At 51.5% G+C, this 115,343-nt stretch carries 95 protein-coding genes and 19 pseudogenes (1 of these 114 only partly in view); 65 read left to right on the forward strand and 49 right to left on the reverse strand.

The window, feature by feature from the left end; translation table 11 throughout:
- The first annotated feature begins 1,001 nt into the window (after nt 1-1,001).
- The 6 genes from FDY98_RS07195 to FDY98_RS07220 all read left to right on the forward strand — a co-directional run bounded on the left by FDY98_RS07195 (nt 1,002) and on the right by FDY98_RS07220 (nt 6,334).
- Nucleotides 1,002-2,123, forward strand: coding sequence for a hypothetical protein (locus FDY98_RS07195; protein WP_138799992.1), 1,122 nt, complete (start codon nt 1,002-1,004; stop codon nt 2,121-2,123).
- 3 nt (nt 2,124-2,126) lie between these two features.
- Nucleotides 2,127-3,428, forward strand: coding sequence for a hypothetical protein (locus tag FDY98_RS07200; RefSeq protein WP_155705734.1), 1,302 nt, complete (start codon nt 2,127-2,129; stop codon nt 3,426-3,428).
- Nucleotides 3,429-3,457: 29 nt separating this feature from the next.
- Nucleotides 3,458-3,856, forward strand: coding sequence for a hypothetical protein (locus tag FDY98_RS07205; RefSeq protein WP_155705735.1), 399 nt, complete (start codon nt 3,458-3,460; stop codon nt 3,854-3,856).
- A 635-nt stretch (nt 3,857-4,491) separates the two neighbouring features.
- A complete protein-coding gene (locus FDY98_RS07210) occupies nt 4,492-5,358 on the forward strand; it encodes a hypothetical protein (protein ID WP_009288062.1) in 867 nt (288 codons plus the stop codon).
- Between the two features lie 87 nt (nt 5,359-5,445).
- Nucleotides 5,446-5,613, forward strand: a complete 168-nt coding sequence (locus tag FDY98_RS07215) for a hypothetical protein (protein WP_155705736.1) — start codon at nt 5,446-5,448, stop codon at nt 5,611-5,613.
- Between the two features lie 445 nt (nt 5,614-6,058).
- Nucleotides 6,059-6,334, forward strand: coding sequence for a hypothetical protein (locus FDY98_RS07220; protein ID WP_027959661.1), 276 nt, complete (start codon nt 6,059-6,061; stop codon nt 6,332-6,334).
- Between the two features lie 213 nt (nt 6,335-6,547).
- Here the strand turns inward: FDY98_RS07220 and radC are convergent, their stop codons facing one another.
- The 8 genes from radC to FDY98_RS07245 all read right to left on the reverse strand — a co-directional run bounded on the left by radC (nt 6,548) and on the right by FDY98_RS07245 (nt 10,220).
- On the reverse strand, nt 6,548-7,045 hold the full coding sequence (gene radC, locus FDY98_RS07225; RefSeq protein WP_027959660.1) for a RadC family protein: 498 nt from the start codon (nt 7,043-7,045) through the stop codon (nt 6,548-6,550).
- 90 nt (nt 7,046-7,135) lie between these two features.
- Complete coding sequence (locus tag FDY98_RS07230) at nt 7,136-7,663, reverse strand: YqaJ viral recombinase family protein (RefSeq protein WP_340146805.1); 528 nt, start codon at nt 7,661-7,663, stop codon at nt 7,136-7,138.
- Entirely contained in the window at nt 7,654-7,890 is a 237-nt protein-coding gene (locus tag FDY98_RS27310) for a hypothetical protein (RefSeq protein WP_340146806.1), read from the reverse strand. The genes FDY98_RS07230 and FDY98_RS27310 overlap by 10 nt, the downstream gene beginning before the upstream one ends.
- A 40-nt stretch (nt 7,891-7,930) precedes the next feature.
- Nucleotides 7,931-8,089 (reverse strand): ERF family protein, encoded by a 159-nt coding sequence (locus FDY98_RS27315; protein WP_340146807.1) that lies wholly within the window; start codon nt 8,087-8,089, stop codon nt 7,931-7,933.
- A gap of 43 nt (nt 8,090-8,132) precedes the next feature.
- The gene (locus tag FDY98_RS27320) at nt 8,133-8,264 is read right to left on the reverse strand and encodes a hypothetical protein (protein WP_340146808.1); all 132 of its coding nucleotides are present in this window, start codon (nt 8,262-8,264) and stop codon (nt 8,133-8,135) included.
- Between the two features lie 554 nt (nt 8,265-8,818).
- Complete coding sequence (locus tag FDY98_RS27325) at nt 8,819-9,055, reverse strand: DUF932 domain-containing protein (RefSeq protein ID WP_340146864.1); 237 nt, start codon at nt 9,053-9,055, stop codon at nt 8,819-8,821.
- Nucleotides 8,944-9,786: a DUF932 domain-containing protein gene (locus FDY98_RS07240; protein ID WP_340146809.1), complete on the reverse strand. Its 843-nt coding sequence runs from the start codon at nt 9,784-9,786 to the stop codon at nt 8,944-8,946. The genes FDY98_RS27325 and FDY98_RS07240 overlap by 112 nt, the downstream gene beginning before the upstream one ends.
- Before the next feature lie 92 nt (nt 9,787-9,878).
- Nucleotides 9,879-10,220: a hypothetical protein gene (locus FDY98_RS07245; RefSeq protein ID WP_027959657.1), complete on the reverse strand. Its 342-nt coding sequence runs from the start codon at nt 10,218-10,220 to the stop codon at nt 9,879-9,881.
- A gap of 155 nt (nt 10,221-10,375) precedes the next feature.
- Between FDY98_RS07245 and FDY98_RS07250 the strand changes: the two genes are divergently transcribed.
- Complete coding sequence (locus tag FDY98_RS07250) at nt 10,376-10,822, forward strand: LexA family protein (protein WP_027959656.1); 447 nt, start codon at nt 10,376-10,378, stop codon at nt 10,820-10,822.
- Nucleotides 10,819-12,096: a Y-family DNA polymerase gene (locus FDY98_RS07255; RefSeq protein ID WP_027959655.1), complete on the forward strand. Its 1,278-nt coding sequence runs from the start codon at nt 10,819-10,821 to the stop codon at nt 12,094-12,096. Before FDY98_RS07250 ends, FDY98_RS07255 begins: the two co-directional genes overlap by 4 nt.
- Before the next feature lie 299 nt (nt 12,097-12,395).
- Here the strand turns inward: FDY98_RS07255 and FDY98_RS07260 are convergent, their stop codons facing one another.
- Nucleotides 12,396-14,078, reverse strand: coding sequence for a hypothetical protein (locus FDY98_RS07260; protein WP_009288067.1), 1,683 nt, complete (start codon nt 14,076-14,078; stop codon nt 12,396-12,398).
- A 1,276-nt stretch (nt 14,079-15,354) separates the two neighbouring features.
- Here FDY98_RS07260 and FDY98_RS07265 point away from each other — a divergent pair.
- Both FDY98_RS07265 and FDY98_RS07270 read left to right on the forward strand, forming a co-directional pair.
- Complete coding sequence (locus tag FDY98_RS07265; protein WP_009288068.1) at nt 15,355-16,092, forward strand: YagK/YfjJ domain-containing protein; 738 nt, start codon at nt 15,355-15,357, stop codon at nt 16,090-16,092.
- A 300-nt stretch (nt 16,093-16,392) separates the two neighbouring features.
- Nucleotides 16,393-16,602 carry an AlpA family phage regulatory protein gene (locus FDY98_RS07270; RefSeq protein ID WP_027959653.1) on the forward strand — a complete coding sequence of 70 codons (210 nt, stop codon included), beginning with the start codon at nt 16,393-16,395 and terminating at the stop codon, nt 16,600-16,602.
- Nucleotides 16,603-16,608: 6 nt separating this feature from the next.
- Here the strand turns inward: FDY98_RS07270 and FDY98_RS07275 are convergent, their stop codons facing one another.
- The 7 genes from FDY98_RS07275 to FDY98_RS27330 all read right to left on the reverse strand — a co-directional run bounded on the left by FDY98_RS07275 (nt 16,609) and on the right by FDY98_RS27330 (nt 22,075).
- Complete coding sequence (locus FDY98_RS07275; protein ID WP_009288069.1) at nt 16,609-17,400, reverse strand: hypothetical protein; 792 nt, start codon at nt 17,398-17,400, stop codon at nt 16,609-16,611.
- A 229-nt stretch (nt 17,401-17,629) separates the two neighbouring features.
- Nucleotides 17,630-17,998, reverse strand: a complete 369-nt coding sequence (locus tag FDY98_RS07280; protein WP_027959652.1) for a hypothetical protein — start codon at nt 17,996-17,998, stop codon at nt 17,630-17,632.
- Nucleotides 17,999-18,073: 75 nt separating this feature from the next.
- Entirely contained in the window at nt 18,074-19,741 is a 1,668-nt protein-coding gene (locus tag FDY98_RS07285) for a phosphoethanolamine transferase (protein ID WP_009288070.1), read from the reverse strand.
- A gap of 161 nt (nt 19,742-19,902) precedes the next feature.
- Complete coding sequence (locus FDY98_RS07290; protein ID WP_340146810.1) at nt 19,903-20,451, reverse strand: hypothetical protein; 549 nt, start codon at nt 20,449-20,451, stop codon at nt 19,903-19,905.
- Nucleotides 20,433-20,810 carry a diacylglycerol kinase gene (locus tag FDY98_RS07295; RefSeq protein ID WP_231500697.1) on the reverse strand — a complete coding sequence of 126 codons (378 nt, stop codon included), beginning with the start codon at nt 20,808-20,810 and terminating at the stop codon, nt 20,433-20,435. Before FDY98_RS07295 ends, FDY98_RS07290 begins: the two co-directional genes overlap by 19 nt.
- Nucleotides 20,811-20,859: 49 nt before the next feature.
- On the reverse strand, nt 20,860-21,723 hold the full coding sequence (locus tag FDY98_RS07300) for a glycosyltransferase family 9 protein (protein WP_340146811.1): 864 nt from the start codon (nt 21,721-21,723) through the stop codon (nt 20,860-20,862).
- 100 nt (nt 21,724-21,823) lie between these two features.
- Entirely contained in the window at nt 21,824-22,075 is a 252-nt protein-coding gene (locus FDY98_RS27330) for a hypothetical protein (protein ID WP_340146812.1), read from the reverse strand.
- 291 nt (nt 22,076-22,366) lie between these two features.
- Here FDY98_RS27330 and FDY98_RS07305 point away from each other — a divergent pair.
- From FDY98_RS07305 to FDY98_RS07315, 3 genes and pseudogenes are all read left to right on the forward strand, one after another.
- Nucleotides 22,367-23,028, forward strand: a pseudogene (locus FDY98_RS07305) (response regulator).
- Nucleotides 23,025-24,440, forward strand: coding sequence for an ATP-binding protein (locus FDY98_RS07310; protein WP_155705737.1), 1,416 nt, complete (start codon nt 23,025-23,027; stop codon nt 24,438-24,440). Before FDY98_RS07305 ends, FDY98_RS07310 begins: the two are co-directional and overlap by 4 nt.
- A 187-nt stretch (nt 24,441-24,627) precedes the next feature.
- Nucleotides 24,628-25,326, forward strand: coding sequence for a VIT1/CCC1 transporter family protein (locus FDY98_RS07315; protein WP_442907948.1), 699 nt, complete (start codon nt 24,628-24,630; stop codon nt 25,324-25,326).
- A 229-nt stretch (nt 25,327-25,555) separates the two neighbouring features.
- Here the strand turns inward: FDY98_RS07315 and FDY98_RS07320 are convergent, their stop codons facing one another.
- From FDY98_RS07320 to FDY98_RS27340, 3 genes and pseudogenes are all read right to left on the reverse strand, one after another.
- The gene (locus tag FDY98_RS07320; RefSeq protein WP_155705738.1) at nt 25,556-25,774 is read right to left on the reverse strand and encodes a hypothetical protein; all 219 of its coding nucleotides are present in this window, start codon (nt 25,772-25,774) and stop codon (nt 25,556-25,558) included.
- 663 nt (nt 25,775-26,437) lie between these two features.
- Nucleotides 26,438-26,950: pseudogene (locus FDY98_RS27335) on the reverse strand (DDE-type integrase/transposase/recombinase); the annotation flags it as partial.
- A 39-nt stretch (nt 26,951-26,989) separates the two neighbouring features.
- Entirely contained in the window at nt 26,990-27,382 is a 393-nt protein-coding gene (locus FDY98_RS27340) for an MFS transporter (protein ID WP_022523390.1), read from the reverse strand.
- A 495-nt stretch (nt 27,383-27,877) separates the two neighbouring features.
- Here FDY98_RS27340 and FDY98_RS07330 point away from each other — a divergent pair.
- The 5 genes and pseudogenes from FDY98_RS07330 (at nt 27,878) to FDY98_RS27350 (ending at nt 30,569) form a co-directional block, all read left to right on the forward strand.
- Nucleotides 27,878-28,738: pseudogene (locus tag FDY98_RS07330) on the forward strand (MBL fold metallo-hydrolase).
- A 29-nt stretch (nt 28,739-28,767) separates the two neighbouring features.
- Nucleotides 28,768-29,235: a YeeE/YedE family protein gene (locus FDY98_RS07335; RefSeq protein WP_022523392.1), complete on the forward strand. Its 468-nt coding sequence runs from the start codon at nt 28,768-28,770 to the stop codon at nt 29,233-29,235.
- A gap of 8 nt (nt 29,236-29,243) precedes the next feature.
- Complete coding sequence (locus FDY98_RS07340; protein ID WP_035538505.1) at nt 29,244-29,675, forward strand: DUF6691 family protein; 432 nt, start codon at nt 29,244-29,246, stop codon at nt 29,673-29,675.
- 65 nt (nt 29,676-29,740) lie between these two features.
- Entirely contained in the window at nt 29,741-30,067 is a 327-nt protein-coding gene (locus FDY98_RS27345) for a hypothetical protein (RefSeq protein WP_231500696.1), read from the forward strand.
- 349 nt (nt 30,068-30,416) lie between these two features.
- Complete coding sequence (locus tag FDY98_RS27350) at nt 30,417-30,569, forward strand: VIT1/CCC1 transporter family protein (RefSeq protein ID WP_340146813.1); 153 nt, start codon at nt 30,417-30,419, stop codon at nt 30,567-30,569.
- Between the two features lie 549 nt (nt 30,570-31,118).
- On the opposite strand, the gene FDY98_RS07350 is transcribed toward FDY98_RS27350, so the two are convergent.
- Nucleotides 31,119-32,036 carry a tyrosine-type recombinase/integrase gene (locus tag FDY98_RS07350; protein WP_340146814.1) on the reverse strand — a complete coding sequence of 306 codons (918 nt, stop codon included), beginning with the start codon at nt 32,034-32,036 and terminating at the stop codon, nt 31,119-31,121.
- Nucleotides 32,037-32,724: 688 nt separating this feature from the next.
- On the opposite strand from FDY98_RS07350, the gene FDY98_RS07355 reads away from it, so the two are divergent.
- Entirely contained in the window at nt 32,725-32,928 is a 204-nt protein-coding gene (locus FDY98_RS07355; RefSeq protein ID WP_231500695.1) for a type II toxin-antitoxin system RelE family toxin, read from the forward strand.
- A gap of 38 nt (nt 32,929-32,966) precedes the next feature.
- Nucleotides 32,967-33,329 (forward strand): helix-turn-helix domain-containing protein, encoded by a 363-nt coding sequence (locus tag FDY98_RS07360; RefSeq protein WP_022520397.1) that lies wholly within the window; start codon nt 32,967-32,969, stop codon nt 33,327-33,329.
- A 187-nt stretch (nt 33,330-33,516) separates the two neighbouring features.
- On the opposite strand, the gene FDY98_RS29370 is transcribed toward FDY98_RS07360, so the two are convergent.
- Together FDY98_RS29370 and FDY98_RS07370 are read right to left on the reverse strand one after the other, a co-directional pair.
- Entirely contained in the window at nt 33,517-33,663 is a 147-nt protein-coding gene (locus FDY98_RS29370; protein WP_155705978.1) for a helix-turn-helix domain-containing protein, read from the reverse strand.
- A 179-nt stretch (nt 33,664-33,842) separates the two neighbouring features.
- Entirely contained in the window at nt 33,843-34,214 is a 372-nt protein-coding gene (locus FDY98_RS07370; protein ID WP_190373613.1) for a YkvA family protein, read from the reverse strand.
- 812 nt (nt 34,215-35,026) lie between these two features.
- Between FDY98_RS07370 and FDY98_RS07375 the strand changes: the two genes are divergently transcribed.
- Nucleotides 35,027-35,539: a hypothetical protein gene (locus FDY98_RS07375; protein WP_196518192.1), complete on the forward strand. Its 513-nt coding sequence runs from the start codon at nt 35,027-35,029 to the stop codon at nt 35,537-35,539.
- A 115-nt stretch (nt 35,540-35,654) separates the two neighbouring features.
- Here the strand turns inward: FDY98_RS07375 and FDY98_RS27355 are convergent, their stop codons facing one another.
- Complete coding sequence (locus FDY98_RS27355) at nt 35,655-35,783, reverse strand: hypothetical protein (protein ID WP_340146815.1); 129 nt, start codon at nt 35,781-35,783, stop codon at nt 35,655-35,657.
- Nucleotides 35,784-35,941: 158 nt separating this feature from the next.
- A complete protein-coding gene (locus tag FDY98_RS07380; RefSeq protein WP_027959638.1) occupies nt 35,942-36,841 on the reverse strand; it encodes a LysR family transcriptional regulator in 900 nt (299 codons plus the stop codon).
- A gap of 149 nt (nt 36,842-36,990) precedes the next feature.
- Between FDY98_RS07380 and FDY98_RS07385 the strand changes: the two genes are divergently transcribed.
- The 4 genes and pseudogenes from FDY98_RS07385 (at nt 36,991) to FDY98_RS07400 (ending at nt 43,113) form a co-directional block, all read left to right on the forward strand.
- Nucleotides 36,991-38,748 (forward strand): acyl-CoA dehydrogenase family protein, encoded by a 1,758-nt coding sequence (locus FDY98_RS07385; protein ID WP_081742635.1) that lies wholly within the window; start codon nt 36,991-36,993, stop codon nt 38,746-38,748.
- Nucleotides 38,741-39,935, forward strand: a pseudogene (locus FDY98_RS07390) (CaiB/BaiF CoA transferase family protein). The gene FDY98_RS07385 and the pseudogene FDY98_RS07390 overlap by 8 nt, the downstream one beginning before the upstream one ends.
- A gap of 103 nt (nt 39,936-40,038) precedes the next feature.
- Nucleotides 40,039-41,166 carry a TAXI family TRAP transporter solute-binding subunit gene (locus FDY98_RS07395; protein ID WP_027959636.1) on the forward strand — a complete coding sequence of 376 codons (1,128 nt, stop codon included), beginning with the start codon at nt 40,039-40,041 and terminating at the stop codon, nt 41,164-41,166.
- Nucleotides 41,167-41,199: 33 nt separating this feature from the next.
- A complete protein-coding gene (locus FDY98_RS07400; protein ID WP_051430544.1) occupies nt 41,200-43,113 on the forward strand; it encodes a TRAP transporter permease in 1,914 nt (637 codons plus the stop codon).
- A gap of 59 nt (nt 43,114-43,172) precedes the next feature.
- Here the strand turns inward: FDY98_RS07400 and FDY98_RS07405 are convergent, their stop codons facing one another.
- Nucleotides 43,173-43,952: a CLCA_X family protein gene (locus FDY98_RS07405; RefSeq protein WP_027959635.1), complete on the reverse strand. Its 780-nt coding sequence runs from the start codon at nt 43,950-43,952 to the stop codon at nt 43,173-43,175.
- 93 nt (nt 43,953-44,045) lie between these two features.
- On the opposite strand from FDY98_RS07405, the gene FDY98_RS07410 reads away from it, so the two are divergent.
- Both FDY98_RS07410 and FDY98_RS07415 read left to right on the forward strand, forming a co-directional pair.
- On the forward strand, nt 44,046-44,732 hold the full coding sequence (locus FDY98_RS07410; RefSeq protein ID WP_027959634.1) for a type 1 glutamine amidotransferase domain-containing protein: 687 nt from the start codon (nt 44,046-44,048) through the stop codon (nt 44,730-44,732).
- Nucleotides 44,733-44,905: 173 nt separating this feature from the next.
- Nucleotides 44,906-45,643 carry a glutaredoxin gene (locus FDY98_RS07415; protein WP_027959633.1) on the forward strand — a complete coding sequence of 246 codons (738 nt, stop codon included), beginning with the start codon at nt 44,906-44,908 and terminating at the stop codon, nt 45,641-45,643.
- Nucleotides 45,644-46,638: 995 nt separating this feature from the next.
- Here the strand turns inward: FDY98_RS07415 and FDY98_RS07420 are convergent.
- Both FDY98_RS07420 and FDY98_RS07425 read right to left on the reverse strand, forming a co-directional pair.
- Nucleotides 46,639-47,969: pseudogene (locus FDY98_RS07420) on the reverse strand (M20/M25/M40 family metallo-hydrolase).
- An 81-nt stretch (nt 47,970-48,050) separates the two neighbouring features.
- A complete protein-coding gene (locus tag FDY98_RS07425) occupies nt 48,051-48,935 on the reverse strand; it encodes a LysR family transcriptional regulator (protein WP_027959630.1) in 885 nt (294 codons plus the stop codon).
- Nucleotides 48,936-49,092: 157 nt separating this feature from the next.
- Here FDY98_RS07425 and FDY98_RS07430 point away from each other — a divergent pair, with 157 nt between their 5' ends.
- The 8 genes and pseudogenes from FDY98_RS07430 to FDY98_RS07455 all read left to right on the forward strand — a co-directional run bounded on the left by FDY98_RS07430 (nt 49,093) and on the right by FDY98_RS07455 (nt 56,619).
- Nucleotides 49,093-50,058, forward strand: coding sequence for a TAXI family TRAP transporter solute-binding subunit (locus FDY98_RS07430; protein WP_027959629.1), 966 nt, complete (start codon nt 49,093-49,095; stop codon nt 50,056-50,058).
- 306 nt (nt 50,059-50,364) lie between these two features.
- Nucleotides 50,365-51,989: pseudogene (locus FDY98_RS07435) on the forward strand (TRAP transporter permease).
- A complete protein-coding gene (locus tag FDY98_RS27360) occupies nt 51,986-52,648 on the forward strand; it encodes an acyclic terpene utilization AtuA family protein (protein ID WP_340146816.1) in 663 nt (220 codons plus the stop codon). Before FDY98_RS07435 ends, FDY98_RS27360 begins: the two are co-directional and overlap by 4 nt.
- A complete protein-coding gene (locus tag FDY98_RS27365; protein ID WP_340146817.1) occupies nt 52,635-53,090 on the forward strand; it encodes an acyclic terpene utilization AtuA family protein in 456 nt (151 codons plus the stop codon). The genes FDY98_RS27360 and FDY98_RS27365 overlap by 14 nt, the downstream gene beginning before the upstream one ends.
- The gene (locus FDY98_RS27370; RefSeq protein ID WP_340146818.1) at nt 53,071-53,379 is read left to right on the forward strand and encodes a hypothetical protein; all 309 of its coding nucleotides are present in this window, start codon (nt 53,071-53,073) and stop codon (nt 53,377-53,379) included. Before FDY98_RS27365 ends, FDY98_RS27370 begins: the two co-directional genes overlap by 20 nt.
- Nucleotides 53,366-53,722 carry an AtuA-related protein gene (locus FDY98_RS07445; RefSeq protein ID WP_027959626.1) on the forward strand — a complete coding sequence of 119 codons (357 nt, stop codon included), beginning with the start codon at nt 53,366-53,368 and terminating at the stop codon, nt 53,720-53,722. Before FDY98_RS27370 ends, FDY98_RS07445 begins: the two co-directional genes overlap by 14 nt.
- Nucleotides 53,723-53,859: 137 nt before the next feature.
- Nucleotides 53,860-55,083 carry a YbfB/YjiJ family MFS transporter gene (locus tag FDY98_RS07450; protein ID WP_027959625.1) on the forward strand — a complete coding sequence of 408 codons (1,224 nt, stop codon included), beginning with the start codon at nt 53,860-53,862 and terminating at the stop codon, nt 55,081-55,083.
- Nucleotides 55,084-55,156: 73 nt separating this feature from the next.
- Nucleotides 55,157-56,619: pseudogene (locus tag FDY98_RS07455) on the forward strand (sodium-dependent transporter).
- On the opposite strand, the gene FDY98_RS07460 reads toward FDY98_RS07455, so the two are convergent.
- On the reverse strand, nt 56,581-57,945 hold the full coding sequence (locus tag FDY98_RS07460; protein WP_035538499.1) for a Y-family DNA polymerase: 1,365 nt from the start codon (nt 57,943-57,945) through the stop codon (nt 56,581-56,583). The pseudogene FDY98_RS07455 and the gene FDY98_RS07460 overlap by 39 nt on opposite strands.
- Nucleotides 57,942-58,373, reverse strand: a complete 432-nt coding sequence (locus tag FDY98_RS07465; RefSeq protein ID WP_022520377.1) for a LexA family protein — start codon at nt 58,371-58,373, stop codon at nt 57,942-57,944. The genes FDY98_RS07460 and FDY98_RS07465 overlap by 4 nt, the downstream gene beginning before the upstream one ends.
- Before the next feature lie 243 nt (nt 58,374-58,616).
- Between FDY98_RS07465 and glyA the strand changes: the two are divergent.
- The 7 genes and pseudogenes from glyA (at nt 58,617) to FDY98_RS27380 (ending at nt 66,371) form a co-directional block, all read left to right on the forward strand.
- A pseudogene (glyA, locus tag FDY98_RS07470) lies at nt 58,617-59,881 on the forward strand (serine hydroxymethyltransferase).
- Between the two features lie 496 nt (nt 59,882-60,377).
- The gene (locus FDY98_RS07475; RefSeq protein ID WP_027959623.1) at nt 60,378-62,144 is read left to right on the forward strand and encodes a type I secretion system permease/ATPase; all 1,767 of its coding nucleotides are present in this window, start codon (nt 60,378-60,380) and stop codon (nt 62,142-62,144) included.
- A 1-nt stretch (nt 62,145) separates the two neighbouring features.
- The gene (locus FDY98_RS27375) at nt 62,146-62,613 is read left to right on the forward strand and encodes a biotin/lipoyl-binding protein (protein WP_340146819.1); all 468 of its coding nucleotides are present in this window, start codon (nt 62,146-62,148) and stop codon (nt 62,611-62,613) included.
- The gene (locus tag FDY98_RS07480) at nt 62,603-63,526 is read left to right on the forward strand and encodes an HlyD family type I secretion periplasmic adaptor subunit (RefSeq protein WP_340146820.1); all 924 of its coding nucleotides are present in this window, start codon (nt 62,603-62,605) and stop codon (nt 63,524-63,526) included. The genes FDY98_RS27375 and FDY98_RS07480 overlap by 11 nt, the downstream gene beginning before the upstream one ends.
- Nucleotides 63,526-64,980, forward strand: coding sequence for a TolC family outer membrane protein (locus FDY98_RS07485; protein WP_027959621.1), 1,455 nt, complete (start codon nt 63,526-63,528; stop codon nt 64,978-64,980). The genes FDY98_RS07480 and FDY98_RS07485 overlap by 1 nt, the downstream gene beginning before the upstream one ends.
- 13 nt (nt 64,981-64,993) lie before the next feature.
- The gene (locus FDY98_RS07490) at nt 64,994-66,238 is read left to right on the forward strand and encodes an exopolysaccharide biosynthesis polyprenyl glycosylphosphotransferase (protein WP_340146821.1); all 1,245 of its coding nucleotides are present in this window, start codon (nt 64,994-64,996) and stop codon (nt 66,236-66,238) included.
- A 19-nt stretch (nt 66,239-66,257) separates the two neighbouring features.
- The gene (locus FDY98_RS27380) at nt 66,258-66,371 is read left to right on the forward strand and encodes a sugar transferase (protein WP_340146865.1); all 114 of its coding nucleotides are present in this window, start codon (nt 66,258-66,260) and stop codon (nt 66,369-66,371) included.
- A gap of 174 nt (nt 66,372-66,545) precedes the next feature.
- Here the strand turns inward: FDY98_RS27380 and FDY98_RS07495 are convergent, their stop codons facing one another.
- The 5 genes from FDY98_RS07495 to FDY98_RS07515 are packed head-to-tail and all read right to left on the reverse strand — an operon-like array spanning nt 66,546 to nt 74,907.
- Entirely contained in the window at nt 66,546-67,478 is a 933-nt protein-coding gene (locus tag FDY98_RS07495) for a glycosyltransferase (protein WP_027959619.1), read from the reverse strand.
- A 6-nt stretch (nt 67,479-67,484) separates the two neighbouring features.
- Complete coding sequence (locus FDY98_RS07500; protein WP_051430543.1) at nt 67,485-70,931, reverse strand: glycosyltransferase; 3,447 nt, start codon at nt 70,929-70,931, stop codon at nt 67,485-67,487.
- A gap of 24 nt (nt 70,932-70,955) precedes the next feature.
- Nucleotides 70,956-71,882 carry a PIG-L deacetylase family protein gene (locus tag FDY98_RS07505; RefSeq protein ID WP_141441428.1) on the reverse strand — a complete coding sequence of 309 codons (927 nt, stop codon included), beginning with the start codon at nt 71,880-71,882 and terminating at the stop codon, nt 70,956-70,958.
- Nucleotides 71,883-71,891: 9 nt separating this feature from the next.
- Nucleotides 71,892-72,851 (reverse strand): GNAT family N-acetyltransferase, encoded by a 960-nt coding sequence (locus FDY98_RS07510; protein WP_027959617.1) that lies wholly within the window; start codon nt 72,849-72,851, stop codon nt 71,892-71,894.
- The gene (locus FDY98_RS07515; protein WP_196518198.1) at nt 72,844-74,907 is read right to left on the reverse strand and encodes an ABC transporter permease; all 2,064 of its coding nucleotides are present in this window, start codon (nt 74,905-74,907) and stop codon (nt 72,844-72,846) included. Before FDY98_RS07515 ends, FDY98_RS07510 begins: the two co-directional genes overlap by 8 nt.
- Before the next feature lie 452 nt (nt 74,908-75,359).
- Here FDY98_RS07515 and FDY98_RS07520 point away from each other — a divergent pair, with 452 nt between their 5' ends.
- The 8 genes from FDY98_RS07520 (at nt 75,360) to FDY98_RS07555 (ending at nt 84,428) form a co-directional block, all read left to right on the forward strand.
- Nucleotides 75,360-78,479, forward strand: coding sequence for a hypothetical protein (locus FDY98_RS07520; protein ID WP_027959615.1), 3,120 nt, complete (start codon nt 75,360-75,362; stop codon nt 78,477-78,479).
- A gap of 164 nt (nt 78,480-78,643) precedes the next feature.
- The gene (locus FDY98_RS07525; RefSeq protein WP_155705740.1) at nt 78,644-79,447 is read left to right on the forward strand and encodes a SapC family protein; all 804 of its coding nucleotides are present in this window, start codon (nt 78,644-78,646) and stop codon (nt 79,445-79,447) included.
- A 213-nt stretch (nt 79,448-79,660) separates the two neighbouring features.
- Nucleotides 79,661-80,263, forward strand: a complete 603-nt coding sequence (locus FDY98_RS07530; RefSeq protein WP_027959614.1) for a hypothetical protein — start codon at nt 79,661-79,663, stop codon at nt 80,261-80,263.
- 110 nt (nt 80,264-80,373) lie between these two features.
- Nucleotides 80,374-80,586: a DUF6447 family protein gene (locus FDY98_RS07535; protein WP_027959613.1), complete on the forward strand. Its 213-nt coding sequence runs from the start codon at nt 80,374-80,376 to the stop codon at nt 80,584-80,586.
- A 119-nt stretch (nt 80,587-80,705) separates the two neighbouring features.
- Nucleotides 80,706-81,104 carry a GtrA family protein gene (locus FDY98_RS07540; protein WP_051430539.1) on the forward strand — a complete coding sequence of 133 codons (399 nt, stop codon included), beginning with the start codon at nt 80,706-80,708 and terminating at the stop codon, nt 81,102-81,104.
- 5 nt (nt 81,105-81,109) lie between these two features.
- Complete coding sequence (locus FDY98_RS07545; protein ID WP_051430573.1) at nt 81,110-82,039, forward strand: glycosyltransferase family 2 protein; 930 nt, start codon at nt 81,110-81,112, stop codon at nt 82,037-82,039.
- Nucleotides 82,029-83,324 carry a DUF6056 family protein gene (locus FDY98_RS07550; protein ID WP_027959611.1) on the forward strand — a complete coding sequence of 432 codons (1,296 nt, stop codon included), beginning with the start codon at nt 82,029-82,031 and terminating at the stop codon, nt 83,322-83,324. Before FDY98_RS07545 ends, FDY98_RS07550 begins: the two co-directional genes overlap by 11 nt.
- 120 nt (nt 83,325-83,444) lie before the next feature.
- Entirely contained in the window at nt 83,445-84,428 is a 984-nt protein-coding gene (locus FDY98_RS07555; RefSeq protein ID WP_027959610.1) for an acyltransferase family protein, read from the forward strand.
- Between the two features lie 125 nt (nt 84,429-84,553).
- Here FDY98_RS07555 and FDY98_RS07560 read toward each other — a convergent pair whose 3' ends face one another.
- The 6 genes and pseudogenes from FDY98_RS07560 to FDY98_RS07585 form a co-directional block, all read right to left on the reverse strand.
- Entirely contained in the window at nt 84,554-85,261 is a 708-nt protein-coding gene (locus FDY98_RS07560; RefSeq protein ID WP_027959609.1) for an outer membrane protein, read from the reverse strand.
- A 198-nt stretch (nt 85,262-85,459) separates the two neighbouring features.
- Nucleotides 85,460-85,504: pseudogene (locus FDY98_RS29375) on the reverse strand (hypothetical protein); the annotation flags it as partial.
- Between the two features lie 17 nt (nt 85,505-85,521).
- Nucleotides 85,522-88,812 carry an Ig-like domain-containing protein gene (locus FDY98_RS07565; RefSeq protein ID WP_155705741.1) on the reverse strand — a complete coding sequence of 1,097 codons (3,291 nt, stop codon included), beginning with the start codon at nt 88,810-88,812 and terminating at the stop codon, nt 85,522-85,524.
- Complete coding sequence (locus FDY98_RS07570; RefSeq protein ID WP_155705742.1) at nt 88,809-89,051, reverse strand: hypothetical protein; 243 nt, start codon at nt 89,049-89,051, stop codon at nt 88,809-88,811. The genes FDY98_RS07565 and FDY98_RS07570 overlap by 4 nt, the downstream gene beginning before the upstream one ends.
- A gap of 14 nt (nt 89,052-89,065) precedes the next feature.
- On the reverse strand, nt 89,066-90,427 hold the full coding sequence (locus FDY98_RS07575; RefSeq protein ID WP_196518199.1) for a cadherin domain-containing protein: 1,362 nt from the start codon (nt 90,425-90,427) through the stop codon (nt 89,066-89,068).
- Between the two features lie 273 nt (nt 90,428-90,700).
- Nucleotides 90,701-91,146: pseudogene (locus tag FDY98_RS07585) on the reverse strand (DUF4347 domain-containing protein); the annotation flags it as partial.
- Between the two features lie 887 nt (nt 91,147-92,033).
- Here FDY98_RS07585 and FDY98_RS07590 point away from each other — a divergent pair.
- On the forward strand, nt 92,034-92,579 hold the full coding sequence (locus FDY98_RS07590) for a phage tail protein (protein WP_027959607.1): 546 nt from the start codon (nt 92,034-92,036) through the stop codon (nt 92,577-92,579).
- Nucleotides 92,580-92,645: 66 nt separating this feature from the next.
- Entirely contained in the window at nt 92,646-92,966 is a 321-nt protein-coding gene (locus FDY98_RS07595) for a DUF6916 family protein (RefSeq protein ID WP_027959606.1), read from the forward strand.
- 33 nt (nt 92,967-92,999) lie between these two features.
- On the opposite strand, the gene FDY98_RS27385 is transcribed toward FDY98_RS07595, so the two are convergent.
- The 4 genes from FDY98_RS27385 to FDY98_RS07610 form a co-directional block, all read right to left on the reverse strand.
- The gene (locus tag FDY98_RS27385; protein WP_340146822.1) at nt 93,000-93,368 is read right to left on the reverse strand and encodes a GNAT family N-acetyltransferase; all 369 of its coding nucleotides are present in this window, start codon (nt 93,366-93,368) and stop codon (nt 93,000-93,002) included.
- A gap of 216 nt (nt 93,369-93,584) precedes the next feature.
- A complete protein-coding gene (locus tag FDY98_RS27390; protein WP_340146823.1) occupies nt 93,585-93,794 on the reverse strand; it encodes a FlgO family outer membrane protein in 210 nt (69 codons plus the stop codon).
- Nucleotides 93,791-94,174, reverse strand: a complete 384-nt coding sequence (locus FDY98_RS27395; RefSeq protein ID WP_340146824.1) for a FlgO family outer membrane protein — start codon at nt 94,172-94,174, stop codon at nt 93,791-93,793. Before FDY98_RS27395 ends, FDY98_RS27390 begins: the two co-directional genes overlap by 4 nt.
- 4 nt (nt 94,175-94,178) lie before the next feature.
- Complete coding sequence (locus FDY98_RS07610; RefSeq protein ID WP_411906215.1) at nt 94,179-94,844, reverse strand: hypothetical protein; 666 nt, start codon at nt 94,842-94,844, stop codon at nt 94,179-94,181.
- 210 nt (nt 94,845-95,054) lie between these two features.
- On the opposite strand from FDY98_RS07610, the gene FDY98_RS07615 reads away from it, so the two are divergent.
- The 3 genes and pseudogenes from FDY98_RS07615 to FDY98_RS07625 all read left to right on the forward strand — a co-directional run bounded on the left by FDY98_RS07615 (nt 95,055) and on the right by FDY98_RS07625 (nt 98,927).
- Nucleotides 95,055-96,050, forward strand: coding sequence for an OmpA family protein (locus tag FDY98_RS07615; protein ID WP_340146825.1), 996 nt, complete (start codon nt 95,055-95,057; stop codon nt 96,048-96,050).
- Between the two features lie 665 nt (nt 96,051-96,715).
- Nucleotides 96,716-97,632, forward strand: a pseudogene (locus tag FDY98_RS07620) (HAD-IIB family hydrolase).
- A 74-nt stretch (nt 97,633-97,706) separates the two neighbouring features.
- The gene (locus FDY98_RS07625) at nt 97,707-98,927 is read left to right on the forward strand and encodes a hypothetical protein (protein ID WP_009288458.1); all 1,221 of its coding nucleotides are present in this window, start codon (nt 97,707-97,709) and stop codon (nt 98,925-98,927) included.
- 281 nt (nt 98,928-99,208) lie between these two features.
- Here FDY98_RS07625 and FDY98_RS07630 read toward each other — a convergent pair whose 3' ends face one another.
- Both FDY98_RS07630 and htc2 read right to left on the reverse strand, forming a co-directional pair.
- Nucleotides 99,209-100,825, reverse strand: a complete 1,617-nt coding sequence (locus FDY98_RS07630) for a methyl-accepting chemotaxis protein (RefSeq protein WP_009288459.1) — start codon at nt 100,823-100,825, stop codon at nt 99,209-99,211.
- Nucleotides 100,826-101,214: 389 nt separating this feature from the next.
- A pseudogene (gene htc2 / locus FDY98_RS07635) lies at nt 101,215-102,830 on the reverse strand (methyl-accepting chemotaxis protein Htc2).
- A gap of 199 nt (nt 102,831-103,029) precedes the next feature.
- Between htc2 and FDY98_RS07640 the strand changes: the two are divergent.
- The 7 genes and pseudogenes from FDY98_RS07640 to FDY98_RS07670 all read left to right on the forward strand — a co-directional run bounded on the left by FDY98_RS07640 (nt 103,030) and on the right by FDY98_RS07670 (nt 108,644).
- A pseudogene (locus FDY98_RS07640) lies at nt 103,030-103,895 on the forward strand (MBL fold metallo-hydrolase).
- Between the two features lie 29 nt (nt 103,896-103,924).
- Nucleotides 103,925-104,387, forward strand: a pseudogene (locus FDY98_RS29380) (YeeE/YedE family protein).
- Nucleotides 104,388-104,473: 86 nt separating this feature from the next.
- Nucleotides 104,474-104,769: pseudogene (locus FDY98_RS07650) on the forward strand (DUF6691 family protein).
- Nucleotides 104,770-104,938: 169 nt separating this feature from the next.
- Nucleotides 104,939-105,640, forward strand: coding sequence for a response regulator (locus FDY98_RS07655; protein WP_027959596.1), 702 nt, complete (start codon nt 104,939-104,941; stop codon nt 105,638-105,640).
- A pseudogene (locus FDY98_RS07660) lies at nt 105,637-106,951 on the forward strand (ATP-binding protein). The gene FDY98_RS07655 and the pseudogene FDY98_RS07660 overlap by 4 nt, the downstream one beginning before the upstream one ends.
- Before the next feature lie 275 nt (nt 106,952-107,226).
- On the forward strand, nt 107,227-107,811 hold the full coding sequence (locus tag FDY98_RS27405) for a c-type cytochrome (RefSeq protein WP_340146827.1): 585 nt from the start codon (nt 107,227-107,229) through the stop codon (nt 107,809-107,811).
- Nucleotides 107,772-108,644 (forward strand): c-type cytochrome, encoded by an 873-nt coding sequence (locus FDY98_RS07670; RefSeq protein WP_340146828.1) that lies wholly within the window; start codon nt 107,772-107,774, stop codon nt 108,642-108,644. Before FDY98_RS27405 ends, FDY98_RS07670 begins: the two co-directional genes overlap by 40 nt.
- Nucleotides 108,645-109,558: 914 nt before the next feature.
- Here FDY98_RS07670 and FDY98_RS07675 read toward each other — a convergent pair.
- From FDY98_RS07675 to FDY98_RS07685, 3 genes and pseudogenes are all read right to left on the reverse strand, one after another.
- A complete protein-coding gene (locus tag FDY98_RS07675) occupies nt 109,559-109,852 on the reverse strand; it encodes a GIY-YIG nuclease family protein (RefSeq protein WP_022519796.1) in 294 nt (97 codons plus the stop codon).
- A 429-nt stretch (nt 109,853-110,281) separates the two neighbouring features.
- Nucleotides 110,282-111,061 (reverse strand): annotated as a pseudogene (gene dsbG / locus FDY98_RS07680) (thiol:disulfide interchange protein DsbG).
- A 219-nt stretch (nt 111,062-111,280) separates the two neighbouring features.
- Nucleotides 111,281-113,047, reverse strand: a pseudogene (locus FDY98_RS07685) (sugar phosphorylase).
- Between the two features lie 211 nt (nt 113,048-113,258).
- Here FDY98_RS07685 and nrdR point away from each other — a divergent pair.
- The 3 genes and pseudogenes from nrdR to ribBA form a co-directional block, all read left to right on the forward strand.
- Nucleotides 113,259-113,752, forward strand: a pseudogene (gene nrdR, locus FDY98_RS07690) (transcriptional regulator NrdR).
- Nucleotides 113,749-114,924: a bifunctional diaminohydroxyphosphoribosylaminopyrimidine deaminase/5-amino-6-(5-phosphoribosylamino)uracil reductase RibD gene (ribD, locus tag FDY98_RS07695; protein WP_027958808.1), complete on the forward strand. Its 1,176-nt coding sequence runs from the start codon at nt 113,749-113,751 to the stop codon at nt 114,922-114,924. The pseudogene nrdR and the gene ribD overlap by 4 nt, the downstream one beginning before the upstream one ends.
- An 87-nt stretch (nt 114,925-115,011) precedes the next feature.
- Nucleotides 115,012-115,343 carry the beginning of a bifunctional 3,4-dihydroxy-2-butanone-4-phosphate synthase/GTP cyclohydrolase II gene (gene ribBA, locus FDY98_RS07700; RefSeq protein ID WP_027958809.1) on the forward strand. 835 nt of this gene lie beyond the right edge of the window, so the window shows 332 of its 1,167 coding nt (coding positions 1-332); it begins with the start codon at nt 115,012-115,014; its stop codon lies off the right edge, out of view.

Genomic DNA, 115,343 nt, shown 5'->3' on the forward strand with positions numbered 1-115,343 from the left:
GTCTTTATTTTAAGCAGCCCATACTTCAGCCCATACTTGTGTATCGGCTCCCTTCGTAACGCACGGGATGCCTTTGGACAGTTCATCCATCTATCTAAGCTTCTGCAACCTCATTACCCAGTCCAGACCTAAGACTATATGTTCCACGTAAGCTTTAAACCTACAAATGCTGGGTGACAGGGGCTGCCGACTACGCTAATGTCATCTTAAGAATTGTGAGTTTTCTATACATCTGATTTTTAGCCAAAATAGACTTAAGAATTAGCCACGTTTTTACGGCAGCCTCAAGCACACAATGCGCGATTTTCTACTTGGGTTTGTAAGTTGAGTGTTCATATTTCTGAAAAATGATCTTGTTAATTTAATTAAAACAATGATTTACAGGGAAGTATTTTGTGCTTATACGCAACTTTGAAAGGGTAGTGACAATGTTAATGTGCGTGCGCCTTTTCGGCAAGGGTATCGCAAAGTCGATATTTTTTTTATAAATTTCATAGCATTATAGGTAAATTGTTAGGGTTTTGGTTGCCAGAAAAACACGCATGCGCACTAATAAACTGTTAACGCAAAAGTGCATCTACTTTCAGCCTCTGAAGTCAGTCTGACTGAGGTTAACAGAATCGTTGGCTTCAGCCGATTCCATAGGCATCACAAACAACCGTCACACTGGGCGCTTAGCTTTCTCGATCTGTGGGGCTAGGTGCTTTTTGCAGTATCCTGCGGACTCGGTGCTCGTCTTAAAGGCAGCCTGAGAGTGTGGCTTTTAAATTAAATACGCGGTGGTGGCACAGCAGCGTGGTGAGGATCCAAAAGCAGCAGCCTTCACCCCTGTTGCCTTAACCAGCGCAGGGAATTTTGGCATGTTAACTGCTTAACTCCGGTAAGTAATGGCACTCATCCACTAAGCATCATATACTAGAAATTATTGAAATTTTTTATCATATGTGTTATGAATAAACTACTAATTGTAATTAATTAAAGCAAAAAACAAGGAAATGGTGTTGGTTGATCAAAGCGTAAATGCAGGAGTTAGAGCACAACAAGGCTTTGCTTTGCAGAGAAACATGGCTCTTTTCATTATACTTGATAACTACCAAAGCAAATTTGATGGAGCGAAGTACTTCCTATCTCTTGAGCATTTGGAGGACATACTGTTTTGCTATCTTGATGACCATGGGAAAGCAGTCAAAGTAGAAACCTATCAATCAAAAAAGAAATCCAATGGTAGTTGGAAAATCGGTGTCGAACTTGCCGAGATAATAGTCAAGATACTCCAAGTCGGTAAATCGCTCATTATAGATGAATATCCAAAATGTTGCAGCTATAGCCATGACCTGTACTTCTCATCAAATACAAACATACAACTCGAAAAGAAAGTAAATAGCTTCGTTGACAATAAAAAACAAACTAGAACTTATGCTCATGCTGTAAACGAGGAGAACTCTGAAGTCATTTATGGTGAGTTAGACCCAGTTATACAAAACGCTATAACTACCAAGCTTGAATTACATGAGTCGTATAATAACGACAAATTGTTTGAACAGCTAGAGAATTTGAAGTTCTTGTACATAGACTTTAATAGAACAAATAAAGAACAAGAGAATCAATTAAGAAGCAAAATTGAAGATATTTTTGATCGGAAAGTTAGTGATTCCAAGGCGGCATTAGAATCCATATTCAGGCTTTTTAAGGATATCGAACTGACTTACAATCAAAAAAGCATTGCTAGACTTTCTGATAAAACAAAACAGATACAAAGCAAAGATATAAATAATGCCATAAAGATAATTACAACAAAATCTAAAGCCTTTCAATTCTGGCGTGATCATAAAAGAGAAGTTGGTCAAAAGCTAGGGATTAAACCATTCGAACGTGAAACATTTGAAATGAAATTTATTTTGGCTTTTGATCTATTTAAAAGCAAGGATGAAGCTGAACATCAGAAAATCCTAAATTTTGTAAAGTTAAACTATCTTCAATGTAACGGTTTTAGCGAAGACGGCTGCATAGAAGAGCTAGTTGAAAAATTTAATAATGAAATTAGATCAAGCTTGGACGATCAAACATTAAAAGCAACGATGTATGCTGCTTACTTTGAAGCAATTAATAAAATGGATGATTAAAAATTGACCGTTTCAGTAAAATATAACAATTTCTTTGCTTATAGCAGCAAGGGAAAGAAATATTTCAACACTATATTCGCCGAAGGTATCAATATAGTTCATGGAAAGAATACATCTGGTAAAAGTACTTTTATACAGGCGATTCTCTATACATTTGGCATAAATGATGAAAAGAGAAAGCTTGCAGAGATTCTTAATGAAGGTGTGATTTTTAGACTCGACTTCACCATCTACAATTCTAGCTCAAAAAAAGTTTCCATTGTGAGAGATGATGAAATTGTTTCTATAAAAGTGGCGAAAAGGCCACCTATTAAGTTTATAGGTATCGGCGGCAACAGATCTAGAGAGCACATAAAGTTAAAAGCGTTCTTGTCTGAATTGTTTGGTTTTACACTGCATTTAGAATATGACAACGAGTACAAACCAGCTTCACTTGAAGCAATGTTTTTACCTTACTACATAGCGCAAGATGTTGGCTGGGTTTATCGGCATAAATCATTTAGAGGTTTGGATTTCGTTAAAAATTTCAAGAACGATTTCTTTGATTACTTCCTTGGCATAAGGAATAATTATGATCGCCTAGAGAAAAGTCAACTCGAAAAAGAAAAGAAGGATCTAGAAGCAGAATCTAGACTTCTTCATAAGATAGAGCAAAATGATAAGAAGCTGAAACTTGCTAAGATGAAGGACGAAGTGTTTGCAGAAAAAACTAACGAATATATAAAGCCTTACAAAGAAAACAAGTCAAAGTTAATAGAGTTAGAAAAAGAATATCTTTCTTTATGCAACAAAATAACACTGTTAGAAGAAAGCAGAAAGGTTCTACGTAGAGTCAAGCGAAGCTTAAGCAATGATATTTTAGCTGATACAAAGTGCCCAACATGTTCTCAACATTTATCTCATTCCGTAGAAGATACGTATAGTTATCTTCAGGACTTAAATGACACAGATCAACAACTTGAAGAGTTAAGCAGAAACATTAGAAATCTTAAAGATTCACAGGGAATGCTAAACTCTGTAATCAATGAAATTAATGAGAAGAAAAAAGTCGTTGAAAAAGAATACTATGAGCTTTTAGAATACAAAGTGGATAATGTCACGCTGGAATCATGGTTAAATAACAAAGTAAGCGTCAAACTATCTGTACAATTGGAGAGAAGGCTAGGCGAAATCACATCAAAAATATATGAAGTTGAAGGTAAGCTCAGCAAATTCAAGACTGACGAGATCGTTAAAAGAGAAAGGCGTAGTGCTAGTTACACCTTTAAGTCTATATTTGAAAAGCATGTTTCAGAGTTAAAATAAAACCATTTGAAGATGAATGTTTCTATTTGTTGTATGACATTCCTGCTTTTCCTAGGCAAGGTGTGGAGCTTCTTAAAACTCTCCTTGCTTACAATTTTTCATTTGTTGAGATGATAAAGAAAACTGAATACATACACGTATTTCCTTTTGTTCTTGACGCTATATTCGAAGGTGACTTTGAAGATGAAAGTAAGAATGAGATACTTAGTTTTATTAAGAATAATGCTTCAGTGGATCAGCAGCTAATAGTTTCTATAGCGGATTCTAAAAGCAATGCTAACTCAGCTGCGACATATAACGAAAAGCACTTCAATAAAAATGCAAAACTAATTTGCATTGGAAATAATACTAAAAAAAGATCATTTCTTGAAAAATACAACGGTGAATTCGAAGATTACATTGATGAAACTATGGAAATTTTGGGTTAATACACTAGACCTAGTGTGTGAACATTTTGCTTGTTCACAGAGGTAAGAACTTCACACTCTAAACGCTTTACTGATATAAAAAATTAGTCAAATACCACTCATTGGTAATGAGTGGTTTGTTATAGCAAAAATATACTATTAGGCAAATAAAATTTAAAGCGCTCTACCAGTTAGGTTGTTCAGGAATGGAGCTTGGATCGTAGCCATTAAGGTGGGGATCAACAACCTGCCCAGCATGTCTTGTGACATTTGGCTTTGGATTTCAGCCGAAATGGAGATGCTTACGTCAGATAAGGCATGCTTCGTGGTAGAAGATGGGATTGATCTGAATAAGGAAAACAAGATCAGCGAGATATCGGCCTCGAAAATTGTGGTCTCATGTGTTTCGTATTCAAAGATCAACTCGAAGACATCGAGCTATATCTCAAGGCGTAGTAGAACTATGGATGGTCAACGAGATATTTATGAGGCGCTCTATTTTTACTGGAAAAGATAAATTCATTATTCTTAGCAATGTGTAACAAGTCGCTGTAGTACGCGGCCGATGGCCCGTAGACGCCCTTTACATTGCAGCTTCGCCTCCATTGCAAGGGTGCCGCTAAGTTGAGCATTAAACATAATAGGAGCTCATAAAAATGAGTCACATTGAGTACAGTTCTTCTTGCTTCTTGGAGCTGCCTTATTCGAGCAGACAATTGATTGTTGTTACTGACGATGTGATTGTGGAAGCAGCGAAGCAGGAGGAACGAAAAGCTGTTCAAGTTCGTCAAGATGGTCTTGATTGGAAAAAAATTACTGAAGCGATCGTTTTTGATGTTATTCCTCTTCCATTAGGTAGAACTATAGCAGAAGTAACTCGCGAGGCTATAAAGGCATGGGGGCGTGCACGAGATAATGGTCTTTTAGTGTTACCGGTTGGAAGTACGACGGCAAAATTACTATCATTTCCACCGGGCCATCCTCGTGATGGTGTCCTGTACATAGGGCATCCCGCATTGCCTAATGTTTATTACACTTTGGCTGATTTTCACCGCGTAACTTTTGAACATAAGTTTTGTGAAGCAATTAATTTGCTTATGAGCTTAGGAGCAACTTCAATTCGCGTTGAGCACGTTAACGGTTGGTCAAGAGATTTCTCTAGCCGTATTTCAGTCCCACTAGGGGAAGCTGAAAGTAATGTAAGTGCTGAAGCTTCGTCATCATCAAATTCTGGCTCAAGACTACTTTTTGAAGCTAGGCTATCAGGAACTGTAACACCATCGATCCCTGACGATTTGGTTTGGTATGAACATGAACCAACTTGGCAGTCTATCGCCAAAGGCCGAATAAATTATGGTCTCCAGGATTTTTCCCTGTCTGTATCCTACGAAGATGATTTTGGCGTCAATGCTGGCTTAAAGGTAGCTATTAGTAAGACCGGATTAGAAGTTGGTGGTAAATTCGAAGATCACGAATCAACAGTTTGGCGTCTTGAAGGGCAATTCAAGGGCATAGTAAATTAAACTTAACAATCATATATATAAGAAAAGAATCGTTACGCGCATTTCGATAGGCTTTATGTGTAGCGTTATATTTGAAGGAGAGCTTAAGTGCCGTTTGAAGAGCTGACAATTCTGTATTTTCAAATAGCTGCGGGAGTAATGATGGGGTGGGATTATTTCACACCAAAGTCGTGGCGCGAGCACATGAATGGTGTACTAAGCGAGTATTTTTCTGGTGTTCAAGGAAGAGTCGATGAAGACCTATCGGGGCACTAGTTTTTTTGAAAGTGAGCCTTCCAAAAATCATTGCCTCATTTATCGCTTTCGGACTTGCTTACTTCGTGCTCAGATTTGGCTCCTCGATTAACGGTGAGTGGCGCGCTGAGGCTATCCTTGTCACCGGGTTAGTGTATTTGATGCTTGTCGCTGGAGGTTTAATAACGCTAATGAACATAGTATTTCCGTTGCTGGTTCCTCTGGGATTAGGAGGAGTATTTAGGGGGATAACAATGGTCTTAACGAGCACAGAAAAGGGGCCGTTAGCAGGATTGGGATTTTTAAGCCTATTGGTTACTTTTGTGATGCGTTACATGAACTATACAGCAGTCTGAACCATAATTTGGCGGTCAGCCTGATCGCTACGCGCCGTCTTTGGCCCTGCTCCAAAGCCGCCCATAACCTTAGCGTTATATGCTCAACTAAAATACCGTAAGGAGAAATAATGAAAATATCTGACATGAAACAAAATATAAGGGAAGCTGATTTATCTCCTGAAGACGAAATGAAGAGCTATATTCTTTCTCTCGCTGCTGATTTGAGGCTAGATACAGGGCATGTTCTGCCAATAAGGGTTTTGTTGCACAGAACCTTGAGCTTTAATCCGAAACAGCGAGAGGCGTTGCAGCCAGCACTCAACACACTCATCTCAGAAGGCTATTTTGAAGAAAAAGATGATAAGGCTTTCCTCACCGAAAAGGGCCGAGACGCTATATACTAATTGATATCAAATCGGCTGCTGTCGAACTGCCAAAAGCGTCACAGCTTTTGCTCTAGCAAAATCAGTGCCATTTTGTCAGCCGCTGAGCCGGAAGTTATATTGGTACTACCTGATAGTCTGCTCTTGGCTGTTTGCCCTCTTAACCAAAAAATAAAGCTTGCCTGATTACGAGAGCTGCCTCGTTGGGCAGTTCCATTTTATCCCAACAGTTGCCTATAAATACCCCATTTCCGAAAACGACTTACACCCATCACTTCCCACGACCACGTGATCAATCACACGTATATCCATCAGTCCCAAGGCTTCCTTTAGGCGATCAATAATACGCCTATCGGCCTCACTGGGTTCGGGATCTCCGCTTGGGTGGTTGTGCACGAGGATAACGGCCGCAGCGTCGTAGGTAAGGGCGGCTTTTAGTACTTCACGTGGGTAGACGCTGGCCGCGTCGATGGTTCCACGTAATAGCTCTTCAAAACGGATAACGCGATGCTGACTATCGAGGAACAGCACGCTAAACACGTCGTGCTCGTAATCTTGAAGCAGTAACTGCAGGTGCTCAAACGCCTGGGAAGGCTGCGTGATCTTGCGGCCTTTAGCGAGTTTGCGTCTTGCGAAGCGCTTGGCCATGGTGATGATATCGTTTTCAGTCACTGGCGAGGTAACGTGATAGGTACCAGCCACTTCCCCAGCTTTGAGTTTGGCGTGTGTCATGGTTGTCTCCAAAAAATAAAAAACGCCGGGGTGGTGGCCCCGGCGTCTATGTCGTTAATGATCGGTTGGTGTATCTATGGAATCGTCGCGTCACGCAGCCATCACTTGGTTTATGCGACGTTCCATCTCCTCATGGAATCGTTCTACCCGCTCGGCAATGGTGCGGATCATAATGTCGTCACGGTAGGCACGTTTGATAAACAGCGGCATACCTGGCCAATAGCTCACAAAGTCGATCCATTCCCGTTCGCTGACCCATAGCCCGCCCTGGCATTGGGGCACGTGCTCATCAGGTATTTCGCCGCTGAGCAGTACCTCAATCTGGAACTTAGGTAGCTTTGTTTTGATTTCTAACAGACCGTTAGCGTCTACTAGGCTGTCGGGCGAGTAGCCCACGCCATGGTTAAGGATCAAGCCCACTTCCTGGGGCTGGGGTTCGCCTGTGGCATCGCAATAAAGCGCACGTGCCAAGCCTTCCAACTCATGGCCTCGTCGAGTATGCGCGTTACCTTGAAACGGCTCGGCCAGCTCCCCGGTAATGCGTTCACCGATTAACTGGTGCATGTAAGTAATCGCCCCGGTACTCAACCCGCCTGGGCCTTTACCCTTCACCAGCACGACTTTAGCTCCGACATGGTGACGCGACCTAGCCGCGCCGCCAGCCACTCTGGGGTGCCTTGTCCATAGTAAGCAGTTGCATTAAGACTCCTGTCATAAGGGGTAGAGCGTGGATTACTTAACCGCCGCTTAGAGAGTGAGGCGCGTAGCTTGTCGAAGTCACTCTGAGGTACTTGCACGGCTGAACCGTATTTACCACTGAACCATTCCTGGGTCGTGGCGGGCATGGCTAATCAGTCGCTGGATCTGCCGCCTGAAAGGGCGTCACTAGCTTGATGCCGCTTTGGTACTGGGCTTGCCATTGTCATCCTGGCCCCGTGTGATGTTGAGTAGGGCGCTGAGTACGTAGCGCTTGCCGTAGCTGGTGGAAGAGCCAAACGCCTGCACCGCGTTCTTGTTGCCGCTTATGTCGGCAGGTAGCAACATGCTGGTTCTTCACGGTGGCCATCCTTATGCATTAGCACACCGGTCACCCAATGCCGCGCTCCTGCGTCTGAATACGAAAGCTCACCGCAAAGCCGTGTTTCTGCATGATGGGGCGCACGGTATCGACGATATCTTCCAGGTGGCGTAGCAGCCGTTTGGTTTGCCGCGTCTTCAATGCTGGGAAGTTCGGTCTGCATGGCCGCCATGGCCGCGCTATAGGCCATCATGGCTGGCGATCCATCACCCGTTCCTGCATCTGTAGCAAGCGTCCATCTTTCGATGTCGACGTCCGGGTTGAGTGCCGCGCGTCATCACCTGGATGATGGCCGTACTTCCGCAAGGTGTGGCGGGATGCTCAGGAACGCTTGTAAAGAGGATGCAGACGTCTCGTGATTTACCACATTAGTTTGGTGGCCATGACAAGGCTCCTTCAATAGGGTTAAAGATCGGCGGGAAGTTCGTGCGGGGGAACGGGGCATAGGTGCAGCTCGGTGCGATACAGCTGTCCTTTTGCCATCACGTAGGTTTCGGCATAGGTTTGATCCTGGGTGAGCAGTCGTTCGGTCAGTTGGGTTAAGGCGATATCTAAATCGGGCTAAGAGAGGCCATGATGTGCTCCACGTAAAAGCAAAAAGCCCAGCCTGTTAGTGGCTGGGCTTATCGCGCTATCCAATGAGGGGTAAGACAAAAACCAGGAAAATCAGCATTAGAATGATCAGAAACAGCATGTCAGCTCACCAGGGCAAGGGCCGTTTGTAGCGCCTCTTGCTTCAGCTGCGCCCCTTGGCCAAACCACGCGGAATCCAGACGGGTATCGTTGCTGCGAGCCCGCTTGTCGTGATCCACGTACTCGGTCACGGCATTGAGCAGACCCCAGGCAGTGTCTTTGGCCGTGTCGAGGTGGGAGCCGCGGCCTTCGCCGTGGTAAAGCTTCTGTACCTTGTTGAGCGCCCGATAGTTAGGCAGCTTGGAAGGATCTTCGATTGGCTTATCGATACCGCAGAGCACTGACTGAAATACTGCTGCGCCTCGCGATGATCGATCTTACGTTCTGCCAGGGCCTTCATGCGGTACATGAAGTCATTCCACTGGGAAACAGAAATACCTAGTTGGCTTTTTAACGCACGTGGATCGAACTCCGACCGGTGGGGTACCTTCACTGCCTGCGACGTGCCATCCACCGCAATCTGCAGCGTGTTGTTACACACCACCCGCACCGTGGTGGGTGTCGCCATGGTGGCCAGCGTGCCGTCACAGGAGGTTGCCAATAGTAGGTAGTCGTTGACCTCATCCTGGCCTTTCAGGGAGGTGCTTAAACCACTGCGCGCCAAGGCCCAGAACTTACGCCCGCCTTTCAGTACCCCAGCGGTTTCCAGCTCGTATCCAGCGTACTCGGTGAGGTCGCGGTAAAACTCCAGAATCTCCTCGGGCTGCACCACCTTATAACGCTGTGATACCACCGATAACGGTGCCTTGGTATCCGAGCGGTAGAGCACTTTCTGTTCAGGGAACGAGTGAATGCTGCCCAAGTGACTGGCACCCTCGGCAATAAAGCGCACCGGGGCTTCTTCAATGTGCCAGTTCATTCCGGCCTGTTGCTGCCAGACCTCTAACGGTTGTTGACGGGATAGCTGCTGTCCCAGGCCGTGCCAAGGGGTAGCGCCGACGTAAGCCATTTGTTCAACGAGATGAGCCATGATGAAAACTCCTAGCAATAAAAAAACGCTGACGAAAATCGCCAGCGCTTTATGGTTGGAAAGTTAGGGGTAAGTCGATTAATGGTGACGAATTAACGAGGTGAAGTGTAGGAGTGGGGTAATTGCCGGAAGGCATGACCACACGATATGCATAGCCAGGAAACTCCTTCACCGAGTGGCAATTTCTGGGTGAAAAATTGGGTTGCGACGCGCGAGCCTGCCTGACTACCGAACACAGCACCCATCACGGCAGTGGGCAGTTTGGCTAACGGGAAGCGGGTTGAGGCCATCGATAAAGGGGACGTTAGGGTATAGGACTCGCGCCACGCGCCAATGGCAGCGCCGACAAGGCTGCCGCCAACGGTGCCGATACGTTGGGCGGTTTCAAAGTTAAGCGTGCATGGGGCTGCACAGCGCAGGCAAGGCGGGGACATAAACAACACTCCTATAGGTGTCAAAGTGATCCCGTGTGCAGGATTCATAGGAGTGATATAGGTCTGTAATTTTTTGGCTTTGACCTTTGAGTGCTTGCTTCATGAAACTCCTTTACTGATACTGTTCATATATACAGTAAAATAGGTAGCCTATTATGTCATCGAACGTTTCACTCCTGGGCCGCGCAGACACCATGGCCTCGTCACTACCCTTGCCGCTCTATTCAACCGCCGTGCGCGCGGGATTTCCTTCGCCCGCCGATGATCACTTGGATACCGAGCTAGATCTGCACCGCTACGTCGTTAAACGCCCAGCCTCGACCTATTTTGCTCGTGCCGAAGGTTATTCAATGATCGGAGACAGCATCCACCCTGGGGACTTATTGGTGGTGGATCGCAGCCTGGAAGCGCTGCCTGGTCGGATTGTGGTGATCTGCGTAGATGGGGAAATGACTGTTAAGCGTCTGGAGCGCGTTGGTCAGCGTACCTACCTCAAAGCAAGCAACCCCAATTTTAAGCCGATTCCCCTTGATGGACGCGAATCCCAAGTATGGGGTGTAGTGACCGACGTGATTCACAATCTGCTGAGGGCACTGCCGTGATTGCACTCGTTGACTGCAACAACTTTTATGTCAGTTGCGAGCGCGTTTTTGATCCAATGCTGGAAGGGCGTCCGGTAGGGGTGCTGTCGAATAACGATGGTTGCGTCGTTGCCCGTAGCAACGAACTCAAAGCCCTGGGTGTTGAGATGGGGACGGCCATGCACTTGTTACCGCCCGCGATTCGTCGCCAGGCTGTGCTGCTATCCAGTAACTATGCGTTATACGGCGATATGTCCCAGCGGGTAACTGAGGTGCTAGGCGAGTTTTCGCCCCATGTGGAGGTGTACTCCATTGATGAAAGCTTTGTCGGGTTTCAGGGCTTTGACCCAGATTCGCTGGAGGCGCGGGGCCAAGCCATGCGCGATACCGTTCGACAGTGGACGGGCATTCCCGTGTGCGTGGGGTTTGCACCTACCCGCGTACTCGCCAAAGTGGCGAATCAAGCGGCTAAAAAACATCCTGCCTACAAGCAGCATGGCGTATGTAAGCTAACCGCTGATAGTGAAGCGACCAAAGCATTGCTAAAACAGTTGCCGGTAACCGAGCTGTGGGGCGTGGCACGCCGTACCGGTGAACGATTAAGCGTAATGGGTATTGATACCGCATGGGATCTGCGTGAGGCAGACGCTAAGCGTATTAGGCAGCGCTTTAGTGTGGTTCAGGAACGCATCGTATGGGAGCTACGCGGGCAATCCGCCATCCAGCTTGATGACATGAGTCTACCTAAAAAACAAATCATGGTGTCGCGTTCATTCGGCAGGCTTACCGGCAACCCCCATGACTTACGCGAAGCCTTAAGGCATCACGCCGCGAGGGCAGCAGAAAAGCTGCGCAAACAGCAAAGTGTAACCAGTGCCGTGATGGTGTTTTTGCGAACCAACCCATTCCGTACTGACTTACCGCAATATCAACAACGTGTGGTTGTCTCTCTAGAGAGGCCCACCGATGATAGCCGCGATATCATCGCCTCAGCGGTACAAGGCCTACGCCGTCTCTGGCGCAAGGGCTACGCCTACCATAAAGCAGGTCTGATGCTGCTCGACCTTTCACCTAAGGCCAACCGACAGCTTACCCTCACTGAAACCCCGCAAACCGACGAAGAGGCTAAACGCAGTGAACGGCTGATGGCGACGATGGATAAGCTCAATCGTGAACTAGGTAAAGGAACGGTACAGCTTGGTCTACCCCGTAAAGGCAATGCATGGGCGCTGCGCAGTGAACGACGTACGCCGCGGTACACCACACAGTGGAACGAGCTTCTGGTCGTTAAGTAGATCAAGCATCGGTTTATATTTTTGCCATGCTAAACAAATTAAACTATTGATAAAGTTGATGAAGAAAACATCGGTGTGACCAAAGTGCCGTAAGGATGGACCCTTAAGCACGACGTCACGACGTTGAGAGCAAAAAAATCATAAAAACACCATATAGGTTGGCAATTTACGAAATTCTTGGCAGCGAACGTCGTCTTGTCGTGGATACTCCATCAAGAACTTCGCGTTGTAAGGCACGTCAATAGTGCATTGGGCAACGTGCTGTGTCTTCGAGGGACTTATAAAAAGTTGAATAACATTCATAAGAAATCCCTTTCCTCACAGCCTAGCACCGAATGCTCGCTGCCTGATGTTTGTCCATTGCTCACAGAAATACTGTGGGGAGAGGGGGTGGGTCCGATCACCCAGTGGCGCTTCGAGCCACGTTTACCGTTGCTATAGCAGATTATCCCTTGGGCATTGAGCAGTGAGGCAGCTCGCTTGAACGCTGCGCCAAGGCCACGGGGCTCACGCGGCCATTGGCTACCCAAAGTGCAACTCGGCCGATATTTTGTCAAAATGGCGAGCCACACTCCCGTTGGTTTTTCAACGGCTTCCGTGATGGCCTCGATTTTAAGATATTTAATGAGAGCTTGAGCAACCGGTTCCTCTTCGGTCATCTCGCAGAGCCGATCACTACGATACGCCTGATACTGTGTCCAGAAGCCTTCTGAGTTCCCGACCAAACTATCGGAAACAATCATTCCAATTCGGCAGAAGTCTTGCCAGTTGCCCGGCACTTCTCGTTCTAATCTCACTTGGTCAATATTGGCATGTGCCTTGCCAAGCAGTGTAAGCAGTGCGCTGAAAGCGCAAGTCTGATCCATCGGTGTCAGGTTTTCATGACGAGTTTTTATCCGGTAAGTCTCACGTGGTTTAGCAATAGAGGGGGACGGCATCTCTAGACTCAAAGTGAGCTCAGCTAATTCATCATGACAAATAACTGGTTCTAAACTGCTTAGAACGCAAGGGCGTGACACATCCAAACTGGATGTAGTCTCATTACCGTCGTTTGCTCTCCATTCTAGTTGAGTGGTACAGAGCAACTCAAACAAGCGACGCTGTACTACTGCACTCAAAGGCGCTTCAACGTTTTCTAGGCTAATGACTTGATGCTGCCAAGCAAGCCGGTTTACTTTTTTCACAGTTGTGGGTATATCACGTATTGCAGTTTCCTTAATCACTGGATCAACTAAGTTTTTGATGATGCGTTGAAGTAGTGACATGCCACTTTTAGGCTCTCCCGTGAGCTCTAAAGCTAATTGTTGTCGTTCTGGCATTAGGCACAACACCATATATGTGTAAATTAACAGCTCTCGATCCTTTGGTAGCGCCACGTAAGTCTCCATGACGTTCAGGTCTGCACTGCGCCCATGCGTGTGTAACTCGCTGTAGGGGCGACTATTGATGGGCTGCCAGTAAGGATAGTGTTGTTGGGGGCGAACCATTGATTCATGCCCCGAGGGGAACATCATCACCTCGCCACCTAGTTCAATAAAGCGTTCGTTGCTTTCACCCAGCCAAGTTCGGCCGTTGCCGATAGTTCGAAAATCAGCTTGATTGAAGCGAATAATATCTAGTGCATTTTGGATGTTTTTGTCAGAAACATCACGATTACTGCTTTCAGCAACAATTTTTTTGATGATCGGTGCAATCATCTCTGCTTCCATTATTAGCACGGGACCTGATGAATGTGGCAAGAGGAAATTAACCCCGTTGGGGTCTATGGCTAGTCGATAATAATGGTGAATAATTTCCCTGACGAGATTGGCATTGCAAAGCTTGGGTAGTCGTCTGGTGCGGGGTATAGACGGCATTAAATGCCCCAGTGATGCACCTACAGAGGAAATAGGCTGATCAGCTTGTTGGGAGTGAGAAGGTTGGTTGGAAAGAAGTATGCCGTCCAAAGCATGTTCTTGAGAATGAAAACTATCATATGTCATTAGGTTGGTTCCTTGGTTTTATTAGCAGGGCGCGTGCTGTTCATAGTAATCATTACTCCGCATGTTTTATATCATGGTGATGAACAGAAAGTTATGCATAGAAACTGATCCATGATGTCTTTTAAAAAAACCTCTCTTTCGCTAAATTTAATCCATAAGGCAATAAGTTTAAATTTATCAGATTTAATTAATGTGTCTAATGACTTTTTTTAATATCGAGTTTTATTTGTTGCTGGATGGTAAAAGAAGTATTTAAACTTGGTTGGACACCGATGGATAGATTACTGCATGAACATAATTCAAGCAGTTATAAATAAAAGCTATGAGTCTGAAAGCTGTGCTTATATAGAGTTCTATATACGTGTAGGGTTTTCTCATCTGAAGGTAACACTGGGCTGCCAATCAGATAGATCATCGCATTAAAATTGCTCTCGTTCCGGTGGCCGCCTGTACTGGACAAGCTGACCTATCGGCTATATGTCGCGTAGGTTTCCTATTTCATTACCAGCGCACCGATGTTCTGGCCGATGCGGTACTGGCGGATTGCGCACGTGTCCTGTAAACGGCAGCATCACTCATATTAAGGAGGTAGGCTAAAAGAACCGGTCAGGCTGGTTGTAAGATTACCTTTGAGGGAGGGAATGCATAAAAGCCTGCCCAGTAAAATCGTCACTGGCCACGTGGAGTAAGCCTTACCTTTTTTTAAAAAAGGACATTAGCGTGCCCAGGGTTAAGAATACTCAGGGAAAGAAAATTCTGTTGTCGTTATACACTTATCCAAAAATAGTTTTACTGGGAAGAGTCATATTCTGAGTCATTGCGCGCCCAGTTGGGTCGCCATTGTTCGAGTAAGAAAAATGGACTTTTTGCTTTGGTATTTTAGCCACTTGCGTGAGATCGATAGCTAGGCGCAGAGCGGCTGAGGACATATTGTTTCCACTTAGCTGTTTAGGTAATAGGTAATATATATGTTCATTTAGAGAATAAATAAGGGGTGTAGAGAAGCGAAAAGCCATCCACCAAGAGGAGGCCAACAAGCCGACGATTTCCTCAATAAAACAGCAGCCTATCCAACCAACTTCACGACCTAGACTAACGAAGCTATAGCGGCATAGTTAATTGCACAACCACGCCAGGATGAGCGTGGTGTTTCTGTTAATCATTACGCCTTCCCAGAAGCGTTGCACCGCTTCCTGGTTCCTCCCTTTAAAGACGCCATTACTCACGGCCTTTAAGCCGCTGCGTATGCATGTCTCATTGATAGCCTGGTACAACTATGAAAACTGTTAGCCTTAAACTGCGCAAGCGGGTTCCTGAAAATATGAAGCTTAAGTTTTTCTACGAATGCTACTACCGTGGTTGTGAAGTACTTACGCGACAGGGTCCTCTTATCGAAAACTATTTGGAAAGCACCTACGACGCTCTGCTATACGTCTGTGAAATGCAGAACAAAACATTCGTTTTCCGACTAGATCTTCGCTTTCCCGACGATATGCCACCTAACACTTTGCATGTATTGAACACATATATACGGCGTTTTTTGGATAATTATGAGGAGGAGTTAGCCTTATTGAGGCTAAAACATCAATCACAGATCCACAGTACAAACTTTCGCAATGTGTGGTGCCGAGAGCAAAAAGACAGCGATAAGCCGCACTACCACTTGCTTATTTTGCTGAATGGGAATGCATTTCAACAACTAGGGAGCAGTAAGGAGTCCGCGTGGGGAGGATACCAAGACAATACCTTGATTCATGCGGCTATTCGCGCGTGGAGCCAAGCGCTTGAACTCCCAATATATAAAAATAAAGGGCTTGTCGAGATAGTGAAAAAGTGGAAACACGGTAGACGTACCAATAAATATTTCCTCTGCATGCTGCATAGAAACGATCCCTATAGCTTTGCGGAGGTGATGTACGTAGCTAGCTATCTCTGCAAGTACCACAGCAAACCCCTCGGTCAATGGGTTCACTGCTTTGGTGCTAGTCAAAAACCATTACACAGGAGAGTGTGATAAGACGAACAATAAGTGCCTATCCGGTGACACTTTGCTTCCATTCAGTACTGCTTAAGTAAGCGTCTGGTTTGGTGCTAGCTTTCATCGCGGTGAGCCATGCAATACCCACCTCTAAAGTGCTTCTAAAGGGTGAGTATTCTTTCCCATAAACATAAATAATTAATAAGTATTTGAAATTAAGGGGTTTTATTATTTTAAATAAGCATTAAAAGCTATTATTTCCATAGCTAGCATCTCGAATTGCGGTGGTAGTGGCGGCTCTCTATCATTCACATATCAACCGAAAGGAGTTAAGCCATGACCCACAGCCACCGTAATCGCATTGTCCTGCGCATGAAGCAAATGACCCAAAAGCTCAGTATCAGCCGCTCATCAATCTATGAAAAAATGAACCCCAAGTCGCCTCGATTCGATGCAACTTTTCCCAAGCCCATCAGGTTAGGCGCAGCCTCTGTCGGGTGGCTTGAAAATCAAGTGGATGAGTGGCTGATGAGCCGTCAAGCGTAATGAGTTTCAGCGATGTTTAGCGGCATTTTCGTCATATGCTGCTCTACACTCACCATTAACATCTCTTAACCAAGTGTTGAGCTTCGTCTCTACTCTTTCCTTTTTAATTGAATATCTTGCTCGATGTTCGCTGTTCTCATGCTCTGCTAGTACCTTTTCAGCTAGTTCGTGAGCAGCGGACTCGAGTGTTTTCCAACCCCCTATAGGAGGAGAGTTTCTAAGCAAATCAATAAAGCTGTATTTCAGGTTCGAGTAATCTTTATAGGCTTGTCCACCTGCTTTTTGAGAATAAGCTTTTTTCTGCAGCTTCTCTTCTGTGGCCAGTGCTTGTCCAAGTTGATGCTCGATATTCTTAAACTCGATTAACGATGACCAAGCATTTTCATGAAAGCCATGTTGCTCAAGGAGATCTGCACACACGATCCACATGAATGCTACGGGAAAGAGGTTGCTAACCTCAGTGCTATGGGTAGTAGGCAGTGAGTGGCAAATGATGTTTTTGCATTTGGTAGCGCTAATATTATCTTTTAAACGATCTAGGGAAATTTGGTACTCATCCAAAAAGCGCTCCTGGCATGCTTCATCCGAGAGCTCTTTTGTCTCAGGGGCACCATTCAACAAGAATAGGTAAGTTTCACTCAGTTGTTGCTTGAATTGCTCTATGCGCTCTCTCAACGGCAACTTGGAAAAAGCGGAAAAGATGTCAGGCACTGCCATCATGCTCCCAGCTAAATGTGAGGCTTCGTTATCCTCTTTAATATAATGCTTATCAGGGAGCGGGTTTTTTGTTTGTGACATGCGGTTATTTTCTCTTCTGTATGAACGGAGAAGGTAATGGATTGTGTTAGCGATTGATGGCTGTGCAATATCAATGAGGCTGTTTGACTCATCACGCTTAAATAACTAATTTAGAACGGCTAGTCGATACTGAATCGCCCCAGGTTTCGTAGACACCTCCAGGCCTTATACTGGACTACCAAGGATGATTATTTTATGGAGTTGGCGTTGAGGGTACTTATTAGGTGCGCTACCCTAATAAATATAAAATTATTAAGGTTCCAACTCCTGCAATTCCCAATGCGTCTAGCGTATCTGTCAAATCATTTTCAACCATTTTCAATACACTGACAGAAAAATAGCGTTCAAATAACTGTGATATTCCATTTGACGTTACACTTAATACGCCGATGATGATCTCGATGTTTTCAATACCGGTTAGCCACAGCAGAGTCGCTAGTAAAGTAATTAAAACAACGCTGGCTCTAAAGGAAAGCCATTTAGCAAAAAGAATAGAGGTATCGACACCGCCTACCAAGCTTCCTGCTGTTGCCTTTTTTTTGGGTAGCAGCCGTCTCCAAAAACCTTGGTTGGAGTCCAATAGTAGCGATAAAACCATGTGCATACACCAGAATAATTGAGCAGAATGGAGAACAGCTTGACATGCAATACTTAACGATCACTTAAGCATTCATTAATTGGCGAGGCTCCGGCACGTTTGGCTAATATCTTCTGCCTGCTGATATACGTCCGTTGCTACGCCAAGCAATCCCAGCACGCTGTGAAATAAGTTATCGTGGGAAGCGGCTTGATCAGAGACTAGGCGTAAGCACTCCGTATCGAGTCTTCGCTGCTTTGAAAATGAGTTGGAAAGCCACCAAACCATAGGCACATGCGTCTGTTCGTCGGGGGCAATGGCGTAGGGAATGCCGTGCAAATAAAGCCCCTTTTCGCCCAGTGATTCACCATGATCAGAGAGATAGATCATCGCAGTTGCGTAGTCTTCCTGACGCTTTAACATCTCAATCACCTGATCCAACACAGTGTCGGTATACAGAATGGCATTGTCGTAGCTGTTGGTAATGTCGTCTCTTGAGCACTTGGCTAAATCAGCGGTGGTGCAAGCGGGAACAAAACGTTCGTAGTCATCAGGGTAGCGTTGGTAATAGCTGGGGCCGTGGTTGCCTAGCTGATGCAGCACAACAACCTGATCAACTGAGGTACCGCTAATTTGCGTGGTCAAGGCTTGAACCAGTGCTTCATCCAAGCATCGCCCATCTTGACACAAAGAAGCATACTTCTCTGGCGAGAGCGCTTCTGTCGTCACTCCGTCGCAGACACCTTTACAGCCTGACTGGTTATCAAGCCAGGTGACCTCTAACCCGGCGTGGGCTAATACGTCCAGCAAGGATTCATATTGCTGAGCATACGATTTAGCGTAATCGGCACGCCCTGGTAATGAAAACATGCAGGGTAATGAGACCGCTGTGCTTGTACCGCATGAGGAAACATCAGAAAAATTGATAACGTCAGGCTGCTGGGCAAGTTTGGGTGTGGTTTGGCGTTCATAACCATTTAACCCCCAATTCGCCGCCCGTACCGTTTCGCCCACCACGATGACGAGCAGTTTGGGTTTGTCACCCGCTTGTGAACTGATACTGGCGTCCTCACCCACCGGGGAACGCACCGTATTCGCGGAAGCGTGTTGGCTCGAAAGGGCCTGCGCCATCGAAACAATATAATTACCTGGGGTCACCAAGTAGCGTAGCTCTTTATTGTTGCGCATGAGTGACGACACTTCTTGGTAAGATAAGAAAATTGCTAACAGCAATATAGCAGTGCTGGCAAGGCAATAAGCTAAGCGACGCAACACTGCCTTCTTCCAGGTTGACGGTGTGATTTTAACGCGCCAAATCATGACGGTAGGCAAGCCAAAAAAGATTGCCAAATGAATCAGTAAACCAGCGGTGAGAAGTTCCTGTGCTTCGTTAGTGTCCGTTTGAAGCACATTGTCTAGCATGGAGGTGTCAAAATAGGTGCCGTAGTAACTGGTAAAGTAACTGACAAAGGCGGCAATCAGAAACAGCAAGGTTAATAAAGGTTTTACCAGCGTTCGAAAAGCAAGGCTCACGAAGATCAAATAGTTAAGGCAGGTCATCACCAAAAACATATTGGCAAAGGTTAGCCACGTCTGGACGGCAAGAGGGTCATAGCCAGCAAAGGCTTGTTGCCAAAAAGGGACATTGTAAAAAACACTGAATATGACAACACCCCATAAGACAAGCTGCTCCGTACTTAATGTGGGGCGATAATGCCAAGCGGTGCCTACAATTTTTGAAGGCAATGACAGCAAAGGGGGCATTGAAAGGCTCTCTATATGAAAAGATTAATGAACGCTGGGGGGTAATAAGAATCTTGAAAGGACAAAGCTTACGGTCCAACAAATCATGACGGTCCAGAGGTCATGGGAGAGAAAGTGCGCCCCGCGGAACTGTTGAGTGATCCCAAACGTAAGGCCAAGCCCTAAGCCCAGTGCAAGCCCTGCCCATCGCCAGTGGGCCGTATGGCGGCAAAAAAGAAGTAGAGGGCTATCCAGGTATACCCTGCGCTGGCATGCCCGGCGGGAAAGCAGGCGGACGCTGGCATTGAGGAAGGCCGTATGCTGAGCAAGCCAATAAAGTCGCGTGCCCCACCATAGCGAACTAAATCCCAAGGGCATTCCATGTTCACTAGGTGTTTAATCGTTGCGACAAGCAGCGTTGAAAGAAGCGTTGCGGAAAAAAGATATAAAAGCGGCGTGCGATACGCTTTAAGACGAGTTACCACGGTGCTTAGTATCAAAAGGAGGAGTGTGACTAAACCCATCGCTAAGCTTAGCCATTTACCGCCTTTGTGAAGAACATCTTGGGTAATCAAGGTATCTTTCCACACCCAGGCATTACCCTGAAAGCGATATATAAAATCAGTTATCGTAAAATCTATTTTTAAAATACTGAAGACCGACATGGCGATTAGAAATAAAAGCCATGCGGATGCTACGGGTTTGAAAACATTTAGTAGAGCAGCACGCATAGCCATACACCCATCATCATAAAAATGGTCATCATGACGGCGGCAGCCCCCATGTCTTTAGCACGCCCGCTAAGTTCGTTATGTTCTAGTCCAATACGGTCAATAATGCTTTCGATGGCGGAGTTAATGAGTTCCACTATCACTACAAGGGTGAGTGAAGAAAACAGCAACGCTTTTTCTACGGAAGTGACATTAACAAAAAATACAAAAGGGTAGAGGATGAGACAGAGCATCACCTCTTGTCTAAAGGCAGATTCATTTATCCAGCAAGATTTCAAACCTGATGCTGCATTTATAGAAGCGCGGAAGATGCGTTTAACGCCCGTGCCATTAGGTTTTGACGACGTTGAGATAGGCAAAATAGTACACTCGATAACGTAATAGAGGGATCACTATAAAGTGCAAAACTTAACGAACAGTTATGTGCTTTAATTTAGGGCTAGAATACAAATGGTCAGCACTGGGTGGCGGTGTTGCCCATTGTGTTGGTTGGCTTGTTACCGATGCCGATTGAACGGGAGCCGTTGCGTTTTGTCCGTCAAGAGTAGCGCGTATAGCTTCTATAACCGTGCTTATCTCTGGGCGCCAAAGAATGGTGTCATAGGCTTCTCGTGGTACGAAGGCGAGTGATTTTTTCTGTCGTACTAGGGAAATGGTGGCGACATCGAGTGCTGCCGCTAAGTGCATCGGCCCTGAGTCTGGCGTCACGAGTAACCGCGCCCGCACTAGAACAGCGGCAAAGTGACGGATAGGAAGCGGTGCGCATAAGCTGCCATAAAGTGATGACTTCAAACGCTGCTTAATAGGTGCTAGAAGCCTAAACTCTTCGGGCCCAAGAAAAACAACATGACGTATTTTTTGGGCTTCCATAGCATCAATGAGCAGTAGCCAAAATGCCAACGGCCAGCGTTTGTTTTGATGCCCACCTACGAAGATGGCAATAAAATTTGTATCTGATGGATGATCGCTATGAAGGCTGACAAGCTGATGTATTTTCGTCATTGCCTGATTGCGTTCCTGCTCTGTTAGCTGGAGCAATGGCCGGTTACGGCAGTCAACACCGAGCGGACGCGTCAAGTTGACGATGGCATCGTAGGCATGTGATGACTTACCTTCCGCCTCAATGCTGTACCAGCGCTGGTGACCTTTACGTGAACCCATGCTGTACCGTGCCCCTATTAACCGGGTCACGATAAAGCCGCTCGTTGATCCTCCGCTCACTTGTACCGCCAGGTCATAGCGTTGTGCTCGTAAGCGTCGTAATAGTGTCACACACTGCCAAGGACGCAGAATAGCGGCTCTCGACAGTAAATAAAAATGATCAACCGGCCTTTGCTGCAACAGTGGCCATGTTTATCCGTCGCTAAATAGTCTATGCGAGCGGAAGGGAAACGGTCACGCAAAGCATCGATGATGGGGTGCTGATTAGCGCATTGCCTAGACGAAAGTTAGGGCGAATAATTAGAATTCTTTCTATGCCCACAAGGCTGTCAATGGTTTCTGGAGCAGGCGCTTTGAGAATAAGACGCATCCCTCCCATTAAATAACGCTTCATTCTTTTTTCTAAAAAACGGGCCATTATTTTTAAATAATCGTTTGTTCTAATAAGTGTTAGTAAGTGCATACGCTGGCGCTCTGTTAAGTTAATAGGAAATGACCTGCCCGCGGTAGCGACAGAACATTAAAAATGACCGCCAGTGAAGGCACTGCTTTGGCTTTGCCTATGGCGAAAGAGGCAGCTTGAGTCTAAATAACTTAAAGAAGAGTTAAACTGCGTAAGAAATTTAAAAAATAGGGTGGTGGGCTTGCTGGTTGGATTTAGATGAGGTTGCTTGTTGAGAAGTAAGTTACTCTATTTAAGAAAAGCTTAAGTTTTGGTAGCCAAGATAGCGGTTTGCCGATTGAGGGAATCAGCATGCGTGCACTACTAATAGAAGATGACCCCCTGCTTGGGGATGGCATCAAGACGGCGCTAGAGCGCGAGGGCTACGCGGTCGATTGGTTCATGCTTGGCCGCGAGGCAATCAGCGCTATCGGCAGCGAGGCCTTCAGCGTGATTATTTTGGATCTTGGGCTGCCCGATATGGACGGTATGCAGGTACTGAATTTACTCCGAGAGCAATCTACTCTGCCGATTCTTATTTTGACGGCCCGTGATGCGATGGAAGACCGGATTGGCGGTTTAGATGCGGGGGCGGATGACTATGTGCTCAAGCCTTTCAATTTGCAGGAGCTACTCGCCCGCTTGCGTGTCGTAATGCGACGTGCTGAGGGGCGTGCCTCGCAAATATTGACGCTGGGGCGTTGAGTATTGATGAAGCCCGCCATGCGGTGAGTTGGCGGGGTAAAGACGTCAAGTTGGGTCGGCGCGAGTATGCCTTATTGCTAGAGCTCGCTAGGCACCCGGACAGGGTGCTATCTCGGCCTCGTTTAGAAAATTTGCTTTACGGCTGGGGCGAAGAGGTAGAGTCCAATACGGTGGAAGTTCACATTCATCATCTGCGTAAAAAGCTTGAAAAACATCTGATTATTAACGTGCGGGGGATTGGCTACCGACTGGATAGCCAGGCGCAATGAGATCGATACGGCATTATCTGCTTCGCACGCTAGCCATTACCATGGTTGTCGCTGGGGGCGTGGCCGTTACCGCGGCTTACTTAATTACCGATCACGAGCTAGAAGAAATTCTCGATACACAGCTCAGTCTGCATAGCCGGATTGTGGCTGGTCAACTCGATCCAAACGCGACCATTGATGACTATGCTCGCCTGGCTTCACGCATGGGCCTACCAGAACATCCGGCTCAGCTATATCGTGACGGTAAAGCAGTCCCCATGAGCAGCTCTGAATCAGGTCCCAAGCTTTACCACGAGGAAGAGCTTAAATTAGTACTGGGTTTTTGGAATGCCGATGGCTCACCCAGGCTATTAGGGGGCAAATGGAGTGATGCAGGGCCTTTCCCCGCGCCTTTAGAGGAGGGTTTTCGCTGGGAAAGCTACGATGGTCATCGCTGGCGGGTTTTCAGCATGTTCGATGTTGCCAGCGATACCTGGATCAGCATGGGACTACGGGGTTCGTTTCATGATGAAGTGGTGGAGCGCATCACCTGGAACAATTTATTGCCGATGCTCTTGTTGCTGCCACTCCTTCTTTGGCTGATGAGTAGAGTTATCCGGCGGGGTGTTGCACCCATCCAAGCACTTTCCAGCCAGGTACAAGGTCGCTCCGCCCACGACCTGCGTCAAATCAATAATCCGGTTCCTCAAGAGCTTAATGGATTACGCCAATCACTAAACGACTTTATCGCCCGGTTGAAAGCCACGTTAGAGCGTGAGCGGCGATTTACCGCAGATGCAGCCCATGAATTACGCACGCCCTTGGCAGCGCTGAGAATCCACTTAGATAATGCGCAGGCAGGGGGAGAGCAATCATTACAAAAGGCTTATGTCGGGGTTGAGCGGCTTCAACGGGTGGTAGAACAGCTGCTCATTTTGGCTCGTTTGGATCAAGTTGCCACAACCTCACCGGCCACTATTGACCTCTATCCGATTATTGCTGAATTGATAGCCGAGCTGTGGCCACTCGCTGAAGAGCGAGATCAGCACTTGAGGCTAACAGGCTTAACCCGTCTGGAAGTTCGCGCCGACGAAGTCGAGGTGGGAATTCTCTTTCGTAACCTACTGGATAACGCCTTGCGCTATACCCCGGAAGGCGGTCAAGTGGAGGTAGCGTTAGCGCTTTGGGAGGGGTTGCCTCAACTCACGGTGAGTGACACTGGCCCCGGCCTCCCCGAGGCACTGTTGGATAAAGTCACTGAGCGCTTTCGGCGCGCGTCTGGCCAGGGTACCACCGGCAGGGGTTGGGTTGGGTTATCGATTGTCTCGGAGTTGGCTCAGCGCCAGAACGCACACCTTACGCTTAGGAACCGTACGCCCAATGGCCTGGCGGTCAGTGTGGTGTGGGAGCAAAACCAACATCAGGATCGCTGATTAGCTTACAGTGCTTTTCTTTGGAACAAGTGATTGAATCTAAATGCATTTCAACCGTTATATGCACCAGAGAATCGCACTGTTGCTACAAGCGCTGGCTAAAAATATGCCCTGAAGGCTGTTGCCACACAGCTATCTGCCACTCTCCCTCTGAAAAGAAAGGGGAAATCAATCACGAGGTGAGGCCATGCAACATACAGAGCACCATCGATCTAACCGTTCAGGTTGGCTGCGCGCAGCCGTCATGGGCGCGAATGATGGCCTTGTCTCGACTAGCAGCCTGATACTCGGCGTGGCAGCAGCGAGCACCGCGCAAAGCGACATTATGTTGGCCGGTATTGCGGGGCTAGTGGCCGGGGCTATGTCGATGGCCGCCGGTGAATACGTCTCCGTTAGCTCACAGTCTGACACCGAACATGCGGATCTTGCGCTTGAGCGCCAAGCGTTGATAGAACATTTTGATGCTGAACTGGAAGAGCTGGCAGCGATTTATGAAGCGCGTGGGTTAACACCGGCGCTAGCCACGCAAGTCGCTGAACAGCTGATGGCAAGCGATGCGCTAGGCGCTCACGCCAGAGATGAGATTGGCATCACCGAGACAAGCCAAGCGCGCCCACTCCAGGCGGCCTTTTCATCGGCTGTGACCTTCACGGCTGGCGCCATGTGGCCGTTGCTAATCGCCTGGTGGGCGCCGCCGCCATTGCTTATTCTTCTGGTGGCGCTCTTCTCGATACTGTTTTTAGCCTTTCTAGGGCGGCGGCTGCCCGTGTGGGTGCGCGCCGATACTCAAAGCCTCGGTGCGCGTAATGTTCTGGGGCGCATTGGCGATGACCTTGACCTTCGGCATAGGCCGCTTGTTCGGTGTCGTGGCATAAATAAGGGATAGTGCAGCCATTGCTCTGTGTCAAACAGGTCTGAAAAGGCCACTCGTGCAAAATTAAGGAGTGGCCATTATCATTGCATTGTCTTAACAACATCTTAATTAAGACTGAACATCATGAGCCTTAGTGTTGGGGGTAGAGGTAGGGCGGCGGCGATAGCCATGCAACATGCTAGCGATCAAATTATCGCCTTGCTTGAGGCTTTCTACCACAGCACCCAATACTGCAGTGGTACTAGAAAAAGAATCGCGTTGGCCATGAGTTCGGGGTTTCTTCAACCCAGCCAACCCCCCAGAAACGATCCGTTTCTTCCATCATGTAGCCAGTAAGTCCCAGACCGAGGATTAGCCCAAGCAGCACCAGCATCATGATAGCGCCCAGCGGTGTATGGGTAATGCCGGTTTGCTCTATCTTGCTGTCGCGACCGCGCAGCACACATTGAAGTCGGCTCACGTAGGCCAAAAGCTCCGCCAGCGTGCACTCCAGGGACCGATAAATCCCCAAAGGATGCGTACGACGATTAATGCCACCAAGGCATAACCGACCCATTGGTGTATATCGCCCCCCTTCTTCGGTTAGCCATAAGTTGACGGCTACGCCAGCAACAAAGCCCAATGTACCAACCTGACCAACGGTCCCAAACACGGATACGGGTATTATCGGCCATGGTAACCTCCTGATCAGTCTTCGACTTCCTGCTTCACGATGCTGGCATCTACTGGGTTGAAATAGATCCTCTACCCGGCGCTCCTGCTCGTCCCAGCCGTATATCTCGTAGCAGTTCCCTCGGTGACCTTAAATTCTTTGATTTTGTAACCCATCTCGCTGATACGTTCTTCCATATCAGCTTGGCTGATCATTCGTCACGGGGGCATCAGTACAATGAGTCTCGGCCAGCGCAGCCGTGCTAGCCGTCAGTAACAACGCCGATGTTATAATCTTAGTGATGTGAGTTCGCATAAGTAATACCTCTTTTCGATGATGGGTGGCTGTGCAAGACATATTTGTCGATTGGCACAAGGATCATCCTAAATGAGGTAACTTATGGCAGGCTTAAAAAAAGGTAAGCAGCAAAAAAACTGATTATTGAGCACGTTTTTCTGGCGCCTGTAGTGGTCAAGTAAAACTGGCCACCGGTTTATAGTTAACCCATTTTTTTCCTCTGCCTGATTCAGGCTAACACCCACATTATGCTGATGAGGCCTAAGCTGGCTTTAATACCTGATTAAATAGTTCACGATATGATGCTGGCTCTCCAAGAATGAGCGATAGCCATACGTCGGCACCCATTAAACCTATAAGCTCCAAAAGAACCGCTCCATTGGCGCATTATCACAGTAATTCCCACGCCGACTCAGGCTTTGTTTTATCAGGCATTTTCAGAGCGTCTGACGGAAACTACAGCTCGTAAAATAGCTGCCCTGGTCAGCTGTGGAACATAACGGCTTTGGGTCGCCCTCGGCTTTTATAGACCATTTTTAATACACAACTGGTGAGTTCGCTATCCGGCGATAACGACTTCGCCCAGCCAACCGGTTTTCTAGCTAATATGTCAATGACAACCGTTAGATAGGCCCAGCGATCTCCAGTTTAGATATACGTGACATCGCTATCCCAAACGAGGTTGGGCCCTTAAAAATACCGATAACGGGTGAACCGACCGCTTGCCTAAGACGTAAAAGCCAGTACGGCACTAACACAAAGCCCATCGCGAAGCCGAACAACGAAAGCCGAATAAAACGCGACCACTGTAACCGAGTGATTGGTGGCGGTGGGGGAAGCATTGCCAGGTGTTAAACGAGAATCCAAGGGAATGAAGTACCATGCAGCCTTCACGCCAGCAGCCGTTAGCACAGCAAATACCATACAAGTGAGACGCCATGCATCGTATAGGAACACGGCGGAGGGCACGGCAATGCTAATACCGATGCTGGTACCAGCATTCATGATGGATATTACACGACCGTGCATCGTGCGACTCACCAATGCCGTCATCGCATCGGTAAGTTTTGGCATCATCAAACCGGCGCAGATACCGCAGATAAACCCACCAATACCCATTGATAGTGCGCATACGACTGACTGAGCAGCGCGAGACCTGCAACGCCTAAGCACCCTGATAATGCCGATCAAGTAGGACGTTAGCCAGCTCGGTAATAATTGACAGGACAAATAGGCCAAAAGTGAAGCATCCAAACCCGTAGCTAATCGCGACCAGTGCTGCACCAAGAAGGGAAAATTCGATGTTCGACAAAACCTTCATAAAGCTATTCGTCTTTCGTGTTTTATCTTGAAGGACTTGCAAATATCGCAATTGACACAATGGAATCCGTGTTGAGCAATAAGATATGTTAATCCCCACTTAGCCTACCCAGATCCAAGTCGCGACAGAGCGGGTATACCCATTGGCTAGCTAACCAGCTTTGTAATTTAACGATAGAATTTTTTTAAAAAATTTTCTGGAATCATATTCGAAATAAATCTAAGCTTATGAGTTATTTTGATATATACTATTTTCATAATCAAAAAATTAAATTACCTATCTTGGTGATCGCGATGCAATGCCCAATCGTTACGCACTTTTTTGATGAGCCCACCAATACCTTTAGCTATGTGGTTCAAGACTCAGACAGCCGTGCCTGTGCGGTCATCGATTCAGTGCTCGACTTTGATTATGCCGCTGGGCAGACGGACGTGCGATCCGCTGACAACATCATCGCCTTTATTCGCGAACACGATCTCGAGGTGGTCTGGATTTTGGAGACCCATGTGCATGCCGACCACCTCTCGGCTGCGCCATACCTGCATGATCAGTTAGGCGGTAAAACCGGCATTGGCGCCAACATAGTGAAGGTGCAGGAGATATTCGGTAAGGCGTTCAATGCGGGCAGCGAGTTTGCCCGGGATGGCAGCCAATTTGATGCGCTGTTCGAAGAAGGGGATACGTTTACCATTGGCCAATTACAGGGCAATGTTCTGCACACTCCTGGGCATACGCCCGCTGTTTAACCTACGTAGTGGGCGATGCCGCCTTTGTAGGCGATACGCTTTTATGCCGGATTATGGCACCGCGCGGTGTGACTTTCCCGGCGGCGATGCGCGCACCCTTTATCACTCTATTCAAAAAGTGTTGGCGCTTCCCGAGCAGACGCGGCTGTTCTTATGCCACGACTATAAAGCCCCCCGTGATAACTTTGAGCATGAAAGCAGCGTTGCGGAACAGCGCAGTGAGAATGTCCATGTTCATGAAGGTATCAGCGAAGACGAGTTCGTGAAGATGCGCACTGAGCGCGACGCCACCTTAGGCATGCCGAAGCTCATTATTCCCTCTGTGCAAGTCAATATGCGTGCAGGGGAGCTGCCTCCGCGGAAGAGAACGGCACCGTCTATCTCAAAGTGCCGATTAATTTTTTCTAACGGTTTGAGTGCGATCTAAGGAGTCACCAGTGGATTGGACAGCAGGCTTACAAGGGCTGGTTGGGGGTGTGTTGATCGGGCTTTCCGCTACCTGGCTGATGGCAACGCTAGGGCGTATTGCGGGTATCAGTGGCATCGTGGGCAATTTGATAACACAACGCCCCAAGGGCGATAGCGCTTGGCGAGTGGCTTTTCTGTTAGGGCTGATTAGCGGCCCGCTTTTGCTTATGGCTTTTGGTGGTGGTTTGGGCAACGTTGCCGGTAGCCCTGGCGAGGTGATCGGCGCATCAGTAGGAGGTGTAGGGTTAATGCTAGTGGCTGGGCTGTTAGTGGGCGTAGGCACGGGGCTGGGCAGTGGCTGTACCAGCGGCCATGGCGTATGCGGACTGGCGCGCTTGGCGCCACGCTCCATGGCGGCCACCGGTATGTTTTTAGTGACGGGGCTAGTGACCGTTTATATCTCGCGCCACTTGCTAGGTTTAGGTGGCGTTCAATGAATAGTTCAATGAGTCAGTCAAACAAGAGCAGTTGGATAAAAACGGCGGCAGGCTATGCGGCGGGGCTACTTTTCGGTATTGGTTTGGCTGTTTCAGGCATGACGGACCCCGCGCGAGTAGTGGGATTTCTAGACGTAGCGGGTGCCTGGGATCCAACGCTGATGTTCGTATTGGGCGGGGCCGTCGTTACCACCTTTATCGGCTATCGGCTGGTATTCAAGCGTACTGCTCCACTGCTGGGTGGCGTCTTTCAGTTACCGACCAAACGAGAGTTAGATGCGAAGTTGTTAGGGGGCGCGGCCCTGTTTGGCATTGGCTGGGGACTTTCCGGCTACTGCCCAGGGCCAGCGATTGCCTCCATCGGCGGTCTTTCCTTACCGCTATTGGCCATGCTGGTGACCATGGTGTTGGGGTGGTTTGCCGCTAAGCGTCTCGCCTAGCCATTCGTCCTTATTCGGCGATTGCCATGCCCACGCCCTTGCCTTCACCGCAAGGGTGTTTTTATTTGTCTAAACACTGGGTTAACGCCCGTCAGGCGGTGCGAGCGGTGACCAGTGATTTGGTCATTCTTGATCGCGGATTACCCGATGCACTCGCCCCGGTCGCTACGTATGGCCTCCCTAAAGAGACTCGTCCGCTAATTGAAACCTCAAATACGCTTCTTGAGTGTGTACAGCAAGCCATTATCCGCGAGCAGCGCTTTACAAACCATGCCTCCGCTGACTGTAATCAAAACCCACCTGCAAATGGCTCGCAGGGTCGAAAGTCAGGCTGCAATAACATCGCTCAACTATGCTCAAGAGTGCGTTGTGCGGTTGAGCTAAACCCTTGACCAGTTACTCACTCTGGCTCGTCTAGAGGTGCGTGTGCGTTTTGATTATGGCCAAGCTAGTCGCGTCGCAGATGTGGCCGAACATGCCCCGGCAAATAGCTTGTACGACAAACAAGTCCGCTTTATAGAGCCATCCCACTGGCCTGATGTTGCTCTTGCGATGCCCACGTTAACGTTGATGCGCAGTGGGAGTCAGGGGAGCGTCGTCTCACTTTTAGCGTTAGCGACCAAGGCTCAGGTGTTGATAGCGCAAATTAACGCATCGATTCTGGCGCGCCAGTAACAGCAGCGCAGTGGACTGGGGCTAGCCATTGTGGCCGCTAACGCAGCTTGCGGTGTTGGGATCGCTATGTTCATTATATTTTCTAGCCTTATTGGGGCCGTTGCCGCGCGGGCAGGTGGGACGCCAACGCTCAAGGCTGCTTTGCGAGTCATGTTTTGGGGTGCACTTGCTATGGCCATCACATCCGGCATAGGGCGGGTATTTGGTGTGGTGGCTTAACTACGTGAATTGTTGGGATTGATATCAATAATGGGAGAAAGCACTACGCCCATTCACCAGCAACCATAAGGTGTCATCAATTCAGATGTCGGTTACCGGTTGATAAACGGTATTTATCGTGTCGTTGCAACACTACGAACGCGTAGTGTTCAAAAGTAGTTTAACGATAGGCGTCTCGCTTGCGGACGTGCAATGAGGTATTCGACTACCTTTCAGTCACCAAATGCTTATTACACGGGATAATTGGCGGATCAATGATAAGGCCTAGCTGTTATACCAAAAAAGTGTAATCGGCCCAGTGCTGCATCATAGCTCGGCGCTTTTCAAAAAGGTCTCCTCGACGATAGGCGGCCTCAACTTTATTCTCAATTGCATGAGCCAGTGCCATTTCAGCTACATCCCTTGGATAGCTCGTTACCTCGCCTGTCCAATCCCTAAAGCTTGAGCGGAATCCGTGGGGCACATAATTGCCTTTTTCACCACTAGGCCCGTAACCTAGCCCACGCATAAATTGCAGAAGCGACATATTGGATAATGGTCGACCCGCTTTCATTCCGGGAAAATAAAGCTATTGCCTTTCACGCGAGAGAGGCTCAGTAAAAGATCAATTGCCTGCTTAGATAGTGGCACTCTGTGTTCTCGATTAGCTTTCATGCGCTCTGCTGGTATTTGCCACGTAGCTTTTCCAATGTCGATCTCTTTCCACTCAGCGTTGAGCACCTCTGAGGTACGTGTGGCTGTCAGTATCAAAAATAGTAGTGCTTTTGATGACATGCTTTTGTAGAGCTGAACTGAGCCCATAAATGTCGCTACCTGATCATAAGGCATAGCAGGATGGTGATTCACCTTTTGAACCCTTGACGGCTTAGCTAAGAGTTTATCGAGATGGCCACGCCAGCGGGCAGGGTTGACCTGGTCGCGATACTCATGGGCTGCTGCGAAGTCTAATATGTTTTCAATTCGACCTTGAACACGCTTAGCTGTTTCATTCTTGACTGTCCAGATAGGCGTGAGGATCTTCAATATATCCTGAGTGGTGACCTCTTCTACGGGTAGGTTACCTATTACCGGGCGCACGTATGTTTTAAGAGTGCTTACCCACTGACGTGCATGCTTGGCATTTCGCCAGCTGCGACGGTGGGATTGAATATAGCGTGCTGCGCAGTGGGTAACCGTTACAGTCACGGACTTTTTTTCATTTTTCTGCTCACGAACAGCCAGTGGGTCGATGCCTTGTTTGACGAGCTTTCGATTTTCTGCGGCTGATTCGCGTGCGTCTGATAGTGTTTTGTCAGCATAACTACCAAGACCCATGTCACGTAACCTGCCATTCCATCGAAAACGGTAAATCCAGCTTGCGCCGCCACCTTTGCCAATTTTGAGGTACAACCCATCCCCATCATTGGTCATGCCAGGGTTTGACTCCCTGACCAGCTTTTGAACGCCTTTTGTCGTGAGTTTGCCCATAGCCGCTATCCCCGAAGTATGTTTTTAGCGTACCACATTTTAGCCCATACACCAGCCCATACTTCTAATATGTTTTACGTTGTATGTGAGTGGGTGTGGTTGGACTGTATCGACTATTATTTTATTATAAATCAGTGGCTTGTTGTATCATTGTGGATGCTGTTGTACATGTAGTATGCGGACTCCCCCTCCGCCACAGAATTTTAAAGGCCGTCAAGCTCTTAGCTCGACGGCCTTTTTTGTTTTTGGCTCTCAGGGACTAACTTGGGAATGCTTCCAGATTTAATTGCTTCTCAATGGCGCTGGAATATCTGGGCCGTCGCTGCGAATCCACTTACCATAACGCTGTTGGATCATGATGATCGTCGCGTGGCCAACGTGGTTAGAGATCCAGTGCAGCGGCACCACTTTTCCAATGAGAGCAGCTGGCTTATGAACGGGTGCCGGCACTGGTTGGGGCCGCGGTAGCGAACGCCGGCGTGTTTTAGGTGGGTTTTCCAGAAGCGCTCGCGGATAGCGTTCTCGTAAAAGGGCGAGTTAGCCCAACTGGTCACCATGGCGATATTGACCTTCTGTGGTGTTTGTTAGCTTACAGCTAAAAAATTTCTATATTTATTCTCTATTAGCTATAATGCTAGTAATGAAGACGATCACTTACCGTAAAAGTGCACTAAAGGTGCTGCAGCGAATGCCGCGGCCTGAGTCGAAGCGCATACAAGGTAAAATCAAGGCCTACGCGGAAGACCCGGAAAGCCAACGCAATAATGTGAAGGCGTTGAAGGGGAGCGATTATATTCGCCTGCGGGTAGGCGACTGGCGGGTGATCATCGACGAGCGTGGCGATGTGTTGGACATCATTAACATCGGTGCCCGTGGTGCTATTTATCAATAAAGCATCAATAATGCACCCGGCAATTAACAGGAGGCGGCATGAGTGCACCTCAGATTATTCAAACGCCCACTGGCGAGCGGCTGGTGGTACTGCCCGAGCAGGAGTACCACGCATTGCTTGCGCGGTTGGAAGACCAGGACGATATCGACGCTGCCAACGCGGTTGTGGCGCGTGGTGAAGAGTCATTTCCCGCAGCGGTTGTGGATGCGCTGCTGGACGGCGTGGCACCCGTGAAGGTGTACCGTGAATACCGTGGCCTACGCGCAGGTGAACTGGCGGAAAAAGCAGGGATTAGCCAGGGGTACCTCTCCGAAATAGAGTCAGGAAAAAAGAGCGGCTCGTTGAGTGTGCTGACCCGCATTGCGGCTGCGTTGGATGTGGAGTTGAGAGATATTACCTGACGGTCACGGCCCTCTCGGTGAGCAATGAACAGCGGCCTGCTTTTTGATATTGGCTCGCATGATCCTGAATAAACGCTTACCTCAGTCAGATCCTCTAGCGAAGCACGCGGCGGCATTTTTTAATAGGCCCCGCCCTTCGATACGCGTTTTAGTTCCGTCTTCAAGCGTCGTCTTTCAGCTTAGATCATCATCTTTTTTTCCGGAGTTCTACAGGTCTGTCGTAGCGCTTGATCAAATGGTACAAACTGTGGTCTGAGACGCCTAACCGATCAGCAACTTCAGCGACTCGATGGCCCCACGCTCTACCACCTGTTGGACGGCTTTGATTTTGAATTTTTCAGTATAACGGGCATGGCTCATGTATCCTCTAGATGCCTTTAGTATAAGGCCTAGAGTTGTCTACTAAACCCAAGGCGATTCAAGCTGATTAAACATGAGTGATTGGTTAGAAATCAAAAATGGCGTGAAAGCCAATAAAGGCTTTCACGCCATGGGTGTACATTGGTGGATAGATCAGTTAAACCAGCGCTTGAGGGTCTGTTGTGCCTGTTCATAGTGTTCATCTTTTATATGCGCTGCCACTATTGCCAGTGCACCGGCAAGAACGCCTATGTCGTCAGTATAGCCAAGAACTGGAGTTAGATCAGGTATGGCATCAACAGGAGAGATGAAATATCCAAGCGCACCATAAACCGTAGTTTTTGCCCACATTGGGGTGTCGCTATCCTTGGCTGAGTAGTACATCTTCAATGCTGGTGAGAGTGTTTTTTCACCAGCCTTCTTGGCGTACTTAGTCGTCTTGTTCCAGAAACTCTCATCTGAATAACTGTCTGCATGTGCGTCGATCTTTTCATCCAGTGATGCTTGTGGTTCGCCCTTGCTCACGTTGCCCCCTATAGTTAAATACTTGATATTATTTCATTTATCTTAGTCGTTAAGTTCCTTTGCTGGCAGTGATTGAGATTCACGGGTCAGCCCAGGCTCAATCACCTTAGGTAATCATCCAGTAGATGAAGAAGCTTGTCACCCCCTGCCTGAAGAAAATTCAACTCAGCACCAATGATGCTCACTGCATTCGACTCATATCAAACGAACGCAATGAAGTTGCTCGCATTGACTTGGAAACATTTATCTGGAGGATTTAATTTGCTGGGTTTACGCTGCCTCCAGTTAAGCGAGCAATTATTGGCTTATTTTCATGCAGTTCATGACAGCCGTTCAGACTCAAGTTGCATCAACATCCGGTAAACCCTCAGCATGGCGGATGTATTTGCAGGTAGCTCTGATTTCAAGGTTGCTTTTAAAGATGTACTTGACCATGCTCGATATGCCTGGGTAGTGAGTTCAGGCAGTGCAGACCGACATCGGCATTGGTGGTTTTCGGAGCAGTAACGACAAGTGCGGCTACGTCATATTTTTAAATGAAGCAATTCCCCACAAGCACCCTAACTAGCGGGTGGCTTAAAACGCTAAGATGGATTAGCGAATTTTAGATGAATTCGGGATTAAAAACGTCCTTCCGAGAGGGCTACTCTAATAAGCAAGGGATATAGAATGAAAAAAGCGATTTTTGTTTTACTAAGCCTCATTTCTCTAACGGGCTGTACAACAGTTTCCTACAATGGGGGGAAGAGTTGGTTAATCGGGTGAGTTATCCTGAGATCGGTGAAGTTATGACCGTGGGCGTGGGAGAGCACATGGTTGAGAAAGGCTCGATGGTTGAGGTGGGCGTTCTCCGAGTAAACCAAATGATTGATGGGGCTATGTATGACATCCCTAATAGAACCTATCGCCAGATTGGGCACGATACGGAAAATGATTTTTATGAACCTACAGGCGTGGTCAGAGGAGCCTTTGCTGATCCAATCCAAGCGCTAGCAGTTGCCAAAAAAGACAATGCTGAAATATGTGTCATAACTACTTTTGGAGGTAGTGCTTGCTATGCTGGTGACTACACAAAGGCGAAAAGGCTATCTGAGCAAGAAGACAGCTTCCAGCAGACGCTCATATATAATGGTCGCATTGGAGATAAAATCAACATTGGTTACAGAGAATTTAGCTCCAGTCTTGCCAGGCCAGCTTTCAATAACGAAGTAGAGTATGATTTAAGCACCTCCGACGAGATAAGTTACAAAGGAGCCTCCTTAGAGGTAATTGAAGCTGGAAACACAGGTATTACCTACAAGCTAATCCGGAACTTCCCTGATTGATGTAACTGTTACCTTTGAACCCGCCGCGCCGCCACTGAACTGCACCTCAAAAGTTGGACACTCATCCAACGATTGGGATGCAGTTCACAATCAGCGGGCTTTTTTTGTGCTCAGGTCAGATGCTTAGCGTCGAGTTCCTGAGAACCCTCTGTTCACGACGTTTAAAAGGCAGCACTCCGCCGAAGCCAATACCCAGCACGGCAACGATAACCACAACGATAACGACGATAGTGGTAGTAGACATATTCTCTTCCTTTGAGTAGTGAGCGTTGCTATAGCGTAGTCGCGAAAGCGTTATTTCGCACGTAGGCGACAACGACTGCACTGCGGTTTCCTCACGACGGAATGAGGTGGTCGGCGGGAGTAGGGCAGGTAGGGGGGCTGCTGGGCTTGGCGCCGTGCTTACCTGACTTGCTGTTGTTCTTTTAGGCAGTTAAGCAGCAACTGACGGATTTCTTCATGTTCCTCCGAATCGCTGCGCCATATGCAGTGCGACTGATGTCGTGTCGTTGAATCGGTCAGAGGGAGAAAGCTCACATTGGAAAACCCGGCTTTGGCAAGTGATTGGGGAACCAGGGCAACGCCCATCGCATTGGCTACCAGAGCAAGAATGGTCAACCAGTGGGAGACTTCGTGACAAATATGGGGTTTAACATCGGCGTGGTGAAACAGGCCGATGATCCTGTCGTAATAGTGAGGGGCAAGGTCGCGACCAAACAGGATGATGGGCTCATTGGCCAGTTCCTTGACCGCCAACTCGCGTCGGCCTGCTAGGTGGTGATGCGCTGGCAAGCAGCACAGGAAGGGTTCGTCCGACAGGATGACCGACTCGATTCCCTCGGGTAACGGCATCGAATGGATGAAGCCGATATCGAGCTGCTCTTGCATCACTGCTTCTACTTGATCTGCCGAGTTGCGTTCGATCAATTGTATTTCGATGCCGGGATAGCGGGATTGCAGGCGTTTGAGCAGTTCTGGCAGGCCGCGAAAGAGCATGGCGGGTGTAAACCCGACGCGCACCAGGCCGGTGGCGCTTGAGGCAATGCGCTGCACCAGCGTTTGCGAGTCTTCTAGCTGCTCGAGAATCCGGCGTGCCTGGCGCTGGAAGGCTTCTCCGGCGGGCGTGAGGGTAACGCGTTTGCTATTGCGCAGCAGCAGCTTGACCTTTAGCTCCTCTTCCAGTTGACGCAGGCTGGCACTTAGCGGTGGTTGAGAGATATGCAGACGCTGTGCTGCTCTGCCGAAATGCAGCTCCTCCGAGAGCACTAGAAAGTAACGCAACTGTCGAAATGTCAGCGCCATTGGCTTCGTTCCTTATCGTTTCTTGTTCTTCAATCATACATAAAACTGAATCAATGGATCCTAAAACAGTATTGGAGACGGCCTCCATACCGACCTAATGTGACGATAAAACATATAATAAGTCCAAGAGGTACGCCGTCGTGAATGAAATGATACACCGCAATATCCCCGATTCCTGGGGGCAGAACAGTTACCATAACGATCCCACCCTTTCCCAACTTCTGGATCTCTATTTGCCGGCGGCGCTACGTCAGCATCTGGAGCGCCACTTCAATGAGATGGGAGCCCTTGCTGGCGGTGAACTGGAAACGCTGGCTATCGAGGCTGACAAGCATCCACCTGAACTTGCCCTGCGCAGCCGAAATGGCGCCGAGCGTCAGCAGATCCTCAAACATCCAGCCTATCAACGCCTGGAAGCGTATGCCTATGGGCAGTTCGGGCTGGCGGCCATGTCGCACCGCGGTGGAGTGCTTGACTGGTCGGAACCCATGCCGCCGGTAGTGAAGTATGCGCTGACGTACCTGTTCGTGCAGGCAGAGTTTGGCCTTTGCTGCCCGCTTAGCATGACCGATGCACTGACTCGCACGTTGCGCAAGTTTGGCGACGAAGCGTTGGTGAACCGCTACCTGGAAGCGTTGACCTCACAGGATATGGATCTGGCCTATCAGGGAGCCATGTTCATGACCGAGCAGGATGCAGGCTCTGATGTAGGGGCGATTACTACGGAAGCGAGGCAGGAAGACGGCAAATGGCGCCTTTATGGCGACAAATGGTTCTGTTCTAACCCCGATGCCGCGTTGGCGATGGTGTTGGCGCGCCCCGAGCAGGGGGAGCGGGGCACTCGCGGTCTCACGCTGTTCCTGCTGCCCCGGTATCTGGAAAATGGTGATCTTAACCATTACCGCATCGTACGCCTGAAAGACAAGCTGGGTACTCGCTCCATGGCGAGCGGTGAGATCCTGCTCGAAGGCGCCGAAGCTTATGTGGTGGGAGAGCCGGGGCAGGGCTTCAAGCAGATGACGGACATGATCAACATGTCTCGTCTCTCGAACGGGGTGCGGTCGGCGGGGCTAATGCGTCGCTCACTCAACGAGGCGCTTTTCATTGCCCGCCATCGGCAGGCGTTCGGTAGCCAGCTCATCGAGCTGCCGCTTATGCAGCGTCAGCTCAGCAAGATGATGCTCACTGCCGAGCAGGGGCGCACGATGGTCTTCCACACAGCCGAGTGCCTGCGGCGTGCCGATGCGGGGGATACCCAGTCAGCCAAGCTCTTGCGCATCCTGACACCCATGATCAAGTTCCGCACCACGCGGGATGCACGCAAGGTGGCTGGGGATGGCATGGAAGTACGTGGTGGATGTGGCTACATCGAGGAGTGGTCGGATGCCCGCGTGCTGCGTGATGCCCACCTTGGCTCAATATGGGAAGGCACCAGCAATATCGTTGCCCTGGATGTTTTCCGGGCGATTCGGCGTGAACAGACCTTGCCGGTACTGGCTGACTACTTGCACCAACAGTTGCAGGCGTCCGCCATTGAGAATCACGAGCGCCACCTGTTGCAGGTGCTCCTCGACAAGGCAGTAGAGAGCGCGAATGCACTGGCAGAGGATCCTGCCTGCGAGCACGACGCGCGGCGGATCGCCAGCAGTCTCTACCACATTACCTCCGCCATTCTTATGGCCTGGGAGGCGTCCCGGATCACGGGAGACAGGCGGCGATTGGCACTCGCTTGGCTGGTGGTACGCCACAAGCTACTCCCTCCCGATCCGCTATCGGTCAGTCGAGCGTCGCCGGAAGCGCTGGCGATGCTGCTCAGCGAAACGCCGATGACCGACGAACAGGTCGTGGCGGTTGTGAATACCCAAGCACTGGCGCGTTCTCACGGGCTGGGGGGGGGTCATGGATAAGCCAAATGGCGCACTGAGCGGAATCAGGGTGATTGATCTTAGCCGTGTGTTGGGAGGCCCGTACTGCACCCAGGTGCTGGGTGACTACGGTGCGGATGTGATCAAGATCGAGCCTCCCGGGGGGGATGAAACCCGCGGCTGGGGGCCTCCTTTCGAAGGCGATGCAGCTTCCTATTTCCACGGCTTGAACCGCAGCAAGCGCGGGATGGCGCTGGATCTTCGTCATCCTGACGGCAAGGCACTGTTACTGCAGTTGCTGGAGGGCGCCGATGTGCTGGTGGAAAACTTCAAGCCGGGAACCCTGGAGAAGTGGGGGTTGAGCTATGACATTCTCAGCGCGCACTTTCCCCGCCTGATCCAGTGTCGAATCAGTGGGTTTGGTGCTGATGGTCCGATGGGCGGTTTGCCTGGCTATGACGCCATCATCCAGGCAATGGCGGGGCTGATGAGTGTCAACGGTGAGAAACAGGGGGAGCCACTGCGAGTGGGGCTGCCCATTGTCGATATCGTGACCGGCCTCAATGCCGTCATCGGTATCACCTTGGCTCTCCATGAGCGTACGCGCAGCGGGCGTGGGCAGTTTGTCGAGACAGCACTGTTCGACTCCGGGCTGTCCTTGATGCACCCCACTTTCCCAACGTGTTCTACGGTGGACCGCCGCCGGGCCGCACGGGAAATGAGCATCCCAACATTGCCCCTTATGAGGTCTACCGGACGGCGACACAGCCGATTTTTCTGGCGGTTGGCAATAATGTGCAGTTCGCGCGCTTATGCGAGTTGCTCGAATGCCACGACGTTAGCCAGGATGAACGCTTTGCAACCAATGGTGCCGCCTGGGTAACCGCGATGCACTGCGTGATGTGCTGGAAAGTGCCATGGCCAGGTGGGAAGGCGATAAGCTTGCCGACCGGTTGATGCGTATCGGCGTTCCCTGCGGGCCCGTACTCGATACCACGCAAGCGCTGGCGCATCCGCATACCCAGCACCGCGATATGATCGTCAATATCGGTCATTACAAGGGCACTGGCTCGCCGATCAAGCTGGCTCGTACGCCCTCACGCTATGAAACGCCACCCCCACGCTTTGCCGAACATACCGACGCCATCCTTCATGAAGCAGGATTGACCGTGCAACAAATAGAACACCTTAGAGCGAAAGGCGTGCTGCCGGATGTGCCGGTGGCATGAAGCCTTTTGCACAACACGCTGTACACCATTGCCCAATCCTAAGGGCTGAAAAAGAAGCACAATTAACGTTACGCCAATAACAACACAATATGAGAGCAAACCCATGAAACGCACGCACCTGGCCACTGGCCTTATCTCCACCGTTTTTGCCGTTCTAGCCAATACGGCATCGGCCGCAGAGCTTCCCAGCACCATGACATGGACCGCCTATGATGTGGGCTCGCAAGGACACTCGGAGGCCTCTGCTATCGCCGATGCCTTTGGCAAGACCTACAACACCCGCATCCGTATCCAGCCTGCAGGGTCAGCCATTGGGCGACTGCAGCCCCTGGTAAGTGGCCGGGCTGACTATGCCTACCTGGCCACGGAGTCCTTCTTTGCAACGGAAGGAATTTACGACTTCAGCGAGCGCCGCTGGGGGCCCCAAGACCTCAGAGCCGTTGCCGGAAGACCGTCTACCTTTGGTGTGCCATCGGCTGCCGACGCCAATATCCACACGCTCGAAGACTTGCGGGGGCAACGGGTTGCCTACGTGGCAGGCAACCCTTCGGTCAATGTGAAATGTGATGCGATCCTGGCCTTCGCAGGGCTGAGTCACGACGATGTGGAGGCGGTGATGTTCCCGACTCACGGCGCCGCCATGAGCTCGCTGGTCGAGGATCGGGCCGATGCCACCTGCACGACCACCACCGCCAGCCAGCTTTATGAGCTGGAAGAGTCGTCGCGTGGTATTCGCTGGGTGGATATTCCTGCCGATGATGAAGAGGGCTGGGCGCGCATGAACCAGGTGGCTCCCGTCTTCCAGTCATTCCGTGAAACCATTGGCGCCGGGCTAAGCGAAGAATCTCCCGCCAACATGCTTGCCTACCGTTACCCGATTATCGTGGCCATGGCTGATCGTGACGAAGAAGAGGTCTACCAGTTCATCAAGAGCCTGGATGAGAGTTATGACCTTTATCGTGACGCGACCGCTGCCATTCACCGCTGGGCAATCGAGGACTCCGGCGTGCCGCCTATCGATATACCTTTCCACCCTGGGGCTATCCGCTACATGCAAGAGAAAGGGCTATGGAGCGAGAAGATGCAGACATGGAACGATAACCGCCTCGCCCGCCTGGAAGCACTGAAGCAAGCTTGGGATAGCCTGCTGAACGCGGAGCCAGACCTCGAAGGGGATGCGCTTGCCGAACGTTGGGAAGCTCGCCGGCAAGAAGTGATTGGCGCGCTTTGACCACGGGGTGGATGTGTAACTGGGAGCGACATCATGAGCAATTCAAGTCAAGAGCGATTGGAAGGTTCGGCAAGGTGGATAGTGATGGGATTGGGGGCCGTTGGTCTGTTGATGACGATCAACCAAACCTTTGCCCTCAAGCTGTTGGGGTTCTATCCGATCGGTAATGCCTTTATCTACTATCTGATAGGGCTGTTCCTATCGGCGGCACTACTGATCTTTCCGGCTCGCAAGGCTGATACCGAACGCCTTCCCTGGTATGACTGGGTGCTGGCGGGGGCTGCTCTTGGTGGCGCCATCTACCTCGGCCTTAATGGCCTGCGCATGACCCAGCAAGGGTGGGAGTATTTCGCCCCGCTCGAAGCCACGCTGGTGGCAACGATGATGCTGCTACTGGTGCTGGAGGGCGTTCGTCGCTGTGGTGGCTGGGCGATTTTTGCCGTGGCACTGCTGTTTGGGCTCTATCCGCTCTATGCAGGCCACATGCCTGGTTTCCTGTGGAGTAACGGTTTTGGATGGGGGGAAACCATCCGAGCCCATGTCATGGGGGCGGAAAGCATTGTGGGCGTGCCGATGCAGGTCGTCGCCAACCTGATTATCGGCTTCGTCGTATTTGGGATTGCGCTAACCATCACCGGTGGCGGTGAGTTCTTTATGAATTTCGCCACTGCATTGATGGGCCGAAGCCGCGGCGGGCCCGCCAAGGTGGCCGTCGTTTCCAGTGCCTTCATGGGCAGCTTATCCGGTAGTGCGGTATCCAATATCCTGACCACAGGGACGATTACCATTCCTGCCATGAAGCGCAGTGGCTATTCACGCGAATATGCCGCTGCCGTAGAGGCGTGCGCCTCCACGGGCGGAACCTTGATGCCGCCCGTTATGGGGGCCGTTGCCTTCATCATGGCTTCCTTCCTAGGCGTCAGTTACGGTGAGGTAATGCTGGCGGCGTTGCTGCCTGCGGTGCTCTTCTACCTGGCCCTGCTGCTTCAGGTAGATAACTATGCTGCCCGCAAAGGCCTCATGGGCATGCCCGCCAAGGATATTCCCAGGGTGCGTGACACGCTGCTCTCTGGATGGCCGTACCTACTCAGTTTGGGCGTGCTGATCTACATGCTGCTTGTCATGCGTCTGGAAAGCCAGGCGCCTTACTATGCCACCCTGATATTGCTGGCGATTGCACTGGTACGCCGTCAGCAGCGGCTGCGTATCAGCCAACTGCTGGATTTTTTCTATCAGTTGGCACACGGGGTGGGGAGTCTGGTCGCCGTTTTGGCCGGTATCGGTTTGGTGGTCGGTGGGCTTTCCTATACGGGGGTTGCAGGAGCTTTCTCTCGCGAACTGCTGTTGTATGCAGGTGACAGCATTCCCCTGATGCTGGCGGCGGGTGCGATTACCAGCTTTATCCTCGGGATGGGAATGACGGTCAGCGCATGCTACATATTCCTGTCGATCCTGCTTGCGCCAGCGCTAGTGGGTGCTGGCCTCAATCCTCTTGCCAGCCACCTGTTCATTCTTTACTGGGGAATGCTCTCCTATATCACTCCACCCGTGGCGCTAGCCGCCATTACTGCTGCCGGTGTTGCCGGCGCCAACAGCACCCGAACGAGCCTGTATGCCGTGCGGTTGGGAGCCGTGCTGTTCGTACTGCCGTTTCTGTTTGTGCTCAACCCATCGCTGATTTTGCAGGGCCCCCTGTTGAGCGTGATGGCCTCCGCTTTTACAGCCATGACCGCGATCTGGTTGGTGGCAGCGGCGATGGAAGGATACCTTTATCGAATAGGTTCGGTGGGAGTGCGCATGCGTTGTGCGCTGCTGCTGCCTGCCGCACTGATGATCTACCCCGAATGGATCAGTGACCTGCTGGGCTTTCTAGCGCTTGCATTGTGCTACCTGATGGCGATGCTGCACACCACGAAACGCGCAGACATCACGAAGTGCTCCACCTAGGTAAAGTTGCTTGGACACCCACGGCGTTCGTCAGCAGAGCTTGCCGAGCGCCGTCATGCTTACTCTGCATCCCGCAACGCTTTCCCCAGACTGCCAAAGTAGTCGCTGAACGCTGCATTGATCTGTTCCCTCTGTGCGCCCCGTGGGTAAAGCCCTCTTTCCGCTTCAGGAGAGGCCTTGGTGCCTTTGACCAGGAAGTGATTGGTGATGGCCGCATCTTGCACAAACCCTTCAAAGGCGCGTGCGCAGAGCTCTTCGGGTTTACTGTAATAGAGCTGTCCAAGTTTTTTATCCACTTGCACCGAATGCTGAAACAGCTCGCTAGGCTGATCGCCTGCTGGCTGCAGCAGAATAGCTTTGAAACAGTCCATCAATAATTGATTAAGCGGGTGGGGAATGGGCGTCGCATCAGCCAGCCACGCGGTAGAGGCGAACATGCCGTTGGGGATGCCACGAAAACACTTGCTGACGATGTAGTGATCAAAAGCATGAAACCACTCGTGGGCAATGCTGCCGGGGCCAGCGTTTTTAGCCAGCGCAAAACTGCGTTGGCTGGGGTCATAGTGGGCAGAAACACCCGGTCGACCACCGCTGCCGTACTGCAGCGCGATTGAGCCGCGTAGGGAAATCAACGCCTCTGTTCCCTGTAAAATCAACATAAGATCGCACAGTGCATCATGAAACAGCTCGGCGGCACGGTCGCGCTCAGCGTTGGTTACCCAGCGTCCAATCTCAATGGAGCGAAAATCAAACTGACGCCGGATCAGGGCAAAACTGCTGGCTTGCCCTTGGCGATGGTCAGGACCACTGCGATAAAAATCCCGCGCTGCGATGCTCACTTGTCGTTTCTCCTTGCATTCCGCCATCCAGACCCCCACTAACTAACCGTAACGCATTTTAATTGCCTCATTTTCCACCGCCAGGAGAGAGATATGAGCAAGCGTATTTTAGTGGTACTGACGTCTCACGATCAGTTGGGTGATACCGGTAATGAAACCGGTTTTTGGCTCGAAGAGCTGGCAGCCCCTTATTATGTCTTTAAAGACGCGGGTGCTGAAGTAACGTTGGCATCGCCCAAGGGTGGGCAGCCGCCGCTTGACCCAAAAAGTGACGCAGACGATAGCCAAACCGATGAAACGCGCCGCTTTAAGCAAGATGAAAAAGCTAACGCGGAGCTTGCCGCTACCCATCGCTTGAGCGACATGAAGGCTGATGATTTCGATGCGGTATTCTACCCCGGGGGCCATGGCCCGCTATGGGATCTCGTTGACGACGCGGACTCGATTCGCTTGATCGAAACCTTTATCGCCCAAGGCAAGCCGGTTGCCACGGTTTGTCACGCGCCGATAGTGTTGGTAAATGCTAAAGACAGCGCTGGTGAACCGCTAGTAAAAGGCCGCCAAGTAACGGGCTTTACTAACGGCGAAGAGGAGGCTGTGGGCTTGACCAATATCGTGCCGCATCTCGTTGAAGATGCCTTGCAAAAGTGCGGCGGGATTTATAGCAAAGCGGATGATTTCACTCCTTACGTACGTGAAGATGGCCAACTGATCACAGGGCAAAACCCGCCTTCCTCAGCGCTCACGGCTGAAACGCTAATGGCGTGGCTGACGAAATAACCCGCCGGTATTAATACCGGGTTTGGTGACGACGGCGAGGCTCTCCTCGCCGTTTGTATTTTTGGGTGCCGATTAGATTCTGACTATGCTTATAGGGAGATAGGTTATTTATTTTTAAGTAGCTATGTTCTCAACAGCGCAGTTCTCAGCAGCGCAACAAGGAGGCGACTAACATGGAGACAGCACGCGTCTATCGGATGAAAACCGCGGAACATCTCTGCCCATTCGGTATGAAAACGGTCGATTTGTTAAAGCGCAAAGGCTACCAGGTCGATGACCATCCGCTCACATCCCGAGATGAAATCGAGGCATTCAAGGATCAGGAGAATGTCGATACCACTCCGCAAACCTATATAGGTGATAAACGTATTGGCGGCTATGAAGAGGTGCGTGAGCATTTAGGCATGAGCGTGCCGAGTGCAAAAGAGACTTCCTATCGGCCGGTGATCGCGATTTTTGTGACCGCTTTGCTCATTGGGCTGGCGATTAGCTGGGTTGCCAATGGCACCTTAGTGGCAGCACGAATGCCTGAGTATGCGGTGGCCACGGCCATGGTGCTGCTGGGTTTGCAGAAGCTGCAGGATGTAGAGAGCTTTAGCTCGATGTTCCTTAACTACGACTTACTGGCTCAGCGCTATGTCCCTTACAGCTATGTGTACCCCTACGCAGAAACCCTGGCAGGGATACTAATGCTGGCCGGTGCCATGCTTTGGCTGGCAGCACTGCTGGCGCTGTTTATCGGCACGGTGGGCGCGGTGTCGGTTTTTAAAGCCGTGTACGTGGATAAGCGTGAGTTGAAATGTGCCTGCGTTGGCGGAAGCAGCAATGTGCCACTAGGGTTCGTATCGCTGACAGAAAATATCGCCATGGTGCTGATGGGGCTATGGATGCCGCTGAAAATGTTGCTATAACAATCGTCGTCAAAAACTTGCTTGGCTAAAATGCTATTTAAAATCCAAAATCCGTTAAAAAATAATTTATTTGCCGCTACATATCACAGGTTAGATAAACCCGCTGTTATAAAGCGCACTGTGTGCACACAGCGAAGGGAACTCGCGACAGGGAAGAACAAGCAAGGATTGCTTGTGTAGCACAAGGATGCACAAACAGGATGTTTGTGGTGCAAGATCAGGGAAGAATAGATGAAAACCCGGCCAAGGAGTGGCCGGGTTTTTTTACCCTGGAATAAACAAAAATTTAATTAAGCTCTTATGACGCTTTTGTTAATAATGTATTGCTATTGATAGTAAAAAGGCAGCGGTCACAAAGATAAGCCTTTTTTATAATAACCGCTTAAGTTGGTAAGCGATTGTTTTAACAAGCATAGTGATAATAAAGCGAGCTTAATTCACTCAAGGGTATTTCAACCGCTGTTTGACAGTTCAGGCAGCGTACGGTGGTACTGTTTTTACCGGTGCCTTCTAAACGGAAGCGGTTCAAAAACGGGTCTTTGGGTGACTCTGAGTTACCACAATGACGACAGATGACATCCAGCCCGTTGACTTTGCTGCTAATAATAATGTCTCGCACGCTGACCTCCTACCATTAGGTTAGATGATGGTTCAGGCGTGGTAACGTCCGTGTAGAGTAGCATCGTTGCCGATACTTTTAATAGTATAGCGCTGCAAGGCATATGTGCCATATAAAAAAGCGTGCTTTAAATAGGTGCAGTTAATCTGAATAAAAAAGATAAATTTTTTCCGGTTTAATAACATAGGTTAGATAAATAGAGTGTTTTAAGGTTCACTGTGAGTACACAGCATAAGGAAGTGGCAACAGGGAAGATAAAGCTAGGGAAGCTTACGCTCATGGATGCACAAACAGGATGTTTGTGAAGACGAATCAAGGAAGGTTTGATAAAGCCCCAGCCAGGGAGTGGCCGGGGCTTCTTTTTTATACGCTTGTTTTATTTCTTCGCTTTTTTCTTACTTTTCTTACTGTCGTTGCCTTGGCTAACTGTTTTGCCTTCGCTGCTCTCGTCTTTGCTGTCATCCTTCTCACTGTCAGGCTTGTCGCCGCCTTGATGGGTGAGCGGGCTCGCTTGGTCTAAGCGCGGGTGGTTATCCAGGAATTCACGCTGTAGGTCAGGCATGACATCCAGGGCTTGCAGGGTATGGGTGAGGGCATGGATCGCCGCCAGCACGTCCTGGGTATGGCCTGTTTCTGAGATGGTGTGCATGTTGCGAATAGGGAAGCCAATTGAGGTAGCGGCACTATCGATAGACGCCAATACGCCTGCCATGCCATCGGTACCCGTATCCACACCGACAATATCGCGCTGTAGCGGAATGTCCTGCTCTTTAGCGGCAGTGGCGATAATCCGATTGAGCTGTTCACTGGCAATAGAGCCCACCGCCATGGTGAAGCCTTTGCCCATCTCTAGCGGCTGCATACGCTTGTCGCCGATGCCTGGTGCGGCCACGTAGTCATGGTTTACATCGACGCCAATCAAAGCATCCGGCTTCATTTCGCCCGCCATTACGCGGCTGCCGAAACGGCCAATCTCTTCATAGCTGGCAATCGCAAACAGCACTCGCACGTTTTTGGTTCCACCTGCTTTGGCGACCAAACGCGCCACTTCGGCGGTCACAAAGCAGCCTAATCCGTTATCCAGGTAGGCACCGTAGAAGGTATTGGGACTAAAGCCGGAGCGGATTGGACGGTCGAAAATAATCGAATCGCCGGGCCGTACACCCAGGTTCAGCACCTGTTGCTTTTTATTTTCGCCGTGGATCTGTAGATCCAGGTAGATCTGCTCTTTTTTCAGGCCTTTGCTGCCATCGCGCTGGGCAGGATCGGAGAAGTGAATCGCGCCCAGGGCCTCGACCGTGCCGCCTTCAATGCAGCGGTAGCTACCGGGGGCGTCGGGTCTTCGCTGAACAGCTTCACTTCATGGCCGATAAGCACGGTGGGCAGGAAGGAGTCGGTGTTGATCCAGATCTTGCCGTCTTCTCCAATCGAGCGCACCTGCATGCGGATTTTGTCCGCATGGCCGATCAGCATGACCTTGAACATGTCGTCGCGGCCGGGGTGAGTGTCCAGCACAACGCCCGCGTTGCCCTTAAACTGGTGAAGGTGCCAGCTTTTAGGCGCGAAGCTCTCAAAATGCGGCTTGAGCACGCCGTAGGTCATGGCAGCTTCCAGGCCTACGGGGCTAGGGGCGGCAAGAATATCGCGCATCAGTTTGAACTGCGCGTCGGGCATCGGTTGTGTCCAGGGTTTTGCACTATCGCTCATCGTTGTCGCTCACTCATTTTTAGGTGGATGTTAATCACCTCTAGTCTGCCAGATTCCCGCACTGTGTGTAGAGAAAGCCGCTTATTCATGGTGATGAATTAGCTCGCGCAGGGCGCTGGTGGCGGCGGAAGGAGGGTGACGGCGGTTTAATATAATGCCCAGCTCACGACGAATGGTCGGCTCCACCAGCGGGCGGTATTCAATACCATCGGCGGCAATTTGCCGAAAACTGAGCGAGGGCAGCACGCTAATGCCTAACCCCGCGGCTACCATGCGACCTACTGTGGCGATCTGGCGTGCATCGCACAAGATATCCAGCCGTTCTCCTACGCTCTGCATAATGCGGTCAATATCCTGGCGCGAGCTGGAAAGGCGATTGATACCAATAAACGGATAAGCCGCGAGTTGGCTCCAGGCGACGGCTGATTGCGCCAGCAACGGATGCCCGCAGGGGCAAACGACCACATAGCTGTCTTCGAGGACGGGCTCAAACGTCAAGTCGTCTGCGTCGCTTGGTGGCACTGAAAGACCCAGGTCGGCGCGGCCTTCGCGCACCATTTGATTGATCTGCTCAGCCAGCACATCGTGCAGGCTGAGGTTAATACGTGGGTAGGCCTCGTGAAAAAGCTTAATGACGCGCGGGAATAGTCCTGCCGCCAGAGTAGGCAGGGCGGCCACGGTTACCTTTCCGCGCTGTTTGGAAAATTGGTCGTTGAGATCTTCAAAGGCTTCATTCCAATCATTCAAGAGCCGCACGGCAACGGGCAGAAAAGCTTCGCCTTCCGGTGTTAACGCGAGCTGGCGCGTGGTGCGGGCAAACAGTGCACCACCGACGTTCTCCTCAAGTTTACGTAGGGCGATCGAGATCGCCGGTTGGGAAAGGTGCACGCGCTCGCTGGCCTCTGCAAGGCTGCGCGAGTGGGCGACGGCAACAAAAACACGCAACTGCTGGATGCTTGGATTCATTTAGAAAGTAAAACATAAGTTAAAAACTATTCAATATACAAAATTAAATCTGAGCACCATGCTTGGCTTATCGCGATTCGATTCGTCGCGATCACCGTTTTAGATAAAAAACCGCTCTACAATAACAATAGCTCGCCTAGCGAGCTTCGGAGACACAATGAAAACGCTACTGACCGCCATGGTGGCAAGCGCCGCTGTGCTAGCCGCTGCGACCTCTCATGCCGATGAACGCCTGTTGATTGGCTCTACCTCCAGCTCCTCCAGCCACTACAGCTACTTTGTGGCAGTCAATCAGATTATTAATAACCAAGTTGAAGGGATCAGTTCTTCGGTTGCCGAAACCGGTGCCACGGTGGATAACCTGCGCCGTTTAGGCCGCAACCAAATCGATATGGGCCTGGTGACCACCAATACGGGGTATCACGCCTACGCCGGTGAGGAGGATTTTGAAGGCCGCCCCGTCGATAACCGCCTGCTCTGGGTCTACACCGTGGCACCGCAGAATACCGTAATGCGCCAGGATGCAGGGGTGGAAACCTTCGCTGACTTAAATGGTGTGCGCTTCAATCCAGGCATTACGGGGTCAGCCACCGAGAAAACCACCGAAGCGGTAATGCGCGCACTTGGCATCGAACCGGAGTATGTACGTGGATCCACCACCGATATGGTCGACGCCATGAAAGATGGTCGCGTGATGGGGTCGGTAAAATCGGGTGTCGGAGAACGTCTGGATGGCTCCTCCATGGATATCGCCACTTTCACACCGATTAGCGTGCTGTCGCTTGACCAAGAGCAGGCCGACACACTGCGCAGCGAAATGCCCGATGTGGCGATTGTCGATGTACCTGAAGGGGCTGCGGAGGGGATTCCTGCCTACACCACTTGGGCCTTTGGTGTTGCCGTGCACGCCCATCCGGATATGGATGAAGAAACCGCCTATCAAATCGTCAAAGCGGTGATGGAAAACCCAGAGCCGCAGGTTAACGCCTTTGCGGCCATGCAGGATGCGGACATGGCGAAAATGACCCTGGAGGTTGGCACCGTGCCACTGCATGCCGGTGCTGCGCGCTATTTCGAAGAGCAGGGGTATGACATCCCCGATGCCTTGCAGCCAGTCCAGTAAGGCCCATTGGAGAAGATGATCATGCGCGAGACAGTCACCAAAGGCTTGGCGCTCCTGTTGGGCGGGCTAATCCTGTATACCTCCGCCACTGGGCCGTTCGAGAGTTTGATTCAGCGGAGTATCTTTCTTGCGCTGGTCATTTTGCTAGGGCTTGCCGTTTACCCGTTAGGGCAAGGCAAGCGCTGGCGCCCGCTGGGTATCGCTATTGATGCGGTGCTGGCAGTGGGAGTGGTAGTTGCCTGCAGCTATGTGGCGCTTAACTACGAGAAAATTCTGGTCGAACTCCCCTGGGCAACACCGCGGGATATGCTGCTGACCGGCGTGCTGCTAGTGGCCATCCTGGAACTGGCACGCCGTGCCATCGGTGTGATCTTTCCACTGTTAGTGTTAGTGGGTTTGGCTTATGCGTGGTTTGGGGCGGCAATCCCAGGGCCGCTTGGCCACCGTGGGTTTGATCTTTACTACATGACCGAAACCATTTACCTCGGTGATTTAGGCGTGTGGGGCATGCTGGTGGGCGTCGCCGCGACCACCATTGCCGCTTTCGTACTGTTCGGCTGTTTGCTGCTGCACACGGGGGGCGGCAATACCTTTATGGATCTGGCGCTGCGTATCAGCGGACGCTCGCCGGGCGGTGCTGCCAAAGTGGCCACGGTGGCCTCGGGCTATTCGGCATGGTCAGCGGCAGTGCGGTGGCCAATGTGGCCACCACGGGCAACTTCACCATTCCCATGATGAAACGCTTAAATTATCCACGCCCGTTCGCGGCTGGGGTAGAAGCCGTGGCCTCTACCGGCGGCCAAATCGCACCGCCGATCCTGGGCGCTGCGGCATTTATCATGGCGGAAATTCTCGGTGAAAGTTACCTGCGTATCGCCTTGGCGGCCTTGTTGCCAGCGATTCTTTTCTACCTGGGGGTGTTTGTCACCATTCACTTGGTCGCCAAGCGCCGCCAACTGCAGGTAGTGCCCGATGATGAGCTACCAAGCTGGTCAGACGTGATACGCCCTGAACGAATTATTCCCATTCTGGCTGCATTAGGCGGGCTGTTTTACGGCGTGCTCAGTGGTCGTTCGATCCAAATGTCGGCGTTCTACGGCATCTTGATGACCGTGCTAACGTTCGTGCCTTTTGCGCTTATGGCTAAGATGCCGCTGCGCGAGATCCTCGGCAAGCTGGTGGCAGGCTTAGTCGATGCAGGCAAGGGCATGGTCATTATTGGCGTGCTGCTGGCCGGGGCGCAGATACTGGTGGCGATGATCGGTATGACAGGCATCGGTGTGACCCTAGCCAGCTTGATAGTCACGGTGGGCGGAGAGTCGCTGTTCCTGGTCGCCTTTATCGTCGGCGGCGTGTGTCTGATTTTGGGCATGGGGATTCCGACCACGGCAGCGTATGTTCTGGTGGCATCAGTGCTGGCGCCTGCGCTCACCACCATCGGTGTTGAGCCGCTGATTGCCCACCTATTCGTTTTCTACTTCGCGACACTCTCAGTCATTACACCGCCTGTCTGCATTGCGGTCTTTGTGGCCTCAGGCATTGCCGACACCAACTGGCTGCCTGCGGCGGTTGAATCAGTGCGCTTGGCGGCGGCTATCTACGTCATTCCCTTCCTGCTGCTGATCTACCCAGCCCTGGCAGGGTTTGGTTCTGCCCTGGAGATCGTCTTGGCCAGCTGCCAAGGGGTCGTGTTTGTGATGGCCTTCGCCGCGCTGATGTCCCGGGTAGCCATGACGGGTAAGCGCGTGATCGATGTCGTGGGGCTGATCGCGGTCATTGGACTGGCGCTGACACCCGGCTGGCTGACCACGCTGGCGGCGCTAGCCCTGATCATTGGGCTATTTATACGCCGCCGCTCGCTGCTGAGAGACGAGCAGGGGGCCGTCGCGGGCGACCACCACTCTCTTCAGGCCAAGGAGACACAGCTATGAGCTTTTTATTAGGCAGTGGTGCGGGTTTTTCTGGCGACCGTACCGATGCGGCCGTGGCGGTGGTGGCAGAGTTGATCAAGCGACAGCAGCCCTCCGCTTTAGTATTTGAAACCCTGGGTGAACGGACATTAGCGGCAGCTCACCGCGCGATGCGTGATGATCCCGAAAGCGGGTTTGAACCGCTGTTAGACGAGCTGCTGGCGCCAGTGCTCCGCGACTGCCTGGATCACGACATTAAGATTTTAGGCAACTTTGGTGCGGCGAACCCCCGTGGTGCTTGTCAAGTAATTGCTGACTTGTCGACACAGCTTGGGCGCGGGGATGTGCGCATTGCCCAGGTGCACGGTGACGATATCCGCCAGCAGCTACATAGCTTGGACTTACAGCGCTGGGAGGCCGAGCGGCTGGATATGCCTGGCGATGACGCCCTGATTTCAGCCAATGTCTACCTGGGAGCCAAGGCGCTGGCTGAGGCGTTGGTCATGCAGGCGGATGTGGTGGTTACAGGCCGTGTTGCCGACCCGGCGCTGTTTTTAGCGCCGCTGATGCACCACTTCGATTGGCGTTGGGACGATTGGGATCGCCTGGGCGGGATGATGGCGGGGCATTTGGCTGAGTGTGGCGCCCAGGTAAGCGGCGGCTACTTTGCCGGGTTTTAAAGACGTGCCGGGGCTCGCCACGGTGGGCTATCCGATTATTGAAGTGGAGCAGGATGGCAGCCTTATTATTACCAAGCCTGCCAATACCGGTGGCTGTGTTACCGAGCAAACGGTGAAAGAACAGCTGCTTTACGAAGTGCATGACCCGGCGAATTACCTAACCCCGGATGTCACGGTGGATCTTTCCCACGCCGAGGTGCGTCAGTTGTCACCTAACCGTGTGGCGGTGACGGGAATTCGCGGCAAGCCTGCGCCTGAGCGGCTAAAAACCACCGTGTGCTATGAAGGCGGTTGGCAGGGCGAGGCGGAAATCTCCTATGCCGGCCCGAACGCCTTGGCACGAGCCCAGCTTGCAGCGCAGGTACTGCGTGAACGATTGGTGTTTCGAGCCCCTGCTGCGTACCCGCTTGGATATCATTGGCTTGGCCAGCGTATTCGATAGCGATAGCGGTGAGCTGCAGCGTAGCGCTTCAGCGTCTGCCAGCGGCGATTATCGGCTGCGACTGGCGGCCGAGCACAGCGAGCGGCGCTGGGTAGCCCGCGCCACCCAGGAGCTATTGGCGCTTTATTGTGCCGGGCCTGCGGGCGGCGGCGGCGTGCGGCGTCAGTTTCAACGGCGAGTGTTTACGGCCTCATATTTGGTCAAACGTAGCGACGTTCATGCCCATGCCAGTCTGTTTGAAGCGTCGCCCCTCGGCGAACGTAGGAGTGAACGTTATGCTGCAAGCTGAACCCACGCAAACGGCGGTGCACCCGCATTCCTCGGTCACCCTTCATCAACTCGCCCATGCCCGTGCAGGTGATAAGGGCGAGCGGCTAAACGTGGCACTGTTTGCCTATGACCCAGACCATTACACCACCCTGCTGGAGCAGGTAACCGAGGAGCGTGTGCTGGCGCTGTTTGCTCATCGTGGTGCCAGCCGAGTGCGGCGTTACCCTTTGCCTAATTTGGCGGGCATGAACTTCGTGATCGATGACGTGCTGCAGGGCGGCGTTAATGGCGCGCTCAACTTGGACGGGCATGGCAAAACGCTATCGTTTTTGCTGTTAAGCATGGAGGTAGATGCGAGCTAGGCCTTTTTAACCTCGCTCCTCGACTTAGGTGGTCATGACCCGCTGCCTGAAAGGCCTTACTATGACGATAAAATACGCACGCTAATTAACATAACGTCCGCTCAGTCGTCGTTAAAGAGCCGTTCAGGAGCAGCCCCATGACCGTCGCAACGCTAGGTGCCCAGCGCTTCAAAGTGCTGTTGGCGGGCGTTTTTAGCCAAATATTATGTGTTGGCATCGCGCGCTTTGCCTATACCCCATTGCTACCGGTCATGCAGCAGCAGACCTGGATGGGTGATGCCGATGGCGGCTGGCTGGCTGCGGTTAACTACGCGGGCTATATGCTGGGGGCCGTGCTGGCCGCCTCTATTCACAGTATTTATATCAAAGACACGCTATTTCGCTGCGGGTTAATCCTGGCGGTAATCACGACTGCGGGTATGGCGCTTACCGATCACTTCTGGGTTTGGGCGGGGTTGCGTTTTCTGGCGGGTCTTTCAAGCAGCGCTGCAATGCTATTAGCGTCAGGGCTGATTCTTCACTGGTTAATCCAACATCGCCAGCGCGGCGAGCTGGGAATTCATTTTGCCGGTTTGGGGCTAGGCATGATTGTCGCGGCGGTGGCAGTGGAGATGATGCTCCAGTTTTCCTTTAGCTGGCAGACCCAATGGTGGGGCTTTAGCCTGCTGGGTGCCGTGCTGCTGGTGCCTGCCTGGCGCTGGCTGCCGCGGCCGGAAAGGCCGCTAGAAGGGGCTCACGTGGCGAGTAGCCGAACCGCTACGCCGCCAACACGTATTTTTATGCGCTGGATGCTCGCCGCCTACTTTTGCGCCGGTTATGGCTATGTGATCAGCGCTACCTTCTTAGTTGCCATCGTTGAGCGTGAGCCGCTGCTGGCGGGGATGGGCAACTGGACGTTCGCTCTGGCCGGTTTAGCCGCCGCCCCAGCGGTGATGCTGTGGGATCTGGTCGCCCGTCGAGTGGGCTATTTAGGGGCGCTTATTCTCGCCATGGGGATTCAGGTAGTGGGGATCGTACTGCCTGCGATTACCGCGAACTCAGCAGTGGTACTGCTCAGTGCGGTGCTCTATGGCGGTACCTTCCTTGGTTGCGTCAGCCTTGTGCTGACCATGGCAGGTAGGCTCTATCCTTCCAGCCCCGCGCGGCTAATGGGGCAGATGACTCTGGCATACGGCGCCGCCCAGATATGCGCCCCGGCATTAACCGGTATGTTGGCTGAAACCTCTGGCCACTATGATGTTGGGCTGTGGTTGGCGGGCGGTTTTGTAACGCTTGGCGCGGTGCTGCTGGCCTGTTTGCGCCGGGTAGATCAAACCGCTCAACGCTTGGATGCCGCCGCAAAAGCCACGGTGTACGCCTAGGAACTGGGGCCTAGTGGGCATTACCCTCGAAATCCTTTAGGATGAGCGCCTTTTTCTTACGGGATATGGGCAAATGACCTCTTCTAGGCAACCTCGCACCCAATGGCTAGGCCGCTGGGGGTTTATGTTGGCGGCCACCGGTTCGGCGGTGGGGCTAGGCAATATCTGGAAATTCCCCTACATGACTGGGGAGTTTGGCGGCGGCGCCTTCGTGCTGGTCTATCTAACGTGCATCTTTGCCGTGGGTGTGCCGGTGATGATGGTCGAAATCGCGTTTGGTCGGCGGGGACGTGGTAGCCCGGTGGATGCCATACGGCGCGTGGTCAATGAGTCTGGCCGTTCATCGGCCTGGTCGTTGATTGGTTGGATGGCCATGCTCTGCGGCTTTATGATCCTGTCGTTTTACGTGGTGGTGGCGGGCTGGTCGTTCTCGTATCTGTGGAAGATGCTGACCGGGGGCTCGCGGGCAGCAGCGTTGATGAGATGGCCGCTGTGTTCGGGGCCAATAACGCCAATCCGCTGAACCTCGGTTTCTGGAGCACCCTGGTTACGCTGGCCACCATGTTGATCGTGGGTAAAGGCGTGCAGCAGGGAATCGAGAAGAGCGTTAGCTGGATGATGCCGGGGCTGGTGATCATGCTGGTGGTGTTGATTGGCTTTGGTATGTTTTCCGGTGGCTTTGGCGCTGCGGTTAACTTTCTGTTCTCCTTCAATGCGGGCAGCCTCTCTAGCGAAGGCCTGCTGGCAGCGCTGGGTCATGCGTTTTTCACCCTCTCGCTGGCCTCTGGAGCGATTCTGACCTACGGCAGCTACTTGCCTAAAGACGCCTCTATTGGCCGCACCACGGTGAGTGTGGCGGTGGCGGATACCGTTGTTGCCTTGATGGCGGGGCTTGCGATCTTCCCGGTTATTTTCGCCAATGGCATGAACCCCGGCGAAGGCCCAGGGCTAATTTTTATGAGCCTGCCGCTGGCTTTCCAGGCGATGCCGCTGGGCACCCTGTTTGGCATTCTGTTCTTTCTGATGCTCTCTATGGCAGCGCTGACCTCTTCGATCTCTATGGTCGAAGCCACGGTTTCCTGGCTGTGCGACAACAAAGGTATCTCGCGTTCGGCAGCCGCCTGGGGCACCGGTATTGTGCTGTGGTTGATTAGCACACTGGCGATGCTGTCGTTTAACCTGGGCGCGGATTGGACACTGGCCGGTAAGAACTTCTTTGACTGGCTGGATTATTTAACCTCGCGCTGGATGATGCCGTTGGGTGGCCTGGGCACGGTAGTGGTAGCGGGGTTTGTGCTGAAAAGCGAGACCTTCCGCGACGAGCTGGGGCTTGCCCCCTTGTCTTATGCGCTGTGGCTAACCATGGTGCGCTACGTTAGCCCGCTGGGCATTGTGGTGATTTTTGTCGACGCGCTGGGCGTTTATCAGGTCTCGTTTGCGGCTCACTGGCCCTGGTTGCTGGGGATTCTGTTTACCATGGTCGCGCTTGGAGAAACCTTAAGCCCGCGGCTGCGTACTGCGCTTAGCGCTGGTTAACGCCTGCTGTTTTTTCTGCTTCTCTTTCTGCTTTGCCTCGGCGGCGGCGACTGCGCCGGGGTGAGTGCCCACTTTCATCAACTCGTCCCAGCGCGTGGTATAGCGGTCTGAGCGGTGGGCGCAGCGCAGTTGCCAAGCAGCAGGGGCATCCGTCATACCAAAGCTGATAGTGCCTTGCCCCATGCGCTGGTTGATCTGATCCACGGTTGCCATTAAAAACGGATGGCGATCACGGACTGGCGGATGCAGCAGCGAAAGCTGGTGCTGCTCTGCATCCACTAAATCCAGCAGCATCACGCCAGCTTTCATGAACTGGTAGCGGGGGCGATGAATCTGCTCAAGGCCTTGGCGTACGGCATCAAGGATCACCCGGGTATCGTCGCTGGGTGAGGGCAGGGCGATCAGCGCCTGCGGGAAGTATTGCAACTGATCGCGGCGATGACGGTTAGTGTTGAGAAATACCATCACCGCACGAGCTAAGCTACGTTGCTCGCGAAGTTTTTCAGCGCTGCGCTGGGCGTGGCGCCGCAGTGCATTATGTACTTCTGCAAAAACGCCGGTGGGCTGGCCGAAAGAGCGCGAGGTCATAATGCGTTGGCGCGGTTGATCCAGGGCGTTCATCTCCATACAAGGCGTGCCACGCAGCTCGAGCGCGGTGCGCGCCAGCACCACAGAGAAGCGCTTGCGCAACTGCTTGTCGTCGCTTTGACGCAAGTCCCAAGCGGTGGTCACGCCGCCAATCGCTAAGCGCCCGGCAAGCCGATGGCCGACGCCCCACACGCTGCCCACCGGCGTACGTTTGAGCAGCGCCTGCGTCGTGTGATCTTGTCCATTAAGCAGGCAAACGCCTTGGTAATGTGGGTCTTGCTTGGCAAGGTGATTGGCTAATTTGGCGAGCGTGTGGGTGGGTGCCAGCCCAACACACACCGGTAACCCTAAATGGCGGCGAATACGATGGTGCAATTCTCGCCCCAGCCTCTCACACTGCTCTGTGGTTAATCCTTCCAGGTAGACGAACATTTCATCTATTGAGTAGGGCGCAATTGCAGGGCAGGCATCGCGTAGTAGTTGGGTCAGCCGTGCCGACATATCTCCGTAGAGTTCATAGTTAGACGACAGCAGGTGGATCTCGCCGCGCTGACGCATTTCTTCAAGCTTGAAGGCTGGCGCACCCATAGGGATACCCAGCGCTTTTAACTCGGCGGAGCGGGCGATGACACAGCCGTCGTTGTTCGACATTACCCCCACGGGCCTACCTTCCAGCTTGGGCTGAAAAACCCGCTCGCAGCTGACGTAGAAGTTGTTGGCATCGACTAGACCGATCATCGCAAGTACTCGTGCACGACGGCGCGCACTACCCCCCATAGCTGGCAGTCGCTGCCTTCAAGTGGCAGTGGCGGATAGTTAGGATGTGTTGAGCACAGGTGCGGCGTTCCCCGATAGAGCGCATAGCGTTTAATTAGGGCCTCGCCCTCTAGCATAGCGACCAGAATATGTCCCAGTTGCGGTTCAATACTGCGATCAACCACCAGCAAATCACCCTCAAAAATTCCCCAACCCTCCATGCTGTCGCCGGTGGCGGTGACATAAAACGTCTCAGTAGGGTTTTTAACCAGCCGTGTGTTGAGATCCAGCGTGCATGGCTCGTAATCCTGGGCTGGCGAAGGAAAGCCACTAAAACCAGCGCGGCCACAAGGCTGCGGCTGAGAGGTTAACGGCAAGGCAGGGGTAAAGTGAGAAGACTGGCCCGGCATCGTCGGCATCCTGGTGCTTAAAATATTGTATAAATATACAGTATTTTGCATGGCGAAGGAAAACGCAAATTGACGCCCCCTGAGATCGCTTCATTGTGTTCGCGATGACACTTTCTCTGTCATTACATGAATCACGCTCATGCAAGACCTGACGAGGATGCGATGAAAGTCGCGTCAGGCTGCGTTATGATAGCGCCCTCGCTTCTTCCATGATGACCCTTTCTCGTTACGAGGTTCCCGCCGATGTTCAGCCGCGATATGACAATTGCCGGATTTGATGATGTGCTGTTTGATGCCATGCAGAAAGAAGTGGAGCGCCAAGAGGCCCACATCGAACTGATCGCTTCCGAAAACTACGCCAGCCCCGCGTACTCGAAGCTCAGGGCAGCCAGCTGACCAATAAATACGCTGAGGGCTACCCCGGTAAGCGCTACTACGGCGGCTGTGAGTTCGTCGATATCGCTGAAAACCTGGCCATTGATTACGCCAAAGAGCTGTTCGGCGCCACCTACGTGAACGTTCAGCCCCACTCAGGCTCGCAAGCCAACAGCGCGGTGTTCCAAGCGCTGGTTAAGCCAGGCGATACCATTTTAGGTATGAGCCTGGATGCGGGCGGCCACCTGACCCACGGTGCCAAGCCTAATTTTTCTGGCAAACACTACAACGCCATTCAGTACGGTCTGGATGAGCAGGGGTTAATTGATTACGATCAAGTGGCTCAGCTTGCTCGCGAGCACAAGCCCAAAATGATCATCGCCGGCTTCTCAGCCTATTCACAAATTGTTGATTGGGCCAAGTTCCGTGAAATCGCCGATGAAGTAGGCGCTTACTTACTCGTTGATATGGCCCACGTCTCTGGTCTGGTCGCGGCAGGCGTATACCCCAGCCCCTTGCCCCATGCCCATGTGGTCACCTCCACCACCCACAAAACCCTACGCGGCCCCCGCAGTGGCGTGATTCTCTCAGCGGAAAACGACGCTGATATCGAGAAGAAGCTGCAGTCAGCGGTTTTCCCCGGCGGCCAGGGTGGCCCCTTGATGCACGTAATCGCCGCCAAAGCGATCTGCTTCAAAGAGGCTATGGAGCCCGAGTTCAAAACCTACCAGCAGCAGGTAGTTAAGAACGCTCAGGCAATGGCCAAGGTGTTTATCGATCGCGGTTACGACATCGTCTCTGGTGGTACCGAAGACCACCTCTTCCTGCTTTCGCTGATTAAGCAGGGCGTAACGGGCAAAGATGCCGATGCTGCTTTGGGTCGTGCTCATATCACCGTGAACAAGAACGCTGTTCCTAACGACCCGCAAAGCCCGTTTGTCACCTCTGGCCTGCGTATTGGCACCCCGGCGGTGACCACGCGCGGTTTCAGTGAACAAGAGTGTAGTACGTTGGCAGGTTGGATCTGTGACATTCTGGACGTACTGGCCAAGGGCGAAGACACCAGCGCCATCGAAACCCAGGTGTTGGATAAAGTGGCCGAGGTTTGTGCGCGGCTTCCGGTTTATAAATAAGCAGCTGTAACCATTCTCCTTGGCAAAGGATAGCCACAAAGAACGGGCGGCCGTTAGGGTCGCCCGTTTTTTTGTGGCTTAACGGTAATGCTAGCTAGGGTTTCCGAGAGCTGCCAATCTTTGCTTGCGTCGATGTTAGTACTTGAAATGTGGACAAACTGTAGAAGTGTGAGTGCACAGGTCAGTCTGATGTCTTGGTTGAACTTGACTTACGCAAATGTGCTCGAATGGTCTTCAGGCTCGGCTGGCCTATTGTGCTAGCTCAATGAGTTAGTAAGCGATCCAGAACGGGATGTCATTCTGATTGGCTTAGCAGGGTTAGGGGGAGTATGATGCTGCTTGGCTAACTAAATGGTCTAAACTAGTTGGATAATCATGGACTTACCTGCTCCCCATGACCAGTGCTCTCAACGCCCCTACCCTAGACAGGGGCGTTTCTGTTATGCTGCCGCGATTAATCTTCGCGTGACTTCTTTGATTCAACGGTGACCCTTCCATGGCAAAGCAACAGGAAGCAACGGATCTGCAGCGTGCATTAAGCGCCTGTAAAGGTTCGTTTGTATCGGTGGGCTTTTTTAGCATGTTTGTTAACCTGCTGATGCTTGTTCCTCCGATGTATATGCTCCAGGTGTACGATCGCGTCCTCAGCACGCAAAGTCTCGACACTCTGATTATGTTGACGCTCGTCGTCGTGTTCTTATTTTTGGTGATGGGGGGGCTCGAACTTGTTAGGTCAAGGATGTTGGTTAGGATTGGTAACCGCTTAGATACCACTATCAACCAGCGGCTTTATAGTGCCATGTTCCGACGCAGTTTAGTCGCGCAGGGATCCCAAAGCGCTCAGCCTCTCAATGATTTGACTAGTTTGAGGCAATTTCTAACTGGTAACGGTTTATTTGCTTTCTTTGACGCCCCATGGGTGCCCATTTATTTGGGTATTTTGTTTATTTTCCATCCATGGCTTGGGGTATTTGCTACTTGTGCTGGCATTATTTTATTCGCGCTGGCGGTGGCTAACGAAAAATCTACTAAGAACCTGCTAGCTGAAGCTAATAGCGAGCAGATTCAAGCGCAAAATCTGGCTAATTCTAATTTAAGGAATTCAGAAGTGCTGCATGCTATGGGCATGCTCCCTGGGATTATGGGGCGTTGGTCAAAGCGCCACCATGAATTTCTTGCTAAACAGTCACAAGCTAGTGATCGTGCAGGCGCATTGACGAATACGTCTAAAGTAATGCGCTTACTGTTTCAGTCATTAATTCTTGGTCTAGGTGCTTTCTTAGTACTCGAAGGTGAAATGTCCCCAGGTATGATGATTGCAGGTTCTATCCTTATGGGGCGGGCGTTGGCTCCAATTGACCAAATGATAGGCGGATGGAAGGGGTTTGTATCCGCGCGTGGTGCCTATAGCAGGTTAAATGAGCTACTGACGCAAATACCCGATGAACAGCGCCACATGTCATTGCCGCCTCCCCAAGGGGTTGTGGATGTTGAAAACGTTGCTGCTGCTCCTCCCGGAAGCCGTATGGCGACCATTCGTGGTATTAATTTTAGTGTCGCGAAAGGTGAGCATATCGGCATTATCGGCCCCAGCGCTGCAGGCAAATCAACGCTCGCTCGTGTATTGCTGGGCATATGGCCGACTCAAGTGGGCGATGTACGGCTTGATGGTGGGGAAATTAATCAATATAACCGTGATGAGCTCGGCCCCTTTATTGGTTACCTACCACAAGATATCGAGCTGTTTGATGGCACTATCAGTGAAAATATCGCCCGCTTTGGCAATGTCGATCCAGGAAAAGTTGTTACAGCTGCTAAAAAAGCGGGCGTTCATGAAATGGTATTGGAGCTCTCTAATGGTTACGACACCATTATTGGTTCTAACAGCGGGGCGCTCTCTGGTGGTCAGCGTCAGCGCTTAGGTCTAGCACGTGCTTTATACGGTAATCCTGTCTTCGTGGTTTTAGATGAACCCAATGCAAACTTAGATGATGCTGGTGAGCGAGCGCTAAGCCAGGCAATCGCTCAATTAAAGGCTGAAGGCACAACGTTGTTTGTAATAAGTCATCGAACCAGCGTACTAAAAAATATGGATAAGCTACTGGTCATGAAAGAAGGTCAAATGAATATGTTTGGCCCTCGAGATGAAGTGCTTGCCCAGTTCGCTAAAAAATCACGCCCCCAGGTGAACCAGCAAAGCGCTGCCCGTCTTTCTGCCATAGCAGGCGGTCGTGGTGCTGGAAATGGCAATGAGGAGTCGTAATATGAGCAATCAAAAAGACCAGCTCCCAGCCAAGCAAGAAATCGACGTAACGCCGCAGGGGCCAACCACCATTGACGGAGAAGCTCAAGAAAAGCTGCCTACTAGTGATAAAGGCTACCGTAAGCTCGGTTACGCTATTTTAGGTATAGCGCTTGGCGGGTTTATTCTCTGGTCTGTGACAGCTTCATTAGCTGTGGCTGTTGTGGCCCCTGGTAATGTCTCCATGGAGTCTTTTAAACGCACGGTTCAGCATCTTGAGGGCGGTATTGTTCGGGAACTGTTGGTGCAAGATGGTGATAAAGTAGAAGCTGGTCAGCCTCTGGTGGTATTGAGCGACACTCAAGTGCGCTCGCAGTTGGAGATTGCACAGTCGCAATACTATATCAACCGTGCGATGGAAGCGCGTCTACTGGGCAGAACAGCAAGGAACCGAAACACTGGAACTGCCGGAAGAGCTTATGTCAATTGACGATGACAGAGTCCAGCAAGTGACGGCTGTTCAACAAAGCCTATTCCACGCGCGACGTCAATCGCTGCAAAGCAGCTTAAACGCCATGGATCAACAGATCATTCAAATGCGAGAGCAGATCGATGGTCTTGAATCACGGATAAGTGTCAATAATCAGCGTATTGGCTCACTACGTTCTGAGGCAGAAGATTTTCGCTCCCTCTACCGGGAAGGACTGGGTGATAATCAGCGTCTGCGTGAGCTGGAGCGCCAAGTATTACAGTACGAAGGCGAGAATGCAGAGTTTCAATCTAATATTGCTCAGCTTCGTTCGCAAATCAGCGAAAACCGCATGCAAAAAGAAACTACTTTGCAAGAGTTTCAAGCCGAAGTAGGTGAGAAACTACGCGATGCCCAAGCACAAATAGCAGAGGCAGAAGAACGTATTATAGCGCTGACTGACCAAGTCAACCGTACTGTTGTGAGTGCTCCAGTGTCAGGCACTGTAGTTGGACGTCAAGTGCATACGGTCGGCGCCGTTATTCGCGCCGGTGATCCTATTATGGAGATAGTACCTTCCGGCGACGGCTTTGTAATTGAAGCCCGAGTACCCACGCGCGATATAGACAACCTGTTTATTGGTCAGCTCGCTGAAATTCGGTTTTCCGCTTTTAATCAGCGGTTAACAAGCATTATTGACGGTGAAATTATTCATATCAGTGCCGATAGTTTTGAGGATGAGGCAACAGGTCAGCGTTATTATAAAACGCGTATACGTGTAACAGAACAAGGGCAAGAAGACATGACCGAGCAAATGCATCTGCTTTCAGGTATGCCGGCCGAGGTCATGATTCGTACCGGTGAACGCACTTTTGCTAGCTACATCGCCAAGCCTGTTACCGACATGTTAGCCCGCGCTATCAGGGAGGACTAATGATACGGACGCCATGTTTTACCCTAAGTACACTGGCACTTGCAGTCTTGCTTTTAAGCCAATCTGCGTTAGCACAAAACGATGTGCCTGCTGATCAGCAGGCTCTAACCGAGCTGCAGGCGCTGGCAAATGCAGAAGCGCAGCCCCACGTTTTACCATCACTACCAGGCCTATTTGTTAGGGCATTACGCCACGATTCAGATCTGACGCGCCAGCGGTATGAGCTCGATGCCACTCGCGAAGAAATACCTATGGCACGTTCCCAACTGCTACCGCGAATTAGCGCTTCAGGCGGCTACTTATGGCAAGATTCAACGAATATACAAACTTCACCGGACGATTTTGGTTTAGATCAGCCTGCGCAGCGTCCGGGGGAGATTGACGAAACTTACTACCAAGTTCAGCTACAGCAACCGCTATTTAGCCTAGAACGCTGGCGTAAAATGGGAGTTGCTGATGCCCAAGTAAGTGCTGCTGAGTTACAGCTAGCCGTTCTTGAGCAAGAGATGGCGCTTCAAGTTAGCGAAGCCTATATTAAAGCCTATTTAGCGGCGCAGCGATTAGGACTCTTAGAATCTCAGCAAGATTCTCTCGACCTGCAAGTACGTCAAGCAAGTCGAGCATTCGACTTAGGCGTTGGCAATCGTGTTGATTTGCTCGAAGCCCAGTCGAGATATGACCAAGCGGTATCTGACGCGGTTGAAGCTGAGAATGAGTTAGATAACGCGCTTAGCGAATTAGAACGACTTACCGGAGTGACGCCAAGGTTTCAAGGCACTGCCCCTGGTGAGCTGACCACTGTAACCCTCAATGGCGATATTGGTGAGCCTGATGAGTGGATATCCCGTACTGGCCAAAATTTAAATGTTCTGTTGGCCCAGCAAGAGCAGGAAATCGCGCAAGCTGATACAAGCGTAAGGCGTTCAGGCTACTATCCTGAGGTAAATCTGAGTCTGAGCTATTCAGACCGAACCAGTGACGATGAACTGCGGGAAAGTGAAGACTATAGGGCAAACGTTGAACTTAGCGTGCCTATTTATCGGGGCGGCTATACTAATGCCAGCGTTCGACAAGGCGAAAAGCGTATTGAAGCTGGGTTGGCTGCCATTGACAATGAGCGCAATCTCGCTGTCCAAGAGGTACGCCAACGGATAAGGTCGCTTAATGGCGGTGAACGCCGCCTGGAAGCACTAAATCAAGCTATTTCGTCCAGCCAGCTATTCCTGGAAGCCGCTGAACGCGGCGAGCAATTAGGGCTGAGAGACCTGGTGGATGTGCTTGATGCACGAGCAAGTCTGTATGATCAGCGGATTAAGTATGTCGACACAGTCGGCGACTACGCTCTTGATATGCTCGCACTCCATACTGCTGTAGGCAGTTTAGAGAGCGACGACCTAGATCATATCATGGAGCTACTAGCGTCGTTGTCTACTTCATCGCAGGTAGCGCAGTAGTCAAGCAACTATTATGGCCGCTATAAAAACAAGCCAAGGCAGTGAATGGTTACGGCGTGGAATGCGATGCTTTGATGCAGCTGTAGCGATTATTATTTCGCTTGCCACGCTCTGGTTAATGCCTAATGTCCGTGTGGATGGGCATGATTATCTGTTTCTTATTCTAATTGGTAGCCTTTTACTGCCTGCGGTGGGGGAACTGCTAGGTCTCTACCATCCCTGGCGTGGCAGAAGCCTATACACCATGTTGGGAGTCTATTCTTTAAGCTGGGTGGTGACTATCGCGCTAATTAGCCTTTTATTAGTTGCCACGCAAAGCACTCAATATTTTTCTCGTTTGTGGATGGGAAACTCAGCATTGGGCGTTTTAGTGTCAGGCATGACCACACGCATGGCACTTTATATCTATCTACGCAGTTTAAGAGCGCGTGGCGCCAATATTAAACGCGTATTGCTGATTGGACACCAAAGCAATATCAAACGAATAGAAAGCCGTTTGCATAGCATGCCCTATGCCGGTTATGGCATCAAAGATGCCTACGAAGACGATAATAGCAGCACATTCATAGACACAATTACGGCGTTAACTGCTCAATATGCCTTTGAGCGTGATTTTGATGAGATTTGGCTCAGCTACCCACTGAGTGATGGCGAAAAGGTCAGGCGACTTTCTGCAAGCTTGATTGGTATACCCGTTAATGTGCGTTACTTTCCTGATTTAACAGATATACGTCTGCTGAATCACCGTATGGCGCAAGTTGTAGGTCTTTACTCCCTAGAACTAAATTACAGCCCGCTTGATAGTGCACCACTGCGGCTATTGAAATCTATAGAAGATTATCTCCTAGGTGCTCTCATATTTATTGTATTTTTACCGGTAATCTTAGCTGTTGCTGGGCTGGTGAAGTGGAAAATGGGAGGGCCTGTACTCTTCAAGCAGTACCGACATGGCATTGATGGAAAGCGTTTTCGAATTTATAAATTTCGCACTATGAGCTTGCATCATGCCAAACACACCCAACAAGCACGTTATGGCGACCCACGGATTACTCCATTAGGAGCTTTTTTGCGAAGTACTAGTCTAGATGAGTTACCTCAGCTTTATAACGTACTCCAAGGTCGTATGTCGCTGGTGGGTCCTCGCCCTCATGCCATGGATCACAACGAATATTACAAAGATGTCATAGAAGACTATATGCAACGTCACCGGGTAAAACCCGGAATTACAGGATGGGCACAGGTTCATGGTTGGGGGTAATACGGAAAAACTCAATGATATGAAAAAGCGAGTAGAGTACGATCTTTACTATATTGATAATTGGTCGTTAGGATTAGATATAAAGATTTTGGCTATGACGATTTTGAAAGGTTTCGTGAACCAAAAGCCATAGGGTATATGCCCATTGCTAGTGAGTTTCATAAATGAATTTTTCTTGGCAAAAAGTGATATCAAAAGCTGTGAACTTGTCTTGTTTCAGACTTGTTGAATATAAGGTAAATTCATTATCTCTTGGCACAGTAAGGTGTACCCCAGTCATGGGGTAGAAGATAACGCTGCTTGATGATTAGTTCCTAGGGTTCCAATAAGAAGTATGCATTGAAAGTATCGGTTTAATCCAAGCAGGTAGGTGTTTTTCTAGACGCCCTAAACGATAACCGAGATATTTCAAACTTGTGCGCACTATCACTTCTGGCAGCCTGTGGAATGCTTTTTTAGCAGTATAACCTAGCTCGGACACCACAAAGCGTATGCCTTCTCCTTCAGCGTTCCCTAGCCACTCTAATAGCCACGCCTCACGATGATGAAGAACGCCAATATCGAAGTAGCGACGAAATTCTTCGAGCAACGAGTAGTTATGGGAATGAAGGACACAGGCCTGAGAGCAGTAGGCCAGTTTCCACCCCCCTTTTAATAATCTTGCGCCGGCAATCATATCTTCACTCAGAATGGTCTTTTCAGGGAAACCATCAACAGCTAGTAAGGCATCACGTCGGTAGGCGGTAAAGGAGTTAGATAAAAATGCTGCTTTAATACCTAAATTAGGGATGTCCCCTTTATCTACCACACGCGATTGGGCAGGGTAATTAAAATAGCGGGCGTGTGCTGCAATTGGTGTGGCCTCTAAATGGGGTAACTGCCGGCCAAACGCCGCTCCGATACAAGGATCCTCAAAAGCTTTTACTAACTGAATGAGCGCACTGGGGTCGTCGACTAGTGCATCCTGGGTAAGGAAAATAATAATATCACAATCACGTAAATAACTAAGAGCCCACTGACGGGTGCCGCCATGGTCAAAGTCACAGCGCTGAATAGGAACAACTTCCCAGCCATATTCATGAGCAAGTGCCGGCGTGCCGTCAATTGAGCTTGAATCAATTACTAGCTTTCTGCAAGCCATTCCACAGGCTGCATTCGTCTTAGCCAACCAGTCACGCCAATCTTTACCAGCGTTCAGAGTAGGCACACATACACCCCAAGATAAATTTTTTTCCGCCATGATGGTTTATGACTCTTTCAGCAGACGGCTTTTAACTTTGCGCTGCAAGCCCGCTGGCACATGTCGAGATAGTTCTCGTAAAAATGGTTGTGCCCTAAGCCAATAGAGCATGGATACTAAGGCTTTGCGTGCTCGCATAGCCTTAGTATCAGGATGAGAGGCATGAGCTTGCCATTGAGAGGGCAAACTGGGCAGTTTGTTATTTGGAATAGCAGCATCTATATCAACAGCATATTGTTGTGCATAAAAAGGGGTAGGAATAGTAGGCCATGATGTATGTTCGGCTGCCGTTGAGCCAACGGCACATTCGGGGCGTTGTGCAAAAGAAGAGAACCAATGACACCACTGGTTAGGGGTGCTATCCCACTCCAGTAGCCACGAGTGCGGACGCGCGTTCAGACGCTCTGGTAAAGCGCCAATATTGGTAGCCACAATGGGCAAGCCGAGCGCCAAGCAGGTACTCAGTGTGTAGCTATAAGTTTCCGGCCATAAAGGCGGAAACCAAGCAATATGTGGCCGCCACTCATTCAGTAATGTAGGTAATTCATCGTCTTGGTAAGCGCCTGTTACTGAGAGGTTTTTGAGTGGTTTAAAGGCACGATAAGCAAAACCAAAGAGCCGGAACTCAACGCTTAAGCCCAGTTTGGCTGCTTGAGCGGCAACATCCTCTAATACATCCGCACCTTTAATAGCCGAAAGAGCGCCGATGACGGCCACCCGCAGTGGCTCGTGCATTTCAGGTGGTTGCCAAGCAGGGGGGGGATACGTATCGTTTTCTTGATCAGGGTGGACTGCAACCTTTATATCCAGATTTGGAATGTAGCGCTTTATCCGCGCTGAAGTATCTTGGCTGGGGGTAATAACACGATCACTCGCAAGTAGCCACTCAGCATGTCGCTCGCGCCATTCAGTAATACTACTGCCATCAGGAGCTGGCTGCTGAGCCAAGCAGCGCTGGCATTGTTGAATTCCTTCTTCTCCACAATAGCGGTTATCATCGCGTGTTAGTGATATTTGCGGACACACTGAGTAATAATCATGCAGCGTCACATCTTGCGGCACCCCTAACCGTTTAGCGAGTTCTAGAATACTGTCATTGAAGCCCAGCCAATGGTGTACGTGAACCCTCACGACCCCAAGTGCTTTAAGCATTTCGACCATTTCATCGAAAGCATCGGGCAGTACATAATCAAGCGTCATCGCTTCTGCTTCGTCTAGCAGAGAAAGCCTAGCTCCGCCTACTGGGCTTGGACGAAGCATTAACCACTCCACCTCATTCACTAGTGTGTCTGCAAGCTCCCGGCAATGGCGTTCTGTTCCCCCACCCCGCTGATGATTAATCATCAATACGCGTGGCTTAGTGCTATTGCGCAAGCGGGCAACATCAATGGCAAGACGTGCTTGTTGAGCAGGATCTTGCTGAATGAACTGATGAACGCGCGCCTCATAATCTGGGTGTAAGGTATGGAGTACCTCTAGCGCGTTAGTGACTCGTTCAGGTTGGCTATCGCCAAAACTAACGCTCCCCTTATGCCAAGCAAAAACATCCAGTGCATGCAGATGACACCATCCTGCTTTTAAAGTGCGCATGCAGAAATCATTTTCTTCACCGTAGCCTTTACCAAAATTATCTTCGTCAAATAGTCCTACTGCGTCTAATGCTTCGCGTCGGATATACATACAAAAACCAATGCCCGTGGGTATCTCAACCGTTTGGCCAGCATTGGTTTGAGCGAAAAGCTGATCCAGTTCCGGTAGCGTATACCCCTCGATTAAAAGGTTGTCTTCGCAGAAACGTGGATAACTACAAATAGTGGCGTTATTCGAAAAAGGTGTAACGCTAGCCGCGGGACGGGTCGTGGGCAGGTAGGCTGCTTTAATCAAGCGATCTAGCCAATCATTGGCAACTTCAGCATCGCTATTGAGTAATACAACATCGGCATTGTGTGAGTAAGCCATGCCACGATTGACGGTTCCCACAAAACCTAGGTTTTGCTCATTTTCTAACAGCACCATAGGCCGTGCCTTTGAGGCTTCTCGCAACCACTCAGTGAGTGCTGCTTCAGGGCTGGCATCGTTAATCACGATGAGTCGATAAGCGTGAGAAGGCTCACTAGCCCAAACGCTTTCCAGGCAGGCGCGTGTCTCCTCTAATCCTTTATAAACAGGAACAATAATGTCCACGGGCCCGGCGGGCTGCTTTTGCTTAGCACTCGCGATAGGCAGTTGGGCGCTAGACGCAGTTTTAGTTGCTGAGAGCAGTGATCGCCCAGAAAAATCTGAACGCATCTGACGCAGCTTGTTTATTATCCAGCGCAGAGGTGCTGTCATACGCATAGAACGTGAGTTAAGCAGGGCGTTAACTTCATTCTGCAGCGTATTGAGCCGGTTTAACGTATTTACATGCGCTTGCTTGAGCGCAGCATACTCTTGTTGTAATGAACTATGTTCTTGCTGGGGAGCCTGATGCTTCTTTCCAGCGTCGGAGGCGATTGGTTCTGGCTCAATATAGCGTTTATGCTCACGCTGCAAAGCATTAAAGCGTTCCCATATGGCACTATGCTCTTTATGCAAAGAAGAGTGTAACTCTTGCAGCTTTTCATAATGCTCACGCAGCTCCTGTAGTTGCCCTAGTCGCTCATGATTTTGCTGATGCAACTTTGCTTCGCTGGCATGCAGTTGCTCAGTATCCCACTCCAATTGCTCAAGGCGGTCTATGAGTGAAGCGAGGCCTTTAGCCAGGTGGTCAGAGTTAACCTTGGGTAACCACTTGCCCCACACAGCACTTCTTGCATCTTGATAGGTGGCAATATCACGCTGTTGAGATAAACCAGAATTGCCTAGCGCCATGCAATATGTCGCGCTGTTGCCAGGTACGTGTATAAAGTCACCTTGTTGAGAAAGCTGCAGCCAAAAATCCCAATCCTCAAGATGAGAGAAGCGCTTATCAAACTGGCAACTCCCTGCTTGAACAGCATCCATCCGAAACAGCACCGCATGGATAGGTAATGTGTTATGAACCAAGAGCTCACCAGGTACCCAGGGGGAATCCATGCTGGTTAGCAACTCACCACCGGATGACTCTAACCGCACACCGCCATAGGCGGCAGGAGCAGCAGGGTAGTCGTTCAACGCTTCCACCAAGCGACGTATATGATGAGGATCAATTAAGTCATCATCGTCAAGAAATAACGCCAAAGGCGTTTGAACCGCCTGCAAGCACATATTTGCAGCGTCGGGCCGCGCCAGCTGTACGCCTGGATCAATCAGCTCGCAACTGACCTTTAAATTGGGCAGGGGGCGGTGCGGCTGTCCTGATGCATTGACTACCACAATATGAAGAGGTGCGTAGTCTTGAGCGTTGGCTGAAACCAGCGCAGAAATAAGGTGGTCGCGATCCATGCTGCGGATAAGCACGCTAACGGCAGGAGTATTTAGACTAAGCGTTGACATAAACTTCCTAAAAGCACGACGCGGTTACCCGCGTCCTAATAAATATTTCAACCGTGAAAGCCACCGCCAACTACGAGTTGCATAAATAGCCTGCAAGGTTCCCTCTGCCTCCTGGCGAGCATGCTGGCAATCCTTAAGCATCTTTTGAAGCACCGCTTTTTCGTTCTGTAGTGAGTCAATGCGATGCGTATATTCTAGCTCAGACTGTTGCAGTGCTTTTTCGCAACGTAAAAGCGCCTGATCTTGGACTGAGGGTAGTGCCATAGTGGCTGACACCGCATCGGCGGGCACTATATGGAAGGCTTCTGCCGCAGTCACGCCAAGACCCAGTGTATAACTACGATACTGATTTAGGCCGGCGATTTGCTCAGCATAACGTTGCTCTGCTAGCTGGGATTCAAAGCACTGCATGGCCTCTGCTTTCAAAGCGCTAACAGATGAAATATCTACCAATTGGTTCGCACTTAAGGGAACCCCAATTTCGTATAAGGCAATCTTTAACAAGGTGTCGCTTTGTTCTACAAAACGCGTGCCAGCTTGGAGTGCCGCGTCACAGGCGGCCCGGTGGTCTGGATGCATCTCCCAACAAGAAGGCGCCAGCAGCAAGTCAGGTTGAAAATCTAATAGCGCATCGAGTAATTGTTGGGTTAGCGCTTCTCGCGCCTCTTCTAATCCACGGTCGATGAACGCCCAATTAACCGGCGCTGGGTAACCCAGTAGTCGGGCGGCCTTCTTAGACTCACATAAACGAAGTGCCGCCTGAGGCCCCTGTGTAGCAATAATCACTTGAATCTCAGAGCCTTGAGCTACCAATTGAGCTAAAGCGCCGCCACACCCAAATACCTCATCATCTGGATGAGGGGCAAGTACCATTACGCGTTCTCCTACCAGAGCGCTTGCATGGTAGGGAACGTACCAAGCTTCTCTCATCGCTATATCCTTATTGTTCACTTTTCAGGGCTAGCGAAAATCCGTATCTCCGCCCATTAACCACCAGCACTCAGCTACTTCCATTCCCTGCGTCAGCCCATTCACCTGGCTACCCGGCACTACTACCTCGGTAGATGTTAATTGTGGCTGGGTGTCGGTAAGATGCTGCGCTACAGAAGGGGTCAGCCATGCGCTTAAATGTTTAGCGCCCAGCCGGGATATAATGTGCTGGGTACATTTAACAACTTCTGGCATAGCCCTTAGAGGGGCAATGATATCCAGTAGTTCGACGGTATCCGCAGTATGTTGACGAACCACACACACACCTAAAGCGCGCTGTGTTATTCGTTCTTTGATTAGCCAGCAAAGATACCCGCGCTCGGGAACATCAAGATAGCGATGCGATAGCCAAGACCAGTCACGAACAGCGACGGCGCATGCCCCTAACCCCTTTACCATATCAGCCCAAAGGGCATCGACTACCGACGCATGATGAGCTTGAATTGGGGTGGCTGTACTGCGAAAGCGGCGTATAACGCGTGCAGGCCAGTGAGCTTCATCTATGCGATCCGTGGCACAGTAAAGCTTTAATGTCTTACCCAGACGGGCATGGCGGGCATGGGGGAAGCCAAAAGCATAGCGGTAAGGGCGGTCTATACCCACTTGCTCGGCAAAAAAAGCCTGCACTACCCGGTAAAATGGGCCCCGGCGCGTCAAGATACCCCGGTAAGCGGGGTCAACCATCACATCGCCCATCTGCACGATAGAGCAGGGGTGACCTTTCACCAGTGCCTTGCGTGGCATGCCTCCATTGAAAGCGATGATGTCACCTTTATGTACACATACTACGCCGGGTGAGGAGGCAAACCTGTACTTCCACTGCCACATCTCAAGCGGCATAGCATGGCCAAATACGCGTTCAAAAAGCGCCAACAAAACCGGTAAATCGCTAGGTTCAGCCCAGCGCGTTTGCCATTCGTTGTTAAACATGGTCGTCTGCACTATTGGGTACAGAGTGCCAACGGTGGGGCAAGCGAACTACGCCCCGCGCGATTCCAGTCTGCGTAACATGGAAGCTACTGACCGGGTCAACCCACTCGTAGCTGTGCAGCCCGCGCTCGCAAAACAGGTAAGCACCTACATGGTACTCACCTTTTAATAGCGCTAGCTGAGGAAAATCAAGCACGACGCTTCCCTCGCCCTGATGGTTGCGCTGAACCTCAACACCGGCTTCCCAGCTACCCGCGCTAGTAACAATTTGTCCAGATGTTGTTGAAATGGTTACCGCAATACCAGGGCAGGGGAGTAACGGGTCGCTGGCAAAACGAATCTTGACGCTAAGCTGGCTTTCTCCGCTAATCACTGCGTTGCGAGCATTAGCAGTTTGGCCGTCAATGGATACTTGCGTGCTTACTAGGCGCGCGCTACCTTGCGGTGAAACGCGTCGCTGGTCTTGAGCAGCGCTTTGACGAACCCCACGCTCTTTTTGCTCGTCGCCGGCTAAAAATTGCTCGTACCGAGGCACCACCAGCGAAGGCGAATCGTCGGCAATCACCTCTCCGCCTTCTATCCATAAAGCGCGATCACACAATGCCTCCACCTGATAGAGCGAATGCGAACAAAATAAAATAGTAGCCCCAGTATCGCGCAGCGCCATAATACGGTCGAACGACTTGCGCGCAAAGGCACCATCACCTACCGAGAGCGCTTCATCGACGACTAAAATATCAGGCTCCACGCTGGTAGCCACGGCGAATGCCAAGCGCACATACATACCACTGGAATAGGTTTTAACTGGCTGGTCTATAAAATCGCCAATGCCAGAAAATTGATGAATTTCTGCAAATTTGGCCTGCACTTCTGCACGGCTCAAACCAGAAATAGCGGCCGACATAAATACATTTTCGCGACCAGTAAACTCCGGATTAAAGCCAGACCCCAGCTCAAGTAACGCTGCAATTTTACCATTGACCTGCAGCCTTCCTCCGCTAGGGGAAAGGGTGTTGCACACTAACTGTAATAACGTCGACTTGCCTGCCCCATTGCGGCCCACTAAGCCAACGACCTCTCCGCGCTGAATGGTTAAGTCTAGGGGCTTTAGGCCACTAATGGTGTCGTATCTTGCGAACCGGGCGAGACCCTTGAATTGTAGCAATAGCCGGTCTAATGGTCGTTGATAGCGGTAAAAGGTTTTACTTACGCCCTCCAAAGCAATAGCTGTTTCAGCGCGGGCTACGGTCGCACTGGGGGTGTCAGAGTACATCAGCAAACCCCCGCGTAGCTTATTAAATACCCAAAAGCCACTAGTCAATAGTAGTGTGGCGACTACCCCCAAACCGGTAATCACTTTAAGGCTGGGCCAGGCGCCCATAAATAGCACATCACGTAATTGGGTAATCAGTAACGCCAAAGGGTTGAGCAAATAAAGGCTTTGCCACTCGGGTGGCACATTGGAAAGAGGGTAAAAAACAGGTGAAAGAAACATCAGCACCGACGTCGCTAGCGCCATGAAGGGACCTAGGTCGCGCAAATAGACGCCTAGTGCTGCTAGCCATAGCGAAATACCCACCAATAAGGCCATAAAGGGTAATAGCACCAAAGGAAGCGCTAGCCAGGTTATATTGCCCCCAACCAAGAAAGCGGTAATGAGCATTAGTAGTACAAGGCTGATCAAAGCCTGAAAGCTCGCCGCCAATACTGATGAAAACGCTAGCAATGATAAAGGGAACACTACCTTGGTAACCAAATTGGGTTGGCCTGTTATCAACACTGGGCCACGGTTGACCACTTCTGCGAACCAGTTGAAGGCCAGGAGGCCGACAAAGACCTGTAAAGCAAAATCCATTTGTGGCGTGCCTGTTGCCTCAACTGGCCATTTCAATTCAAAAAAGCCGTAAAACACCAAGGTGAAGGCAGCCAACATCATAAGAGGTGAAAGCAGAGTCCAGCCTAAGCCCAATAGCGAGCCGCGGTAACGCCCGGCCACATCGCGGCGTGTGAACTGCCATAGTAAATGCAGATGACGTGAAAAAAGGTCGGCAGCCAAAGCATGCTCCAAGGTGAACAAAGGGCGCTATCTTACCCTTAGCGCTACTGGGTGCCAACCAGGCCAGGTAGAACCAAAAAGCAGTGGTCGTTCGAGTTGCGCTGTTTGGCCTGCGCCAGAACAATAAGTTAGCGAACAATGTTTTTTTAATGACTGCAAAAAACCGATATTCGGGAGAGAGCCAGGCCGAAAAATTAAAGCTTTCAACCACCTTGTATGCCTTGGGGTGCTTGCATGCAGCAAACTTAATAGGCATATTACCGAAATGCTGGCTTGGGGAATTTAGCCAATTAATATTGGCTAATAGCAAAAAGCTGCTATTATCGCCTTGCGATATCGCAAAACCGCAAGCAGCAAAGTGGTGAGGTATCTGAGCTTGTGCTAACGTCTATTCGCGTGGCTCAGGACTGAAGCCCGACAACGTTGTCAAGAATGCAAGGAGTTCTATCTCAATGGCTATTACTGAACAGCAAAAAACGAACCTGTTAGGTGTTACATCTTTCATGTTCAACTTTGCCCCAGATCAAGCATCTTTCGATCGCTTTGAAGCAATTATCGATGCCGATCCCAGTTTTTATGCTTTAGGCACTGACCTGGCGCGCACCGAAGCGTACACCAGCCAGTTCTCTGAAGGCGCCACTCGTGCAGAAAAAATTGATGTGATTCTAGGCCGCTTGGGCTTGGAAGAAGGTAGCGCGGGTTACACGCGTGGTTCCGACTTCATCAATCAGCGTCTGGACGACGGCATTCCTGAAGGCCAAGTGCTGATGGAAATCGGCGAAAAACTGCTTCAAGAGACGCCGCCTGAAGGCCTGGAAGGCGCAGCAGCCGTTCTTCGCAACAAAATCGCAGTGAGCGAAGCTTATCTGGAAAGCGGCGTAGAAGGTTACAGCAGCGATACTCTGCCTACTCTTTTAGCAAACGTTACAGCTGACCAGCAGTCTGTAGACGATGCGATTGAAGCTATTGAAGCAGAAGCAGGCGAAGGCCCGGACGTTCCCAGCAACACTATCAATATCAACTTCGATAGCTCTGCTGAAAATGAAGGTAACTTCGAAGTTAATGCTGACGGCGAACTCGTGCCACAAGTGGGCGGTACTGACAATGTTCAGACTGTCGCAAACGTTGGTAAGGTCGAGTGGGATGCTGCCGGTCGTCCGGTGACTAACTCTGCTGACTACACCTTCAACCTGAGCAATCAGCTGGGTGAAGAAGAAACTTACCAAGGCTTGTTCCTGAGTCCGCTGCTGACTTCCGAGTCACGCAACACCAACTCACAGCTGTTCATCGAACTGCTGGATATCCGTGCTGCAGGTACTGCTGAGCCGCTGGGTAACCTGCCGATCGACGGTATTCGTTTCAATGTTGACGGTGAAGCGACTGTACTGCGCTCCGACGCTATCTTCGAAGCTAAAACCTACCCAGAGCTGCTGTCTGCTATCCGTGAAGCAATTGCGGATGACAGCGATCTCGCTGGTTTTACCGCAGAAATCGGTTCTAGCTTCACTGCAACCGACGGTGGTCAGCCGATCCCAGGCGCAGTAGGTAGCACCATTATCCTGACTGATGCTCAAGGTCGTGAGATTTCCGGTGGTTCTTTCACCTACAGTGATCAGGAAACTGGCGGCTTCACCCTTTACGGTGACCTGTCTACCGAAGCACCTGAGTCTGTTCGCGATCTGATCTCTACCAACCTTGATCTTGATAACGTTGGTTACGGTTCGCAAGGCGCCACTATTAACCTAGCGGGTCAGTCTAACTCCAACAAAGGTGTTGAAGAGTTCAACGTCGACGCTGAAAACGGCGTATGGCTGTCTCAACTGACTTCACGTGATACTGACAACAACGGTCAGTACCGTCAGCACCTGAAAGAGATCAACCTGACAGGCAGCGGCTTCTTTAATGTTGGCCAACAGGCTGCTACTGGTGAAGGCGTTCGTGGTGTTGCTGAACTGCTAAACGCTTGGTCTGATAATGCTAATAACTCGGTTGAGCTAGCTAATTTAGATTCCATCACTGGTCTGGTCGACGTTGAAAAATTCAACGGTTTAGACTTCGACGGTGACGTTAAGCTAAATTCTTACATCACTGAAGACGTTATTGCCCGCGATCTAGATGCTCAAGACGATGAGGCTAACCCTGCTGACGACAACGTTAACTACAACTACCAGACTGCTGGTGGTGATGACCAAATCTCTTTGGTTGTTCAGGAAGACGTGCTTCAGCGTGAAGACGCTCTGCTGAATATCAATGCAGGCAACGGTGACAACGTAGTTGAAACCGTCATTGTTGATGCAGATGGTGCGCCGGCTTCTATTGTTAACCAGCAGCTTAACCAGGACTTTGGTCAAGAGCAGGTAACAATTAGCACAGGTACCGGTGAAGACGTAGTACGTACATGGGGTGCTGGAGATGCCACCATCAGCACCGGTGCTGGTAACGATGTTATCTACGCCGACAACTCTGGTTTGATCAGCCTGGAAGATGGCTCAACACCATTAGTGACAGGTGCTACAGATATTAACGGCAATGCTATCGAGCAAGTCACTCGCTGGGAATTTAACTCCACAGCAAATGGCGCTCTGCCGACAGGCGTTTCTAACAGCGCTGTTGACCTGTCTAACGGTGCCAACGGTGTTGCTCAGACCTTTAATGCCTTCAAACTTCAGGTTCAAGTAAGCTTCAAAGGCTTTGAGTCTGTATGGGTTGATGTCCCGCACTCCGAGACCCAAACTACTGCTCTACAAGTCAATCAAGCTATTAAAGATGCGGTCAACAACGACGCAGTTCTTCAGAACCTGATTGAAGCCAATGATGGTAACGGTAATATTCTTGATATCGTTTCCCTAATTGACGAACAGCAGGGTTTGGGTAACCTAGATGACTTGAGCATTGACTTCCGTGGCCCTCTGGCTGCTGGCGCCAATAACCCGACAGGTCGTCCGCAGCTAACAGCTGATGAAAGCAATCCAACTGCTCAGCTTGGCGCTATCCAAGATATCTACAACACTGATGACATCGGTACTGCTGGTAGCACCGTTGGTGAAGTAGATGGCGTGGCAAGCTCTGTTGAGAGTGATAACGTTATCAATGCTGGTACTGGTAACGATGTCATTGTTCTCGGCACAGGTGAGTTCAGCAACGATACTGTTAAGATCGATGGCGTATTCGATCGCGACAGCATTGTTAACTTCGAGTCTGGTGACGCGACTAACACTGGCTACGACATCCTTGACTTCACCAGCCTCCTTGGCGGTGCATCTAACTTTGCTGGCGGTGTTGTTGATAACCGCGGTATTGAAATTGATACTTACGCGGGCGCTGACTATGCCCGTGATGGTGTTAACTGGGTGAACTTGAACGCAGCAGACGTTGCTGCTCGTTTTGAAGACCAAGCCAGCACAACCGTTGCTACTGATAGCGTTCTACTGGTACAAGATGGCGGTGCCACTGGTCAGTACAAAGCGTTCCACCTGTCCTCTTCTGCTAACAGTGATGACTTCGACGTCAATCTGCTGGGCATCCTGGACTTCGGTGAAACTCAGACCTTCGATGCTGCCAACTTTGCTTAATGCATAGCTGATAGCTACTCGAAAGAACCCCGGCTTTGCCGGGGGTTTTTCGTTTTAAAGAACTAATACCTCCTTTCTTTGTCTTTATCATTGTGGAAGTAGCTTGGCTGAGCCCAGTGAGGCCCAGTTGCTACGAATGCTTGTTCGTTTTTATTAAGGATATTATGTCTCGCTTTATTCCTCTTTCCAGTGACCTTCACCAAGGTAAAGGTTGGCTAAAGCCGGCTGACCACAGCTACATCGCCGGGCAAAGCGCTATTCCCTTGGTGGCTGAAGAGCTGCCCCACGCACTATCCACCATGCCTACTGGTTTTCGTCAACAGCAAGACGGCAGTTACGAGTTAGTAGCAGTTTGCTCATTAGATGAGCAGCGCAATTTATTTGTTCATCCCGATGGGCGGTGGATAGGTAGCTATCGCCCAGCTTCGGTGCGAGCCTACCCTTTCCAGCTGCTACATAATCAAGAGCAGAAACAATATGTGCTGGGGATCGATGAAGATAGCGGTCTGGTGCTTGACAACGTAGGTGACCAAGGTCACCCCTTTTTTGATGAACAAGGCCAGCCAGCAGAGCAGCTTGGTCAACTTATTAAGTTTTTAACTAAGTATGAGCAACAGCGGCGTACCACACAAAAAGCGGTCAATATTCTGTCGAGTTTAGGGCTGATTATGCCCTGGAAGATAAACATGGCCACACAAGAGGGGGCGCCACTCCAGGCTCTAGAAGGGCTCTACCGCATAGATGAACAGGCGTTAAGGGAATTGCCAGTCGATAGGTTAGATGCTCTACGCCAAGTCAGTGCTTTCCCAATCATTTACGGGCAGCTGTTTTCTCAACATCGGCTTGATGTGCTTATTCGCCTATACAGGCTTCATAAAAACTGGACTCAGCAGGATCCGTCAAAAGTCGACTTGGAGTCGCTATTTGATAGCGGTGATGACAGCATTAGTTTTGAGTTTGATGATTAATAATGGCCCCTAAATGAGGGCTGGTGGAGTGTTAGTTGCCACCTACCGTAGCCCTCTTTGGTGGCGTTATTAATTAGCTACTTTTTATAAAAATGAGCGTGCGGTATTGATCGCTCCAAGCCTGAGCAATAGTCAGACCAGAAATATTTTTACCGATGACTATGAGTTCAGTAGAATGTTGCATTTATTTTTAGGTGACGAGCGTGAAACGTAATGCCAAAACTGCCCAAAAGCGTTGTTATTGAAGGCCGCCGATTCCCAACCTGGGCGTTAGGTACAAATGCGCGTAAACAGCTCATTAATTTAAATCAGGTGGAGGCGCACATAGAAGAACTGAAGGTTCGGCTTGCCTATCAGTCCTCTGTGCGTCAGTTGTGCCAAGCGCAACTGCGCGAAGCCTTACCCCAACCGGTTGCACGCTGCCCAAAGCAAGGAAAGAGTACACTCCGCATTCGATATTTCTGGCATATTGTACCTAAGGCGTTCGCTGAGGCTACTCTCCCTTCCGACCCCTCGAAGCTCGACTTGCACACAATCAATGCAAGCAACCTGTATCGTGCTGGCGATCGTGTTTTACTGTATGTAAAAGGGTACGGGGCCGTGGGCTGGGGCGAGGTACAGGATGATGCCTCGACGGTTCAGCAATATCTATCGCTACGCCGCTGCGTGCCTTCATTATCTGCTGCGTTACCTGCTAGCGCGTTGAAGCCGTACGCTTTACGGCACCCAACACGTGTCACCCAGCGCTTGCCAGTGGGTGCTAATGTTGATGGGGTATTGAAAGCGCTGGCGTTTATCCCTTTAGAAAGTGAGTAATCACTGCCCTTGTAGCAAAGGCATCAATGGCAGTGTCAGGCGAAAGCCTTCCATCATAGCTGTTACAATGCTATATCTTTCTCGACTATTCATAAATGGAGCATTATCACATGGCGAAAGAAGATCCAAAAACGGTAACAATCGATGGTCATGAGTATAACCTTGCCGACTTATCTGAGAACGCACGTAACCAGTTGGTTAATTTACGTGTGACCGATCAGGAAGTTCAGCGGCTGAACCAACAGCTGGCAATTGCTCAAACCGCACGCACGGCTTATGCAAATGCCCTCAAGCAAGAACTGCCTGTGCAGAACACCCACTAAAATTGAATTGCTGAGCCTCTAATGTCGTTATTAGAGGCTCTAGTTTATCTTTGACATGCTGTGTAGTTTTCTCAATTCATAGCCCTTTGTCTTAGCTTCGCTGTTTTGGAAGAAGCTTGATGCGACGACTCGTCCGACTGTTCAACCGTGATGTGTTCCGGTTGTTTCGGTTTCTCATTGTTGGTGGGGCGGCTACCGTGACTCACATGCTGGTAGCCGCGTTACTTTTCGCTTACGTTCATAATCCCTCGCCCTATAGCATCAATGTTGTCGCGTTTCTGGTGGCTTTTTTGGTCTCTTTTTACGGTCATCGCCATATTACCTTCCAGACACGTGGCTCTATGCGACGCTTTCTGCTGGTGGCCGTAGGGGGGTTCTTGGTAAATAATGCCATCCTTACGGGATGCCTTGCACTCGGCATTGATGGCCTTGTCGCAGTGATTATCGCAACAGCTTGCGTGCCTGTGTTGACTTACCTCGCCTCATCGCTTTGGGCCTTTAAGACAGAAGAGAAATGATTCCTATGGAAAGCACTCTTTCCCTTATCGTACCTGTGTTTAACGAAGAAGAATCAATCGCACCATTTCTGGAAGCGATTGATCGGCATTTAGCAGAGCTTCCTGCAATCCTTGAAATCCTGTTCATCGACGATGGCTCATCAGATCGGACTATTGCGGAGATCAAGCGTGCACAACGTGTTGATCCACGGGTTCGGTATATTAAATTATCGCGTAACTTTGGCAAAGAGGCGGCAATGACGGCGGGCCTGGATCATGCTAGCGGTGATGCCGTCATACCGATGGACGTTGACCTTCAAGATCCTCCAGAACTGATCCACGAGTTCTTCAGGTTATGGCAAGAAGGGTACGATACGGTATATGGCATGCGCCGGGAGAGAAATGAAGATTCGCCAGGTAAGCGTGCTTCAGCAGGTCTATTTTATCGCATCTTTAATTGGCTTTCCCATACCGAAATCCCGGCCAATGCGGGAGATTATCGGCTGATGAATCGGCGTGTAGTCGATGCGCTTAAAAAATTGCCCGAGCGCAATCGGTTTATGAAAGGACTTTTTGCCTGGCCCGGATATCGCTCTATTGGAGTAGAATACAGCCGTCCAGCAAGGCATCTAGGCCAGACAAAGTGGAATGCCTGGAAGCTATGGAACTTTGCGCTCGACGGCCTTACTAGCTTTTCTACATGGCCGTTGCGTGTTTGGTCCTATGTGGGAATATGCATTGCGCTACTGAGCCTAGTATATATGACCTTTATTATCGCTCGTACATTGATGTTTGGGGTCGACTGGCCTGGCTACGCGTCTATCATGTCAGCTATATTATTCTTTGGTTCAGTTCAGCTTATCTCGATAGGTGTTTTAGGTGAGTATGTTGGTCGACTTTATATCGAAAGTAAGGAAAGACCTGTGTATCTGACGGATGACAGCGATGAAGATTAATGTTACGCGCAGAGGCTGTCTCTACTTGGTGCTTCTGTTGACGGCTTTGTTTATACAGGTTGCTGCTGGCCCCGCATTGAATTCTGATGATGAAATGTATGCAGCTGTCGCTAATAGTGGCGACATCTTTGCGTGGCTTGTAGACCGCTACTCGACGTGGTCTTCCCGGTCTTTAATTGACCTTGTAACGATTCTTCTGGTAACGCATACAACGCTGTGGATGCTGTTGAATGCCATCGTTATTGCAAGTATGTGCTTTGCTATTTCCTCCTTAGCTAGCAAAGATAGTCGAATTTGTTTAAATATATCTGCCTTGGTGATGGCTTGCTTCTGGCTAATCCCTGCTAACATGATGCATTGGAGTGTCTGGTGGGTAACAGGTTCCATTAATTATTTGTGGCCTGTTACGGCTTCGTTATGTTATTGGGCTGTTGTTAAGTACGGCATAATCGGTCAGAAACTAAGTGTTTCTACTATTGCTCTTGGTCTTATTCTTGCTGTTTTTAGTTCTTTTAATGAACAAGTTATGGTTGTGAACTTTGTAGTTCATTTTTTCCTCTTTTTTATATTAAGACGTGAGTATTTTTATAATAAAATGATTGGATTTGGTTTGCTGGCCAATTTTATTGGCTTTGCATTTTTTATATTGTGCGATGGAAATGCTGGAAGGATGGTTTTTTCTGCTAGGAACTACTTTCCTGAATTTTTGGACATGAGTGTTTTAGAGAAAGCATATTTTGGTATAAGTTTGGGTTTGTACCAGTTTTTCTACATTGGTAGCTGGGTTAGCATCATTTTTTGTGCCATTATAGTGTTAAGATATAATGCAAGGCTGTCTAAATATATAGCGACAGTTAGCTTGCTTTTTATTATGTTAACGTCTGGTTATATACTTGGCTATACAAGTTCTGACTTTTCCGAGTTGACAGGTAATATTGATTTTATAGGGGGGGTGTATCAAGTACCTTATCGTGAAGCATTTTCTCATGACTTTATCAGAGCAATGGTTTTTGGGATTTTTTTCTCTGGTGCGCTTACCTTTGCTCTTTTGGAGAATCTGAAGTTTAATAAGTCTAAAGTATATACGGCATTGCTATTTGTGCTTTCTTTTATACCGTCATGTATGTTGGGGTTTTCGCCCACCATGTATGTTTCTCAAGAAAGAGTGCTTTTTGCATCGGCGGCCATCATTTTGTTATTGATAGCTATCATTGCCGGTAAAACACGGTATAGCTGGCACTTGCTTGCTGCGACAAGCGTTGTCGCTTTTTTTACCTATTCTTAAAGTGTGCTTTTCCCTTGGTTAACACTAAGGGGGCCCGTTTGGTTTTGCTAGCTGCGGTGGAGGTGTTAAATCATAGTGATTGCGCTACACTAACAAATTTTTCCGCAAGCGAAAGGCTCAATGTCACCTTCTCTATTCAATGCGTTAAACTTAATAAAAGTGTTTGGTGCTGCCCTGGTAGTGGCATCGCATTACGCAAGCCAGTATTTCAATACACCGTTTTATAGCTATGGTACTGGCTGTTTTTTTGTTGTATCGGGATACTACGCACTTAATTGGGAGCGTAGCCGTGGATGGTACTATTTAGCAAAGCGGCTAACGCGTTTATACCCGGCTTTTCTAGTGGCGGTGTTGGCTTATTTATTGGTTCGGCAGGTGCCATTGGAAGAGTGGCCAGAGTTGATAGCACATCATTTGATTTTTTTGTTGGCTACCCCAGACCGCGCGACGGCATTTGCACTGAATCCTCCTTTTTGGTCGCTACCGGTTTTTTTTACTTTCTTTGCCCTGCTTGCTTTTTTACCCAGTTTTATACCTCGTTTATGGCATGTAGCCGCGTTCATGTTGATGGCAGCGGTGGCGGTTATGTTGAATGTTACTCAGTGGCGGGAAGGGTATGCGGAGTTGTGGGTGATGCCGCTACATTTGTACGCCTTCTGGTTAGGCGGGTGGCTGGGACACCAGGCCCACAAGCGAACAGTCGTGACACAGCCTTGGTGTACATGGGGAGCATTCGGTCTGGCGCTGAGCATCATCATCTGCGGGGTTTATTATCAAACCATCACTCAAACTCTATTTTGGGGTGAGAGCTTTGCCTATCGCGGGATGATGGTACTTTTATATAGTGCGCTTTTCTGGATGGTCATTCATAGCAGGTTAGCGGTGCGTGATTCATCTATATTGGCATTTTTGGGTACTATCAGCTTCGGGGTTTATTTATTTCATAATTTGCCCGTGTATTGGGTAAAAGCGTATTTTTCAGCCGAGGTGGCAGTGGTTTTCTCGCTTGGAGCTTCAATTTTGCTAGCTTGGCTGTCGTGGTATTTCGTAGAAACGCCGTTTCAACGCTGGTGCAAGCCACGTCTTGCGCGCATGCACCGTTAAGTAAAAACGGCATTATCGCCATTGAGTGGCTCCCTGTTAGCCTAGTTGCCGGTTGAGCTTACTCTTTCCGAGAAAGAGCAGGTCGGCGGTGCATTTTCCTCTGCAGATGTTTAGACGCTTTGTCGTTACCAATGCCAAGTGAGTCCAGCACTGATAAGATCCAGATCAAACGCGGGTAGGTTGTCTGTTTCACCGGCATCAAAGTAGCGGGTGTAGCGTCCGCGCAGGGAGAGCTCCTCGGTGACGCTGAACTGCACCCCTGCGCCCAGGGTGGGGGCCCATGTGTGGCGGTCATCATTGATATTTGTTGTTTGGATCGGGGCGTTAAAATTGGTCACGGTGGCATCGTAACGCCGTTCATTTTCTAAATACGCAACCCCTGCCGTGCCGAGCAGCGATACGTGGGACGTTAGCGGCCACTGGCCTACTAGCTGTGCTCCTAAGCCACTCAGTTTGACGGCTTCGGTGGCATTTAGCTGCGCGGAGGCACCTTGTCCGTTGGTGCCATTCAGGTTCATGGTAGCTTGGTAGTCACCAAGGTCTTCGTAGTAGAACTCGACGGCAAATTGTTTGCTGAGCGCATAGCCTACCCCCAGTCGCCACAGGGTATCGCTGTCGTCGCTATTCACTTGGGCGCTGCTGGCAGTGGGGGAGGCCAGCCAGGCCGTAGCGGCGCGGTCAAAGGGTTGAGTGGAGAGGTCTGCGTAGCTTTTGCCGCCTTCCAGCAATAGGTAGCCGCTGGCATGCGCTTGGCCAACGGCTACACCACAAGTGATGCCTGCGAGCCAAGTAATACGAGGTAGGTTGCGTAACAAAGTAAGCGTTTTTTGCATGAGAGGTTTCCTTAGCATGTTAGCCCAGCTCGTTCCAGATCCAAAAAAATCTTCTAGGCCAGGGGTTTGCGGGTTGAAAGGCGCTGCTGGTTCGGGTGGGGCTGGTTCAGGTTCAGTTGGCGGCTCCGGTGGAGGCGTTGCCGTTTGGCGAAACCCCAGGGCGCCTGGATCAACGATCACACCATCGGCGATGCCGTCACTATCAAATTCGCCGCCATCTTGCAGTATAAAGTCGAGCCGCAGTTTGCCATCTAGCTGCTCTAGGCCGCCCCGAAGGCTTCACTGGCGAGGTTGACCCATTCTCCGGCAGCATTTTGTTTCCAGTAGCCATTGATTTCCAGGTCGCCATCTACGAATAGGCTAAACTCACTGATGCCGCCGATAGTGTCAGTTTCAGCCTCGAACGAGAGTAGCCCCAACGGCATATCAAGGTCGTCTGGCCTATCTTCCGGCGCATCCAACTGGCGAATATTGCGTAACACCAGCTCACTAGTGCTATCAATCGTATTATTGGCGGCCAGTGTGATAAATATTTCAGGGGCTCCGGCCGGATTCGTGATCGCGGTCGGTGAATTTAAAAACGGTAGCGAGGAAACGTTATCCTGCTCAACATCAGCGATGCTATCGCCATTGCCGTCGCCAGTTCCTTCGCCTAAAGAAGGTACGCGAGCTTCGTCATTGTCGGACACGCCGTCATTATCGCTATCTGGCTCGGGTTCAGGCTCAGGTTCTGGCTCGGGTTCAGGTTCTGGCTCAGGTTCTGGCTCAGGTTCGGGCTCAGGCTCGGGCTCCGGCACCGGTGCTGCTTCCACTGTAAGGGTCAAAGTGCCGGAGACACTTTCCACACCATCCTCGCCGCCATCAGCCAGGGTAAAGTCAAAGCTGGCATTGCCCGCACTGCTGCCCGCGGTAAATGTCACCAAGCCATTGTCGATGTCTTGTTGGGTAAACGTCTCTCTCGCGGCTAAGGCGGTACCATCGAGCAATAACGTACCGGACGTTGGCAGGGTGTTCAGTGTATAAGTGAGCTCATCGCCAGCATCATCCGGATCGCCTTCATTCAGGTTGGCCGTCGTTAATGTGACGCTACGGCCGGCTTTTACGCTGGGGCCCGCGTTGGTGGCGATGGTAGGTGCATTATTGACGCCTTCCACTGTCACGCTAAGGGTGGACGTGCTGGTATTGCCTGCGGTGTCTTGAATGTCGACGGTGACATCGGTGGTAAGCGTGTCACCGTGGGCAAGGCCTTCAAACTCACCATTGGGGTCGAAGCTAGCCGTGCCATCGGCTTCGATAATAAAGCGCCCGCCGTTGCTGCCCGCCACCGCGCTACTCAGGGCATCGGCACGGTCATTCACAGCGGTGATAGGGGCCGTGTCGTCTGCGCCTGTGTCGTTATCGGTGAGCTTATCGCCGGCTCCGTTAACGTTGGTCAGCAGGGCCTCCCCCGCGTCTTCACGTACCGTGGCCGTTGTATCGTCATTGGCGGTGGGCGCGGTGTTATCCAGGGTTAGCGCAAGACCCGCTGATGCGCTGCTGGTATTACCTGCGCTATCGCCAACCAGCGTATCGATCGTGTTGAGGCCTTCGCTCAGGTCGCCTTCGGCCAAGGTGAAGGCCCAGTCACCGCTGCCATTGGCGGTGGCGCTACCCACGCTGATGCCGTCGACACGTACCGTCACGGTAGCGCCTGCCTCGGCCCCGGTGCCGATGAGGGTGGGTGTATTGTTATTGGTGATATTGTCGTTATCGCTCACACCGCTATCGGAATCAGCCGCTAATGTGGGTGCTGGGGTAGCCGCGGGCGAGTTAGCATCAACCACCAACTCAGCGCTGTCGGCCAGATTTTGACTGCCGGGCAGCGTATCAAGGTCCGCCGCTACGCCGTTATCGTGGGCGACCAGCGTGGCACCGCCGGTCAGGGTTAGCGAGGCGACGTTAAGCCCATCGGTGTCCGTCTCACCCTCTTGCACCGTATAACGGCCACTAAACTGCATTTGGTTAGCGGCGTCGCTATTGGTGAGAAGGATCGTTGCGCCGGTGTTGAGTGTAGCCGTTAGCGCGCCGCCGTTGGCAGTAAAGTCGACCGCTTTATCGAACGTCACGGTGATATCAATGCTGCTGCCCACCGCAAAGGTGCCATCGGCGGTGGGCGAGGTAATCGCCTGAATCGCCGGGCTGGTGGCGGTCACCACACTGAAGAGGTCGTTTTGCGTTACGGCGGCAAGCGTATTGCCCGCCGCATCCTGAGCATCGCTGACTCGCACATCCACGTTATTGATCACTTCATTGGCATCGGCAGTGTCAAAGGTGGCGATATAGGTCGTGGCATCCGTCCAACTGCCGGTGTTAAAGGTAAGAGTGTTGCTGGGATCTTCCGTTGGGAAGGTGATCGTGGGCGCGACGCCAGTATTCATCGCTTCGTTGAAGTTCAGCGTCAGGGTAAAACCGCCACTGCCGATCTGGTCGTCAGTAATGGTGGCGAGCGACGGTACAATAGCGCCATCCAGGGTGGGGCGAGCCGCGTCGATGACATCAGCACTCTGGCTGATAGCAGTGGTGTAAGCAGTGGAGCTATTGCCTGCCGCATCGGATAGCACAAAGTTAACGGGAATATCGTCGCCGAGGGCGCGGGAGGTATCCCCCTCCTGTACCGTGTAAGTGGCGGTATAGCTGCCGCCGCCCTGATCGGTAAAATCGCTGACCGCTACCCCGTTCACCGTACCGGCGTCCAGCGACAAGCCTGGCTCTCCCGCGGTAATAGCGACGGTCACGGTATCGCCGATTTTATGACTGCTATCCGGTATAGAAACGCTGGTGATGACGGGCGCTACGGCATCAATGACGATGTCTTTGTTGGCGCTGAGCGAGTTGGCAGTCCCCGGTGTGGGCAGGGTGAGCTCGCTGTCGTTGCCTGCTGCATCGCGAATTGAGCCGCCATTGAGGATGATTCCAGCGTTGGTCAGCGCCAGATCACTGGACTCATCCCCCGCCTGGACGGTATACGCAAACGTCAGCTCGTCGGTACCTGAGCCAGCCACGTAATCTATGGTGCGATCCGTTGCCCCGGTTTCCAGCGTCAACTGCGGTGTACCGCTGACCGTCACGGCTTCGCTGAACGCTAGGGTGATGTTAACGGTGTCGCCCGCTTTATAAGTACCGTTGGCATTCGTCGAGGTGACATTGGTTACACTCGGGTTCATCACGTCAACGGTATGTGCAGTGCCGCTGGAGAAGCCCTCCGAGGCATTGCCTGCACCATCATTGATGTCGGTGCCGTCATTCAGGTCAAGGCGCAAGTCGCCTTCGCCAGTAATGGTATCCACAGTGACGGTGTAGCTACTGCCGGAGCCTGAAATGGAGGCGATATTACCCGAAGCGTTGCCGGTGGTGTTGAGTAGGAAGTCATCGATAGAAACATCGTCGACGTCTTCGCTAAAGGTAACGGTGTAATCCACTGAGGAAGCATTGGCCGCAGGTGAACCACTGGGCGCAATACTCGTAATGCTAGGGGCGATGGCATCGATCACAATATCTTTATTGCTACTCAAAGAGTTAGCATCGCCTGAGGGGGCAGGGCCAACACCGTGTCGTTACCTGCCGAGTCCTTTATAGAGCCGCCATTGAGCAGGATCTCGCTGCCCGCCAGCGCCAGATCGCTGGTTTCATCGCCTGCTTGAACGGTATACGCAAACGTCAGCGTGTTTGTACCGGAGCCCGCCGTGTAATCAATGACTCGGTCAGTTGCCCCGGTTTCCAGCGTTAGCTGCGGCGTCCCGGTTACGGTCACAACTTCACTAAAGGTCAGCGTAATATCAACGGTGTCACCCGCTTTATAAGTCCCGTCGGCCGTCGGCGAAGTGACGTTGGTGACGCTCGGCTTGACCAGATCAACGCTGTGAGCCGTACCGCTGGTGTAGCCTGCCGGGCATTGGTCGCCCCATCGTCGATATCGGTGCCACTGTTAAGATCCAGGCGCAGGTCGCCTTCACCGCTAATACCGGTAACGCTGACCGTATAGCTGTCACCGCTGCCAGCAACCGCACTAATAGTGCCAGAGGCGGTACCGGTAGAGGTGAGGGTAAAATCGCCGGCGTCAACATTGTTGACGCTTTCGCTAAAGGTAACGGTGAAATCCATTGAGGTCGCGTTGGCACCGGGCGAGCCGCTGGGGGCAATACTGGTAACGCTAGGGGCCACGTCATCGACCACATTAATAGTAATATTTTCCGTCGAGGGGGTCGTACCATCGGTGGCTTGTACGCTGAGCGTATAGGTACCGGTCACACTGGCGTCGAGCTGGCTGGTATCGCTCAGGGTGATCTCGCCCGTGGAGTCATCGATAGTGAAGGCGTTGCCAGTGTTGCCGGACTTGATGGAGTAGTTCACTGGATCGTCGCCCGTGGTAGCGACAGTGCCCAGTACCGTGCTGTTATCATCGCTCTCTTTAACGCTAAAGACTTGGCCGGTGGTGATGGCCGGGGCGATATCGTTGACGGAAATGGTGATGTCTTGAGTAGCCGTGTTGTTGCTGCTTTCACCGTCATCGGCCTGGATAGTAAGGGTGTAGCTTGCGGTGGCTTCATAGTCGAGTGCGTCAGGATCCGCTAGACGAATCTCGCCGTTATTGCTATCGATCTCAAACGCGCCGTCGACGTTGCCAGCGGTGATCGAGTAGGTGACAGAGTCGGTTCCACTGCTATCGCCATCGTTGGCATTGACATCGTGGATGACGGAGGTGGTATCAGTGGACGTTTCGTCGACGACCAGGCCGCCTGGATCCGTATTTTCAAAAACGGGATTATTATTCGTGACAGCCGGTGACGCGACAAGGTCATCCATTTCGAGCACGGCGACGTCGCTAAATGTAATCCTGACTTCATCAACGTTGTCGTAGCCAGACTGAAAATCTATCGCGCCATAAGCACCACCCGCTGTAGTTTCGTTGTAGGTGTAGTGGGCGTCTCCTTGTGTATCGGAAGCTGTAAAGTCAAGTGATTCAGCAGAAGTTACTGCGGCACCGTCACGGAACCCTTGAATCGTTGCCACGGGATTAGTGTCAGTTGTTGTCTCAGATATGCCAATGGCAACGGAGCCAAGATCGAATTCAGACCCATCGGTCGAAGAAAAGGTGAATTGACGAATATTTGGATTCTCAAAGTTCATCCAAATTACTCGGTCATTAGGATCCCCTGAATTATTCAAGTTGAGCGTGAAGTCTGAAGAGTTGGGGGTAGCTATCCTATCAGCACCATCCATTGCAAACGTCCAATCTCCAATGTTTATTGATGTAACAGGACTTTCATTGATAAGGCCTACATCATCAAAATTCTCATTGGATATTGCCAAGGTCGACTGAAATAGCCCCGGCGCGGGTGTAAAAACGGCTGTTTCTATCAGGCCTGTTTGTTGTTCCAGATCCCAATCCCCGCCAAGGTTGCTGGCCCCGGTTAGATCATCGGAAGCTGCTACGTCCGCCCCGGTTACCCGTGCTAGCGCCTCTACAAACCGCTGCCCTTGCTCGCCCCGCCAACATCACAGCCATAAATAAGGATGTCTCCGCCTGGCTCTAATGCATCGCCCCATTGTTCCAGGAAGCTGGCATAACTCGGCAGCGTCTCGCTATCCAGTGTGCTATTGCCCAACGCTAGGCGCCCTTCGTTGCCGTGGGAAACGAGGTGAATCGCATCAACCCCGCTGCGTTGTGCCAACGCTTGGGCGATTTGTTCAACGCCGTTAGCGCTGGGGTCTAACAGTATGACCTCGGTATCGTCAGTCACGCCGTTAAGCAGTGTTTGATAATCGTCAACTCGGGGGTCGACGAAGATAACTTCGTTACGACCAGTCGATTGGCTTGGGTGCGTTTGGTGAGTGGGAGTATTCATAAAGAGTACACTCTTTAAGTTGTGTAGAGATTTGGTTATATGGTTGTCTAGGTTTTTTCTACGTCTTTTTTATATCGCTTTTCTAGACGGCTTTTCTTATACGGCGTCGACCCGGTAGTAGGCGGGTGGCAGGCCAGAGACGCCGCCGCCAATGATAGCGACCCGAAGCGCTGTAATACTTATCTTAACGCTCCTTGTGCAGTTCTTTACTCTAGGATCTTTCGAGAGCACGTCGCTGACAAGGGGTTGCGAGAAGTTGATACTGAAGTGATCCGTTGTGCTATGTGTGACCGTTCTAGTGATTTCGGTGATACCCAACTGATACTGTGATTCTGCGGCATCTAAGCTGAAATGCTGAGTATGACAGCCGTCACTGAGTAAGCGACACTGCCTGCGATTGATGTAAAGACGCTCACAGGGTGAAAGATGCAGGCATTGAATTTCCCTATTTCAACACGTTGGATGATCTGGTCGCCCGATTAGGTCCTATCTTCCCACGTTCAGAAACACGGGATCGCGCTCTTCGCTACACCAAAGAACAACCCCGCTGCTGTGTGGAGTGTCTTAGGCTGTAATTCAATTTTTCTTTTTTAGTTTTTGCTTATTTAACTTACCTTACTGCTTATGCAGTTTTTGGGTTTCTTACTAAGGAAAAACAGTTATTAAAGTTTATTGAGGAGATTGCCAAATAAGTACTAAGATTATGGTCGCTGTCCTAAGTGTATGCAAGATTTTACTGCTAGGTTTAATGAGGCTAGGGTACTAGAGCGTGTAGCAGGCTTGTCAGCGGTTAGTGGCCTAAGCTAGTGGACAAGTAGATGCCGTAAGCATTAAGCGATGTCTTTATTAATGTCATTTTCATTACAACAGTAACAAAGGAGTGCTTTATGGATCCGTTTCTTGGGGAAATCAAAATGTTAGGCTTTGCATGGGCGCCCGTGGGTTGGGGGCTATGCAATGGTACCCAGCTATCTATTGCACAGTATCAGGCTCTCTACTCTTTGCTCGGCACTGTTTACGGTGGCAACGGCCAAACCACCTTTAACCTGCCAGATCTGAGAGGGCGAATGCCCAGAGGGCAAGGTCAGGGAGCGGGCATGGCAAATGTCGATATCGGGGAACTGGCTGGAGCGGAAAACCGCACACTGACTATCAATCAAATGCCTCAACATACCCATGCCGCAGGGGCAATGACTACGCCGGATGACGCCAATGAAGACACGCCTGCCACAGGAGATTATTTAGCCAGCGGAAAAACGGGCCTTAGTGGCTCTGTGAACAATTACTTCCGTGGCACCCCCTCTGGCACGGTTGAGTTAGGCAATGGCCAAACGGGCATTAGCGGAGGGAGCCAACCGTTTAACGTTATGAACCCTTATCTCGCCCTGAACTTCAGTATTGCATTGCAGGGTATCTATCCATCCCGCCAATAATAGGTAGGGCAACAAGTGATGGTGGCCGAACGTTTGGAGGTTCGGCCTCTTATCGTAGGAGTCACGATGTTAGGCACCATTACGGCGGCGGACTTTCAGCCGCTACAGGGAAAAGAGTGTACCTTTGAGGCGACCTCTGCGCTTTCGGTGAAGTTAACGGTCGAGCAAATAACAAGCCGCCCCGACTGCCAAGTGCCTGGGGCAGACGAAGCGCGAGAGCCTTTCGGTGTTCTTCTGTCTGGGCAGCAAGACGAGGTTGATTTTACCAGCGCCACCGGGGTCTTGCGCTTAGGCGACGGGGCAACGCTGGAAGGCGTCTACATTAACCGTGTGTTACCCCCAATGGGTGGTGACCCACGGCCCTGGTATCAACTGGTTTTTAACTAATAGTTTTAACTAATAGTTTTAACTAATAGTTGACTAGGGCGTTTGCGGATACCAGACCCAGCGCTCTACTGCCCCCATTAATCCTTCAAAACGGAACCCTAGCTGCTGGTAAAGCTGTTTGGCATAAACATTAAATGGATCGACGGAGAGGGAAACGGGGCTCATAACTTGAGCCCCTGCTGACTGGACTGCCCTAAGAACAACAGCCCCATAACCCTTGTTACGTGCCCCCTTGATCAGCGCGAGGTCGAGAATATGCACTTCATTAGCACCGAAATCCACCGTCACACGGCCGATCCGCTCACCCTGTTTCTCGACAATATAATACAAGGCATTGGGGTAGGCGGTTCCATAACCGATTGCTTGGGCCTTAACCTGCATCTCAAGCAGCGCCTCAATCATGTCTTGATCAGCCAGCGCTAGTTGCAGGTCTTGCGGATATCTCGATAAAGCGCTTCAAGAAAAAGATGATCTGAATCTCTAGAGGGCCGAAGTTGCAACCCATCGTTTAAGTGCCCGCCAATACCTGCCATTCGTTTGCCATTGCCCAAGGATATAAGTTGATTGAATCGCCCACCACTACAAGATAAACGTGAGCTTGCCAAAAATCGTGAGTGCTCACCAACCCCCTTGGCCCTCTAACAAGCTTCGGGTGTTGTTATTGAGCGGTAAGCGGAAATCGGCGCTGCCGAGTACCATGGCATCACCTGCTCGCACGACCCGAGCACTTACATAGACGTAGTCCTGGCCCTGTGCATAGGTGCCCATTAAAATTGAACGGGCGTTGTGCTGAGCGGTTAGGCGCTGAACTTGCCGTGATAGAATCAATTCCCCACGCTCTCTTCGATAAACATGCTGTCGCGCATTTTGACTTCGCGTACCTGCATACCCTGGCGGGCCAGTGCGGAGGCCATAATTTCAGAGCTAATACGCCCCAGTGTGGATGACTGGCTTAGATTGTCGATGCTCACAAAAGTGGCGGCAATCATGGGGCTATAGCGCGTGAGCTCTGGATTGCTGGCAACCATCTGCTCGGCAGCGGCATGAACCAATTCAGAGAGATCGGGTTCCGGTTCGGCGGGCGTATTGTTAGCATTGCCCAGCGCGCTGCAACCAGCCAGTAACAGTAGCGTTATGCCCATGGTCATCCCACGGGTAGCATGGCCGATAGAGCGAGCGCGCCAAGTAGTGAAAAGTGTCATCAGCATGAAATTACCACGTATCAGTAAGGGAAACGGAGGGTGTGGTAGGTGCCTGAGGCACGCGATGGGGGGCATATTGACGACGGTCACCGGCATTGATGTAGTAAATGTTGGACGAAGAGTAGAGAATTCGTTCGCCATCGATAATTTGCGTGGTCACGATGATCTCTTCGTCACCGGTGTATGTCCAACTACCGCTGGTGGTATCGGCAAGCATGCCGGCGGGGATTAATCCCAGCGCAGGTTCGCTCCACTGATTAAACGGAATCGTGGCTACCGCAATGCCCGCGGTGAGTGCGGTAAAAGCGCCAACCGGTGGGCGTATAAAGCCGCGGTCACGGTGCTCGACAACTTCGACGTCGATAGTGATATTGGCGCTGTTTGCAGTGGGGGCGGTGGTAAGGTTAGCGCCCCGTGACACCAGTTCGCTGGTCAGCAGTGCGCGAAAGCCACGCCCAAATTCACCGCCACTGTAGGCGTGCAGTGCTTCGCTATCTGACTCGCTGATGTGTAAATCGCGATTGCGGACGCGCTCGCGTTGTAAAATGCTGGTAGCTTCATGGCGGGCCAGCACATCCCAGTGGTGAGCTGCCTGCATACGTTGCTGTTCGGTATAGGGGTAGGTAGTGGCGATCGGCGCTTGAGATGTATTGGCATAAAAGCAGCCGCTAAGCATTAAGCTTGCCAGCCCCAAACTAACAGGACGTATGAAATAGGGTAATGGAAATAATCGGGGACGGGTGCGCACCTGCTGGTTCCTTTTTCGCTACAAAACGGCTTTTGATAGACTATGTGCTTTGCTTAGTTTGCCATGCCTAATTCGACGTATCTAATTCATCATACCTAGCAAGATCGGCCACGAGGTTAAAAACTTGAATGAGCGATAATGCCAATGCTTGAAGATCACCGCGGCGGTCCGCGCCATGATTCGCTGATGTCGGCCTATCATGAAAGTGATAGCGGTAGCGGTTGGATGATCAGTTATCTCGATATCATGACCTTGTTGGTGGCTCTGTTCGTGGTCATTATCGCCGCTGCAGGGCCGGTTATTCCTCAATTGAACCAGAAGGATAGTGTGAGCGAGGACGCGGGCACATCCTCGCCTACTTTGGGAGTCCCCCTGCCTGAAGCATTGGCCCAGGTAAGCCATGAGCGTGAGAGTGTCGCCCGGTGGAGCAGTGCAGGATTGAACCCCATGGCGATTAGTGCGGCACTTGGCGTGGCAGGGCTGCCCAAGCTGGCCGATCTTCCTCGACGAGTCAGCTTCGGTGTTCCACCGCTTTTGGCAGCACCATTGCCGCCTGCTGAGCCGGTTATTTCTTTACCAAAACTACTGATGCCCGCGGGCAGCGATGATTTTACATCGCCCTTAGCTGACTACATGGTGGTGTTAACCGACCACCCCCCGGCAAATGTACAAGCGGTGAGCGATGAGTCAGTAGCGGGGGCGACTGCGCTAAATCAGGCGCTTTCGGAACGCGTTGAAGAGTCTACCTATTTGCCCGACCTGGAGGGTGTTGAAGTATCGCGGGTGGCTGAGGGGATTAGCCTGCGTGTACAGGATCAACTGCTGTTTCCCTCTGCCACGGCTGAGCTAACCAACGATGGGTCGTCACTAGTGAGCAGTTTGCTCGAGACTATTCAGCGCTACGATGGCGAAGTGTGGGTGGAGGGCCATTCGGACAGCCAGACCATTAGCACCGAGGAGTTCTCATCTAACTGGGCGCTGTCGAGTGCTCGTGCCATTGCCATTGTGGAAGCGCTGGAAGCGGCGGGCGTGGATGCTGAACGCCTTCGCGCAGTCGGCTTGGCAGCAACAAAACCGCTAGAGAGCAACGCCACCGCGGAAGGGCGTGCACGTAATCGGGGGTTGAGGTGGTGATTCATGTGGAGTAAGGGGCAGTTAATAGAGGAGTAAATAGCTGCTCAGCTATAAGGAAAATGTCATTGCGAGAAGCGCAGCGACGCGGCAATCTGATTTGTCAGTGATAGCTAACCCCGAGATTGCTTCTCTATGTTTGCAATGACGGCAACATGATCGCCACGCTTCGCTCGCGATGACATAAGAGGGGTAATGACATAGAAAAAAGCCCGCCGGGGGAGGCGGGCATTAAAGGGCTTGGCTCACTGCAGTCCACTGGCATCAGGTGAGGGGGTGTACAGGATTGCCAGTGGGTACAATATCAGTATAGCTATTTATTAAGCGTTGCCAAGTGCGGTAAAGCTTTTTTTACTTTTTATCATCTTAGTTATCGCTAATGCTTATTCTGAAAGGGGCTGTACAAAGCGCACCGATCTGCTTCATGCACTTTTGTGGTGCGTTTTAACTGCCTCTTTTTGGTGCTTGCAAGTACTCTGATTTATTTATCCCGTCAAATGCCACGTAACCCTCTGTTGAATAGACACTTCTCTGTTTTGGCTTATTAATTGCTATGCTTTACGTAGCAATTAATAGCTGGTCATAGTAGTTAATAGCTGGCCATAGCTATTTAGGCGTTCTAGACATGACGTCTTAACGAAGCGTTAAGGCCGAAGAGAGGTAGTGCTATGCCTGAACCCGCTCGTCTTTCAGCGTCAACCCCTTCGGTTGATCCGGCTCTGCAGCCGCGGCTTGTCTTGACCGATTTAGATGGCTCACTGCTCGACCATCACAGTTATGACTTCAGCCCTGCTGCTCCCTGGCTTGCCCGCTTAAAGCAAATGGGGGTGCCGGTGGTTCCGGTGACCAGTAAAACCCGTGCCGAACTGATACCGCTGCGCGAAGCGCTGGGCCTCACGGCAACCCCATTTATTGCTGAAAATGGTGCGGTTATTGGTCTCCCCCTGGCTGGTGTCATGCACGCTTAGACCGTCCAGGCAGTGGCCGTGATGGTGTCGTTATCAAACATCCTGGTGTGGATATTGGCTTTATACGTGCCCGATTAAAGGTGTGGCGTGAACGCTTGGATATTCGCTTTACCCGCATGGGAGAGATGAGCGTAGCTGAGGTGATGGAGCTTACCGGGCTCGACGCAGTTCGCGCCCGGGATGCTCGGCAGCGGGAAGGTAGCGAACCGTTGTTGTGGGAAGACTCGGCCGCGGCCCTTGAGACGTTTCGCGCCGCTTTAGAGGGGGATGGCTTACAGCTTACTCAAGGTGGGCGCTTTTGGCATGTAATGGGGCGCTCCGCCGATAAGGGCAATGCCGTCGAGTGGCTGGTTAAACGCTTCACGGCATTAAGAGGGCGAATGCCTCTTTCATTGGGTTTGGGAGATGGGCCAAACGATATCACAATGCTCGAAGCAGTGGATCAAGCGGTCGTGATACGAGGTTGTCACGACTTAGCCGTAGAACCCCGCAACGCTTCGCTCTATCGCACGGATGCCACAGGGCCAACCGGCTGGGCTGAGGGAGTGGCCTACTGGTGGGGGCGAGATGACCGCCGTTTAGCGACGGCGGAAAAGGGCGATGCCGCTGTCCTTTGAGTACAGTTCTTTGAGTACAGTTATTTGAGTCCAGTACTTTGACCCCAGTTCTATGAATCCAGGGAGGTAAGTGAATGAGTGACTTTCATCAAAACGGAATTATTACCGACTTTCACAACCTTACCCGGCGCTCGGTGGAGGCGCTTGAACAAGAGCTGTGCCAGTTTGCTCGACGACGTCCAATGGGGCTGATTCTACCGTCGCTGTTTTCGGAGCTGGAAGGGCCAGCGCTGTCGGCGATCGTCGATGAGCTGGTTAAAGTCCCTTATCTCAACGAGATTGTCATTGGCCTGGATAGAGCCGATCGCGAGCAATTTTTATATGCTCGGGAGTTTTTCTCACGCCTGCCGCAACACACGCGCATCTTATGGAACGATGGCCCACGGCTGCGCGCCCTGGATGCGGAGCTGGAAGAGCACGGTTTAGGCGCTTTAGAGCCTGGGAAAGGGCGCAATGTATGGTATTGCGCAGGCTATATGCTGTCGTCAGGGCGCTCGACGGTGGTAGGGCTTCACGACTGCGATATTTTGACCTATGAGCGTGGGCTGCTTGCGCGCTTGATGTATCCGGTGGCGCACCCCAATTTCAATTACAGCTTCTGCAAAGGTTATTACCCCCGTATTGCCGAGGGCAAACTGAATGGGCGCGTCTCACGGCTGTTAGTCACACCGCTGCTGCGGGCGCTTAAAACTGTCTGTGGGCCGATGCCCTACCTTGATTACCTGGATAGCTTTCGCTACCCACTGTCAGGTGAGTTTGCGATGCGCAGCGAAGTGCTAGAGGGGATTCGTATGCCTGCGGATTGGGGGCTGGAAATTGGCGTTTTGTCGGAGTTACAACGCAACTACTCCCTGCGCCAGCTCTGCCAGGTAGATATTGCCGATGCCTACGACCACAAGCATCAGCCGGTTAGCGAAGATGATCCTGATAGCGGCTTAAACCGCATGAGCCTGGATATTTCAAAAGCGCTCTATCGCAAACTAGCCACCCAGGGGGTTACCTTTAGCAGCGAAGACTTCCGCACGCTTAAAGCTACCTACTACCGCTTTGCGCTGGATTTGATCGAAGCCTACGACCACGATGCGACGATGAACGGCCTAAGCCTTGATCGCCACAGCGAAGAGCAGGCTGTGGAGCTGTTTGCCAGTAACCTGCTCGAAGCGGGCAATCTTTTTATGGATAACCCACGTGAGCGACCCTTTATCCCCAGCTGGAACCGTGTTCAGGCCGCGGTGCCAGATCTGCTCACGCGTATGCACGAAGCGGTAGAGCTGGATAACCAAGGTAAGGTTTAGCGCCTATTCATATGTCATTGCAAGGAGCCTACTCATATGTCATTGCGAGGAGCGCAGCGACGCGGCAATCTCGATCTGCGATGGCAGGTAACCTCGAGATTGCTTCACTGCGTTCCCAATGACAACACCGAGATCGCCACGCTTCGCTCGCGATGACACCCATTTGTCATTGCAAGGAGCCTACTCATATGTCATTGCGAGGAGCGCAGCGACGCGGCAATCTCGATCTGCGATGGCAGGTAACCCCGAGATTGCTTCACTGCGCTCGCAATGACAAGACATCAAAAATCGCTGTGCTGGAGGGCTGCACGCGGAGCCGATGACGAGGCGGGTAAATTTGCTTGTGCATGTCCCGTGCTCTGGTTAATGCGGAAGTGGGCAACCAGTTGACGCAGCTGAGCACTGAGCTGTGCGAGCGTTTGGGTGGCGTGGTTACTCTCTTGCACCAGGCCGGCATTTTGCTGGGTCATTTGATCCATCTGCGTTACCGCCTGATTGACCTGCTCAATGCCGCTGCTCTGCTCAATGGTGGCTGCAGAGATTTCCTGAACCAGTGTACTGAGCTGTTTAATGTCATCGACCATGCCATTGATCTCATCGCCGGTGTCATGCACTTGACGGCTGCCTTCCACCACTTTGCTATCCGACGCTTCGATCAGCGTTTTGATCTCTTGGGCGGCGGCAGCCGAACGGCTGGCTAGTTGGCGAACTTCATTGGCGACAACGGCAAAACCGCGCCCCTGCTCGCCGGCTCGGGCGGCCTCCACAGAAGCATTAAGTGCCAAAATGTTGGTTTGGAAGGCGATGCCGTCAATGGTGTTAACGATGCTGCTCATTTGAGTGGCGCTTTCGTTAATCGTCGCCATGGTGGAGATCACCGTGGACATTGAGTCACTGCCGCGTTGAGCGCTGTCAGCGGTGCGCGTGGCAAGTGTTCGTGCGTGATCCGCATGTTCGGCATTTTGTTTAACCGTGGCGGTAAGCTGCTCCATGCTGGAGGCCGTTTCGGCCAACGACGCTGCCTGCTCTTCGGTACGGGTGGAAAGCTCTTCGTTAACACCCACAATCTGCTCTACGCCACTGTTAACCTGGTTTGCGCCGTGGTGAATATCGCCAATGGTATTGGCCAGGGTTTCACGCATCCGGTTGATATCAAATAGTAAGCTCTGCTGATCCTTCGGCGAAAGCTGAGTGGTTTGGGTCAAATCTCCATCAGCAATATGGCGTACTACGCTAGCTGCATAGCGTGGGTCGCCCCCCAGCCTGCGAGCAACATCACGAATGACCCAGCCCATTAGCAGCGTTACAGGAAGGCCTATAATCAGCAGTACCATTACCGAGTAAATTAAACGTGTAATAAAAGCTTCGTTTATATCATCTACATAAACACCCGTGGCCAGCGACCACTGCCATTCGGGAAGATAGGCCACGTAACTGATTTTCGGTACCTGCTCATCACCAGTGATACGACGGGAGTAGTAGTCAACGTGCCCACCGCCAGCTTGAGCTGCTTCTCGAAAAGCAGCGTAAAGATCCATGCCGCTGGCATCCTGGTAAGCGCTCATGTCTTCACCGCGGGGGCGCTTGGGGTGGGAAACGATCTTTAGGTCATCATCGAAGGAGAAGATATATTCTCCACCGCCAAAACTGACGCTAGACATATTGTCGATGGCACGCTGTTGGGCTTCTTCAAGGCTGAGCTCTCCAGCAACTACCCGCTCTTGTAGCGCTTCAATTTGGCTCTGTACGCTTTCCACCACGTATTGAATACTGTCTCGGCGTTCACTCTCAATCGTCTGGCGATTCTCCCAGGCCAACCAGCCTACCAGCAGTAGCATGGCAACCCAGATAATACCCAGCGTTCCCCAGAGTTTTTGCGTCGTCGTTAAGCGTGTCATTTTTTTCCTAGCCGATGTAAGTAAGCAACGTTGTTCCCTATCGGCCTAAGGCACCAATACCTTAGCAAAATTTAAAGTAAATGCTGCCGCGGCAATTTCGCTTGCCGAGGCAGCATATTCTGAGATGTGTTTCACATCGCTCGCAATGACACCCAGTTGATCATTGTGAGGAGCCTACTCATATGTCATTGCGAGGAGCGCAGCGACGAGGCAATCTCGATCTGCGGTGGCAGGTAACCCCGAGATTGCTTCACTACGTTCGCAATGACAGGTGAAGGATTTCAATGATATCACCTACGTCATTGCGAGGAGCGCAGCGACGAGGCAATCTCGATCTGCGGTGGCAGGTAACCCTGAGATTGCTTCACTGCGCTCGCAATGACAAAACATCAAAAATCGCTATGTTGATGAGCGGTCTGCGGGGCGGGTGAGGAGGCGGGTAAGCTTGCCTGTGTATGCTCCGTGCTCTGGTGGATGCGGAAGTGGGCAACCAGTTGGCGCAGCTGGGCGCTGAGCTGGGCCAGGGCTTGAGTCGCGTGAGTGCTTTCTTGCACCAGGCTGGCATTTTGCTGGGTCATTTGATCCATTTGCGTTACCGCTTGGTTGACCTGCTCAATGCCGCTGCTCTGTTCAATGGTAGCCGCAGAAATTTCCTGAACCAGCGTACTGAGCTGTTTGATATCATCGACCATGCTGTTAATCACATCACCGGTGTCGCGTACTTGGCGGCTGCCTTCAACTACTTTGCTGTCCGACGCTTCGATCAGCGTTTTAATCTCCTGTGCCGCAGCAGCTGAGCGGCTGGCAAGTTGACGAACCTCATTGGCGACAACCGCAAAACCGCGCCCTTGATCACCTGCTCGGGCGGCTTCAACTGACGCGTTCAGTGCCAAAATATTGGTTTGGAAAGCGATACCGTCAATGGTGTTAACGATGCTGCTCATCTGTGTGGCGCTTTCGTTAATCGTCGCCATAGTGGTCGTGACGGACGACATCGAGTCGCTGCCGCGCTGAGCGCTATCGGCCGCTCTGGTGGCAAGCTTACGCGCATGGTCAGCGTGTTCAGCATTTTGCTTAACAGTCGCGGTGAGCTGTTCCATACTGGAAGCGGTTTCAGCTAGTGATGCTGCCTGCTCTTCGGTGCGGGTCGAAAGCTCTTCGTTTACGCCCACGATCTGCTCTACGCCACTGTTGACCTGGCTTGCACCTAGGTGGATGTCACCAATCGTCTCGGCAAGAGCTTCACGCATCCGGTTGATATTAAAAAGTAAGCTCTGTTGATCCTTCGGCGAAAGCCGTGTGACCTGGGTCAGGTCGCCGTCGGCAATATGACGTACTACGTTGGCTGCATAGCGTGGGTCTCCACCTAAACGACGAGAAACATCACGAATAACCCATCCCATCAGCAGCGTTACCGGCAGGCCAATGATCAGTAGTATCACGATCGAGCGAATCAAACCGGCAATAAAGGCGGCATTAATATCATCGACATAAACGCCGGTCGCCAGTGACCAGTCCCATTCGGGAAGGTGTGCTACATAACTGGTTTTCGGCAGCTGCTCGTCGCCACCCGCGGGGTAGAATAGTAATTGACGTGACCACCACCTGCTTGCGCGACACGCAGCAACTCGGGGTACAGCGCCATCCCGCTGGCGTCTTCATAATTGGTCATGTCAGTGCCGGGTGTGCGGCTAGGATGCGAGATAATCAGTAAGTCATCGTTGAATGAAAAGATATACTCGCCCGCCCCAAAGCTAACGCTAGACATATTATCGATCGCACGCTGCTGCGCTTCTTCCAGGCTAAGTTCACCGGAGGCTACCCGTTCTTGCAGGGCTTCAATTTGGTTTTGCACGCTTTCCACTACGTATTGAATGCTATCGCGGCGTTCGCTCTCAATCGTCTGGCGGTTCTCCCAGGCAAGCCAGCCAACCAATAGCAGCATGGCAACCCAGATAATACCCAGCGTTCCCCAGAGTTTTTGTGTCGTTGTTAAGTGAGTCATGTTCTTCCTAATTTTTGTAATTGAGTAACTCCTTCATTATCGGCCTAAATGGAGCAGACCTTAGCAAAAATAGTCTTGAACACTCTTTTGGGATATATAGCACCCTTATATTCTAAAATAATCTAAATATAGAACTTAAAATGCACTATGCTGTCTTTATAGCATGAGATTGAGATCACCACCCCTATGGGAGGCAACGATGCAACGCCCAATCGTTACGCACTTTTTTGATGAGCCTACGAACACCTTTAGCTATGTCGTCCAAGACCCTGATAGCCGTGCCTGCGCAATTATAGATTCGGTACTCGATTTTGATTATGCCGCTGGGCGAACCGACGTGCGATCTGCTAACACCATCATCGCTTTTATTCGCGAACACGATCTCGATGTAGTCTGGATTTTGGAGACCCATGTACATGCAGACCACCTCTCGGCAGCGCCATACCTACATGAACAGTTAGGGGGTAAAACCGGCATTGGTGCCAACATAGTGAAGGTGCAGGAGATATTCGGTAAGGCATTCAATGCGGGCAGTAAGTTTGCTCGGGATGGCAGCCAGTTTGATGCGCTGTTTGAAGAAGGGGATACGTTCGCCGTTGGCCAATTACAGGGCCAGGTGCTGCATACCCCAGGACATACGCCCGCTTGTTTAACCTACGTAATAGGCGATGCCGCCTTTGTAGGCGATACGCTATTTATGCCGGATTATGGCACCGCGCGGTGCGACTTTCCCGGTGGAGATGCGCGCACTCTTTATCACTCTATCAAAAAGTATTGGCGCTTCCCGAGCAGACGCGGCTGTTCTTATGCCACGACTATAAAGCTCCCGGTCGCGATACCTTTCAGCATGAAACCAGCGTTGCGGAACAGCGCAGTGAGAACGTCCATGTTCATGAAGGTATCAGCGAAGACGAGTTCGTGAAGATGCGCACTGAGCGCGACGCCACCTTAGGCATGCCACGGCTCATTATTCCTTCGGTGCAGGTCAATATGCGTGCGGGGGAACTGCCTCCTGCGGAAGAGAATGGCACTGTCTATCTCAAAGTGCCGCTTAATTTTTTCTAATGGTGTAAGTGCGAACTAAGGAGTGACCCGTGGATTGGACAGCAGGCTTACAAGGGCTGGTTGGGGGTGTGTTGATCGGGCTTTCCGCTACCTGGTTGATGGCAACGCTGGGCGTATCGCGGTATCAGTGGCATCGTGGGCAATTTGATAACCAATGCCCCAAGGGCGATAGCGCTTGGCGAGTGGCTTTTCTGTTAGGGCTGATAAGCGGCCCGCTTCTGCTTATGGCGCTAGGTGGTGGTTTGGGCAACGTTGCCGGAAGCCCTGGTGAGGTGATTGCGCGCGGTGGGAGGCGTAGGGTTAATGCTGGTGGCTGGGCTGTTAGTGGGCGTAGGCACGGGGCTGGGCAGTGGCTGTACCAGCGGCCATGGGGTATGCGGGCTGGCGCGCTTGGCACCACGCTCCATGGCGGCCACCGGTATGTTTTTGCTGACGGCGCTAGTGACCGTTTATATCTCGCGCCACATGCTAGGCCTAGGCGGTGGAGTATGAGTCAGTCAAACAAGAGTCATTGGATGAAAACAGCGGCAGGATATGCGGCGGGGCTGCTTTTCGGTATCGGCTTAGCTGTTTCAGGCATGACCGACCCCGCGCGAGTAGTGGGTTTCTAGACGTAGCGGGCGCCTGGGATCCAACGCTAATGTTCGTATTGGGCGGGGCCGTCATCACCACCTTTATGGCTATCGGCTGGTATTCAAGCGTACTGCACGTTGTTGGGTGGCGTCTTTCAGTTACCGACCAAACGAGAGTTAGACGCGAAGTTATTAGGGGGCGCTGCCCTGTTCGGCATCGGCTGGGGCTTTCCGGCTACTGCCCAGGGCCAGCGATTGCCTCCATGGCGGTCTTTCCTTACCGCTATTGGCCATGCTGGTGACCATGGTGTTGGGGTGGTTTGCTGCTAAGCGTCTCGCCTAGCCATTCGTCCTTAATTCGGCGATTGCCATGCCCGCGCCCTTGCCATCAAAGCAAGGGCGTTTTTATTTGTCTTAACGCTGGGTTAATGCTCGTCCGCCATGCTGATGGGTAATAAATAGGAAACCGCTATGCACGTCTTGTTGATTGAAGATGACCCGCTGGTTGCTTCGGGTATTCGCGCTGGATTAATGACCTTCGACTTTGTGGTCGATCACGTCTCCACGGGGATCGCTGCCCGTCAGGCGATGCGAACGGTGGCCAGTGATGTGGTCATTCTTGATCGCGGATTGCCCGATGGCGATGGTCTTCAATTGCTGGCCGAGTGGCGCGAGCAGGGCAACGACGTTCCCGTGCTGGTGTTAACCGCAAGGGATGCGGTGCGTGACCGAGTGGATGGACTACAGGGCGGCGCCGACGACTATCTGGTGAAACCTTTCGATTTAGATGAGTTGGTAGCGCGTTTGCACGCCTTGTTACGCCGAGTAGCAGGGCGCAGCAGCGGCCTGATTGCCCATGGCGCACTCTGCTTAGATCCAACGGCTAGGGAGGTCTACGTCGATGAACAGCTGATTATGCTGTCTCGCCGGGAGCTGGTGCTGCTTGAAACCTTCCTGCAATCGCCACGCAGCGTCCTGTCAGCCGACCAGCTTAAAGATAGCCTTTACGGTATGAACGACGATGTTGAGAGCAATGCGCTGAATGTGCATATCCACCACCTGCGCCGCAAGTTGGGGAGCGGCGTGATTGAAACAGTGCGCGGGCTTGGCTATCGGTTGGGCAAACCCGAGGCGGTACATGCGGCCGGTACGCCCTATAAGGGGCAGCTATGAGTTTACGTGCGCGCTTGCTGCTGACTCTGGGATTAACGCTGGCACTGCTCTGGGGTGTGGCGGCGGCGTGGCTGATGCGCGACCTGGAAGAGAAGTTTGTGGAAACCCTGGATCAGCGCTTAGCGCAGTCGGCAAGAATGGTGGCCGGGTTAGTCCTGCAGCTGCCGTTTGACGTATGGGAGGATGCCGAGCATCCAGTGCTGTCTATTCCACCCATTGAGGGTCTGGCCTGCCAAGTGCACTCGCCCCAAGGCGAAATCATGGCGCGCACCCATGCCGATATGGACGCTATTCTCGCCCGGGAGAGGGCGGCCACACTTATCGCCAGGCAGGCGACGTGACTTGGCGGGTATTTACCTACGAGCGCGGTGGCATCGTGATTACCACCGCTGATCGTATGGATGAGCGCGATATGCTGCTCGGCGGCGTTATACGCATGACCGTGGTGCCCTTTATCGTAGCGCTGGTAGGCAGCATGTTTGCGCTTTGGCTGGGGGTTTGGCGTGGCTTAGCACCACTAACACGGCTGCGCGAATCGCTGGCCAATCGCCACCCCGATGCACTGGCCCCTGTCGCTACCTATGGCCTGCCTAAAGAGATTCGTCCGCTGATTGAAACCTTAAATACGCTTCTTGAGCGTGTACAGCAAACCATTATCCGTGAGCAGCGCTTTACAAACGATGCCGCCCACGAACTGCGCACACCGCTTACCGCGATCAAAACCCACCTGCAAGTGGCTCGCCGGGTCGAAGGTCAGGCCGCAATAACATCGCTCAACTATGCTGAAGAGGGAGTGGTGCGGTTGAGCTCAACCCTTGACCAACTGCTCACGCTGGCTCGCGTAGAGGGGCGTGTGCGCTTTGATGATGGTGAGGCTAGTCGCGTCGCAGATGTAGCCGAACACGCCCTGGCGGATAGCCAGCACAACAAATCAGCCCGCTTTGTAGTGTCGCCCCATTGGCCCGATGTCGCCCTTGCGATGCCCCGCGAATTGGCTATCACCGCGCTGCGTAATTTGCTCGATAACGCTATTAACCATGGGCCCCGATGCCCCCGTTAACTTTGATGCGCAGTGGGAGCCAGGGGAGCGCCATCTTACCTTTAGCGTTAGCGACCAAGGCCCAGGTGTGATGGCGCGACGCTTGAACAATTAACTCAACGATTCTGGCGCGCCAGTAAACAGCAAGGCAGTGGACTGGGGTTAGCCATTGTGGCTGCTATCGCGAACGTTTTGGTGGCGAAGTGACGTTTGTCAGCCCTGCTGGAGGTGGTTTTACCGCCCGTCTGGTGGTGCCAGTGGCGGGTAGCTAACAACGATAACGCAAGGGAGAAACCGAGATGAATAAAAAATACTTAAGGTTTGGCCTGCTGATAGGGATTAGCTTAGTCACTGGAGGCGCGCTGGCGCAGCAGGTGACGCGGAGCGAGGCCAGGCTGCAGCGGCTACCTGCACAGCCTGTCATCAGGCCGATGGCATATGAATGTGCCCAATGGTGAGTCATGGCCGCGCTTAGCGGGGCTGAATGCGGACTATATCGCTAAGCAGTTGCACGACTTAAAGCCGGGCAGCGTCAAAATGCGACATGATGACGTTTGCCAATATGCTCGACGATCAGCAAATAGCCGATGTTGCCGAATACTATAGCCAAATGCCGGTAACGCCGGGGCAAGGCGGCGATGAGGCCGACGAAGCGCTGCTGGCGCGGGTCAACAGCTTGCCGAACGCGGCGATTGGAACGCCTACATTGTTTTCCTGCCAAAGCTGCCACGGGCCCGGTGGTACGGGCGTTGGCAGCACCTTCCCAGGTGTCGCCAGCCAGCATGCTGGCTATATCAGCGCTCAGTTGAGGGCGTGGAAAAACGAGACACGCATCAACGACCCACAGAATCTCATGGGGGCCATTGCCAAACGCATGAGCGATAACGACATTCAGGCGGGTCTGCCTGGTATGCCACGCAACCGGTTCAGAAGAACAGGAGACAGCACAATGACCATCTGTCGTCGCTCCCTCGTCATAACCCTGACCGGCTGCTCGCTGGCGTTCGGTACCTTTTATACAGCCACGGTTATTGCCCAGCCAGAAGAGCGTCCAGACGCTGCGCTGAATATGCTGGTACACGAGCCCCCACCATGGAAGACCTTGAGAATTCCGAACTTCATCCGGAACTGAAAAAAGTCATCCGCTATGGGCATGATCTATTCACCAATACGCAGCAGTTGCGTGGTGAGAACGTGTTCAATGATATGAACTGCTCTAGCTGTCATTTGGGCGAAGGGCGGGTGCCGTTCAGTGCGCCAGTGTGGGCCGCGGCTATCACGCTGCCGGATTTTCGTGGTAAGAACCAGCATGTGAATAACCTGGAAGAACGTATCGCAGGTTGCTTTGCTTATTCCATGAATGGCGTGCCACCGGAGTATGGCAGCGATGAAATGCTGGCGCTAAGCGCCTACCATCAATGGCTGGCCACCGGTGCGCCGATGTATCCAGACAAACCGATCTATGGGCGTGGCTTCCCCGCACCGGATGAGCCAGCTGAAGAGCCCGACTACGCTAGGGGCGAAGCGGCTTACCAGGAAAATTGTTCGATATGCCATCAGAACGATGGCTCTGGCCACTATGAAAACGGTGAATACGTATTTCCAGCCCCTTGGGGCGACGGCTCTAATAATTGGGGCGCGGGGATCGCGCGAGTAGAAACCATGGCGGGCTTTATTTACCAAAATATGCCGCTTGGTCAGCCGCGGTCACTCAGCGATCAAGACGCCTGGGATATTGCTTACTTCATAAGCAGCCAAGAGCGACCCCAAGACCCTCGCTACACGGGCGATGTCGCCGAGACAGCCGAGCGTTTTGGCCCGACCTTCCATAACCGCTCACTGTACGGGCAAACCCGCGAACACGACGGCCATGTACTCGGTGATCACGACAACTTCGGGGAGAAGGGCGACCTTAAACCCTGGAACGTCGGGATGCCGAGGTTTGAAAACCTTTCCGAGGAGTAATACCGTCACGAAATGTGATTATGAGGAACTTTCATTTTTGTCATTGAGAGGAGTCCTCTTTATGTCATTGCGAGGAACTTGCGACGAAGCAATCTTTGGCGGCGGTGGCAGATTAACCCCGAGATTGCTTCACTACGTTCGCAATGACAGGTAGCGGATTTCAATGACATCACCTACGTCATTGCGAGGAGCGCAGCGACGCGGCAATCTTTGGCAGTGGCAGATTAACCCCGAGATTGCTTCACTACGTTCGCAATGACAGGTGAAGGATTTCAATGACATCACCTACGTCATTGCGAGGAGCGCAGCGACGCGGCAATCTTTGGCGGCGGTGGCAGATTAACCTCGAGATTGCTTCACTACGTTCGCAATGACAGGTGAAGGATTTCAATGACATCACCTACGTCATTGCGAGGAGCGCAGCGACGCGGCAATCTTTGGCGGCGGTGGCAGATTAACCCCGAGATTGCTGCACTACGTTCGCAATGACAGGTGAAGGATTTCAATGACATCACCTACGTCATTGCGAGGAGCGCAGCGACGCGGCAATCTTTGGCGGCGGTGGCAGATTAACCCCGAGATTGCTGCACTACGTTCGCAATGACAGGTGAAGGATTTCAATGACATCACCTACGTCATTGCGAGGAGCGCAGCGACGCGGCAATCTTTGGCAGTGGCAGATTAACCCCGAGATTGCTTCACTACGTTCGCAATGACAGGTGAAGGATTTCAATGACATCACCTACGTCATTGCGAGGAGCGCAGCGACGCGGCAATCTTTGGCGGCGGTGGCAGATTAACCTCGAGATTGCTTCACTACGTTCGCAATGACAGGTGAAGGATTTCAATGACAGGGAGGGCCCACAATGAAAGAGAGGCTCACGATAATAAGGGGTGTGGCACTCAGAATGATATTAGTATGGGGCAAGCTCAACCCAATCAGGATTAAGGGAGTCAATTAGAGCATTTTTACGTTGACGTGAACCCGCTTTAAGCTGTTTTTCGCGCCTGATGGCATCTTCTATACTATTTGACTCCTCTAGCCATACAAGTTTGTGGCAACGGTACTTTTTGGTGAATCCTGGCATTAAACCTTGGCGGTGTTCATAAAGCCTGCGCTCCAAGTTGTTTGTAACTCCTATGTAAAGAACGCGGTGAGTGCGGTTAGTCAGCATATAAACATAATAAAGATTGTTTGTTGTCGACATGAACCGACCTTTCGGTGATGGATTTTTATTAATCTAACTTCATTTTATTAGCAATGGTAGGGGCGCATCATTGCAGTCAGTATCCTTATTTTGACTATGAAAAGTGAAACGACCTTAGCTTGCAGTGGTAGATTAACCTAGAGATTGCTTCGCTTGCGCTCGCAATGACAGGGGGCGGGGCTCACAATGTCGCGTTGCTCGCAATGCAACAAATTAGATTGCTACGTTCGCAATGACAGTAGGATATTCACCTACGTCATTGCGAGGAGCGCAGCGACGCGGCAATCTTTGGCGGCGGTGGCAGATTAACCCCGAGATTGCTTCACTACGTTCGCAATGACAGGTGAAGGATTTCAATGACATCACCTACGTCATTGCGAGGAGCGCAGCGACGCGGCAATCTCAGCTAGCGGTGGCAGGCTAAGTTCATCAAGGTGTTTCACTGCCCATCATCTCGATCAGCCGCTCATCACTGGGCATACCCTGAATACGGTCAAGACGCACGGCCCCGTTCTCTGTTTCACGCTGAAAAACGGAAGTGGGGGTTGCATATAGGCCCAGCTCTTCGAACAACTGGTTATTGGCGTACACCTGCTCTTCAATTTCTCTCGGTTGGGCACTAGCTTCGATTTCCTGCTGGCCGCTTTCATGGGCATGCAGTGTCGCGCTGGATCGTCGCGCCGAGAATAGCGGCTGCTTTTCCAGGGCTGTCGGGTGCTAAGATACCTACCATGATATGACGTAGCTGCACCTCACCTGCTTCCACCCAGGGGCGAACGTCTTGCCACATTTGACGGCAGTAGGGGCAGTTGGCATCCGTGAAGGTGTAAATCACCCGGGGGCATCCACATTGCCGTCCTGTACCCAGTGGCTTTCGCTTAATAGCTGCCATGTTTGTGCCTCTAGCGGTGCACGTACATGCTCATCCAGTTGCGCTTCGGTAAGGTCATTCCCCTCATTATCCATTAGCGTACCCACCACGGCGTGCTCGCCATCCGGCGTCAGGTAAATCGCCATGTCCTGGCCCTGCACGCTGGCGCCGTAGCCGCGCAACCCTCCGGGGGCATCGAATTGACCATGAATTTCCAAGCCTTGGTCGGCAAGTGCCTGAATAGGGGCGGGTAGCTCATCGGCATAGCTCGCAGAGGTGCCGACCAATCCTGCCAGCAGGAGAAAACCACTTATGCCAGCGTGACGTTTTAAGTGCATTGCAGCGCCTTGTTTGAATAAGAGTGAGAGGCTAGAGATTTAATAACCGCCGCCTTAGTGCTGGCAATCCCTAAAATAATGCCGTGTTGCGATTATCGCAGCACAACATTATTTAGGGATTATGCACTTTATAGCTGGGGCAATATGTCGCAACTTACGGTTTTTGAAACTTACGATTTTTGAAACTTTAGATTTCTCAATGGTATTAACGAAATGGTGTTAACTATCAGCTACCAGCCAACGCACCGCGTAGGGCGGCAGCGCTCCTTCTGCGACCCAGGGGTTAGCGGGATCCAGCGCTTGCCAGGCGTGTTTTTCAAGTGCCTGGGTAACTGCCTCGCCCACGTTTTCTAAGGGAAGCGGCAGATCGGTGACGTTGTACAGAGCCAGTAATCGGCGGCCATCGTGCAGTGGGCCGCGCTCTACCGCCAGCAGTTCCGGTGCCGAGACTAACACTCGCTGGGCGGCATTGGGGTGAAAGCAGGACTCTTGACGGCGCTGGTCTAATAGCCGGTTTAAGGCGTGAAAAACATCGTGGGTGGGCGTTGAAGGGCTATCTAACAGCAGGTCTAGCTCGCTACGCTGCCAGCGCCGGCGGTTGATCGAACGTAGCCGCCCACTGCGCTCAACGCCTTCCACGTCATTGAGTGTGCCAGTTAGGGTGTGAATATACAGCGCGGGGATACCTTGCAAACTCAGCATAATTGCTTGGCTGCATAGAAAACGCGCTACCTGCCACGGGTCGGGGCCGCGGCGGGTGCCGCGCATGGCTTCAAACCAGGTGATATTGATCTCATAGGGCGTATCGCTTCCATCGGGGGTTGCTACGCATGCTGACAAAGCCTCCGAAACGGTGCATCAGCTCCAGCAGCGCATCCCGCTCGTGATCGGGCAATAAACCTTCCAAGGGTCGCACGCCAATGCCGTCGTGGCTGGCCGTAAAGTTGAGGTAGGTGCATTGGTCGGGCAGTACCGGAAGGCTGGCAAGCCAGGTTTGTAAGGTGCTCGCTTCGCCCCGGGTGAGGGTGTGCAATAGCAGCGGGGGGAGGGCAAACTGATACACCATATGGGCTTCGTCGGGGCCCCCCGCTGGCAACCGATCCAAGCCAAAATAACTGATATTTTCCTGGTGGGGCACATTGGTTTCGGTGATTAACAGGGTACCTGGGGCCACGTGATCCACGATCGCTCGTAGCAGCCGCACCACAGTGTGGGTTTCCGGCAGGTGAATGCAGGCAGTACCCAGCCGCTTCCACAGAAAGGCCACCGCATCCAAACGTACAATCCGCGTTCCTTGCTCCAGGTAGAACAGCAAAATACCCACGAACTCCAGCAGCACATCCGGATTTTCAAAGTTCAGGTCAAGCTGGTCTTCGGAGAACGTCGCCCACAGGTAGCGGGTGCCACGCCGGGTGGAAATGGGCACCAGCAGCGGGCTGCTGCGTGGGCGCACCACCTGGGAGACATCGGTAACTGGATCGACTTCGATAAAGTAGTCGCGGCCGGGCAGGCTGCCGCTCAGGTAATCCACAAACCAGAGAGACTCCCGTGAGACGTGATTGAGCACCAGGTCGGCCATTAAGTCGTAATGGCTGGCGAGTTCGCGGATGTGCGACCAATCACCAAGATCGGGGTTCACTTCCCGGTAGTGAATCACCGAAAAGCCGTCGTCGCTGCTCCAGGGAAAGAAGGGCAGTACATGTACACCGCTGATGCGATCGCCCAACCGCGCTTGAAGAAAATCGCTAAGCACTGCCAACGGCGGCACATATCTTCAATAATCGAGTCACCGTAGCTGATCACCCACTGATCTTTTTCGCTCCAAGAGGGTGCGTTTTTAGTGCTGGTTCTACCGGAGCTGGATGAAAATGGGGCAAGCGACTGAAAATGCGCTAGACGCTGGTTTAAACGGCGCTGCACTTCCCCCGCCCTGGGGCCATAAAGGTGGCTGAGGTAGTCGTTAACGGTCTGCTCAAAGGGGGGCATGGGTAGCTCCTGATAAACAATCTGCCACAAACGCTGCAGCTTGTGTGCCAAATCGTTACAATACGAGGTTGATACCGCGTTTAAACGCTAAGATACATTAGCTTGTGGCAGTTACTACTGCTAAAACGCTATTAATAGCACACACATTGACAGGTTATAACACGCTAACTCGTGCGGTACGCCGACACGAGCTGACAACAGGTTGACCGCCATGCATTGCCCTTTTTGTGGTGCAAACGATACTCGAGTGACTGATTCGCGCCTGGTAGCGGATGGTGATCAGGTACGCCGTCGTCGACGCCAGTGTGCGAGCTGCCAAGAGCGCTTTACCACCTACGAAACCGCAGAATTGGTAATGCCGCGGGTGGTGAAGTCCGACGGCTCCCGCGAGAGCTTTAATGAAGCCAAACTGCGGGCAGGTATGTTGCGTGCGCTGGAAAAGCGTCCGGTCAGTGCAGAAGCCATTGAAGCGGCGGTAGAGCGCATCCGCCAAACCTTACGTGCCCGGGGCGATCGCGAAATCAACGCCCGTGATATTGGCGAGTCGGTCATGCAAGCGCTTAAACCCTCGATCATGTAGCCTATATCCGCTTTGCTTCGGTATATCGCAAGTTCCAGGATCTGGATGAATTTCGCGCTGAAATTGACCGGCTGTCCCAAGAGCCCTCTTCCCGACTGGGCCATGGCAGCGAGTCGTCAAAATGAGTGCTGTCTTTAGCCAAGCCGACCACCGCTATATGGCGCGGGCGCTGCAACTGGCGCAAAAAGGCTTATACACCACGGATCCCAACCCGCGGGTCGGCTGTGTGATTGTGCGTGACGAGCAGATTGTCGGTGAAGGCTTTCACCTGTGTGCCGGTGAACCCCACGCCGAAATTCACGCGTTGAATGATGCTGGTGAGCAAGCCCTGGGCGCGACCGCCTACGTCACCCTGGAGCCTTGTTCCCACACCGGCCGCACTGGCCCCTGCGCGGTGGCGCTCCAGGAAGCGAAGGTGTCGCGGGTAGTGGTTGCCATGGTGGATCCGAACCCGCAGGTGAGTGGCCGCGGTATTCGTCTGCTTGAAGAGGCGGGTGTTGAGGTGGCGGTGGGGTTATTAGAGAGTGACGCGCGCGCTCTGAATCCCGGCTTTATTGCTCGCATGACCCAGCAGCGTCCCTTTGTGCGCCTGAAAATGGCGATGAGTCTAGATGGTCGTACCGCCATGGGGTCGGGGGAGTCTCAGTGGATCACCGGGCCTGAAGCACGCACCCAGGTGCAGCGGCTACGGGCACGCTCCAGCGCGATATTAAGCGGCGTTGAGTCGCTCATTATGGACGACTCTCGGCTGACGTTACGAGCAGAGCAGTTACAGCTTAACAACGCAGACGAAGTGGTTCGCCGCCAGCCCCTGCGGGTGATTTTAGATACCCACTTGCGCCTACCTCTGGCGGCAGCCTGTTTAAGCGAGCCTGGGCGTACGCTAGTGATCACCACATCAGACCACTTGGAAGAGAAGCGGGAACGGTTAACTCAGGCGGGCGCTGAAGTACAGGTGTTGCCCGCCGGTAGCGATGGCCGTATCGATTTAGTGGCAATGCTGCAGTGGTTAGCCGAAAATGAACAGGTTAATGAACTGCTGGTGGAAACCGGAGCGACATTGGCGGGCGCTATGCTCGATGCGGCGTTGGTCGATGAGCTACAGCTGTTTGTTGCCCCCACACTGTTAGGCGGCGAAGCGCGGCCCCTTTTTGCGTTGCCAGGGCTCTCACGTATGGCCGATCAGCGGCGGTTAACCATTCACGATATGCGAGCAGTAGGGCGCGATTGGCGCATTATTGCATCCCCTCTAGCGACTAGCGCATCTGGCGAATTTTGCGAGAGCAAGGTACCCTGACGCGCAAAATCGTGACTCACTCTCGCGACACTCTTTCTCGATAACCTATCCTGACAAGCTATCGTGACAACACTTATTGGAGATTCCATGGCGCACCCCTCCTCTAGAGGCTTAGCCCCTATCGCCGAGCTGGTGGACGATATCCGCCAGGGCAAAATGGTGATTCTCATGGACGATGAGGATCGCGAAAATGAAGGTGATATCATCATGGCCGCCGAAAAAGTGCAGGCCGAGCATATCAACTTTATGGCCCGTTTCGCCCGCGGCTTGATCTGCATGCCGATGACTCGCGCCCGCTGTGAGCAGCTTAATCTGCCGCTAATGGTGCGTGATAACGGTTCCGGTTTTGGCACCAAGTTTACTCTCTCCATTGAGGCAACCGAAGGCGTCACGACGGGTATTTCAGCTGCAGATCGTGC

Source organism: Halomonas sp. PA16-9, from assembly GCF_009728585.1.
Classification (GTDB): Bacteria; Pseudomonadota; Gammaproteobacteria; order Pseudomonadales; family Halomonadaceae; genus Vreelandella; species Vreelandella titanicae.

Bases quoted from the DNA above. Each gene is read 5' to 3' on its own strand.
- ribD (WP_027958808.1), top strand. From the start codon at position 113,749: ATGAGTGCTGTCTTTAGCCAAGCCGACCACCGCTATATGGCGCGGGCG.
- FDY98_RS27330 (WP_340146812.1), bottom strand. From the start codon at position 22,075: ATGCACTTACTAACACTTATTAGAACAAACGATTATTTAAAAATAATG.
- FDY98_RS07615 (WP_340146825.1), top strand. From the start codon at position 95,055: ATGCCAATGCTTGAAGATCACCGCGGCGGTCCGCGCCATGATTCGCTG.
- FDY98_RS27385 (WP_340146822.1), bottom strand. From the start codon at position 93,368: ATGATTGAGGCGCTGCTTGAGATGCAGGTTAAGGCCCAAGCAATCGGT.
- FDY98_RS07415 (WP_027959633.1), top strand. From the start codon at position 44,906: ATGGAGACAGCACGCGTCTATCGGATGAAAACCGCGGAACATCTCTGC.
- FDY98_RS07630 (WP_009288459.1), bottom strand. From the start codon at position 100,825: ATGACACGCTTAACGACGACGCAAAAACTCTGGGGAACGCTGGGTATT.
- FDY98_RS27405 (WP_340146827.1), top strand. From the start codon at position 107,227: ATGACGTTTGCCAATATGCTCGACGATCAGCAAATAGCCGATGTTGCC.
- FDY98_RS07480 (WP_340146820.1), top strand. From the start codon at position 62,603: ATGTCAATTGACGATGACAGAGTCCAGCAAGTGACGGCTGTTCAACAA.
- FDY98_RS07375 (WP_196518192.1), top strand. From the start codon at position 35,027: ATGGTTGAGAAAGGCTCGATGGTTGAGGTGGGCGTTCTCCGAGTAAAC.
- FDY98_RS07575 (WP_196518199.1), bottom strand. From the start codon at position 90,427: ATGAACTTTGAGAATCCAAATATTCGTCAATTCACCTTTTCTTCGACC.
- FDY98_RS07520 (WP_027959615.1), top strand. From the start codon at position 75,360: ATGGCTATTACTGAACAGCAAAAAACGAACCTGTTAGGTGTTACATCT.
- FDY98_RS27360 (WP_340146816.1), top strand. From the start codon at position 51,986: ATGAGCTTTTTATTAGGCAGTGGTGCGGGTTTTTCTGGCGACCGTACC.
- FDY98_RS07350 (WP_340146814.1), bottom strand. From the start codon at position 32,036: ATGGGCAAACTCACGACAAAAGGCGTTCAAAAGCTGGTCAGGGAGTCA.
- FDY98_RS27375 (WP_340146819.1), top strand. From the start codon at position 62,146: ATGAGCAATCAAAAAGACCAGCTCCCAGCCAAGCAAGAAATCGACGTA.
- FDY98_RS07265 (WP_009288068.1), top strand. From the start codon at position 15,355: ATGAAAACTGTTAGCCTTAAACTGCGCAAGCGGGTTCCTGAAAATATG.
- FDY98_RS07425 (WP_027959630.1), bottom strand. From the start codon at position 48,935: ATGAATCCAAGCATCCAGCAGTTGCGTGTTTTTGTTGCCGTCGCCCAC.
- FDY98_RS07460 (WP_035538499.1), bottom strand. From the start codon at position 57,945: ATGATCGGTCTAGTCGATGCCAACAACTTCTACGTCAGCTGCGAGCGG.
- FDY98_RS07240 (WP_340146809.1), bottom strand. From the start codon at position 9,786: ATGGCTCATCTCGTTGAACAAATGGCTTACGTCGGCGCTACCCCTTGG.
- FDY98_RS27395 (WP_340146824.1), bottom strand. From the start codon at position 94,174: ATGCTGATGACACTTTTCACTACTTGGCGCGCTCGCTCTATCGGCCAT.
- FDY98_RS07670 (WP_340146828.1), top strand. From the start codon at position 107,772: ATGGAAGACCTTGAGAATTCCGAACTTCATCCGGAACTGAAAAAAGTC.
- FDY98_RS07530 (WP_027959614.1), top strand. From the start codon at position 79,661: ATGCCAAAACTGCCCAAAAGCGTTGTTATTGAAGGCCGCCGATTCCCA.
- FDY98_RS07315 (WP_442907948.1), top strand. From the start codon at position 24,628: ATGCAACATACAGAGCACCATCGATCTAACCGTTCAGGTTGGCTGCGC.
- FDY98_RS07360 (WP_022520397.1), top strand. From the start codon at position 32,967: ATGAGTGCACCTCAGATTATTCAAACGCCCACTGGCGAGCGGCTGGTG.
- FDY98_RS07385 (WP_081742635.1), top strand. From the start codon at position 36,991: ATGATACACCGCAATATCCCCGATTCCTGGGGGCAGAACAGTTACCAT.
- FDY98_RS27380 (WP_340146865.1), top strand. From the start codon at position 66,258: ATGAAAAAGCGAGTAGAGTACGATCTTTACTATATTGATAATTGGTCG.
- FDY98_RS07495 (WP_027959619.1), bottom strand. From the start codon at position 67,478: ATGGCGGAAAAAAATTTATCTTGGGGTGTATGTGTGCCTACTCTGAAC.
- FDY98_RS27355 (WP_340146815.1), bottom strand. From the start codon at position 35,783: ATGTCTACTACCACTATCGTCGTTATCGTTGTGGTTATCGTTGCCGTG.
- FDY98_RS07355 (WP_231500695.1), top strand. From the start codon at position 32,725: ATGCCGCGGCCTGAGTCGAAGCGCATACAAGGTAAAATCAAGGCCTAC.
- FDY98_RS07485 (WP_027959621.1), top strand. From the start codon at position 63,526: ATGATACGGACGCCATGTTTTACCCTAAGTACACTGGCACTTGCAGTC.
- FDY98_RS07270 (WP_027959653.1), top strand. From the start codon at position 16,393: ATGACCCACAGCCACCGTAATCGCATTGTCCTGCGCATGAAGCAAATG.
- FDY98_RS27340 (WP_022523390.1), bottom strand. From the start codon at position 27,382: ATGGGTATTGGTGGGTTTATCTGCGGTATCTGCGCCGGTTTGATGATG.
- FDY98_RS07280 (WP_027959652.1), bottom strand. From the start codon at position 17,998: ATGGTTTTATCGCTACTATTGGACTCCAACCAAGGTTTTTGGAGACGG.
- FDY98_RS07450 (WP_027959625.1), top strand. From the start codon at position 53,860: ATGACCGTCGCAACGCTAGGTGCCCAGCGCTTCAAAGTGCTGTTGGCG.
- FDY98_RS07400 (WP_051430544.1), top strand. From the start codon at position 41,200: ATGAGCAATTCAAGTCAAGAGCGATTGGAAGGTTCGGCAAGGTGGATA.
- FDY98_RS07610 (WP_411906215.1), bottom strand. From the start codon at position 94,844: ATGCTTAGCGGCTGCTTTTATGCCAATACATCTCAAGCGCCGATCGCC.
- FDY98_RS27350 (WP_340146813.1), top strand. From the start codon at position 30,417: ATGTTCATTATATTTTCTAGCCTTATTGGGGCCGTTGCCGCGCGGGCA.
- FDY98_RS07380 (WP_027959638.1), bottom strand. From the start codon at position 36,841: ATGGCGCTGACATTTCGACAGTTGCGTTACTTTCTAGTGCTCTCGGAG.
- FDY98_RS07250 (WP_027959656.1), top strand. From the start codon at position 10,376: ATGTCATCGAACGTTTCACTCCTGGGCCGCGCAGACACCATGGCCTCG.
- FDY98_RS07545 (WP_051430573.1), top strand. From the start codon at position 81,110: ATGGAAAGCACTCTTTCCCTTATCGTACCTGTGTTTAACGAAGAAGAA.
- FDY98_RS07475 (WP_027959623.1), top strand. From the start codon at position 60,378: ATGGCAAAGCAACAGGAAGCAACGGATCTGCAGCGTGCATTAAGCGCC.
- FDY98_RS07260 (WP_009288067.1), bottom strand. From the start codon at position 14,078: ATGACATATGATAGTTTTCATTCTCAAGAACATGCTTTGGACGGCATA.
- FDY98_RS07245 (WP_027959657.1), bottom strand. From the start codon at position 10,220: ATGTCCCCGCCTTGCCTGCGCTGTGCAGCCCCATGCACGCTTAACTTT.
- FDY98_RS07510 (WP_027959617.1), bottom strand. From the start codon at position 72,851: ATGTTTAACAACGAATGGCAAACGCGCTGGGCTGAACCTAGCGATTTA.
- FDY98_RS07490 (WP_340146821.1), top strand. From the start codon at position 64,994: ATGGCCGCTATAAAAACAAGCCAAGGCAGTGAATGGTTACGGCGTGGA.
- FDY98_RS07595 (WP_027959606.1), top strand. From the start codon at position 92,646: ATGTTAGGCACCATTACGGCGGCGGACTTTCAGCCGCTACAGGGAAAA.
- FDY98_RS07395 (WP_027959636.1), top strand. From the start codon at position 40,039: ATGAAACGCACGCACCTGGCCACTGGCCTTATCTCCACCGTTTTTGCC.
- FDY98_RS07535 (WP_027959613.1), top strand. From the start codon at position 80,374: ATGGCGAAAGAAGATCCAAAAACGGTAACAATCGATGGTCATGAGTAT.
- FDY98_RS07500 (WP_051430543.1), bottom strand. From the start codon at position 70,931: ATGTCAACGCTTAGTCTAAATACTCCTGCCGTTAGCGTGCTTATCCGC.
- FDY98_RS07560 (WP_027959609.1), bottom strand. From the start codon at position 85,261: ATGCAAAAAACGCTTACTTTGTTACGCAACCTACCTCGTATTACTTGG.
- FDY98_RS07310 (WP_155705737.1), top strand. From the start codon at position 23,025: ATGAGATCGATACGGCATTATCTGCTTCGCACGCTAGCCATTACCATG.
- FDY98_RS07550 (WP_027959611.1), top strand. From the start codon at position 82,029: ATGAAGATTAATGTTACGCGCAGAGGCTGTCTCTACTTGGTGCTTCTG.
- FDY98_RS27310 (WP_340146806.1), bottom strand. From the start codon at position 7,890: ATGCCCGCCACGACCCAGGAATGGTTCAGTGGTAAATACGGTTCAGCC.
- FDY98_RS07430 (WP_027959629.1), top strand. From the start codon at position 49,093: ATGAAAACGCTACTGACCGCCATGGTGGCAAGCGCCGCTGTGCTAGCC.
- FDY98_RS07540 (WP_051430539.1), top strand. From the start codon at position 80,706: ATGCGACGACTCGTCCGACTGTTCAACCGTGATGTGTTCCGGTTGTTT.
- FDY98_RS07525 (WP_155705740.1), top strand. From the start codon at position 78,644: ATGTCTCGCTTTATTCCTCTTTCCAGTGACCTTCACCAAGGTAAAGGT.
- FDY98_RS07625 (WP_009288458.1), top strand. From the start codon at position 97,707: ATGAGTGACTTTCATCAAAACGGAATTATTACCGACTTTCACAACCTT.
- FDY98_RS07275 (WP_009288069.1), bottom strand. From the start codon at position 17,400: ATGTCACAAACAAAAAACCCGCTCCCTGATAAGCATTATATTAAAGAG.
- FDY98_RS07220 (WP_027959661.1), top strand. From the start codon at position 6,059: ATGAAAATATCTGACATGAAACAAAATATAAGGGAAGCTGATTTATCT.
- FDY98_RS07465 (WP_022520377.1), bottom strand. From the start codon at position 58,373: ATGCCGGGCCAGTCTTCTCACTTTACCCCTGCCTTGCCGTTAACCTCT.
- FDY98_RS07290 (WP_340146810.1), bottom strand. From the start codon at position 20,451: ATGCGTGCTGCTCTACTAAATGTTTTCAAACCCGTAGCATCCGCATGG.
- radC (WP_027959660.1), bottom strand. From the start codon at position 7,045: ATGACACACGCCAAACTCAAAGCTGGGGAAGTGGCTGGTACCTATCAC.
- FDY98_RS07590 (WP_027959607.1), top strand. From the start codon at position 92,034: ATGGATCCGTTTCTTGGGGAAATCAAAATGTTAGGCTTTGCATGGGCG.
- FDY98_RS07675 (WP_022519796.1), bottom strand. From the start codon at position 109,852: ATGTCGACAACAAACAATCTTTATTATGTTTATATGCTGACTAACCGC.
- FDY98_RS07210 (WP_009288062.1), top strand. From the start codon at position 4,492: ATGAGTCACATTGAGTACAGTTCTTCTTGCTTCTTGGAGCTGCCTTAT.
- FDY98_RS07445 (WP_027959626.1), top strand. From the start codon at position 53,366: ATGCTGCAAGCTGAACCCACGCAAACGGCGGTGCACCCGCATTCCTCG.
- FDY98_RS07555 (WP_027959610.1), top strand. From the start codon at position 83,445: ATGTCACCTTCTCTATTCAATGCGTTAAACTTAATAAAAGTGTTTGGT.
- FDY98_RS07410 (WP_027959634.1), top strand. From the start codon at position 44,046: ATGAGCAAGCGTATTTTAGTGGTACTGACGTCTCACGATCAGTTGGGT.
- FDY98_RS07340 (WP_035538505.1), top strand. From the start codon at position 29,244: ATGAGTCAGTCAAACAAGAGCAGTTGGATAAAAACGGCGGCAGGCTAT.
- FDY98_RS27315 (WP_340146807.1), bottom strand. From the start codon at position 8,089: ATGTTGCTACCTGCCGACATAAGCGGCAACAAGAACGCGGTGCAGGCG.
- FDY98_RS07655 (WP_027959596.1), top strand. From the start codon at position 104,939: ATGCACGTCTTGTTGATTGAAGATGACCCGCTGGTTGCTTCGGGTATT.
- FDY98_RS07285 (WP_009288070.1), bottom strand. From the start codon at position 19,741: ATGCCCCCTTTGCTGTCATTGCCTTCAAAAATTGTAGGCACCGCTTGG.